The organism is Nocardioides sp. P86, assembly GCF_023712465.1.
Taxonomy (GTDB): Bacteria; Actinomycetota; Actinomycetes; order Propionibacteriales; family Nocardioidaceae; genus Nocardioides; species Nocardioides kribbensis.
On record NZ_JAMAYE010000001.1, the window covers coordinates 57,672 to 171,835 of the forward strand.

Below are 114,164 nucleotides of genomic sequence, written 5' to 3' on the forward strand. Positions count from 1 at the left end.
CAGCAGTCGCCGGATCGGGTCGCTCACCGGCACAGTGTCTCGCGCCGCGCGACCGGGACGGGCCTCCCGTCGGTGAGGCCCTCCCCGCGGAGCCGTGCTCGGGTCGACCGCACGCTCGGCCGATCCGCCACGTCAGCGGCGCCGGCTCCGCCGCACGAGGGGCCGCAGCCGTCGCGGAGGCGGCGGCCCACAGCCCGCGGCCGCACGCTCGGCCGTTCCGCCACGGCAGCGACGCCGGATCCGCCGCGCGAGGGGCCGCAGCGGTCGCGGAGCCGGCGGCCAGCAGCCCGCAGCCGAGAACCACGATCTGGTTGAACGAACGTTCGATCAACCCGCGCGCCGACTGGCGCACCCTCGGCCGCACGCTCGGCCGTTCCGCCACGGCAGCGACACCGGCTCCGCCGCACGAGGGGCCGCAGCGGTCGCCGAGACGGCCGCCAGCAGCCCGCAGCAGCAGACCACGATCTGGTTGAACGAACGTTCGATCAACCCGCGCGCCGGCCGGCGCCGTATCCGCCACACGGCCGGGGGCCCAGAGGCGCCGAGGCACCACGCTCCGGGTGCACGGACGTTCGACCCACCGCCCACCATCGCCACCGCCCTGACACGGACCCCGACGACGCGCACTCCACCGGCCGGCGAACCGCCCAGCCGGCGGCGGGCGACCGCGGGCCGGACGGACGCACCCTGATCGACCGGGGTCGGGACGCACCGCCGCCGGCCCGGGCTCATCGGGGTCCCGAGACGCTCGACCGGTCGGGGCGCCCGGTGTGGGGTCCGGCCGGCTCAGACCAGGGCGCCGTCGAGCACGGTCGGGGTGCCTCGCAGGAACGTCGCCACGACCCGGCCGGGCAGCTCCATGCCGCGGTAGGGGGTGTTGCGCGACAGCGACGCCGACGTCGCGGGGTCGACGACGCGGCGTACGGCGGGGTCGTAGAGCACGACGTTGGCCGGGGCGCCGACCGTGAGGGGCTGACCGTGCTCGGCGAGGCGGCCGATCCGCGCGGGCGCGGCCGACATGCGCTCGGCGACGCCGGCCCAGTCGAGCAGCCCGGTGTCGACCATCGTCTCCTGCACGATCGACAGCGCGGTCTCGAGGCCCAGCATGCCGAAGGCCGCCGCGGCCCACTCGCAGTCCTTGTCCTCGTGGGGGTGCGGGGCGTGGTCGGTGGCCACGACGTCGATCGTGCCGTCGGCCAGTCCGGCGCGCAGCGCCTCGACGTCGGCCGCGGTGCGCAGCGGCGGGTTGACCTTGTAGATCGGGTCGTAGGTCGCGGCGAGCTCGTCGGTGAGGAGCAGGTGGTGGGGGCACACCTCGGCGGTGACTTCCCAGCCGCCCTCGCGCGCGGCGCGAGCCTTGGCCTCGCGCACGATCTGCACCGACCCGGCGGTCGACACGTGGCACACGTGCAGCCGCGAGCCGACGTGGGCGGCCAGCAGGCAGTCGCGGGCGATGATCGCCTCCTCGGCCACCGCCGGCCAACCGGTGAGGCCGAGGCGGCCCGAGAGCTCGCCCTCGTTCATCTGCGCACCCTCGGTCAGGCGCGGCTCCTGGGCGTGCTGGGCGACGACGCCGTCGAAGGCCTTGACGTACTCCAGCGCGCGCCGCATCAGCACCGCGTCGCTCACGCACCGGCCGTCGTCGGAGAAGACCCGCACCCGGGCGGCGGAGTCGGCCATCGCGCCGAGCTCGGCCAGCCGCTCGCCGGCCAGCCCGACGGTGACCGCGCCGACCGGGAAGACGTCGCAGTGACCGGCCTCGCGGCCCAGGCGCCACACCTGCTCGACGACGCCGGCGGTGTCGGCGACCGGCTCGGTGTTGGCCATGGCGTGCACGGCGGTGAAGCCGCCCATCGCCGCGGCACGGGTGCCGGTGTCGACGGTCTCGGCGTCCTCCCGGCCCGGCTCGCGCAGGTGGGTGTGCAGGTCGACCAGTCCGGGCAGCGCGAGGAGGCCGGTGGCGTCGACCACCGTCGCGCCGTCGGCCCCGGGGCCGGCGGCCAGGTCGGGACCGACCGCGGCCACCACGCCGTCGGCGAGCAGCAGGTCGGTGGTCTCGCCGCCGAGGATGGAGGCGTTGCGGAGCAGGTACGTCGTCACGCGGGTGCGCTTTCTGTCGGGAGGAGCGGAGCGTCGGCGGAGAGGTCGGCGCCACTGAGGAGGAGGTAGAGCACCGCCATCCGCACGGCCACGCCGTTGGTGACCTGCTCGACGATGACCGAGCGCGGGGAGTCGGCGACGTCGGCGGTGATCTCCATGCCGCGCACCATGGGGCCGGGGTGCATCACGATGGCGTGGTCCTGCAGCGTGGCCATCCGGCGACCGTCGAGGCCGTAGCGCCGCGAGTACTCGCGCGGGGTCGGGAAGAAGCCCCCGCTCATCCGCTCGCGCTGCACGCGCAGCATCATCACGGCGTCGGCCTTCGGCAGCACCGCGTCGAGGTCGTAGGACGTCTCGACCGGCCACGAGCCAACGCCCACCGGCATCAGCGTCGGGGGCGCCACGAGCGTGACCTCGGCGCCGAGGGTCTGCAGCAGCAGCGCGTTGGAGCGTGCGACCCGGCTGTGCAGGACGTCGCCCACGATCGCCACCCGCCGCCCGTCGAGACCGCCGCCGTCGGCCGCGCCGAGGTGGCGGGTGAGGGTGAAGGCGTCGAGGAGCGCCTGGGTGGGGTGCTCGTGGGTGCCGTCGCCGGCGTTGACCACGCTGGAGCGGACCCAGCCGGAGTGGGCGAGGCGGTGGGGTGCGCCGCTGGCGCCGTGGCGCACCACCACGGCGTCGGCCCCCATCGCCTCCAGGGTCAGCGCGGTGTCCTTGAGGCTCTCGCCCTTGGACACGCTGGAGCCCTTGGCGGCGAAGTTGATGACGTCGGCGCTGAGGCGCTTGGCCGCGGCCTCGAAGGAGATGCGGGTGCGGGTGGAGTCCTCGAAGAAGAGGTTGACCACGGTGCGCCCGCGAAGAGCGGGGAGCTTCTTGATCGGCCGGTCGGCCAGCGAGCGGAGCTCGGCCGCCGTGCGGAGCACCAGCTCCGCGTCGTCGCGGGTCAGGTCGGCCGCGCTGAGCAGGTGCCGCTTCACGCCCGCACCTCCGTGCCGCCGGTCTGGTCGCTCCGGCCGGGGGGCGGCCCGGTGATCGTGACCGCGTCGAGGTCGTCGACGCCCTCGAGTCTCACGCTGACGCGCTCGACCAGCGAGGTGGGCAGGTTCTTGCCCACGAAGTCGGCCCGGATGGGCAGCTCGCGGTGACCGCGGTCGACCAGCACGGCCAGCCGCACCGCGCGCGGGCGGCCGATGTCGCCGAGGGCGTCGAGCGCCGCGCGGATGGTGCGCCCGGAGAAGAGCACGTCGTCGACCAGCACCACGGTGCGCCCGTCGATGCCGCCGGGCGGGATCTGGGTGGGGAGCAGCGCACGGGCCGGCTTGAGGCGCAGGTCGTCGCGGTACATCGTGACGTCGAGCGAGCCCACCGGCACCTCGATGCCCTCGACCGCGGCGAGACGCTCCGCGATGCGCTGCGCCAGCGGCACGCCACGGCTCGGGATGCCCAGCAGGACGAGGTCGGCGCCGCCCTTGTTGCGCTCGAGGATCTCGTGGGAGATCCGGGTCAGGGCCCGGGCGATGTCACGGGCGTCGAGGACGACGCGGCCTCCGGCCGTCGGGTCGTCGGGTGCTGCAGGCTGGGCGCACACGGTGCCGCCGGACCTCCTTCTCCGCCTCACGGGACGGCTCGTTAAAGGATGTCGATCGGCGCCGACCCTAGCAGCCGCGGGGTCCGACGCCACGACGTCGGACCCCGCGGCCCGCAGGTGCTCCAGGGCTCCGGGCCCCGGGCCCCGGGGCGGCTCAGGCCTCGGCGATGTCGAGCAGGACCTTGCCGACGGCGCCGCCCTCGACCGCGTCGTGCGCGGCGCCCGTCTCCTCCAGCGGGTAGTGGTGCAGCGGCACGCCGGCCTCCGCACCCACGCGCAGGGCACCGGCGGACACGGCCGCGGTGACGTCCTCGGCGGCGGCCTGCACGAGGTCGGCGCCCAGGGTGTAGAGGAGCAGGCCCTGCAGGCGCAGGTTCTTGGCGAAGGTGGCCCGCACCGGCACGGTCGCCTCGGCCCCGCCGTTGTCGGCGTAGTAGGCCAGGGTGCCGCGGTTGCGGAGCACCTCGACGTCGAGGCCGACGTTCTGCGCCAGGGCCACCTCCACGACCAGGTCGACGCCCTCGGGCGCGACCGCGCGGATCTCGGCGGCGGCGTCCGAGGTGCGGTAGTTGACGATGTGGTGGGCGCCGGCCGCGCGGGCCAGGTCGGCCTTCTCCTCACCGCTGACCGTGGTGACCACGGTGGCGCCGGCCCAGACGGCCAGCTGGATCGCGGCGTTGCCCACCGCACCGGCCCCGCCGGCGACCAGCACGGTCTGTCCGGCCATCGAGCCCGGTGCCAGACGCGCGGTGGTCTCCCCCGCGGTGAGCGCCCGGTGGGCGGTGACCGCCGGGACGCCGAGGGAGGCACCGAGGTCGAAGGACGCGCCCTCGGGCAGCGGCACGACGCGCTCGGCGAGCTGCACGGTGTGCTGGGTCGACGTACCGAGGCCGCGACCCGACTGGGCCAGGACCAGCCAGACCCGGTCACCCACTGCGTGGGTGGTGACACCCTGGCCGACGGCGTCGACGACGCCGGCGCCGTCCTGGCCAGGGGCGACCTCGGTGAAGTCGCCGTTCATGCCGTTGGCGCGGAACTTCCAGTCCGTGGGGTTGACCCCCGCCCGCACCAGGCGGACCCGGACCTCGCCGGGCCCGGGCTCGGGCAGGTCGCGCTCGACGACCTCGAGGACGGAGGAGGGACCGGGCTTGCTGTAGACGACTGCTCGCATGGAGGGCGTAGCGCCCCGGGCCCGGGACTTGTTCCCGTGGAGGGCCTCAGGCCCCTGCGCCCCCGCGGCCGGTGGCGGTGTCCGCCGGGCTCACAGGGTCGCGGCCATGCCGGCGCAGGCGGTGAGCCAGGCGCGGCGCGTCTCCTGGGACAACCGGGCGTAGGGCACGACGGAGCCGGAGACGAGCGCCGGGTCGTAGGGCACGCGGTAGACCGCGCGGGTGCGCTGCTCGTAGACGTCGACGAGGTCGCGCGCCAGGGCCGCGTCGACCTTCGGGGAGGGGTCGGAGAGCACGGTCACCGTCTTGTGCTTGAGGTCGGGGTGACCGGCGTCCTGGAGGGCGTCGAGCATCCACAGCCCGCTGTAGCCGGTGTCCTCCCGCACGGTGCTGGTGACCACCAGCAGGTCGGCGGCCGCGGCTGCGGCCAGCCAGTTCTCGGCGCGCATGTTGTTGCCGGTGTCGACGAGCAGGATCCGGTAGAAGCGCTCGAGCAGCCCGTGGACGGCGGCGAAGTCGTCGGCGCGGATCGTGCCGGTGACGTCGGCCCGCTCGTCGGAGGCCAGCACGTCGAAGTGGGCGTCGCCCTGGGTGCGGACGTAGGACCCCAGGTCGCCGATGCGCGACTGCGCGACGTCGTCGAAGCGGCCGAGGTCGCCGAGCAGCTCCCGGGTGGTGTTGCGGTGGTGGCCGCGGGTGCCCCGGATGCCCAGCGTGCCCCGGGTCTCGTTGTTGTCCCAGGCCACGACTCCGCCGCCCCGCACGGTGCCGAAGGTGTAGCCCGCCGCCAGAACGCCGGTGGTCTTGGCGGCCCCGCCCTTGGGGTTGACGAAGGCGATGGTGCGCGGGCCCGAGAGCTCGCGCTGCACCGCGGCGCGGTCGCGCTCGTGGGCGGCCTCCGCGCGGCCCATCGCCGGGCTGAGGAGTCCACCGCTCCACCGCCGCACCCGTCCGCGCCAGCCCCACGTGGCCGGCCCGTGGTCGGCGACGTCGGCGCGGCGGTCGAGGAAGTCGGTGGCCGACATGAAGCGTCGCGGCTGCGCCGGTGCGCCGCCGGCGCCCGCCTCACCCGCGGTGGCCGGCGGGGCGGTCGGTGCCGGGCCAGCAGGCGGGCCAACGGGCGGGGAGGACGGTGGCGGGGCCGGCGAGGTGGCCGGGGAGGCCGGTGGTGGCGAGGTCGGCGTCCACTGCGGCGGACCCACGGCCGGCGGGGGGCCGGCAGGGGCTCGGTCGGCGTCCCTCACGGGGTCGGCCGACGGGTCGGACGGAGACACGTCGGGCGGAGTGGCCAGGTGATCGGTCAAGGGGTCGGTCAAGGGGTCACCCAGGGGGTCGGCCAGGTGGTCGGTGACCGGGGAGCCGTCGCCCGGGGGCGGGCCGCTGCGGTCGGGGGTCGGCGCACGGTCGGCGGCGTGGGCCGCGAGGTCCTCCGGCCGGTGGAGCCGGTCGCTGGTGTCGGCGGACTCGTGGCGCGACCCGGGCGGGGTCCCGGGCTGGGGCCCGAGCTGCGGTCCGGGCTGGGTCGCGGGCCGGGGGTCGTGCGGCTGCTGCTGCGTCATGGGTCCTCCGAGAGACGGGGCGTGCCGGTCTCCTTCCCTCGACCCGCCCGTGCCACACCCGCTCGTGCCGCGGCTGCCGGCGCCCTGGCCGTGGTGCCTAGCCGAGGGTGACCTCGACGACCACGTCGTCCTCGTCGAGGAGCAGGTTGACCCGGTCGGGGCGGAAGTCGAGGGTGCGCATCGTGCCCGGTCGCAGCAGGCGGTGGGGGCGGCCGGCGGCGTCGAGCTCGCCGACGGCGTCGGTGGCGGTGAGGCCGACGAGCCCGGTCGGCGGGGTCGGGTCGACCGGCGGGGGCGTGGAGGTCATCGCCCCAGCATGCTCGGTGCGGCGACCGGGTCGGCCCGACCCCGTGGTCCCGGCGACGTCAGCGTGAGAGGTGACGCGCGCGGGCGAAGCAGAAGAGCCCGTAGCAGCCGATGCCGACGGCGATGACGCCGAGCATCACGGGGCCGTAGGGCTGCTGCAGCACCTTGTGGAGGGCCTGGTCGAGCCCGCCGGACTTCTTGGCCTGGTGGGTGTAGGCGGCGTAGAGGAAGAGCCCGCCGACGATGCCGATGGCGACGCCCTTGGCGGCGTAGCCCGCCTTGCCGAACCAGATGTAGGCCGTCCCGGCCTCACCGCTCTTGCCCTCCGCGGTGAGGTGCTCGCGGAACTTCTCGGTCCAGGCACGCACGATCTGACCCACGCCGTAGGCGATGACGAGCACGCCGGCGAGGCCGACCATGAACTGCCCACCCGACATGTTCATCACCGTGGCGGTGGTGTCGTCGGAGCCGCCCTTGGAGCCCGATCCGGTGGCGACCTGGACGGCGCTCCACCCGATCACCGCGTAGATGACGCCCTTGAGCACCGACGAGGCCCGCTTGAGCCAGAGGTCCTTGCCCTCCTCGCCGCGGTGCCCCCCGACGGCCTCGAGGACGCGCCACACGACGAGCAGCAGCATGCCGATCGCGATCAGCCAGATCGCCAGCTCGCCGAAGGGCTCGTCGGTCAGCTGCTGCAGCGCGCCCGTGCTCGACGCCGAGCCGCTCTGGTCGCCCAGCGCGAGCTGGAGCGCGATCCAGGCGATCATCAGGTGCACCACGCCGTAGGCGACGAGACCCGCGCGCACGGCGTGGTCGAGCCAGTCGCTCGACTCGGCCCGGTCGGTGGCGTCGCCAGCCTTGCGCGTCATCTCTCCCATGGAGGCTGAACCTAGACCCTCCGGGACCCTCCGCGCCCGGGTCCTGGGCCACCTGTGAGGGTGAGGCCCTCGCGCCGTCCGACCCGGGGGCGCCCGCGCCGGCTCAGGACAGGTCGCCCAGGGCGGTCTCGACGGCGCGGTGGAAGGTGGGGTAGGCGTAGATCATCGTGCGCATCACCTCGACCGGCACCTCGGCGTGCACCGCCAGCGCGAGCAGGCCGAGGATCTCCCCACCGGCGGGACCCATGGCGGTGGCCCCCACCAGTACACCGCGGTCGGCGTCCTCGACCACCTTGACCAGTCCGCGGCCGCCGGGGCCGTGGGTGAAGCCGCGCGAGGACTGCTCGAGCGGGGCGCTGCCCGTGCGCACGCGCAGGCCGGCGTCGCGGGCCTGCTGCTCGGTGAGGCCCACGCCGCCGACCTCGGGATCGGTGAAGGTGGTGTGGGGCACGGCGTGGTAGCGGGCCGCCGGGCCCTCCTCGCCGGTGATGTCGCGGGTCGCGATCGCCGACTGGTACATCGACACGTGGGTGAAGGCCCCGTGGCCGGTGATGTCGCCGATGGCCCACAGCCGGTCGCCCGCCCGCAGGCGCTCGTCGACCTCGATCGTGCGGGCGGTGGGGTCGAGGCCGACCGTCTCCAGCCCCAGGTCGTCGAGGTTGGGGGTGCGCCCGGCCGCCACGAGCAGCTTGTCGGCCACGAGACGCTCGCCCTCCTCCCCGTCGAGGACGAGGGTGAAGGCGCCCTCGGCGTAGGAGACCGAGGTGGTCTCGACGCCGGTCATCACCCGGATCCCCTCGGCGGCGAAGACCTCCTCCAGCAGCCGCCCGGCCTCGGGCTCGTCGCCGGGCACCAGACGCTCGCCGTGCTGCACGATCGTCACGCGCACCCCGAAGCGGGCGAGCACCTGGGCCATCTCGCAGCCGATCGGCCCGCCGCCGAGCACGACGGCCGAGCCCGGGAGCTCGGTGAGGCGCACGACGTCGCGGTTGGTCCAGTACGGCGTGCCCGCGAGCCCGTCGATGGGCAGCTCCGCGGGGCGGGTGCCGGTGTTGAGCACGACGCCGCGCTGGGCGACGTAGGTGGTGCGGCCGCCGTCGGGAGCCTCGACGACCACCCGACCGGTGCCGTCGAGGCGGCCGACGCCGTGGACCACCGTGGCGCCGGCGTCGACGAGCCGGTCCACCGCGACCTGGTCGTCCCAGCCGGTGGTGGCCTCGGTGTCGATGCGGCGGGCCACCGGCGACCACGACGGCACGACGGTCGCATCGCCGGCCAGCTCGCCGACGCGGTGGGCCTCGGCGAGCGCGTCGGAGGCGCGCACCATCATCTTGGTGGGGATGCAGCCGTAGTAGGGGCACTCGCCGCCGACGAGGTGCTTGTCGACGGCCACGACCCGCAGCCCCGCCTGCGCCGCACCCGTGGCGAGGGCCTCGCCCCCGGGGCCGAGGCCGATGACGACGAGGTCGACGCTCACTTCTTCGCTCATGGCGCCAGCCTGCCCGCCTTGGCGGGCCCACGGATCACCCGATCGTGGGACCCGGGCGGGGGCGGCCGCCGAGGGCGGTCGTGGCGCTCAGACCAGGGAGGCCTTGTCGCGCATGACCGCGCCCAGGACGCCGTTGACGAAGGACGGCGACTCGTCGGTCGACAGGTCGCGCACCAGGGCCATGGCCTCGGAGACGGCCACCGGGTCGGGCACGTCGTCGGCCCACAGCAGCTCGAAGACGCCGAGGCGCAGCACGTTGCGGTCGACGGCCGGCATCCGGTCGAGGGTCCAGCCCTCGGAGTAGGTCGCGAGCAACTCGTCGATGCGGGCCTGGTGCTCGACCACGCCCCGCACGAGCTCACCGGTGTAGGCGTGCTGCGGGCCCTCGCCGTCGGCGACGGCGCGCTCGAGGTGCTCCAGGGGAGCCTCGCTGCGCATCTCGGCGGCGAAGAGCACGTCCAGCGCCCGCTTGCGGGCCTTGGAGCGGGCCGCCATCAGGACTTGACGCGACCGAGGTAGGAAGAGTCGCGGGTGTCGACCTTGACCTTCTCGCCCTGGTTGATGAAGAGCGGCACCTGGATCTCGTGGCCGGTCTCGAGCGTGGCCGGCTTGGTGCGGCCGGTGGCGCTGTCACCGGCCAGGCCGGGCTCGGTGAAGGTGATGACGAGCTCGACCGAGGCGGGGAGCTCGACGAAGAGCACGCGGCCCTCGTTGGTGGCCACGATGGCCTCCTGGTTCTCCAGGAGGAAGTTCGCGCCGTCGCCGAGGATCTCCGGGGCGACCTCGAGCTGGTCGTAGGTGGCGACGTCCATGAAGACGAACGAGGTGCCGTCGTTGTAGAGGTACTGCATGGTGCGGCGGTCGACGGTCGCGGTCTCGACCTTGGTGCCGGCGTTGAAGGTCTTGTCGACGTTCTTGCCCGACTCGACGTTGCGCAGCTTGGTGCGCACGAAGGCGGGGCCCTTGCCGGGCTTCACGTGCTGGAACTCGACGACAGCCCAGAGCTGACCGTCGATGTTGAGAACCATGCCGTTCTTGAGGTCGTTGGTCGATGCCATCTGCGCGGTTCAGCCTCACTGCGTCGGGGAGTCGGAGTGTCGCCCGAGGCGTCTCGGACGAACGCCTGAGTCTACCGGGCGCGGACCGCAGCCCCGCACTCGGCGGTGGGGCCGGTCAGCCGGCGCTGCTGCGCGCGACGACCTCGAGCGCCACGCGGTAGCCGTCGACACCGAGGCCCTTGACCACCTCGACGGCGTGCGGGGTGACCACCGAGTGGTGGCGGAACTCCTCGGGCCGGGCGTGGGGGTCGGAGATGTGCACCTCCACCAGGGGTGCGGTCAGCTGGGCGCAGGCGTCGTAGACGGCGTAGGAGTAGTGCGTCCACGCCGCGGCGTTGAGCACCACCGGGTGGCCGTCGTCGGCCGCGGCGTTGAGCCAGTCGACCATCACGCCCTCGTGGTTGGTCTGGCGCACCTCGACCTCGAGCCCGAGGTCGCGGCCCCACTCGACGCACAGCGTGGCGAGCTCGGCGTGGGTGGTGGAGCCGTAGATCTCCGGCTGACGCCTGCCGAGCCGGCCGAGGTTGGGCCCGTTGAGCACGAGGACGCTCATGCGCCCTCTCCCGTGGTGGCCGTGCTCCCCGCGTCGGTCGTGACGGCGGCGAAGGCCGCGCGCAGGTCGTCGTCGGAGGGCCCGGCGAGCACGCGCGGTCGCGCGACGTCGTCGAGCACCACGAAGCGCAGCTGGTCGCCGCGCGTCTTCTTGTCGACCCGCATCGTGGCCAGCAGGTCGTCGTACGCCGCCCCGGCGTAGCCGGTGGGCAGGCCGACCCGGGCGAGCACGCTGCGGTGCCGCTCGACGACGGCTGCAGGCAGGCTGCCCGCCCGGTGCGCCAGCTCGGCGACGAACACGCAGCCGATCGCGACGGCCTCGCCGTGACGGATGGCGTAGCCCTCGGCGCGCTCGATGGCGTGGCCCAGGGTGTGGCCGTAGTTGAGCACCTCGCGACCGGGGTGGCCGTCGGCCCCGCCGGTCTCGCGCAGGTCGGCCACGACGACGTCGACCTTGACGCGGATGGCGCGCTCGACGAGCTCGCGCAGCACCGGCGAGCCCGCGACCAGGTCGGCGGGGTCGGTGGCCTCCACCAGGTCCAGGATGACCGGGTCGGCCACGAAGCCGCACTTGACGACCTCGCCGAGCCCTGCGACGAGCTCCTCGCGGGGCAGCCCCTCGAGTAGGGCCAGGTCGCACAGCACGCCGGCGGGCTCGTGGAAGGCGCCGACGAGGTTCTTGCCCGCCGCGGTGTTGATGCCGGTCTTGCCGCCCACGGCGGCGTCGACCATCGCCAGCAGCGTGGTCGGCACGTGCACGACCCGCACGCCGCGCAGCCAGCTGGCCGCGACGAAGCCGCCCAGGTCGGTGGTGGCGCCGCCGCCGAAGGTGACGACGGCGTCGGAGCGGGTGAAGCCCGCCGCGCCGAGCGCCTCCCAGACGTCGACCAGCACGCCGGCGGTCTTGGCGGCCTCGCCCTCGGGCAGGCCCAGCGCCAGGACGTCGTGGTGGGGCCGCAGCGCGTCGACGACGGGCTGGGCGAGCTCGCCGAGGGCCCCGGCGTAGAGGAACGCCACGCGCTGCACGCCGGGGCCGAGCAGGTCGTGGAGGCGGTCGGTGACCCGGTGGCCCACCACCACGTCGTAGGGCGACGCGCCGCCGACGTGCAGCACCGTCGCGTCGGACGGTCGGGTCGGGTCGTCGATCGGGCCGTCGGTCGGGCCGTCGGTCGGGTCGGTCACGGCAGGAGCTCCTCGATCGCGTCGGCGACCTGGTCGGGGGTGCGGGCGTCGGTGTCGACGACGTGGGTGGCGACGGCCTCGTAGACGGGCGTGCGCTCCTCCAGCAGCTGCTTCATCCGTCCGCGCACGTTGCCCATGAGCATCGGTCGGGCGACCCCGAGACCGACCCGGGAGGCCGCGTCGGCGAGCCCCACGCGCAGGAACACGACCACGTGGCCGGCGAGCAGGGCGCGGGTGTCCTCGCGCAGCACCGCTCCCCCGCCGAGGGCCAGCACACCGGGGTGCTCGGCGAGCGCGGCGGCGACGGCCGCGGCCTCGAGGTCGCGGAAGTGCTGCTCCCCGTCGTCGACGAAGATGTCGGAGATCGCGCGCTGCTCGGCGGCCTCGACGTCACGGTCGGTGTCGCGGACCCCGACGCCCCAGCGGGCGCCCAGCAGGTCGGCGACGGTGGTCTTGCCCGCGCCCATGGGCCCCACGAGCACGACGCGGGGACGGACGGCGGGGCTGCCTGCGCTCACCGGTAGGTCAGTGCGTCGAGGTAGGTCTCGACGTTGCGCCGGGTCTCCGACAGCGCGTCGCCGCCGAACTTCTCCAGCAGCGCCTCGGCCACGACGAGGGCGACCATGGCCTCCGCGACGATACCGGCGGCCGGCACGGCGCAGACGTCGGAGCGCTGGTGGTGGGCCACCGCCTCCTCGCCGGTGGCGACGTCGACGGTGCGCAGCGCGCGGGGCACGGTGGCGATCGGCTTCATGGCCGCGCGCACGCGCAGCACCTCGCCGGTGGTCATGCCGCCCTCGGTGCCCCCGGAGCGGCCGCTCGTGCGGCGGATGCCCTCGGGGGTGGGCACGATCTCGTCGTGGGCCAGCGACCCGGGGGTGGCGGCCAGGGCGAAGCCGTCGCCGACCTCGACGCCCTTGATGGCCTGGATGCCCATGAGCGCTCCGGCCAGGCGCGAGTCGAGGCGCCGGTCCCAGTGGACGTGGGAGCCCAGACCCGGCGGGAGTCCGTGCACGACCACCTCGACGACGCCGCCGAGGGTGTCGCCGTCCTTGTGGGCCTGGTCGATGCGCGCCACCATCGCCTCGCTCGTCGCGGGGTCGAGGCAGCGCACGGGGTCGGCGTCGAGGCGCTCGAGGTCGCCCTCACCCGGCCACAGCCCCTCGGGGGCGCGCACGCCGCCGAGCTCGATGACGTGGGAGAGGATGGTGGCACCGCAGGCCTGGGCCAGGAAGTTGCTGGCCACGCGGCCGAGCGCGACCCGGGCGGCGGTCTCGCGGGCCGAGGCCCGCTCCAGGATCGGGCGGGCGTCGGGGAAGTCGTACTTCTGCATGCCCGCCAGGTCGGCGTGACCGGGACGGGGCCGGGTGAGCGGCGCGTTGCGGGCCAGCGAGGCCAGCGCCTCGGCGTCGACCGGGTCGGCCGACATGACCTTCTCCCACTTGGGCCACTCGGTGTTGCCGACGATGATCGCGACCGGTCCGCCCTGGGTCTCCCCGTGGCGCACGCCACCGGTGATCGTCACCTGGTCCTGCTCGAACTTCATCCGCGCACCGCGGCCGTAGCCGAGACGGCGGCGGGCCAGGGAGTCGGCGATGTCGTCGCTCGTGACCTGGACGTGGGCGGGGAGCCCTTCCAGGACGGCGACCAGGGAGGGGCCGTGGGACTCGCCCGCGGTGAGCCAACGCAGCATGACGGCAGTCTCCCACGGCGCCGCGCGGGGCCGACGACCCCCGTCGCGTCCCGAGACCGGCCCCGCAGCGCTCCCGCGTCAGCGCAGCAGGGAGTCGATCACGGCGGGTCCGGTCAGCACGCCGATCAGCGCGCCCACCACCATGAACGGCCCGAAGGGGTAGGCGGCCCTGAGGAGGGCCCGGTCGCGGCGCACGAGGGCGAGCAGGAGACCCGGCAGGCCGAAGACGAGGAAGCCGGCGTAGACGCCGACGACGAGCTCGGCGACGCCGAGGCGGCCGAGCACGAGCCCGAGCAGCGCGGCCAGGCGCACGTCGCCGAAGCCCATGCCGGCGGAGTGCACGGCCCACAGCAGCCAGTAGAGCGAGCGCGCGACGAGCAGGCCGACGCCCGCGCGCAGGACCGCGTCGTGCTCGCCGGTGACCACCCACTCCCCCAGCGCGAGCAGCACCAGCGCGCCGGTCGCCGGGAGCACGAGGCGCGAGGGCAGCAGGCGGGTGTGGCCGTCGACGTAGGCCAGGGCGACGCACAGCGGCACCACCGGCAGCGCGTAGGCCAGGGCCCACGCGGTCTCCTCGGTCAGCCCGTCACCGAGCGCGGCACGGGCGACCAGCCCGCCGGCCATGGCGGAGACGAGGGCCACCCACGGGCCCAGGTGGGGACGTGCCGCGAGGTCGACGTAGAGCGGCTTGGGCGGCTCGGCGGGCCGGGCGGCGCTCGCCGGTCCGGACCCGGTGGTCGGCCCGTGAGGGGCCTCCGCGCCCGCGAGGGTCCCGGTCGCAGCACCGGCGGCGGGATCGGCAGGGGGATCCGCAGGGGTATCCGCGGCTGACGCGGGTGCGGGGGGCTCGGGCAGCGCCCGGATCAGCGCGGGCACGCCCAGCCCGGCGAGACCGCAGCCGAGGACGGCGAGGGCCACGACGAGGAGCTCGGCCGCGGCGTCGCTCACGCCGGTGCCCGCGCCGCGAGCGCGGCCGCGCCCGCGGCGCGTATGACGTCGACGGGGCCGGGACGTCCGGTCATGAACTCCACCTGGAGGGCGGCCTGGTGCACCAGCAGGTCGAGGCCGGTCACCAGCACGGTGCCGTCGGCCGCGGCCGCAGCGAGCGGCGTCGGCCACGGGTCGTAGACGACCTCGAAGACGACCGGCGTGCGGGCCCAGCGCAGCACCAGGTCGGGGGTCTGGGCGGACGCCGGCACCGTGGAGACCACCAGCTCGGCGGGGCCGACCTCCTCGGCCGGCGTGGTGAGGGGCAGCACCCTCACGTGGACCCCGCCGGGGTGGCGGCGGATCGCGTCGACCGTCTCGGCGGCGCGCTCCGGGGTGCGCGCGAGCACCACGACCTCGCGGGCGCCCAGCTCGCAGGCGGCGAGCCCGGTGGACGCAGCCGTGGCGCCCCCGCCGAGCACGACGGCCCGCGTCACCTCGCCGTCCCACCGCTCACGCACCGCCGCGACGGCGCCGGGGAGGTCGGTGTTGTCGGCGCGCAGACGGGGCTCGTCGACCAGCAGGGTGTTGGCGGCGCCGACGAGCCGGGCCCGCTCGGTGACCTCGCCGCGGGCGCCGACGGCCAGGGCCATCACCTCGCGCTTGAGCGGCATCGTGAGCGACAGCCCGCGCCACGAGTCGTCGAGGCCCGCGAGCACCTCCGGCAGCGTGCCGGAGGCGACGCGCAGGGCCTCGTAGGTCCAGTCCAGGCCGAGCGCAGCGTAGGCCGCCCGGTGCAGCACGGGTGAGAGCGAGTGACCGACGGGGTCGCCGACGACGGCGCAGCGCATCAGGGCCGCCTCAGCAGCGGTCGGACTGGGTGGCGCAGTACTCGTCGAACTCCGCCTCGTAGACCAGGAACTCGTCGTAGGTGTCGGCGAACTTGGTCTCCCCGGTGCGCAGGTCGACCGTGACGTAGTAGAGCCAGTCGCCCTCCGCCGGCGCGGCGGCCGCCGCGATAGCGGCGTCGCCGGGCGCCTCGATCGGGGTCGGCGGCAGGCCGGGCTGCTCGTAGGTGTTGTAGGGCGAGTCGGCCACCGACGCGATCTCGTCGGTGGTGAGGCGGGCGATGCCCGACTCCCCGAGGGCGTAGTTGACCGTGGCGTCGATCTGCAGCAGACCGGCGGTCTCGTCGTTGTCGGGGCTGAGCCGGTTGTAGATGACCCGTGCCACCTTGGGCATGTCGTCGCCGCGGCCCTCGGCCTCGACGAGGCTGGCGATGGTCATCAGCTCCTGGGGGCTGATGCCGAGCCGCTCGGCCGAGGCCTCGAGGTCGGCGTCGTCGGCGGCCTGGCGCCACCGGGTGAGCATCGCCTGCACCATGCCCTCGGCGTCCTCGCGCGGCGCGAAGGCGTAGGTCGAGGGGAAGAGGTAGCCCTCAGGGTTGCCCTCGGCGTAGTCGGGCAGCCCGAGGTCGGCGAGCAGGCGCCGGTCGTCGAGCACGGCCTCGAGCTCGGCGGTGGTGACCTTGGTCTGCTCGGCCAGGATCGCCACGATGTCGACGACGCGCAGGCCCTCGGGGATGGTGACGGAGTCGGTGATGACGTTGGCCGGGTCGACGAGCACGTCGATGGCGTCGGCCGAGGACATCTCCTCCTTGAGCCGGTAGAAGCCGGCCTGGATGGCCGCGGAGTCGGGGTTGTCGGTGGCCGCACCGACGCAGGCGTCGACCGAGGCCACGACGCCCTCGTCCTTGAGGTTGCGGCAGATCTGGGTGGAGCTGTCGCCGGAGGCGACCTCGAACTGCACGCGCCCCGAGCCGGGGCCCTCGAAGTCCTCCGGGTCGCTGAACTGGTCGGCGATGAAGCTGCTCGCCCGGTCGTAGACCAGGTAGCCGCCGCCCACGAGCACGGCCAGCGCCACCAGCACCGCGAGGCAGCCGGGCAGGCGGCTGCGCTCCTTGCGACGGCGCCCGCCGAGGTCGGGGGCGCTGCTCAGCGGCAGCGGGGAGTCGTCGTGCTCGGGGTGCTCGGGCTGATCGGGGTACGCCGCTGCGTGGGCCGCACCGTCGTCCGGGGCCGCGTCCCTGGGGGCGCCGTCCGCGGGGTCGCGGTCGTGCTCACTCATGCTGCTCCTCGACGTCGTCACCGAGGAGCTCGCCGGGAGGGTTCCCGGTGGCGCGCTCGGTGTCCAGTGCGTGCTGCAAGATCAGCACCGCCGCGGCCTGGTCGACCACGGACCGCTGCTTGGGGCCCTTGCGGACGCCCCCTGGGCTGCCGCGCAGCATAGCCTCCGCCGACACGGTGGTGAGCCGCTCGTCGACCAGCCTCACCCGCACCGGGGCCACACGGCGGGCCAGCGTCGCCGCCCACGCCCGGGTCTTGGCCGCGGCCGGACCCTCCCCGCCCGACAGCGACCGCGGCAGGCCAGCGACCACCTCGAGCACCTCGGAGTCCTCGCCGATCTCGGCGATGATGGCAGCCAGGCGGGCCAGGTCGCCCCGGCCCCGCTTGACCGTCTCCACCGGTGTGGCCAGGAAGCCGGTCGGGTCGCTGCGGGCGACGCCGATCCGGGCGTCGCCCGGATCGATGCCGAGCCTGACTCCGTGGCGCACCGCTCAGGCCCCTGCCGTGCGGCCGACCTCGGCGACGACCAGGTCGAGGGCCTCGTCGACGCGGGAGGCGTCGGTGCCGCCGCCCTGCGCGACGTCGGCCTTGCCCCCGCCCTTGCCCCCGACCAGCGGGCCGACGGCGCGGACCAGGTCGTTGGCGGAGAGGCCGCGCTCGCGCGCGGCGTCGTTGGTGGCGGCGACGACGGCGACCTTGTCGTCGACGACACCGATCACGACCACCACGCCGGGCTCGCCCTGGGGCAGCCGACCGCGCACGTCCATGGCCAGGGTGCGCGCGTCACCGCCCCCGGCACCGTCGACCCGGTGGGCCACGACGTGCACCGGCCCGACCTGCCTGGCCTGTGCGGCGATGGTCTCGCCGCCGGCGAGGAGCTGGGCGAGCCGAGCCCTCTCGACCTCCTTCTCGGCGGCGCGCAGCCGCTCGACGAGGTCGCCGACGCGTCCGACCAGGTCGTCGGGCCGGGTCTTGAGCAGGGTGGTCAGCTGGCCGACGACGTCGCGCTCGCGTGCGAGGTAGTCGAAGCCCTCGATGCCGGTGTGGGCCTCGATGCGGCGGTTGCCCGAGCCCACCGACGCCTCACCGGTCACCACGATCGTGCCGATCTGGGAGGAGTGGTCGACGTGGGTGCCGCCGCACAGCTCGCGCGACCAGGGGCCGCCGATCTCGACGACACGGACCTTGGTGTTGTCGTAGGTCTCGCCGAAGAGCGCGATGGCGCCCCAGTCCTTGGCCTCGGGCAGGGTCATGTACTGCCAGCCCACAGGCAGGTCGGCGCGCAGCGCGGCGTTGGAGACCTGCTCGATCTGTCGGACCTGGTCGGGGTCGAGCGCGGTGGTCCAGCCGAAGTCGAGGCGCAGGTAGCCCGGGCGGTTGTAGGAGCCCGACTGCAGCGCCGAGGGGCCGAGCACCTCGCGCAGCGCGGCGTGGACCACGTGCGTGCCGGAGTGCGCCTGCCGCGCGCCGGTGCGCCAGGCGGGGTCGACGCGGGCGTGGAGGGTGGCGTCCTGCACGAGTTCGCCCTCGAGCACCCGCACCTGGTGGACGACGAGGCCGCGCACCGGACGCTGGACGTCGAGCACCTCGAGCAGCGCACCGTCGGCGACGAGCCGGCCGGCGTCGGCGACCTGCCCTCCCGACTCGGCGTAGAAGGGCGTGCGGTCGAGCACGGCCTCGCCGACCTCGCCCTCGCGCAGCACCGGCACGCCGACGCCGCCGGCGAGCACCGCCAGCACGCGCGACTCGGTCTCGAGGGTCTCGTAGGCCAGCCACTCCGTGGGGCCGTGGCCGTCGAGGATGCCGCGGTAGACCCCGGTGTCGGCGTGCTGGCCCTTCTTGGAGCGCGCGTCGTCCTTGGCGCGCTGGCGCTGCTCGCCCATGAGGGCGCGGAAGCCCTCCTCGTCGACGCTCAGCCCGGCCTCGGAGGCCATCTCCAGCGTCAGGTCGATCGGGAAGCCGTAGGTGTCGTGCAGCGCGAAGGCCTGGTCGCCGGCCAGGCGGGTGCCGCCGGCCTGCTTCACCTGGCCCGCGGCCAGGTCGAAGATGTGGGTGCCGGCCTGGAGGGTCTTGCGGAAGGCCTCCTCCTCGGCGAAGGCCACGCGCGAGATGCGGTCCCAGTCGGTGTGGAGGTCGGTGTAGGTCTCGCCCATCTTGTCGCGGCTGACCGGCATCAGCTCGGGCAGCGCCGGGTCCTCGTAGCCCAGCAGCCGCATCGAGCGCACGGCCCGCCGCAGCAGCCGGCGCAGCACGTAGCCGCGGGCCTCGTTGCCCGGGGTCACGCCGTCGCCGATGAGCATCATGCCGCTGCGCACGTGGTCGGCCACGACCCGGAAGCGCACGTCGTCGACCGGGTCGGCGCCGTAGCGGCGCCCGGTGAGCTGCTCGGCCATCCGGATCACGGGGAACATGACGTCGATCTCGTACATGTTCTCGACGCCCTGGGTCATGAACGCGACGCGCTCGAGACCCATGCCGGTGTCGATGTTCTTCTTCGGCAGGGAGCCGGCGATGTCGAAGTCCTCCTTCGAGCGCACCGCGGAGAGCTCGTCCTGCATGAAGACGAGGTTCCAGAACTCCAGGTAGCGGTCCTCGGCGGAGAAGTCGCCGTCGGCGCCGTAGGCGGGGCCGCGGTCGATGAGGATCTCCGAGCACGGGCCACCGGGGCCGGGCACGCCCATCGACCAGTAGTTCTCCGACTTGCCCAGCCGCGCGATCCGGTCGTCGGGCAGTCCGGTGATCTTGCGCCACAGCGCGACGGCCTCGGGGTCGTCGACGTAGACGCTGGGGTAGAGCCTGGCCTCGTCGAAGCCCCAGCCACCGTCGGACTGCGGCTTGGTGACCAGGTCCCAGGCCAGCTCGATGGCCCGCTCCTTGAAGTAGTCGCCGAAGGAGAAGTTGCCGCACATCTCGAAGAACGTGCCGTGGCGGGTGGTCTTGCCGACGTCCTCGATGTCGGGGGTGCGCACGCACTTCTGCACGCTGGTCGCCTTGTCGTAGGGCGGGGTCTCCTGGCCGAGGAAGTACGGCTTGAAGGGCACCATGCCGGCGTTGACGAAGAGCAGGTTGGGGTCGTCGAGCAGCAGCGACGCCGACGGGACGGGGGTGTGGCCCGCGCGCTCGAAGTGCGCGAGGAACCTCCGGCGAATCTCCGCGGTCTCCATCAGCTGCCTTCCTGTCCTGGGTGGTGCCGGTCCGCGCTGGTCGCGCGGGCGGCGGTGTCGGTGCTCGGGTCTGTGGCGGTGCTCGTGCCGGTGCCTGTGCCGGTGCCGGTGGGGGTGTCGGCCGCCGGGTCCGCGACGGGCGGCGGGGCGCTGAGCTCCGGGCGGGCGGCCCCCTGGAGCGCCCCGCCCACCCGGGCCCGCACGGCGGGCTCGGCGTCGGCGCGGCCCTGGGCGACCTCCTCGCGCAGGATCCGGGCCCCGACCACGGCGGCGCCGACCCGGTCGCGCATCCCGTCGACCGTGAGGGCCTCGGCCACGCGGCGCCCCCGCACCATGGCCCACACCCCGGCGCCCGCCCCTGCGGCGAACCACAGCCCCCGGCTCATGCGGCCCGCCTCACGCCGCGGGCTCCCGCGAGAGGTCGAGGCCGGCGCGCTGCCGGGCCTGCGCGGCGCGGCGCGCCTCCCGCTGGTCGGTGCGGCGCTGCTTGCGGGCGCGCTTGACCTCGCGGCGCATCTCCAGCCGCACGCGGTGGCGCACCTCGGGGCCGAGGGCGCGACGCACACCGGCGGCCAGCGAGGCGGCCTGCACGACCGACTCGCGCAGCACGAGGTCGGCGAAGAGGGGCGCGTCGGGGCGGGCGGCCGGCGACGTGCCGTCCGCCCGTGCCGTGGTCTCGTCGACCGCGTCGTCGGCGCCGAGGTGGGTGATGACGAACTCCTCCTCCGCCGCCCGCGCCCGCGCCGGGGCGTCGAGGGCGACGAGACGGCGCTCCAGCAGCTCGAGGCGCTCGCGCAGCTGCGCGGTCGCCGTCCTCGCCTCCGCCTCGGCCCGCGCCGCGGAGCGTCGTACGCCGCGCAGCGCCAGGCCGGTCGCGACCAGGGCGGCGAGCAGCAGCACGCCCAGAGCGAGGACCACCGCCAGCGCCCACCCCGCCGTGCTCCACTGCTGCGTCATGGTGACCGACCCTATCGCGGGGTCAGCGGCCACGAGCGCGGCCCCGCACCAGCCGCTTGATGCGCTCCCAGCGCTCCTTCACGGCGGCCTCGGCGCCGTGGTCGGTGGGCTGGTAGTAGCTGGCGTCGGCCACGACGTCGGGGGCGTACTGCTGCTCGGCGATGCCGAACGGGGCGTCGTGGGCGTAGACGTAGGACGTGCCGTGGCCCAGCTTCTTGGCGCCGCCGTAGTGCGCGTCGCGCAGGTGCGACGGCACGGGCCCGATCCTGCCCGCCTTCACGTCGGCGCTCGCGGCGGCGATCGCGGTGGTGACGGCGTTGGACTTCGGGGCCACCGCCAGCGCGATCGTGGCGTGGGCGAGGTTGAGACCCGCCTCGGGCATGCCGATGAGCTGCACGGCCTGGGCGGCGGCCACCGCGGTGGTCAGCGCGGTCGGGTCGGCCAGGCCGATGTCCTCGCTGGCCAGGATGACCAGGCGCCGGGCGATGAAGCGCGGGTCCTCCCCCGCCTCCATCATCCGCGCCAGGTAGTGCAGCGCGGCGTCGGCGTCCGACCCGCGCACCGACTTGATGAAGGCGCTGGTGACGTCGTAGTGCTGGTCGCCCTGGCGGTCGTAGCGCACCGCGGCCCGGTCGACGGCGGTCTCGGCCGTCGCGAGGTCGACGACGCTCGTGCCCCGGGCGGCGGCGGCGCCGGTGGCCGCCTCGAGGTAGGTCAGCGAGCGCCGGGCGTCGCCGCCGGCGAGCCGCACGAGGTGGTCGAGGGCGTCGTCGTCGACGGTGAAGCGCCCGCCCAGACCCCGCTCGTCGGCGAGCGCGCTGCCCATGACCCCGCGCACGTCGTCGTCGCTCAGCGACTCCAGGCGCAGCAGCAGGCTGCGCGAGAGCAGCGGCGAGATGACGCTGAAGAAGGGGTTCTCCGTGGTCGCGGCGACCAGCGAGACCCAGCGGTTCTCCACCCCGGGCAGCAGGGCGTCCTGCTGGGCCTTGCTGAAGCGGTGCACCTCGTCGACGAAGAGCACCGTCTCCGCGCCGCCTCGGGCCAGCTCGGCGCGCGCGGCGTCGATGGCCGCGCGCACCTCCTTGACCCCGGCCGAGACCGCCGAGACCTCGACGAAGCGGCGGTCGGTGGACTGGCTGACGATGGAGGCGATCGTCGTCTTGCCCGTGCCGGGCGGCCCCCACAGCAGCAGCGACAGGGAGCGCTGGTCGTCGATCAGCTGGCGCAGCGGCGACCCGGGCTCGCGCAGCTGCTGCTGGCCGACCAGCTCGTCGAGCGTGCGCGGGCGCATCCGCACCGCCAGCGGCGCGGCCATGCCCTGCTGGGCCGACAGCGAGCCGCCGCCCCCTCGGGGAGGGGACGGCGGACCGGTGTCGAAGAGGCCCTCAGGCTCGGCCAAAAGTCCTGGTGTCCACGTCGAACCAGGTGTCGTCGTAGCCCGGCTTGTCGGTCAGGTCGGGGCTGGGGCTGGCCCCGGGGTCGGGGTTGCCCTGGTGGTCGACGCCCAGCATGCCCGCGGTGAGCGGCTCGTTGGGGTGCTGGCCCAGCGCGCCCGGGAAGTGGCAGGCGACCTTGTGCTTCTTGCCGATCTGCAGCAGCGGCGGCTCGAGGCGCGCGCAGATGTCCTGCGCGATGGGGCACCGCGTCCGGAAGCGGCAGCCCGAGGGCGGGTTGATCGGGCTCGGCACGTCGCCCTCGAGCTGGATCCGCTCGCGACGGCCGCCGACCGCGGCCTGCTTGACGTCGGGCACCGCGGAGAGCAGCGCCTGGGTGTAGGGGTGGCGCGGCTGGTTGTAGATGCTGTCGCGGTCGCCGATCTCCACGATCTTGCCCAGGTACATCACCGCGACCTCGGGGCAGAAGTGGCGCACGATGGCCAGGTCGTGGGCGATGAAGAGGAACGCCACCCCGAACTCGCGCTGGATGTCCTGGAGCAGGTTGATGACCTGGGCCTGGATCGACACGTCGAGGGCCGAGACCGGCTCGTCGGCCACCAGCAGCTTGGGGTTCAGGGTCAGCGCGCGGGCGATGCCGATGCGCTGGCGCTGGCCGCCGGAGAACTCGTTGGGGAAGCGGTTGTAGTGCTCGGGGTTGAGCCCCACGATCTCGAGCAGCTCCTTGACCCGTGGCAGGACCTGCTTCTCGGGCACCACGTTGTGGATGCGCAGCGGGGTGCCGATGATCGACCCGACGGTGTGGCGGGGGTTCAGCGAGGTGTAGGGGTCCTGGAAGATCATCTGGATCTCGCGGCGCAGCGGCTTGAGCTTGCGCTCGGGCACCGAGGCGATGTCCTCGCCCTCGAAGCGGATGTGTCCGGCCGTGGGCTCGTAGAGCCGGGTGATGAGCCGGCCGGTGGTCGACTTGCCGCAGCCCGACTCCCCCACCAGACCCAGCGAGCCGCCGGCCTTGACCTCGAAGGAGACCCCGTCGACGGCTTGGACGTCGCCGACCTTGCGGTGGATGAGCCCGGAGGACTTCACCGGGAAGTACATCTTGAGGTTCTCCACCGACAGCAGCGTGCGGGCGTCCTCGGGGTTCTCCGACGCCGCGTGCGCCGCGACGGGCTCGGGACGGGTGGCGACCTGGTCGCCGTTCTCCGTGGTGGACATCAACGCTCCTCGTCGACGAGATCAGGCGCGATCTCAGGCAGGATCTCGGTCTGGTAGATGGCCTCGGGGTCGGCGAGGTGGCACCGCTTGAGGTGGCCCATCGACCGGTTGCCGGGCACCAGCTCCGGCAGGGTCGTCGTGCACAGGTCGCCGGGCACCTTGTCGCGGTGGGTGCACCGCGGGTGGAAGGCGCAGCCGCTGGGCGCGTTGAGCAGGCTCGGCGGGTTGCCCGGGATCGGGATCAGCTTGGCGGAGGTGTCGCCCACGACGTCGGGCACGCTGGAGAGCAGGCCCCAGGTGTAGGGCATCTCGGGGTGGGTGAGGATCTCCTTGGTCGGGCCGTACTCCACGCCGCGACCGGCGTACATCACCAGGGTGTCGTCGGTCATCTCGGCCACCACGCCGAGGTCGTGGGTGATGATGATGACCGCGGAGTTGAACTCGCGCTGGAGGTCCTGGAGCAGGTCGAGGATCTGCGCCTGCACGGTCACGTCGAGGGCCGTGGTCGGCTCGTCGGCGATCAGCAGCGACGGGTCGTTGACCAGGCCCATGGCGATCATCGCGCGCTGGCGCATGCCGCCGGAGAACTGGTGGGGGTAGGAGTCGACGCGCTGGTCGGGCTGCGGGATGCCGACGCGGTCGAGCATCTCGATGGCGCGCTTGCGCGCGACCTTCTTGCTGACGTCGTGGTGCACGCGGTAGGCCTCGACGATCTGGGCGCCGACCGTGTAGTACGGGTGCAGGGCGGACAGCGGGTCCTGGAAGATCATGGAGACCTCCCGGCCGCGCAGGCCGCGCATCTCCTTCTCGCTGAGCTGCAGCACGTCGGTGCCGTCGACGCGGATCTGACCGCCGAGCTGGGCGTTGGAGCCGTGGAAGAGGCCCATGATGGCCGAGCTCGACACCGACTTGCCGGAGCCCGACTCCCCCACGATGCCGAGGGTCTTGCCTCGCTCGACGGAGTAGCTGAGGCCGTCGACGGCCTTGACGACGCCGTCGCTGGTCGGGAAGTGGACCTTGAGGTCCTCGACCACCAGCAGCGGCTCGCTCGTCCCCGCCGGGCGGGGTGCCGGACCGGTCTGGGTCGTGGCAGACATCGAGGTGCTCCTTATCCGAGCCGGACGCGGGGGTCGATGACCGCGTACAGCATGTCGACGATGATGTTGGCGGTGATCACGATGGCGGCGACCAGCAGCACGATCCCCACGATGAGCGGGAGGTCGAAGCGGGCGATCGCGGTCACCGACAGCTTGCCGACACCGTTGAAGTTGAAGATGGACTCCGTGATGATCGCACCACCGAGCAGGCCGGCGAGGTCGAGCCCCGACAGGGTCACCAGCGGCGTCAGCACGGCGCGCAGCGTGTGCTTGCCGATCACGGTGCGCTGCGGCAGGCCCTTGGCCCGCGCGGTGCGGATGTAGTCCTCGGTCTGGGTCTCGAGCACGAAGGCCCGGGTGATGCGGATGTAGCCGGCCATGTAGACCAGAGCCAGCGTGATCGCCGGCAGCATCAGCCCCGTGAGCCAGGCCCACGGGCCGGCTTCCGCGATCGGGCTATAGCGCGGGGTGTCGACCAGGCCCCAGCGGATGGAGACGTAGGTCAGGAAGATCTGGCCGACGAAGAAGGTCGGGAAGGCGAAGGCGATCAGGGACAGGGCGACGATGCCGCGGTCGAGAGCGCGTCCCTTGAACAACGCGGCGATCACGCCCAGGAGGACGCCGATGATGATCCAGAGTGCGAAGGCGACCAGGGCGAGCGACACCGAGACCGGGAGCCGGTCGGAGATCAGGTCGCGCACGGTCTCGCCGTAGCCGGTGGAGTAGCCCAGGCAGGGGGCCTCGCACTGGGTGACCAGCTCGGGGGCGGCCTCGCGCAGCGCCTCGTCGTCGGGGAACTCGCGGCCCGCGACGACGCCCTTGGCGAACTTGGCCCACTGGGTGGTGATCGGCTCGTCGTAGCCGAGAGCGGCCTTGGTCTGCTCGAGCTGCTGGGCGGTGCACTTCTGACCGCAGGCGTAGCGCTCGGGGGTGCTGGAGCTGGCGTAGAACAGCAGGAAGGTGACCATGCTCATCACGACGAGCAGCAGCGCACCGCTGAACAGGCGTCGAAGGGCGTATGCGAACACGTTCACCTCAGGAGTTCTCGTCGGTACGCGACGCGGCGGAGGCCGCGTCGTGCGAGGGGCCGGGCGGTGGCCCGGCACGCGGCAGGAGTGCCGCCTCGCGGGACCGTGCGGCCCCGCCCCCTGATGGGGGGTGGGACCGCACGGTCGGTGCGTGTCGTCGACACGCGGTGCTGCGGGTGGTGCCGTCACCCGGGAGCGACGGCGGTGCTGCGGTGGTGCTGCGGTGGTGCCTGCTCAGGGAGCAGGGGTCACTGCGCGTCCTCGGCCACGGCGATGACGCCGAGGTCGGGGTAGCCGCTCGTGGACACCGAGTTCACGTAGTTCTCGATGCCCGAACCACGCAGGTAGTAGAAGTTGGTGGTGTCGAGCGGGATGTAGGCGACGTCGTCGGCGAGGAGCTGGTCCAGCTGGCCCCACAGCTCGTTGGCGGCGTCGAGGTCGGTCTCGGCGAGCGCCTCGTCGATGAGGGCGTTGGCCTCGTCGCTGTCGTAGTTGCCGTAGTCCTGGCCGTTGGAGTTGGCGGTCAGGTTGAGGCGGCTGTCGAACAGCGGCGGGAGCACGGTCGAGATCGAGGGCCAGTCAGCACCCCAGCCGCCCCAGATCAGGTCGGACTCGGAGTCGGGCTTCTGGATGGTCTCGTAGTACGGGCCCGAGGGGTCCAGACCGTCGAGGGTGACCTCGAAGCCGGCCTGGTCGTAGGTCTGCTTCAGCGCGGCGAACGCGTTCTCCGAGGAGGCCGAGCCGATCGGGTAGGTAAGCGTGATCGGGTACGGCATCTCGACGCCGGCCTCCTCGAGCAGCGCCTTGGCGCCGTCGACGTCGCCGCCCTCGGCGGAGCCGAAGGTGTCGAGGGGCTGGTGGCCCGGGACGTCGGGGCTGACGATGGTCTGCGCCGGGGTCGAGGCCAGCTCGCCGCCGAGGGCGCCGATGTAGGCCGCGCGGTTGGTCGCCAGCGCGAGGGCCTGGCGGACCTTGACGTCCTCGATCTGGTTGAAGTTCGGCACCAGGTAGTTGGTGAACGGCGACTGGATGTTGACCGCACGCTCGGCGACGTCGCCGGTGATCTGGTTGTACTGCGCCGAGGTGATGTTCTGCGCGGCGATGGCGGTGGTGTCCTCGCCTTGGTCGGCGATCAGGCGCTCGATGATGGTCTCGGGCTCGACGCCGACCTCGAAGGTGATGTCGTCGAAGTTCGCCTGGCGGTTGGTGTCCTCCTCGCCGTCCCACTCGGGGTTGCGCACGAAGGTGCCGCCGGAGTCCTCGTCCCACTCGCCGTCGAGCATGTAGGGGCCGCTGGAGAAGGGCACCAGGTCGGAGCGGTCGCCCTTGTCCTGGTCCTCGCGGACCGGGTCGAAGGCGCGCAGCGAGGCGATGGCCAGCGGGAAGTCCGGCCACGGCTTCTTGAACTTGTAGGTGATCGTGTTGCCGTCGCAGGAGACCGCCTGGTCGAAGAGCTCCTGGCCCTCGCCGGTGTAGGGGCCCTTGTACTGCGAGGAGCCGTCGTCGGCGGTGGGGACGTCGAGGTAGCCGATGATGTAGTTCGGGCCGCCGGTGATGACGTCGGTGGCGAAGGTGCGCGAGACGCCGTAGGCGAAGTCCTCACACGTGATGGGCTCGCCGTCCTGCCAGACCGGGCCGTCCTTCAGCGTGAACTGCCACTCGGTGGCGTCCTCGTTGGCGGTGCCGGTGTCGGTGGCGAGGTCGGCGATCGGGGTCGTGCCCTCGGTGGCGTCGGTCGTGCCGCTGGGGAACTGCACCCAGCTGCGGTAGACCAGGCGGCCCAGGTTCGAGATGTCGCGACCGACGTAGACGCGCTGGGGGTCGAGGTGCTCGGTGACCGAGGACTGCAGGTAGGTGATGGAGCCGCCCTTGGTGGCCTCGGTCACCTCCTGGCCCTCCTGGTTGCCGACGCCGTCGTTGCTGCTGCTGCCGCCGTCGCCGCCACAAGCGGCGAGGCTGGCGGCGACAACCGCGGACGTCGCGAGGGCGACGAAGCGCTTCCGTGTCCTACCCATGTGATTTCTCCTTGTGTTCTCGCCGGGGTCGGCGCATCTTTCCTGCGGAAAGTCCTGGGGGCGGGCCGAGGCCCACGGGGGTCGTCTCAGCGACCGGCCTTCGGGTCGAGCGCGTCGCGCGCGCCGTCGCCGAGGAGGTTGAACGAGATGACGATCACCGCGATGAAGATCGCGGGGGTGAAGAAGAACAGCGGGTAGGAGTCTGCGTAGAGCAGCGCCCCGCTGAGCACGTTGCCGAGGGTCGGCGTGGGGTTCTTGATCCCGACGCCGAGGTAGCTGAGCGCGGCCTCGGCCGAGACGTAGGCCGGCATCAGCAGCGTGAAGTAGACGAGGATCGGGGCCCAGAGGTTGGGCAGGATCTCCTTGAAGTAGATCCGGGGCCGGGAGGCGCCCATGAGGCGGGCGGCGTCGACGAACTCACGCTCGCGGATCGAGAGCACCTGGCCGCGGATCAGCCGGGCCACCGGCGGCCAGCCGAAGGCGGCCAGCACGATGACGATGTAGAAGCCGTTGACGAAGGCGCCGTTGGGGCCTGAGGGGATGCCGATGTCGAGCATCCGGTCGACCACGACCTGGGAGAGCGCCAGCAGCATCAGGGTGCTGGGGAAGGACAGCGTCAGGTCGATGATGCGACCGATCACGCCGTCGACCACGCCGCCGGTGAAGCCGGCGATGATGCCGAGCACGGTGCCGATGATGACGGTGATGATCGCGCCCGACAGGGCGATGGTCATCGACAGCGTCGTGCCGAGCAGGATCCGCGAGAGCAGGTCGCGCCCGGTGCCGGGCTCGATGCCGAACGGGTGGGCCAGGCTCATGCCCTCGTTGGGGAGCCCGCCGGTGATGAGGTCGAGCTGGTCCTGGTTGAAGTCCTGCGGCTTGAGCACGCCGGCGGCCACCAGGATCGGGGTCAGGACCGCGATCGCGAAGAAGAGCACGACGACGGAGAAGGACACCATCGACAGCCGGTCCTTGCGGAAGCGGGCCCAGGCCAGCTTGGCCGGCGAACGTCCCTCGACGCCGACCTTGCCGGCCGCCTTGTCGTCCCCCTCGGGCTCGTGGAACTCCGAGTCGCCGGGCTGCTCCACGCTCGATGCCGTCAGGCTCACCGAGTCACCTCTCCACTACGAACACTGGACACGGAGCAGGGCCGGGGCCCTGCGCCGCGAGCGACTCTATGTGCTCGGTGCCCCACCGGCGGTCAACCGCGAGTAACGATCTGGTCTCGGCAGTCGAGACGACTCGCCGGTGGGGCGCGTCCGGTGGATCAGGCCTGGGCCGGGACGTCCTTCGCGGGCGGGCCGTCGACACCGGCCTCCTTGCGCTGCTCGGCGGTGATGGGCGCAGGCGCCGCGGTGAGCGGGTCGAAGCCGCCGCCGGACTTCGGGAAGGCGATCACGTCGCGGATGGAGTCCGACCCCGCGAGCATCGCGCAGATGCGGTCCATGCCCACGGCGATGCCGCCGTGCGGCGGGGCGCCGTACTTGAACGCGTCGAGCAGGAAGCCGAACTTCTCCTGGGCCTCCTCCTCGCTGAGGCCCATGACGGCGAAGACCCGCTTCTGGACGTCCTCGCGGTGGATACGGATCGACCCGCCGCCGAGCTCGTTGCCATTGCAGACGATGTCGTAGGCGTAGGCCAGCGCGCTGCCGGGGTCGGTGTCGAAGGTGTCGGCGAACTCCGGCTTCGGGCCGGTGAACGCGTGGTGCACCGCGGTCCAGGCACCCGCGCCCACGGCGACGTCGCCGCTGGCCACCGCGTCGGAGGCCGGCTCGAACATCGGGGCGTCGACGACCCAGGTGAAGGCGAAGGCGCTCTCGTCGATGAGGCCCCCGCGGCGGCCGATCTCGAGGCGGGCGGCGCCGAGGAGCGCCCGGCTGGGCTTGGGTGCGCCGGCGGCGAAGAAGATGCAGTCGCCGGGGGCGGCACCGACGTGGGCGGCCAGCCCGGCCTTCTCCTCGTCGGTGATGTTCTTCGAGACCGGGCCGGTCAGCGAGCCGTCGTCCTGCACCAGCACGTAGGCCAGGCCCTTGGCGCCGCGCTGCTTGGCCCAGTCCTGCCAGGCGTCGAGCTTCTTGCGGGGCTGGCTCGCCCCGCCCGGCATGACCACGGCACCGACGTAGGGCGCCTGGAACACGCGGAACGGCGTGTCGGCGAAGTAGTCGGTGCACTCCACCAGCTCCAGGCCCATGCGCAGGTCGGGCTTGTCGGAGCCGTAGCGTCGCATCGCGTCGGCGTAGGTCATGCGCGGGATCGGTCGCGGGATGTCGACGTCGATGAGCTTCCACATGGCGGCCAGCACGTCCTCCATGAGGGCGATGACGTCCTCCTGGTCGACGAAGCTCATCTCGATGTCGAGCTGGGTGAACTCCGGCTGGCGGTCGGCGCGGAAGTCCTCGTCGCGGTAGCAGCGCGCGATCTGGAAGTAGCGCTCCATGCCGGCGACCATGAGCAGCTGCTTGAACAGCTGCGGGCTCTGCGGCAGGGCGTACCAGCTGCCGGGCTGCAGGCGGGCGGGCACCAGGAAGTCGCGGGCGCCCTCGGGGGTGCTGCGGGTCAGGGTCGGGGTCTCGACCTCGACGAAGCCCTGCGCGTCGAGCACGTCGCGGGCGGCCTTGTTGACCTTGCTGCGCAGGCGGAGGGCGGCGGCGGGGCCGGCGCGGCGCAGGTCGAGGTAGCGGTGGCGCAGTCGCGCCTCCTCCCCCACGTCACCCGAGCCGTGGCCGGTGTCGTCGATGGGGAAGGGCAGCGGGGCCGCGGCGTTGAGCACCTCGAGGTCGGAGACGATGACCTCGATCTCGCCGGTCGGCAGACCGGGGTTGGCGTTGCCCTCGGGGCGGGTGGCGACCTCGCCGGTCACCTTGAGGCAGAACTCGCTGCGCAGGCTGTGGGCGACGTCCTCGTCGCGCACGACGACCTGGACCACGCCGCTGGCCTCGCGCAGGTCGAGGAAGGCCACGCCGCCGTGATCGCGTCGGCGGGCCACCCACCCGGCGAGGGTGACGGTCTGGCCGACGTGCTCGGCGCGCAGGGCGCCGGCGTCATGGGTGCGGATCACTTCGTCATCTCCTGTGGGTCGTGCGAGGTCACCTGCGGTCGCAGGTCCTCGTGGGGCGGGGTCCAGGCGGCGGGGTCGGCCGTCACCTGCTCCCCGGATCGGATGTCCTTGACCTCGTGGCCGCCCTCGGCGGTGGTGAACCACACGAAGGGGATGCCACGGCGCTCGGCGTAGCGGATCTGCTTGCCGAACTTCTGCGGGCTGGGCGAGACCTCGCAGGCGACGTCGCGTGCACGCAGGGCGTCGGCGACGGCCTCGCTCGCGGCACGCGCCTCCGGCGCGTCGTCGACCAGCGCCACCAGCACGGCGCTGGGCACCGAGCGGTCGGCCACGAGCCCGGTGCGCGAGATCAACGGCACCAGCACCCGGCTGACGCCCAGCGAGATGCCCACGCCGGGGTAGGTGGTGCGGCCGTCGGTGGCCAGGGCGTCGTAGCGACCGCCGGAGCAGATCGAGCCGAGCGCCTCGTGGCCGCGCATGCGGGTCTCGAAGACCGTGCCGGTGTAGTAGTCGAGGCCGCGCGCGATCCTCAGGTCGGCGACCACCTCGACGCGGGGGCCGACCAGGCCCGCGCAGCCCTCGACGACGGCCGCCAGCTCGGTGAGACCCTCCTCCAGCAGCGGGTGCTCGACGCCGAGGTCGCGCACCTGCTGCACGAAGGAGGTGTCGGTGCTGGAGATCTCGGCGATGGCCAGGCAGCGACGGGCGAGGTCTGCGTCGAGCCCGCCCTCGACGAGCAGGGCGGCCACGGCCTCGGGCGACTGCTTGTCGAGCTTGTCGACCGCCGTCATGGCCGGGGCCGGGTCGTCGAGGCCCAGGCCGAGGAAGTAGCCCTCGAGGAGCTTGCGGTTGTTGACCTGGAGCCGGAAGCCGGGCAGGAAGTCGATGCGGCGCAGCGCGTCGAGCATCACCCGAGCCACCTCGACGTCGTGGTGGAACGACAGCGTGTCGCGCCCGACCACGTCGATGTCGGCCTGCGTGAACTCGCGGTAGCGGCCGTCCTGGGGGCGCTCGCCGCGCCACACCTTCTGCACCTGGTAGCGCCGGAAGGGGAACTCCAGCCTCCCGGCGTTCTCGACGACGTAGCGCGCGAACGGCACGGTGAGGTCGAAGTGGAGGCCCAGGCCGGCGTCCTTGCCGCCCTCCTGCTCCTGCAGGCGGCGCAGCACGTAGACCTCCTTGGAGGTCTCGCCCTTGGTCAGCAGCTGGTCGAGGGGCTCCACCGCGCGGGTCTCGATGCCGGCGAAGCCGTGCAGCTCGAAGACGTGGCGCAGGGTGTCGACCACCTGCTGCTCGACGACGCGCTGGGCAGGCAGCAGCTCGGGGAACCCGCTGAGCGGGCGGATCTTGGCGTTCATCGGCTCTAGAGACCTCGGGTGACGCGGGCCGGGCCGTCGGTGTCGCCGTCGGCCAGGTCCAGCAGGTAGGGGTTGGTGGCGCGCTCGCGACCGATGGAGGTCTGCTCGCCGTGGCCCGGGAGCACGACCACGTCGTCGGCCAGGGGCAGCACCTTGGTGGCGAGGCTGCGCAGCATGGTCGGGTGGTCACCGCCGGGCAGGTCGGTGCGACCGATCGAGCCCGCGAAGAGCAGGTCGCCGGAGAACATCACCTCGGAGACCTCGGGCTGCCCCGCCGCGGCGGCGTACGGCGTGCGGAAGGTGACCGACCCGGCGGTGTGGCCCGGGGTGTGGTCGACGACGAAGCGCAGGCCCGCCAGCTCGAGGTGCTGGTCGTCGGCGAGCTCGCGCACGTCGTCGGGCTCGGCCCACTCGTAGGACTGCCCGAGCAGCATCCGGCTGGTCTCGGGCGACATGCCGGCCATCGGGTCGCTCAGCAGGTGGCGGTCGGCCGGGTGGATCCAGGCCGTGGCGTCGTAGCCCCCGGCCACCGGGGCCACGCACCACATGTGGTCGAGGTGGCCGTGGGTGACGAGGACCGAGACCGGCTTGAGGCGGTGCTCGCGCACGACCTCGGCGACGCCGTCGGCGGCGTCCTTGCCGGGGTCGACCACGACGCACTCCGCCCCGGGCCCGGTGGCCACGACGTAGCAGTTCGTGCCCCAGGGGCCTGCGGGGAATCCGGCGATCAGCACGCCCTCACCCTAGCGAGGCTCCCGGGCCCTCGTCGCACCGGTTTGGCGGGCGCCTCGGCCCCCGCGGCCACGGTCTGACTAGCATGGGGCCTCGCGTCCACCGAGTGACCACCGAGTGACACCGAGACCGAGGGAACCGCAGTGACGAGCGAGCAGTGGGGCCGCGTCGACGACGACGGCACCGTCTACGTGAAGACCGCCGACGGGGAGCGCTCCGTGGGGCAGTACCCCGAGGGCACGCCCGAGGAGGCGCTGACCTTCTTCACCGAGCGCTTCGCCGCGCTGGCCTTCGAGGTGGAGCTGCTCGAGCAGCGCATCAAGTCGGGGGTGATGTCGCCCGAGGAGGCGACGGAGTCCCTCGGCAAGGTGCGGGCGCAGGTCACCGACGCCAACGCCGTCGGCGACCTCGCCTCCCTCGAGGCCAGGCTCGACGCGCTCGCCCCGGTGCTCGAGCAGCAGCGCGAGGCCCGGCGCGCCGAGAAGGCGCAGCGCTCCGCGGAGTCGAAGGCGGCCAAGGAGAAGCTGGTCGCGGAGGCCGAGAAGCTCGCCGAGGGCACCGACTGGCGCAACGGCGCCAACCGCCTGCGCGACCTGCTCGAGCAGTGGAAGGCGCTCCCCCGCATCGACCGCGCCTCCGACGACGCCCTGTGGCGCCGCTTCTCCACCGCCCGCACGGCCTACACCCGCCGCCGCAAGAGCCACTTCGCCGAGCAGAACGAGAAGCGCGAGTCGGCGCGCGTGGTCAAGGAGCGGCTGGCCACCGAGGCCGAGGCGCTCGCCGGCTCCACCGACTGGGGCCCGACGTCGGGCCGCTACCGCGACCTGATGCGCGACTGGAAGGCCGCCGGCCCCGCGCCCAAGGATGCCGACGACGCGCTGTGGAAGCGCTTCCGCGGCGCCCAGGACACCTTCTTCGGCGCGCGTGACGCCGCCAACGCCGCGCTCGACCAGGAGTTCGCCGGCAACGCCGTCGTCAAGGAGCAGATCCTCGTCGAGGCCGAGGCGCTCGTGCCGGTCACCGACCTCGACGCCGCCAAGCGCACCTTCCGCGACCTCGCCGACCGGTGGGACGCCGCCGGCAAGGTGCCGCGCGACCGGATGAAGGAGCTCGAGGGCCGCATGCGCGCGGTCGAGCAGGCCATCCGCGGGGTCGAGGACGACCAGTGGAAGCGCTCCGACCCCGAGAAGTCGGCCCGCGCCTCCGACATGGTCGCCAAGCTCGAGTCGGCCATCGCCCAGGTCGAGGCCGACCTGGAGAAGGCCCGCGAGAAGGGCGACCAGAAGAAGGTCGCCGACCTCGAGGACAACCTGGCCTCGCGCCGGCAGTTCCTCGACATGGCCCGCCGGGCCAGCGCCGACTTCTCCGGCTGACCTCCGTCGGCCCCGGCTGAGCGCCGCGGCCCTCGCGTCCTACTGACCGTTGAGACCTCTACCTGACAGTCATGACTGTCGGGTAGAGGTCTCAACGGTCAGTAAGAGGTCGACCGGCGCCGCGGCGCGGTCTACTGGGTGACGCGGTAGGCGTCGAAGACGCCCGGGACGCCGCGCACGGCGCGCAGCACCGTGTCGAGGTGCTTGGTCTCGGCCATCTCGAAGGTGAACCGGCTCTTGGCCACGCGATCGCGCGTGGTGGAGAGGTTGGCCGAGAGGATGTTCACGTGGGCGTCGGAGAGCGCCATCGTGATGTCGGAGAGCAGCCGGGCCCGGTCGAGGGCCTCGACCTGGATGTTGACCAGGAAGGTCGACTTGGAGTCCGGCGCCCACTCGACCTCGAGCAGCCGCTCGGGCTGCGACTGCAGCGAGCTGGCGTTGGTGCAGTCCTGGCGGTGGACCGAGACTCCCCCGCCCTTGGTGACGAAGCCGAGGATCGCGTCGGGCGGCACCGGCGTGCAGCACTTGGCGAGCTTGACCCAGACGTCGGGCGCGCCCTTGACCACCACGCCGGCGTCCCCGGCCCCGGCGACCTTGCTGCGACCGCGCCGGCCCGTGATCGTCACGGCCTCGGCGAGGTCCTCCTGCGCGCCCTCGCTGCCGCCGTGCAGGTCGATGACGCGGCGTACGACGGCCTGGGCCGAGAGGTTGCCCTCGCCGACCGCGGCGTAGAGCGCGGAGACGTCGCTGATCTTGAAGTGCTCGGCGGCCAGGGTGAGCGACTCGTGGGACAGCAGCCGCTTGAGGGGCAGCCCCTCCTTGCGCATCAGCTTGGCGATCTGCTCCTTGCCCTGCTCGATCGCCTCCTCGCGCCGCTCCTTGGTGAACCACTGGCGGATCTTGGAGCGGGCGCGCGGCGACTTCACGAAGATCAGCCAGTCGCGCGAGGGACCGGCGTTGACCGACTTGGAGGTGAAGACCTCCACGACGTCGCCGTTCTCCAGCGTCGACTCCAGCGGCACCAGCCGGCCGTTGACCCGCGCGCCGATGGTGTGGTGGCCGACCTCGGTGTGCACGGCGTAGGCGAAGTCGACGGGGGTGGCTCCCGAGGGCAGGGCGATCACGTCGCCGCGCGGGGTGAAGACGTAGGTCTCGGCGCGGTTGATCTCGAAGCGCAGCGACTCCAGGAACTCGCCCGGGTCCTCGACCTCGCTCTGCCAGTCGAGCAGCTGGCGCACCCAGGTCATGTCGCCGCCGGTCTGGCCGGGCTCGGCGCGGCGGTCGGTGTCGAGGCCGGCGCGGCCGTCCTCCTTGTACTTCCAGTGCGCGGCCACGCCGTACTCGGCGCGGCGGTGCTGGGAGAAGGTGCGGATCTGCATCTCGACGGGCTTGCCCTGCGGACCGATCACCGTGGTGTGCAGCGACTGGTACATGTTGAACTTCGGCATCGCGACGTAGTCCTTGAAGCGCCCCAGCACGGGGTTCCACCGGGAGTGCAGCACGCCGAGGACGGCGTAGCAGTCGCGGTCCTCCTCGACCAGCACGCGGATGCCGACCAGGTCGTAGATGTCGGAGAACTCCCGGCCGCCCAGGATCATCTTCTGGTAGATCGAGTAGTAGTGCTTCGGGCGACCGGTGACCTTCGCCTTGACCTTCGCCTCGCGCAGGTCGGCCTCGACCTGGTTGATGACCTCGGCCATGAACTGGTCGCGCGAGGGCGCCCGCTCGGCGACCATCCGCACGATCTCGTCGTAGATCTTGGGGTGCAGGGTGGCGAACGCGAGGTCCTCCAGCTCCCACTTGATGGTGTTCATGCCCAGCCGGTGGGCCAGCGGGGCGTAGATGTCGAGGGTCTCGCGGGCCTTGCGCTCCTGGGTCTCCTGGCGCACGAAGCGCAGGGTGCGCATGTTGTGCAGCCGGTCGGCGAGCTTGATGACCAGCACCCGGATGTCGCGCGACATCGAGACGATCATCTTGCGGATGGTCTCGGCCTCGGCGGTCTCGCCATAGCGGACCTTGTCGAGCTTGGTCACCCCGTCGACGAGGAGCGCGACCTCCTCGCCGAAGTCCTTGGTCAGCTGCTCGAGGGTGTAGTCGGTGTCCTCGACGGTGTCGTGCAGCAGGGCCGCGGCCAGCGTCGGCTCGGTCATGCCGATGCCCGCCAGGATGGTCGTCACCGCGAGCGGGTGGGTGATGTAGGGGTCGCCGCTCTTGCGCATCTGCGAGCCGTGGTGGTGCTCGGCGGTGGCGTAGGCCCGCTCGAGCAGCGCGAGGTCGGCCTTCGGGTGGTTGGCGCGTACGGCGCGGAACAGCGGGTCGAGCACGGGGTTGGTGCCGCTCTGGCCGCTGCGCGTGCCCATCCGGGCCAGCCGGGAGCGCATGCTGCGTGACGACGGCGCCTCGACCTGGCGGTGGTCGGCGACGCGGTCGGGGCGCCGCGGGGGCGTGCGGGTCGGCTGGCGCGGCGCGCCCGGGCGGTCGACCGGAGTGCCGGGCTCCACGCGCGGCGCAGGGCCGGACGAGGACGGGGACGAGGCGGCGTCCGCCGCGGCGCCCGCGGAGGAGTCGGCGGGGCCGGGCGCACCGGACCCGGTCTGCGGGGCCGTGCGCTCCTCGGTCACCTGGTCAGTCTAGTCCGTGGCCGGGCCGGGTCAGACCGTCATCAGCGTGGTCACCGGCAGCTCGCCGAGCGCCTCGCGCCACGGCAGGAAGGACAGGTCCATCAGCACCGCCACGCCGACGACGCTGCCGCCGCACTGCTCGACCAGCTGCTGGGTCGCGCGCGCCGTGCCGCCGGTGGCGAGCACGTCGTCGACGAGCAGGACGCGGTCGCCGGGGGCGATGGCGTCGCGGTGGATCTCCAGCGTGGCCTCGCCGTACTCCAGGGAGTAGGAGACGCCGTGGGTCTCACGGGGCAGCTTGCCCTCCTTGCGCACCGGGACGAAGCCGGCACCGAGGGAGAGCGCCACCGGCGCGGCCAGGATGAAGCCCCGCGCCTCCATGCCGACGACCTTGTCCACCACGCTGTCGGCGCCCGAGCGCCCGGCCGAGGCAAGCGCGGCCACCACGGCGCTGAGGCCGTCGTGGTCGGCGAGCAGCGGGGTGATGTCCTTGAACACCACGCCCGGCTCGGGGTAGTCGGCCACGTCGAGGATCAACCGGGCCAGGGCGTCACGGGCGGGGGCGAGCGGGTCCTCGCCGGGCGAGGTCACTTCTTGCCGCGCTTGGAGCGGGTCTGGCGCGAGGGCTGCTGCCGACCGGCGGCGCGGGAGTCGGCGACCGGACCCCGCGACGGGGGCACCACCCGGCCGCGTCCCACCGCCTCCGAGGCCCGCGGGGGTGCGGTGCGCGGGGCGTTGCCGGCGATCTGCGGCCGGTCGCGGTCGACGACCGGACGGTCGGCCGGGTCGGTGCCCGGCTCGTCCTCGACCGGCATGTCCTCGGCGAAGCTCGGCACGGTGGCGTAGGGGTCGGCCATGGCCCGGGCCCGGGCCTTGGCGCGCTTCTCCTCCAGCTTGACCTCGGTCTCCGAGGACTTCATGTGCACCAGCAGGCGGGGCGCCAGGAAGATCGAGGAGTAGACACCGACCGCCATGCCGACGAACTGCGACAGCGCCAGGTCCTGCAGGGAGCTCGCTCCCAGCTGCACGGTGCTGACGTAGAGGATCGCGCCGATCGGGATGAGCGCGACGATCGCGGTGTTGATCGACCGGACCAGCGTCTGGTTGACCGCCAGGTTGGCGGCCTCGGCGTAGGTGTAGCGGGTGCGGCGCAGCTCGGCCGACGTCGTGTTCTCGCGGACCTTGTCGAAGACGACGACGGTGTCGTAGAGCGAGAACCCGAGGATCGCCAGCAGACCGGTGACCGCCGACGGCGTCACGGGGAAGCCGGAGAGGGCGTAGATGCCGATCGTGATGGCGATGTCGTGGAAGAGCGCGACGAGCGCGGCCACCGACATCTTCCACTCGCGGAAGTAGGCCCAGATGAAGAGCACCACGAGGATGAGGAAGATGACCACGCCGAGCACGGCGCGCTGGGCGACCTGCTGGCCCCAGCTCGGGCCGATCTCGGTCTGGGAGATCGCGTCGCCCGACGCGCCGGTGACGTCGTCGATGATCTGCAGGATCGCGTCGTTGTCGGCGTTGGAGAGGTTCTCGGTCTGCACGATGAGCGCGTCGCGGCTCGAGGTCGTGACCGTGGGCGTGCCCGCGGCCTCGATCCCGGAGTCGGCGATCTCCTGGCGCAGCTCGTCGGCGGTGTCCTGGGTCGCGGAACTCGCAGCGACGTCGACGTCGAACTGCGTGCCGCCGGTGAACTCCACGCCGAAGTTGAGGCCCCTGAGCAGCACGATGGCGATCGCCGCGGCCACGAGCAGCACCGAGACGAGGTACCAGGGACCGCGCTTGTTGACGAAGTCGATCGACTTCCGACCGCCGTAGAGGTCGTTGCCGAGCCGTGAGAACGTGCCCATCAGGCCTTGCCTCCTGCCGTGGCCGGGACCCGGTCCATGCCCAGGGTCTCGGGGCTGAGGCCGGAGAGCCGACCGCCGCCGTTGAAGAACGAGTAGCGCGCGAGGTAGGACACCATCGGCTTGGTGAACCAGAACAGCACCGCGAGGTCGATCAGCGTCGAGAGGCCCAGCGCGAAGCCGAAGCCCTTCACGACGCCGGTCGCGAAGATGTAGAGGACCGCCGCGGAGAGCAGCGAGACGACGTTGGCGGCCAGCCGGGTGACCCGGGCGCGCTGCCAGCCCGACTCGACCGCGACCCGCATCGACTTGCCCTCCCGCATCTCGTCGCGGATGCGCTCGAAGAAGATGATGAAGGAGTCGGCGGTGACACCGACCGCGATGATGAGACCGGCGATGCCGGGCAGGGTCAGCGTGAAGCCCGCGCCGGCGCCCAGGAGCAGGACCATGGCGTAGGTGATGGCCGCCGCGACGGCGAGCGAGCCGACGACCACCAGGCCCAGGCCGCGGTAGTAGACCAGGCAGTAGAGCATCACCAGGAGCAGGCCGGCCGCGCCGGCGTAGATGCCGGCGCTGAGCTGGCTGCCCGCGAGCGAGGGGCCGATCGTCTCGACCGAGGTGTCGCCGAAGGCGATCGGCAGCGAGCCGTACTTCAGGCTCGTGGCCAGGCTGTCGGCCTCCTCCTCGCCGAAGTCGCCGGTGATCTGGGCCTCGCCGTTGAGGATGGGGGTGTCGATGGTGGGCGCGGAGATCACGCCGCCGTCGAGCACGATGGCGAAGGGGCGCTCCTGGCCGGCCAGGGCCTGGGAGACCTCGCCGAAGGTGTCGGTGCCCTCGCCGTTGAACGACAGGGTGACCGCCCAGCCGACCTGGCCCTGCGGGATGCCCGCGGCGGCGTCGGTGAGGTCGGTGCCCTCGATGATCGAGCTCGACAGCAGGTAGGGGATGCCCTCGTCGTCGCAGGTGATGAGCGGCGTGGCCGGGTCGTCGGGCATGGCCTGGCCGGTGCCCTCGGCGGGGCACTGGTACGCCGTGAACGCCTCGGCGCACGCCGGGGTGGGGCTGTTGATCCAGGCCAGCGGGTCGGCCAGGGTCTCGTCGTCGGCGGCGGCCGCCAGGCAGCTGTCGATCGCGGCCTGTCCGCCGGCGGCGGCACCCGGGCTGGCGCTGCCCGAGGGCGAGGCGCTGCCGGAGGGCTGGGCCGAGGGGCTGGTGCTCGCACCGTCGCCGGCCTGGCCGCTGGGCTGGTCGCTGGGCTGGTCGCTGGGGCTGGGCGAGGCCGTGCCGGAGGTGAGCAGGTCACGCTGGGCGAAGCCGGGAGCGGGCCGGTTGTTGCCGCTCTGACCGGCGCCGTCCTGCTGGCCGCCCTGCTGGGTGCCGTCCTGCTGGCCACCCTGCTGGGTGCCGTCCTGCTGGCCACCCTGCTGCCCACCCTGCTGGCCACCGGGGCTGGTGGCGCCGGGCACCTGGGTGCCGGGGTCGGTGCTCACCTGGCCGGCCGCGCCGCAGGCGGTGCCGAGGAGCGGGGAGCACGCGACGAGACGGAAGCGGAGCTGGGCCGTGCGCTGCACGGTCTCCTCGAGGTCGCTCTGGTCCTCGCCGGGGATCTCGACGGTGATGTTGCCGCTCGAGGTCGTGACCTCGCCCTCGGAGACGCCGGAGCCGTTGACGCGGTCGTCGATGATCTGGCGGGCCTCCTCGAGGTTCTCCTGCGAGGGGTCGCCGTCGGGGATCAGGACGATGCGGGTGCCGCCCTGGAGGTCCAGGCCCAGGGCCGGCTTCCAGGTGCCCGCCAGCGCGGTGAGCCCGTAGAGGATCGCCACGCCGAGGAAGAACACCACCAGGGTGCGGCCCGGACGGGTCGAGGGGCGCGCCACGTCAGCGCTCCTCGGTCTCGGTGCGGCCCTCGCCGAGAGCCGGCCCGTCGGTCGGGTCCTCGAGCGGGTCGTGGGCGGGGATGATCGAGCCGATCGCCCCGCGCACCACGCGGACCACGACGCCGTCGGCGATCTCGACCCCGACGTGCTCGTCGGTGATCTCGCGGACCTCGCCGAAGACGCCCGAGGTCAGCATCACCCGGTCGCCGACGGTGAGGGAGCCCTGCATCCGCACGAGCTCCTTCTGGCGCCGGGTCTGCGGCCGGATGATCAGCAGCCAGAACACCAGCGCGATCAGGATGATCGGCAGCAGGTTGACGAGCGTCGACACGACAAGACCTCTCGAGCAGGGAGTGGGTGCAGGGCCGCGGGACCCCGGAGGAGTCCCGGGGGCGACCGACGGCAAAGTGTAGCCGTGGCCCAGGCCACGTCGTGCACCACCGTGCCCGGCGGGGCGCGCACCGCCACACCCTCTCGGACCAGGTCGCGCGGGCCCGGCGGGTGGCGGCGTCGCGGCCACGCCGCGCGCGACCGCTCAGTCGTCGAAGAGCGCCGTGTCGGCGACCGCGGCGGGTGCGGCCAGGCCGAGGTGGTGCCAGGCCGCGCGGGTGGCGATGCGCCCGCGGGGGGTCCGGGCCAGGAAGCCGTTGCGCACCAGGAAGGGCTCGGCGACCTCCTCGACGGTCTCGCGCTCCTCCCCCACGGCCACGGCGAGGGTGGAGACCCCCACGGGGCCGCCGCCGAAGCGGCGGCACAGCGCGTCGAGCACGGCCCGGTCGAGCCGGTCGAGGCCGAGCTCGTCGACCTCGTAGAGGTCCAGCGCCGCGCGCGCCACGTCGAGGGTGACCACGCCGTCGGCGCGGACCTGCGCGAAGTCGCGCACCCGGCGCAGCAGGCGGTTGGCGATGCGCGGGGTGCCGCGCGAGCGCGAGGCGATCTCGCTGGAGCCGTCGGGGCGCAGCTCGACCCCGAGCAGGCCCGCCGAGCGGCGCACGATGCGGTCGAGCTCGTGGGGCTCGTAGTACTCGAGGTGGGCGGTGAAGCCGAAGCGGTCACGCAGCGGGCCGGGCAGCAGCCCGGCACGGGTGGTCGCGCCGACGAGGGTGAAGGGCGGGATCTCGAGCGGGATGGCGGTGGCGCCGGGCCCCTTGCCGATGACGACGTCGACGCGGAAGTCCTCCATCGCCATGTAGAGCATCTCCTCCGCCGGCCGCGACATCCGGTGGATCTCGTCGACGAAGAGGACCTCGCCCTCGTTCATCCCCGACAGGATCGCGGCCAGGTCGCCGGCGTGGGTGATGGCCGGGCCGCTGGTCAGGCGCAGCGGTGCCGTCATCTCGTGGGCGATGATCATGGCCAGCGTGGTCTTGCCGAGACCGGGCGGCCCCGACAGCAGCACGTGGTCGGGCGAGCGCCCGCGCATCCGCGCCGCCTCCAGCACCAGGCCCAGCTGGTCGCGCACCCGGGCCTGACCGACGACCTCGTCGAGGCTGCGCGGTCGCAGCGCGGCCTCGACCGCACGCTCGTCGCCCTCGGCCTCGGCGGCGGTCAGGGACCCGAAGTAGGCGTCCTCGGCGGCCGCGAGGTCCTCCTCGCGCACGTCAGGCCCTGCTCAGCGAGCGCAGCGCGGCGCGTAGCAGCGCAGCGACGTCGGGCACCGGCCCCGCCTCGGGGGCCACGGCGTCGACGGCCTTCTCGGCGTCCTTCGCCGACCAGCCCAGACCGACCAGACCGGTCGCCACCTGCTCACGCCACGGCTCGGCCGAGGCGGCGGCCGGCGCCGAGCGACCGCCGACGGGCGCGCCGAGGCGGTCCTTGAGCTCCAGGATGATCCGCTGCGCGCCCTTCTGGCCGATGCCGGGCACCCGCGTGAGGGTCTTGACGTCCTCGGCCGAGACGGCGCGGCGCAGGTCGTCGGGCGCGAGCACGGCCAGCACCGCCTGGGCCAGCTTGGGGCCGACGCCGGAGGCGGTCTGCACGAGCTCGAAGCAGGCCTTCTCGTCGTCGTCGAGGAAGCCGAAGAGCGTCAGGGAGTCCTCGCGCACCACCATGCTGGTGGGCAGGGTCGCCGGCTGCCCCACGCGCAGCGACGCCAGGGTGCCGGGGGTGCAGAGCAGCTCCAGCCCCACGCCGCCCACCTCGAGGACGGCGCTGGACAGGCCCACCGTGGCCACCTGGCCGTGCACGAACGCGATCACCTGCTGCTCCTCCCGGCCGCGACCTCGGCGGCCTGCTCCAACGCGCGCCTGCGCGCCTGCTGCTGGACGGCCCGCTGGGCCCTGACCTGGGCGTCGACCTGCGCCTGCCGGTGGGCGCGCGCGCCGCTGGCCCCGACGGCGGCGTCGAGGCGCTGCTGGGCCCCGCCGCGCCAGATGTGGGTGATGGCCAGGGCCAGGGCGTCGGCCGCGTCGGCCGGCTTCGGCGGCGCGTCGAGGCGCAGGATCCGGGTCACCATCGCCCCGACCTGCTGCTTGTCGGCGCGACCGTTGCCCGAGACCGCGGCCTTGACCTCGCTGGGGGTGTGCAGCGCGATCGGCAGCCCGCGTCGCGCCGCGCACACCATGGCGATCCCGCTGGCCTGCGCCGTGCCCATCACCGTGCTCACGTCGGAGCGGGCGAAGACCCGCTCCACCGCGACGGCGTCGGGTGAGAACTCGTCGAGCCAGGCGTCTACGCCCTTCTCGATGGTGACCAGGCGCTCCGCGACCGGCAGGTGCGAGGAGGTCCGCACGACGTTGACGTCGACGAGGGTCAGCGGGCGGCCCACCGACCCCTCCACCACCCCGAGGCCGCAGCGGGTCAGGCCGGGGTCGATCCCGAGCACCCGCATCGCGCCTCCTGGTCCCCGCGCCGGACCTCGGTGGGCCGGCGTCGTGTCGAACATGTGTTCGCAGGCAACGCTACCCACCGCGACCGACCTGCGCCGCGGCGACACGCGGGCCGGGGTGCAGCCTCGGGAGCGGCCTCGGGTCAGGCGTCCTCGAGCTGGGCCATGACGTCGTCGGCCACGTCGAAGTTGGCGTAGAGGTTCTGCACGTCGTCGAGGTCCTCCAGGACGTCGACGAGGCGGAACATCTTGGCCGCGGCGTCCTTGTCGAGCGCGACCTGCATGTCGGGCACGAAGGAGGCGTCGGCGGAGTCGTAGTCGATGCCGGCGCTCTGCAACGCGGTGCGCACCGCCACCAGGTCGGTGGGCTCGGAGACGACCTCGAAGGCCTCCCCCAGGTCGTTGACGGCGTCGGCGCCGGCCTCGAGGGTCGCCTCGAGCACGTCGTCCTCGGAGACGGTCTTGCCCTCCTGCTGCGCGGGCACCACGACGACGCCCTTGCGGTGGAAGAGGAAGGACACCGAGCCCGGGTCGGCCAGCGAGCCGCCGTTGCGGGTCATGGCGGTGCGGACCTCCATGGCCGCGCGGTTCTTGTTGTCGGTGAGGCACTCGATGAGCATCGCGACGCCAGAGGGGCCGTAGCCCTCGTACATGATCGTCTGGTAGTCGGCACCGCCGGTCTCCGCACCGGAGCCGCGCTTGACCGCGCGGTCGATGTTGTCGTTGGGCACCGAGGACTTCTTGGCCTTCTGGATGGCGTCGTAGAGCGTCGGGTTGCCGGTGGGGTCACCGCCGCCCATGCGGGCCGCGACCTCGATGTTCTTGATCAGCTTGGCGAACATCTTGCCGCGCTTGGCGTCGATCGCGGCCTTCTTGTGCTTGGTGGTCGCCCACTTGGAGTGCCCCGACATGCGTTCCCTCTTCCCGTCCGTCCACGCCCTGCTCCCGGCGCACCGGGGCGGTCGTGCTTGTCGAAGTGCTGCGCCGGCCGGTCAGCGCTCCCGGACCAGGTCGAGGAACAACCCGTGGATGCGGGTGTCCTCGCCGACCTCGGGGTGGAACGAGGTGGCCATGAGCGGGCCCTGCCGGACCGCGACGATCCTACCCACGGCCGGACCGTGCGCCACACGCGCGAGCACCTCGACGTCGTCGTCGACGGCCTCCACCCAGGGCGCCCGGATGAAGACGGCGTGCACCGGGGAGTCGAGGCCGGCCACGTCGAGCGGGCCCTCGAAGGAGTCGACCTGGCGCCCGAAGGCGTTGCGGCGCACCGTGACGTGCAGCCCGCCGAGGGTCTCCTGCCCGGGCGCGGCGTCCTCGACGCGGTCGGCCAGCATGATCATCCCCGCGCAGGTGCCGAGCACCGGCAGGCCCTCGGCGATCCGCTCGCGCAGCGGTCCGAGCAGGTCGAAGACCCTCGCCAGGCGGATCATCGTGGTCGACTCGCCGCCCGGCACGACCAGCGCGTCGACGGCGGCCAGCTCCGCCACGCGGCGTACGCCGGTCGCCTCGGCCCCCAGCGCCCGCAGCGCGCGGACGTGGTCGACGACGTCGCCCTGGAGGGCGAGGACTCCGATGCGGGGTGACGGCACCGGGCGATCGTAGGGCCGGGCCCGGATCCCCGCGCGGGCAGGTGGGAGCGCGCGGGGCGGGTCAGGTGGTGGAGAAGGTGCTGGTCGCGGTGGTCGCGTTGCCGGCGGCGTCGACGGCACGGACGGTGAGGGTGAAGGCCGCCGCGCCGAACGTGTTGGGGTAGGCGGTCTCCAGCAGCCCCGGCACCCGCCAGGCCGTGCCGCCGACCAGCGTGGCGGACTGCTGGCCGAGCAGGCAGGTGGCCGAGGCCCACGCCGACCCGTTCCAGCACACCGTGCTCGCACCCGGGCCCGTGCCGCTGCGCCGCTCCAGGCGGTAGGTGACCGCGGTGGTGGCGACGTTGTCCGACGTGGAGCCGCAGGCCACCCCGCCCGCCGGGCAGCCGGCGGCGACCTTGGTCGAGAACGAGCTAGACGACGAGGACGTGCCGGTGGTCGGGAAGCCCACGGCGAGCGCGGGGGCGACGGTGTCGGAGGAGCCGGCCACCGGCACCGCGACCCGGTCCGACTCCTTGCTCCAGGCGGCGCCGACGGTGGCGACGAGAGAGTAGTAGGCGGTGGCGAGCAGCGGCGCGCCCGCGTCGGAGCAGGTCGTGGTGGGCGCCGTGGTGGCGCAGGCCTGCACGCTGGTGCCGCCCGTGGGCGCGCTCCAGCGCAGCACCCGGTAGGTGCCGGCCGTGCCGGTGCCCGCCGGTGTGGCCGCCCAGCTCAAGGTCACCGCGCCCGCCAGCGAACGGCTGCCCACCGGCGAGGTCGGCTTGGCGATCGCCCCACTGGTGAGCTCCCCGCTGGTCGCGGCGGCGGAGTCGGAGAAGGCGGCCAGCGTCGCGCGGGGCGACGCCCCGAGGGCCGCGCCGACGCCCAGCCCCAGCAGGAGCGCGAGCACGACAGCGGCGAGGCGGCTCACGGGGCGACCTGGCTGGCGGCGAGCGCGAGGGAGACCGTGCTCGGCGCGGTCTTCGACTGGAAGGTGTCGGCGGTCTCGAAGGGCAGGGTCACCTTGACGCAGAGCGTGGTGGAGGCGGCGACGTCGAGCCGGGTCGCCGTGGTGGGCGACAGCGGCGTGCCGCCGGAGCACCCCTCGGTGCGGGGGTAGGTCGCGTCGTCGCCGGTCTGCGTCGACCCGGCGAGCACCTCGACCACCAGCGGCGTGGCCAGGTCGCCCGCCTTGGTGGCGCTGGCGCGGAAGGTGAAGGGCGCGTCGCCGGCGTTGCGCACGGTGAGGGTCGCGGCGACGCTCTCCCCCGGCACCATCGTGGCGAGCGCGAGGTTGGTGGCGGCGTAGGCGGTGGGGTTGCCCTGGGCCCCGTCGACGGTGAGGTCGAGGCGCCCGGTGGTGAAGGAGCCGCTGGCCACGGTGTCGGTGTCGCTCCAGAAGGCGAAGGTGCCCTGGCTGCCGGCGCCCAGGACCAGTCCGCCTGCCAGCGCCAGCGCCGCCCAGCCCTTGGTGGCCCGACCGCGTCGCGCCACCACCGCCCGACGGCGGCCCGTGGAGCGGGTGCGCGCGGGCCGGGACGGCCGCCGGCTCCTGCGGTGCTCAGCCACGGAGCACCACCGTGTCGTCGCGGAAGCCGTTGACGTCCTGGGTCAGGCGGAGCTCGAGGGACACGCGCGATCCCCGGCCCTGGGTGCGGTTGCCTGCGGTGTAGGCCAGGGCGGCGACGACCCGCACGTGCACCAGCCGGCCCGGGCGCAGGTGGTAGGCGAGCACGACCGGGGCGGTGCGCCGCAGCGCCCCCTCCACCCGGGCGAGGCTCCGCGTGAGGTCGCCGCTGGGAGCACCGCGACGCGCACGACCCGCCACCCGCACGCTGAACCTGTCTGCGCTCAGCAGCGGCCTCGCGCCGCGCGAGGCCACGGTGAGGGTCAGGTCGGCCGGCGCCGGGCCGTCGTTGCGCACCCAGAAGTCCCCCGCACGCCGGTCCCCCGGCACCCAGCGGACCCCGCGGCCCCACACAGGTCCGTCCCAGGCGGTGTCGAAGGCGCGGTCGCGCGACACCGCGAGGTACGACGACACGTCGGTGTCGCGCAGCGCCGACGCCTCGGCCCGGCCCGGCCCGGCCTCGGGCGGCCCGGCCACCGGGCGCATCGCGACGGTGCTCACCGGCAGCGCGACCAGGACGGCGGCGACGAGCACCGCGCGGAGGCGACGGGCGTGCGACACGGTGGCTCCTCTCCTGGATCGGGCGGGCGGGCGGTCGGTCGAGCGGTCGGCGGCGCACCCGCGGACGGTCGCGGTGGGCGGTGCAGGTCAGGCGGTGCAGGTCAGGCGGTGCGCAGGTGGGTCGGGCGCGGGCGGCGACCCCGCTCGCGGGCGGCTCCGACGAACATGGCGCCGGCGTAGGCGAGCAGCCCACCGCCGACGACCCACACCGCGACCTGGCGCTGGTGGCCGGTGAGCAGCGCGTTGACGCGGCCGAGGTGCGGCACGGCGTACCAGACCTCGCCGCGCAGCTGCGCGGCCTCGACGGGCTCGGCGTCGGGCACCGGGTTGGCGTCGCCCTGGGTGGTGAGCAGCCGCCGGCCGGTCAGGTCGTAGGCCACGTCGACGACGCGGTGGGTCACGACCTCGGGCCGTCCGGACTCCAGCTGGAAGGTCACCGGCGTGCCCGGGCCGACGTCGTCGGCGTCGACGGGCCTCACCACGACGAGGGTCCCCGGCGGGTAGGTCGGGGCCATCGACCCGGTGAGCACCGTGTAGGGCGTCGCCCCGACCACCCGGGGCACGGCGACCCCGGCCGCGACGACCGCCGCGACCGCGAGCAGCACGGTCCAGGCGGCGACCTGCCCCGCCCAGCCCCGCGCTGTGCCGCGGCTACGGCTGCGGCTGCGGCTGCTCATCAGGCCGGGTTGGGGTTGTCCTGCACCAGGGACACCGTGAGCGCGTCGACCGCGGCGATGAGGTTCTGGGTGTCGTTGGCGTTCTTGGTGGTCGCGTCGCCGTACGGGAAGGAGACCGTGATGGCCGCGCTCAGCGTGTCGTTGTTGTTCGAGGGGGTCAGCTTGCCCGCGGTGAACCCGCTGGTGGTGGTGTAGGTCGCGGCGGCGGTGGCGTCGAGGGTGGACGTGCCCGGGTCGGACGACGTCTTGCGGACGGGGATCACCGCGGGGAGGGTCGGCGTCGCCGACAGGTTGTCGCCCTTGGCGAGCACCGTGAAGGTGCAGGTCTTCGTGATCTTGTCCCCCGGGACGATGGCGGTCACCACGGATCCCGCCTTGGCGTTGCCGGGGGCGTAGGTCCAGCTCGTCGCGCACGTGCCGTTGGTCAGCTTGATCTCGCCGCTGGCGAAGGACCCGGGCTGCACGACGTCGTTGTCGGTCCAGTAGGCCAGCGAGCCGGCGCCCCCGAGCAGCAGCACGGCGGCGGTGGACGCCGCGAGGGCACCCTTGGTGGTCTTGTTCATGAGGGGCTCCGGTCGGTGGGTGGCGGGCAAGACACCTCCTCAACGGACCCTCGCAGCCGGGGTCATGGCCGCCGGACGGAGATGGTCACGACGGGTCAGGGGTTCTGCCCGACCGGCGCCGCACCGGCCCGGACGGACTACTCACCGGCTTCCGTGCGGGCCAGGACGGGACCCGGGTGCGGTGGCGCGGGTCAGCCGCAGAGACTCACGACGACGAAGGTGTAGGTGCGGGTGGTCGAGGGCACCGAGGACCAGGTCACCGACGGGTAGGCGACGTGGGCCCGCACCCAGGCCGTGCCCCCGTTGAGCAGGCCCGCCAGGTCCACCGAGGTGCCGGTCGTGGTCACCGACCCGGCTCCGCCGTCGTAGGCGACCGTGTAGCTCGTCGCACCCGCCACCGCGGACCAAGTGAACCGCACGCTGCCGAGGCCCAGACCGGCGCAGGTGAACGTGGCCGGCGCCGGCACGGTGGCTGCGCCCAGGGTGGTGCCGATGACGCCGACGGTGTCGGTCCAGGGGGCGGCCTGCGCCGGCGCCGGGTGCAGGCAGGCGGCGAGCGCCAGCGCCGCCAGCGTGGCGTGCGCCGCGGCGCGGGCCCGGCCGTGCGGACGTGGACAGCCCCGGTGCCGCGGGGTCACGACAGGTCCGAGGAGGCCGTGAAGGTGAGGGTCACCGCCGTCGTGGCGCCCTGCAGGCCGCTGGCCGCCGTGCCGGGCAGGGTCAGCTGCACGCAGACCTTCTCCGTGGTGGCGGGGGCCAGGGTGCGACCGGTCCCGACCAGCGCCCCGCCGAGCGTGGAGCCCGCGCCGGCCAGGGCGGAGCCGGCGCAGGTGGTGGCCGGGGCGCTGCCCGAGACCGCGGTGTCGCCGGTCACCTTGACCGCCAGCGCCGCGGCCAGGCCCCTGCCGTCGGCGTTGGTCGCGGTCGACGTGGCGGTCCAGCGCAGCGGGGCGGTGCCCGCGTTGCGCACGGTGAGCACCGCCGCGACGCTGCCCCCGGGCACCATCGCCCCCACCGACAGCGAGGCGTAGCCGGTCACCGCGTTGCCGCCGTCGACGGTCAGGTCGATGCTCCCCGCGGTGACGGTGGCGCCGCTGACCGGCACCTCGTCGGTCCACGCCGCCCAGGTGCCGGTGGTCGCGACGCAGGCCACGACCGCGAGACCGAGCGCCGCCTGCACCCGCAGCGACCGCAGCGGCCGGGGCACCCCGCCGCGGGCGGGGGTCGCGCGGTGGCTAGGCATCGGCGCGCTCGCGGGGGTGCTCGACCGGGGCCCGGTGCCGCCCCGCTGCGACGGGGGTGCGCCGCGACGACGCGGCGCGGTGCTCCCGCACCGCCCGGGCGTACGCCGAGGCGGCGTAGGACAGCAGCAGGCCGGCCAGGACGAGGCCGGCCAGCCGCCGCTGCTCCCCGCTGAGCAGCCGCCCGACGTGGCCGAGGTGCGGCACGGCGTACCAGAGCCGTCCGCGCACCTGCTCGGGCCGCACGGCGACGGGGTCGGCGACGTCGTTGGCGTCGCCCCGGGTGGTGAGGCGCAGCTCGCCCGCCCCGTCGACCCCCACGGCCACGACGCGGTGGGTGACGACGGCGGGCTCGTCGCTGCGCAGCTGGTAGGTGACGACGTCGCCGGTGCGCAGCTCGCCGGTCTCGACCGGCCGCACCACGACCAGGGTGCCCGGTGGCAGCCCGGGCCGCATCGAGCCGGTGAGCACGGTGTAGGCCGACCCGCCCGCGAGACGCGGCACGACCAGCCCCACGGTCAGCGCTGCGAGCGCGAGCAGTGTCGCCGCCCAGGCCGCGACCCGGGCGACGCGACGGACCCACGTCACGACGCGCACGGCCTCAGCCGGAGTGGCCCTGGGTCGCGGTGACCGTGATGTCCTCGAGGGTCGCCTGCAGCCCGGCGGTCGGCACGTTGCTGGCGTTGTCGGACCCCAGCGGGAAGGACACGGTCACCACCGCGGTGACGACGTCGCCGTCCTGCACCGCCACCCCGCCGGCCTCCGGGTCGACGGGGACGCCGGCGACGGTGTAGGCGGTGGAGACCACGAGGTCGTCGACCAGCGCGTTGGTCTCGGTCACGACGGGGTCGGAGGTCTCGAAGGTCGCCGACAGGTGCTCACCCGCGGCGTCGAGGGTGAAGGTGCAGCGGTGGCTGAGCTCGTCGCCCGGCACGATCAGCTGGGTCGTGAACGCAGCGCCCCCGTCGAGCTCCCACGGGTCGCAGACCGGGTCGGTGAGGTCGAGGTAGCCGCTGGTGGAGCCGGTGCCGGGGAGGTCCTCGGCGTCGGTCCACACCGCGAGCGTGCCGGCTCCGCCGAGCAGCAGCACGACGCCTGCGCCCGCGGCGAGTGATCCCTTGACGATGGTGCGCACGTCGACGCCCTCCTGGCTCCGGCAGCTCCCTGGCGGCAGCCGGCTCCCCGTGCCCATCGGTCGGCGCCGCGCCCGTCGGAGGCTTCCGCGCGTCGATGACCCGTCCGTCCACCCGGTCCACCCGGTCGGGTCCTGGCATGGCCCGGGCGGGCCCGCCCGTCGGTGCGCGGCGCGGGTCGTGGCATGACCCGGACGGGCCCGCCCGTCCGTGCGCCGCCGGGGGTGTGCGCCGCGTGGCAGGCTGACGCCATGACCCGGGCCAGCGTCGCCGTCGCGGCGCTGCTCCTCGCCCCCGCCCTCTGGCTCGGCGCCTGCACCGACCCCGGCACTCCGCGCGGGACCGCCACGCTCCCGGCGGAACCGTCGGTCGCCACCGCCCCCGCCGACACCGGTGCACCCTCCGCCGGGTCCGACGCCGGGTCCGACGCGGGATCCGACGCGGGCGCGACGGCGGGCCCCGGTGCGCCCGGCGGCGGCACGGCGGCGGAGTCGGCGTACCTGGCGTGGCTGGGGGCGCTCGCGGCGCGCGACGCCGCCGGGGCCTGTGCGCGGCAGGCGCCCGAGCTGACGATCGAGCTGCGCGGCAGGGCGATCCTGCTGGGTCGTGCCGGCCTCGGCGACCCCTGCACCGGCTTCGTCGGGGTGCTGTGGGACGAGCCGACCGAGACCCTCGAGACCGACGTCGCCGGCCTCGAGGTCACCTCGGCCACCGCGGAGCGGACCGTGCTGGCGGCCGACCTGCCCGGCCGCGACCAGACGGTGACGATGACCTACGACGACGCGCGGTGGCGGGTGCTGGCCACGGTGGCCCGCGGCGGCGGGACCGTCGACGACGCCGTCACCGCGCGGTGGGTCGCGGCGTGGTGCGACCTCGAGCTCGGGTCGCCGTCGGGCGTCGTGGTCGACCTCATGGGCGAGCCGTCGGGCCGCTACACCGTCGCCGACGGCGGGGAGCCCCAGCTCTACTGGGCGGCCGCGCCCTACGACTTCCGCGCCTACCTCGACACCACGGGCCGGGTGCTCGACCTGGTCGGCGACTACGACGCCCTCACGGCTCGTGACCGGGCGCGCCTGCCCTGCCCCGAACTGCGCTGAGCCCTGCGCCGAGCCCTGCGGCGACGGGCGGCGACGGCCGAGCCGACGCCGGGGCGGGCGACCCGCCGGCCCGTCAGGGCGCGGCGGGCCCGGGAGTCACCAGCCGCGCTCGGCCAGGCGGTGCGGCTGCGGGATCTCGTCGACGTTGAGGCCGACCATCGCCTCGCCCAGGCCGCGCGAGACCTTGGCGACCACGTCGGGGTCGTCGTAGAAGGTCGTGGCCTTGACGATGGCCTCGGCGCGCTGCTGGGGGTTGCCGGACTTGAAGATGCCCGAGCCCACGAAGACGCCCTCGGCGCCGAGCTGCATCATCATCGCGGCGTCGGCCGGGGTGGCGATGCCGCCGGCGGTGAAGAGCACCACGGGCAGCGAGCCGCGCTCGGCGACCTCCTTGACCAGGTCGTAGGGCGCCTGGAGCTCCTTGGCGGCGACGTAGAGCTCGTCGGGCAGCAGCGAGGAGAGCCGGCGGATCTCGCCGCCGATGGTGCGCATGTGCATGACGGCGTTGGAGACGTCGCCCGTGCCGGCCTCGCCCTTGGAGCGGATCATGGCCGCGCCCTCGGCGATGCGGCGCAGCGCCTCGCCCAGGTTCGTGGCGCCGCAGACGAAGGGGGCGGTGAACTGCCACTTGTCGATGTGGTTGGCGTAGTCGGCCGGGGTCAGCACCTCGGACTCGTCGATGTAGTCGACCCCGAGGCTCTGCAGCACCTGCGCCTCGGCGAAGTGGCCGATGCGGGCCTTGGCCATGACGGGGATCGAGACGGTCTCGATGATCGAGTCGATCATGTCGGGGTCGCTCATCCGGCTCACGCCGCCCTGGGCGCGGATGTCGGCGGGCACCCGCTCGAGGGCCATGACGGCCACGGCGCCGGCGTCCTCGGCGATCTTGGCCTGCTCGGCGGTGACGACGTCCATGATCACGCCGCCCTTGAGCATGTCGGCCATGCCGCGCTTGACGCGGGTGGTGCCGGTGCCGGTGGTCTCGGACGGGGTGCCAGCGGTGTCAGCCATGGGACGAATTCTACGGCCGTTTACCTGCCCGACCCATTCGACGAGAGGGTCCTCACACCTCGGCGAGTGCCTGCTGGCGCACGACCCAGATCCGCTGCACCACGGTGACCGTGCTGGCCACGGCGAGGGCCCACAGCACGACGTGCAGCAGGATCGGGGCGTCGAAGATCGCGCTCAGCCCGGTCATCACCAGGATGGCCACGAGACGATCGGCGCGCTCGGCGATGCCGACCTTCGCGGTGAAGCCGAGGCCCTCGGCCTTGGCGCGGGCGTAGGAGGTCACCGCCCCCATGAGGAGGCAGACCAGGCACAGCACGAGGTAGAGCGTGCTGTCGCCCGGGCCCGCGAAGTAGAGCGAGAGCCCGATGAAGATCGCGCCGTCGCCGATGCGGTCGAGGGTGGAGTCGAGGAAGGCGCCGAACTTGCTGCTCTTGCCCTGCGACCGGGCCATGTAGCCGTCGATGAGGTCGCTGAAGACGAAGGCGGTCGCGACCAGCACACCGGTGAGCAGCATGCCCTGGGGGAAGAAGACGAGGGCGCCGGCGCTGAGCCCGAGGGTGCCGACGAGGGTCACCACGTCGGCGCTCACCCCGAGGCGGATCAGGAGGTGGGCGACGGGGGCGATGACCTTCGTCCAGAAGGCGCGGAAACGTTCCATCATGGCGGGAGCAGGCTAGCGGCCCGGCGCCGCGGCGCCGGCACCCGCCTCGGCCAGGCGGTCGCAGACCTCGGCCACCGCGCTCGGAGCGCCGGCGACGTACCAGCGCCGGCCCGCGGCCTCGACGTGGCGCGCGACGCCCCCGACCCCGCGCAGGAGCGCCTCGCCGGGCAGCCGGTCCCAGTCGGGCACGGAGTGCTGCACGACCACGTCGACGACGCCGCCGGCGGCCAGCGCGGCATCCATCGACCCCGACCCGAGCATCCGCACCGTCGCCGCGGGCGCCAGGGCGTGGCTCCAGGCCAGGCCGGCCGGGGTGGCGTGGGTCGGGGGGTGGCGGTAGGTCGCCACGCAGGCCTGGTCGAGGGTGCGGTCGACCACCGGGTCGAGCGCCACGCCGTCGCGCGTGCTCGGCAGGGCCGGGCCGCCGACCCAGGTCGTGTCGTCGTGGGGGTGGTGCACCGCCCCCAGCAGGGCGGCGTCGAGGCGCGAGGGGTCGCCCTCGACCAGGGCCAGGGCCGAGCACCACCCGGTGAGACCGCGCACGAAGTTGTAGGTGCCGTCGACGGGGTCGACCACCCAGGTGCGGCCGCTGCGCGAGACCCGCTCGGCGCCCTCCTCCCCCAGCACGCCGTCGTCGGGGCGCAGCGCGGCGAGCCGCTCGAGCACCAGCCGCTCCGCGGCGTGGTCGGCCGCGGTGACGACGTCGGAGACCGACGTCTTGCGGGTCGTGTCGAGGGCTCCGGCGCCGCGCATGCGCAGCGCCAGGCGCCCCGCGTCGCGCACCAGCGCGACGGCCAGCTCCACGTCGGCGGGGTCGGGACGCCGGTCGCGCGGCGCGGGAGGGGCCACGGCTCAGGAGGGCCAGGCGTCGGTGAGCAGCGCGCGGGTCTGGCCGAGCAGCTCGGGCAGGGTCTTGGTGCGCCCGATGATCGGCATGAAGTTCTGGTCGCCGGGCCAGCGCGGCACGACGTGCTGGTGCAGGTGGGCCGCGATGCCTGCCCCGGCGATCTCGCCCTGGTTCATGCCGATGTTGAAGCCGCCCGCCCCGGAGACCGAGCGCACCACGCGCATGGCGGTGCGGGTCAGGTCGGCGATATCCGCGGCCTCCTCGTCGGTGGTCTCGGTGTAGTCGGCGATGTGGCGGTAGGGACACACCATGAGGTGGCCCGGCGCGTAGGGGTAGAGGTTGAGCAGCACGAAGCTCAGCCGGCCGCGGTGCACCACGAGGCTGTCCTCGTCGGGCAGCGAGGGGATCCGGCAGAAGGGGCACTCCCCCGACGTCGCGTCGGCCGGCTTGTTCTCCCCGCGGATGTAGGCCATCCGGTGGGGCGTCCACAGCCGGTCGAGGCCGTCGGGCTCGCCGATGCCGTCCTGCACCAGGACCGCCTCGTCCTCGGCTCCTCGCTCGCTCACCGGGGGCCCTCGACCCGGGCGGGCGGGAGGTCGACGAGGTCGCTGGTCTCGACCCGCGCGGCCGCGTCGACGGCGGCGGAGGCCTGCTCGAGCAGCTGCTCGATGGGCTGGTCGGAGCGCAGCTCCAGCCCCAGGCTCCGGGCGTGGCCCTGGAGGATGAACCACACCGAGTCGGTCGTCAGCGCGACCAGCAGCGGGGCGGGCGGGGTCTGCTCGGGCTTGGCCATCCAGCGGCGCACGGCGCCGAAGACCGCCCCCACCAGGCCGAAGACCAGCGGGTCGAGGGCGGCGCGCTCGTCCTCGCTGACCTCGAGGTCGAGCAGGTCGACCGCGGTGGTGATCACCTCGACCACCTGGGCGGCGATCCGCTCGATGCCCTGCTGGAGCGGGCCGGAGCCGTCGAGGGAGGTGTCCTGCTCGGCCACGTGGTGCAGCGCGGGGTGGGTGGTGGCCCAGTCGACGTAGGTGCGCACGACGCGGCCGACGATCTCGGGGATGGTGCCGTCGAGGGTGACGGCGGGCAGCAGTTCGGCGGCCAGCCCCTCGACGATCGCGGTCTGCACGGCCCGGTCGAGGTCGGCGCGGTCGGCGAAGTGGCGGTAGATGACGGTGCGGCTGAGGCCGGCCTGCTCGGCGTACTGCTGCACTTGGACCTCGGCGCCGGGCTCACCGGCCTCGATCACCGCGAGGGCGGCGTCGATGATCTGCTGGCGCCGCTCCTGGTTGTGGCGGTCCCAGCGCGCCTGGCGCCCGTCGGGGCGGCCGCGCTCGGTCGACGCCATCCCCACCCCGTCCCGTGCGCCCGTCGGCGCGTCGCTGTCGCTGTGCTGACAACCCTAACCCGTGGCACCGGCGTACTGTCGATCGCACGGGGCCATCCAGGCCCTCCACCAGAGGAACCGCCATGAGCGACAAGTCCCCGCGCCAAGCCCTGTCGAAGAAGTCCGGGAAGTCCCTCAAGGAGAAGCGCGGAGCCAAGCGCGACAAGGCGGCCGACGCCGCGACGAGCGGGGTGGAGAAGCTCACCGACCGCAAGCGCTGAGCCCAGCGCTGGTCGCAGCGCCGACCGCGCGCCCGGGCTCGGCCGGGGCTCGGGTGGGATCGCGCGCTCAGGCCCTGCCCGCGGTCCGTACGCCGAGCAGGGTCCGCCGGCGCGGCCGGGCGTCCGCCGTCTGCGCCGCGATCCGGTGCATCTCCGCGACGTCGACGACCTTGGTCCGGGGGCGCCCCGCAGCGGCACCGCGGCGGCGCTCCTCGGCGTCGATCGCGCGCCACCCGGCGAGGTCGACCACCGCGACGCCTCGCTCCCGCAGCACCCGGGCCAGGTCGCCCCGGTGCGACCGCGGCCCCCCGACGGACGCCTCGGGCCCCGCGACGAGGCCGGCGTCGAGGTCGTCGAGCAGGGTGGACACCGTCTCCTGGGCGTCGGCCTTGTTGGTGCCGATGAAGCCGCTGGGGCCGCGCTTGACCCAGCCGGCGACGTAGACGCCGGGGACCACCCGTCCGGCGGTGTGCGGCACGGTGCCGGTGGCGGCGTCGTGGGGTAGGCCGTCGACGGGCTCGCCGTGGTAGCCCACCGAGCGCAGCACCAGCCCGACGGACAGCACCTCGGTCTCGCCGGTCGACCGCGCGCGCGGCACCCCGGCGGCGTCGGCGACCAGCTCGTTGCGCACCAGCTCGATCCCGCCCACCCGCCCGTCGGGTCCGGCGAGCAGCCGCGTCGGCGAGGTGAGGAAGCGCAGCACGATCGTGCGCAGCGCCGGGTCGGGGGTGCGGGAGGCGAGCTCGGCGAGCACCTGACGCCGCAGGTCGCCCTCGACGCCTGGGGCCTCGCCCTCGCTCAGCGCCGCCCCCTGGGTGTCGACCACGACGTTGACGCCGCGCAGCGCGGCCAGGCCGACCAGCTCGGGCAGGGTGAAGGCCGCCTGGTCGGGGCCGCGGCGCCCGAGCACGACCACCTCGCGGACCCCGCTGCCGGCGAGCACCGCCCACGGCACCCGGGCCAGGTCGGTGCCGGCCAGCTCGTCGGGATCGGCGGTCAGCACCCGGGCGACGTCGAGGGCGACGTTGCCGTTGCCCACCACCACCGCGCGCTCGTGACCGAGGTCGACCGCGAGGTCCTGCTTGTCGGGGTGGCCGTTGTACCAGCCGACGAGGTCGGTGGCCGACAGCGATCCGGGCAGGTCCTCCCCCGGCACGCCGAGCGCCTTGTCGCTGGCCGCGCCGACGGCGTAGACGACGGCGTCGTAGTGCGCCACCAGCTCGGCGTGGGTGACCGCGGCCCCCGGGCCCTCACCGACGCCCACGCCCAGCAGGTACCGGAAACCGGGCTCGGCCTCGATGGCGGCGAAGAGGGTGGTGGCCCGCTTGGTGTGCGGGTGGTCGGGCGCGACGCCGGCGCGCACGAGGCCGTAGGGCGTGGGCAGCCGGTCGAGCACGTCGACGCGCGTCTCCGGGTGGCGCAGCAGCTCGTCGGCGACGTAGAGCCCCGCGGGCCCCGCGCCGACGACGGCCACGTGCACCGGCCGCGGCTGATTCATCCGGCGCTGCGCGGCCACCACCGCCAGGGGCGTGCGGTCGGCGTGGGGGAAGACGTCGAAGTAGGCGGCGTTGATGTCGAGGAACGGCAGCTCCGCCTCGCTCAGCCTGGTGTGCGGCTTGATCGCGTCGACCGGACAGGCCGTCGCGCACGCCCCGCAGTCGACGCAGGAGTCGGCGTCGACGTAGAGCATCTCGGCCGTCGCGAAGCCGGGCTCGCCCGGGGCGGGGTGGATGCAGTTGACCGGGCAGGCCACGACGCACGAGGCGTCGCTGCAGCACGACTGGGTGACGACGTAGGGCACGGGAGGGGTCCGCTCGCTCGGGTGCCGGCCGGGGTCGGCCGGACTGTGGCAGGGCTCGGGGGCGGCTCGGGAGCGGCTCAGGCCGCGGCCGAGGCGACCTCGCTGCGGAAGCGGCTGGGGCGGCCGTCGATCCCCATCCAGCGCCAGACCAGTCGCGAGACGCGGTTCATCATCCCGGTCTCCTCGGCGAGCATGCGCACGTCGCCGAAGAGGTCGCGCAGGAACTTCCGCGACTCCGGCTCGCGCCAGTAGAGGTCCTTGACCACCTGGCGCGGGATGCCGAGGTCGCGCTGCATCCGGCGACTGGGCACGAGGATCTCGTCGCACAGCACCCGCATCACGACCGGCACCAGCACCGAGAGGACCGCGCGCTGGCGGCGGGTGAGCTTGGGCGTCTGGTGCTCGAGGTACTGGTGGGCGAAGCCGATGTGGCGGGCCTCCTCGGCGACGTGGATCTGCATGATCCGCTGCAGCAGCGGGTGCATGTCGTCGCCCGCGCGCAGCACCGACTTCTGCACGTGGTCGATCGGCTCCTCGCCGGCGAGCACGCCGTAGAAGAAGCCGAACGGCACCCAGCGCGCGGCCAGCGGCAGGAAGGGGCCGGCCATCCGGAAGAGCAGGCGCCCGCCGGGGACGTCCTGGCCCGAGCGGTTGACGAACTCCTGGAACATCTGGGTGTGGTGGCACTCCTCGGTCGCCTCGTGGGTGGAGTAGCGGAACTCCGCCGAGCGGTTCGGGAGGTTGAAGGCGAAGTTCATCAGGCCGCTGATGAGGATCTGCTCGAACTGCAGGCCGACCTTGCAGATGTTGGCCTGGCGGTAGATGCCGACGCGGATCTGCTCCTCCAGCGGCAGCGAGCGGTACCAGTCGGTGCCACCGAGCACGTCGACGCTGGGCAGGACCCAGCGCGGGTCGTCGAGACGGATGGCGTGGTCGGGGTCGTCCCAGGCGATGTCGAGGAAGGCGTCGAAGTGCTGGTGCACCGAGGCCTCGGAGAGCGTGCGGAGCCGGTGCTCGTAGGCCTGCGTGCGCTCGGCGCGCGCCGCCGCGTCGTCGGCGGAGGCCGTCGCACGGGCGGGGGCGCCGGTGTCGTGGAGCGTGGGGGTCGCGGTCATCTCGCACCTCGTCGTGGCGTCGTCGTCGTGGCCGGAGCCACGCTGCTGCGGGGCTCGTGCTGCAGTCTCACGGACGTTAGTGCGACACCGTGTCGGTGTAAATGGTGAGCGCGACACCACGTCGCACTTACCCGTCGGTAACCACCGGAGGGGTGAGGGCGCCACGCCGTCCCGCCGGGCGCCGGGCGCCGGCGCGTCAGTAGCGGTGGAACCAGCGACCCAGGTCGAGGTGCACGTCGCCGCAGGTGACGTTCTGGTCGCGGGAGGCCTCCACCCACTGGCCCATCACCGCCTCACCGCCCTGGATCACCCAGTCGTCTCCGCAGCGGGAGGCGGCCTCGGCGCGCGAGGTCTGGCCGGCGGCGCGCCACTCGGGCAGGCCGAGCTCCAGGGGGCCGACGACCTGCTCCCACAGCAGCGGGGTGGAGTACACCCCGATCCGGTAGCCCGCGTCGGTGTAGCCCCGGGCGACGCCCTGCACCACCGCGGCGTTGGCGGTGGGGTCGCTGCTCCACTCGAAGTCGGGCACCGGCTCGACGTCGATCCAGACCACCGGGGTCTCCAGGCCGGCCGCGCGCATCGACGCGACGTTGTAGCGCGCCTGCTGGTAGCCGGTGTTGGCCAGCCGCCCCAGCCGCGAGCCGGCCGGGTAGGGGCCGTCGGCGCCGTGGGTCTCCTGCTCGGCGGCGCTGGGGAAGGACGACACGGCGTAGGCCGAGACCAGCAGGTCGCGCTCGCGCGACTCGGCCACCTGGTCGGCCAGGCAGGGGTTGGCCACGAAGCCGGGGCCGTTGGTCAGCCCGATCACGACGTAGCGCGCCTCCGGCAGCGGCGGGGGCAGCCCCAGCGTGCGCTTCTCGGGGATGCCGAGGCCCCGGGGGCACTGCGGCCAGCTGATGTCGCCGCCGAGCACCGGCCCGTCGAAGGCCGGGACGCGGCGCTCCTGCGCACGGGCCTCACCCTCGGCGAGCGCCGCGAGGTCCTCGAGGTCCTGCGGGTCGGGCGCGTCGGGGTCGCCACGGCCGCCGCTGGCGCCGGGGTCCACCGGCGAGGCCGAGTGCGGTGGCTCCACCAGCGGTGGCTCGCCCGCGGCCACGCGCTGCTCGGCCTGCTCGCGCGGCGCGACGTCGCCCCCCGAGCCGCCGGACCCGCCCGCGCAGGCACTCAGCGCCAGGAGCGCGGCCAGCGCCGCGGCCGACCGGGCGCCCGTGCGGCCCGACGTACGCCGGCCCCGGGCGGCCCGCTCCCCCACGACCCGGCCCACGACCCGGCCCACGACCCGGCCCACGACCCGGCCTCAGACCTGCTCGCGCGACTCCACGGCGGCCGCGACGCGCGCGATCGCCTCCTCGAGCGGCACGCCGTTGTCCTGGCGGCCGTCGCGGTAGCGGAAGGAGACCGCGCCCGCGGCGAGGTCGTCGTCGCCGGCGATCATCATGAACGGCACCTTCTGCAGCTGGGCGTTGCGGATCTTCTTCTGCATCCGGTCGTCGGAGTCGTCGACCTCGACGCGCAGGCCCTGGGTGCGCATGCGGCGGGCCACGTCGTGCAGGTAGTCGGCGTGGCGCTCCGCGATCGGGATGGCCTGCACCTGCACGGGGGCCAGCCACGGGGGGAAGGCGCCGGCGTAGTGCTCGACGAGCACGCCGAGGAAGCGCTCGATCGAGCCGAACTTCGCGGAGTGGATCATCACCGGCTGCTGGCGCGAGCCGTCGGGGGCGACGTAGGTGAGGTTGAAGCGGTCGGGCGAGGGCTGGTTGAAGTCGTACTGCACCGTGCCCATCTGCCAGGTGCGGCCGATGGCGTCCTTGGCCTGCACCGAGACCTTGGGGCCGTAGAACGCGGCGCCGCCCGGGTCGGGCACGAGCTCGAGGCCCGACTCGGTGGCGACCTGCTCGAGCACGGCGGTGGCCGCGGCCCAGTCCTCGTCGGAGCCGACGAACTTGTCGGGCTTGGAGTCGTCGCGCGTCGACAGTTCGAGGTAGAAGTCGTCGAGGCCGAAGTCGCGCAGCACGCTGAGCATGAAGTCGAGCAGGTGCTTGACCTCGCCCGGCGCCTGCTCGGGGGTGCAGTAGGAGTGGGAGTCGTCCTGGGCGAAGCCGCGCACGCGGGTCAGGCCGTGCACGACGCCGGACTTCTCGTGGCGGTAGACCGAGCCGAACTCGAAGAGCCGCAGCGGCAGCTCGCGGTAGGAGCGCTGGCGGGCGTCGAAGATCAGGTTGTGCATCGGGCAGTTCATCGCCTTGAGGCGGTAGTCCATGCCGTCGACGTCGAGCGCGGGGAACATGCCCTCGCCGTAGTAGGGCAGGTGGCCCGAGGTGTGGAAGAGCCCCTCCTTGGCGATGTGGGGGGTGCCGACGTACTCGAAGCCCTCCTCGATGTGGCGCAGGCGGACGTAGTCCTCCATCTCGCGCTTGATCACGCCGCCGCGCGGGTGGAAGACGGGCAGGCCCGAGCCGATCTCGTCGGGGAAGGAGAAGAGGTCGAGCTCGCGGCCGAGCTTGCGGTGGTCGCGGCGCTCGGCCTCCTCGAGGCGGTGCAGGTGCTCCTCGAGGGCCTCCTTGGTCTCCCAGGCGGTGCCGTAGATGCGCTGGAGCTGCTTGTTCTTCTCGTCGCCGCGCCAGTAGGCGGCCGCCGAGCGCATCAGCTTGAAGGCCGGGATGCGCTTGGTGGTCGGCAGGTGCGGACCGCGGCACAGGTCAGACCACGCCACGTCGCCGTTGCGGCGCACGTTGTCGTAGATCGTCAGCTCGCCGGCGCCGACCTCGACGCTGGCGCCCTCGGCGGCGTCGTCGCTGCGACCGGAGCCCTTGAGGCCGATCAGCTCGATCTTGTAGGGCTCCTCGGCCAGCTCGCTGATCGCGTCGGCGTCGGTGGTGACGCGGCGGTCGAAGCGCTGACCCTCCTTGACGATCTTGCGCATCGCGGTCTCGATCTTGGCGAGGTCCTCGGGCACGAAGGGGGTCTCGACGTCGAAGTCGTAGTAGAAGCCGTCGGTGACCGGCGGGCCGATGCCGAGCTTGGCCTCGGGGAACAGCTGCTGCACGGCCTGGGCCATCACGTGCGCGGTGGAGTGGCGCAGGATGTCGCGGCCGTCGGCGGAGTCGATGGCCACGCCCTCGACCTCGTCGCCCTCGCTCAGCGGGTGGGAGAGGTCCTTGAGCTCGCCCCCGACCCGGGCGGCGATGATCGAGGTGTCGTCGGTGAACAGCTCCCAGGCCTTGGTGCCCGCAGTGACCTCCCGCACCTCACGCTCACCGGCGTGGACGAGGGCGATCTTGAGGTCGGGCACGGGGGTCTCCTGACGGTGGGGCGGCGCCACCGGCCACGGGCCGGCGGGCGGCTCGGACGAGCCGGGTCAAGGGTAACGACAGCGCGGCCCGCGCGGCTCCCGGGTTTGTCCGGGGCCGCGCGGGCCGCGCTCGTCGTACGCCGCCTCCGCCCGCGCACCGGCCGGCGTCGGGGCGTGGCGGGTGGCGCCCGTGGTGCGGGAGGGTCAGGCCATGTCGCGGTAGCGCTTCGCCGCGTCGAGCTGCTGGACGAGGAACGCCTCGTCGACGCGGCGACCGCCCTCGGGGTCGAAGCCGCGCTCGCCGGCGTAGAGGTCGGCGTAGGCCGCGGTGTCGCGCTGGAAGCGCCACCCCTCGCTGAGCGGGCCGGCGTCGTGGGCGTCGTAGCCGAGGCTGTCGAGCACCTCGGTCACCGTCCGCTTGGCCGCGGCGTCGTCGCCGGCGATGGCCAGCACGCTGCGCTCGGGGTCGCCGGAGGGGCGCGCGAGGCGCAGCAGGTGCTCGAAGTAGATGTTGTTGAAGGTCTTCACGACCTGCGACTCCGGCAGATGGGCCTGGAGCATCTCGGCGGTCGTGGTCGACTCGTCGTCGAGCTCGGCGATGTGGCCGTCGCGCTCGGGGTAGTAGTTGTTGGTGTCGATGACGACCTTGCCGCGCAGCGGCTCGACCGGCACCTCGCGGTAGTTCTTCAGCGGGATGGTCACGACGACGACGTCGCCGGCCTCCGCCGCCTCGGTCGCGGTCGCCGCGCGGGCGTGCTCGCCCAGCTCGGCGACGAGGTCGGAGAGCGTCTCCGGCCCGCGGCTGTTGCTGACGACGACGTCGTGTCCGGCACGCACCGCGAGTCGCGCGACGGTGCTGCCGATGTTGCCTGCTCCGATGAGTCCGATGGTGGTCATGCTGGCTCCAACCCCGCCCGGCCGGCGCTGATTCCGTGGCCGTCGCCACGCCGGTGCCGTGCCGTCGCCGTGCCGGCGCGTGGGCGGACGCGTGGGCGGACGCGTGGGCGGACGCGTGGGCGGACGCGTGGGCGGACGCGTGGGCGGACGCGTGGGCGGACGCGTGGGCAGGGGCGTGGCGGGCGCGGGGCGGACCGCCTTGGGCCAGCGACGCGGGCGTGCCACGATGGCCGCGCCAGACCGGCACCCGGACGAGGCGCGTCGTACCCGGCCAGCGACAAGACGATGCCCGAGGAGCTCACCATGTCCTGGATCGTCCTCGTCGTCTCCGGTGTCCTGGAGGCCGTGTGGGCCACCGCCCTCGACCGCAGCGAGGGGTTCACCCGCCTCGGGCCCGCGGCCGTCTTCCTCGTGGCCGCCGCCGCCAGCATGGCCGGCCTCTCCTGGGCCCTGCGCGAGCTGCCCGTCGGCACCGCCTACGCCGTGTGGGTCGGCATCGGCGCCGCCACCACCGCCGGCTGGGCCATGGCCACCGGCGCCGAGCCGGTCTCCGTCGTGCGGGTGCTGCTCCTGCTCGGCATCGTCGCCTGCGTCGCCGGTCTCAAGCTCACCCACTGAGGGAGGTGGCCGGCCCCGCGGGTTTCGCCAGCCGGCTGGCGAAACCCGCACCTGTCGACCCACGCGCGGGGCGACACGTGCGGGTCCGGGCCGACCGGTGTGACGCGTGGGGCTGATGGGACCGCCGCCGGACGACCCGGACGCCGCCCGTCGCTCGGCGGGCCGGCACGCCGTCGGGGCCACGACGCAGGGCGGGGGCCTCGTCGGAGGGCGGGTCGTCGGCGCCCGGACGCCCGCCGGCACGGACGTCCTCCCCCTCTCGGACCACATCGCGGCGTCGGCAGGACGCACGCACCGATGAGGCGACCGGGGCGTAACCGCTTGCGCGGCGCTTCGTTGGACCCGTGCCGGTGACCGGGGGGACTCACCAGCGGCCGGAGCGGCGGGACACACCTCGCCGCTCCGGCCCACGCGGCGCCGGACGGCCCTGACCGAGCGGCCCAGGAACGCCGCGAGGCCGGCCCCGTGGGGACCGGCCTCGTGCGTGATCTGGTGGGCGATACTGGGTTCGAACCAGTGACCTCTTCGGTGTGAACGAAGCGCGCTACCACTGCGCCAATCGCCCGCGGTGATGCGGCGGAAACGATAACCCATCCCGCGCCGACCCACACATCGGGGCCCGTCCGGGTCCGCCCCGCGGGCGTCGCGCCGGCTCAGTCGCCCGGCTTGCGGGCCTCCTCGAGCATGCTCGTCTCGCGCTCGCGCCAGGCCGCCTGCGCCGCGCGGGTCACCGGCCCCGGCGCGGGCAGGTCGACGTCGTCCCAGCGCGCGACCGGCTGCACGTCGCGGGTGGTCGACACCAGGAACACCTCGCTGGCCCAGCGCACGACGTCGATCGGCTCGTCCACCTCCTGCCCGCCGAACCACTCCAGCACCAGCGCCCGCGTGACCCCGGCGAGGCAGCCGCTGGCCAGCGTGGGGGTGCGCAGCTCACCGTCGACGACGTAGAAGACGTTGGAGCCCGTGCCCTCGCACAGGTGGCCGGCCAGGTTGGCCACCACGGCCTCGTCGGCGCCGCGCCGGTGCGCCTCGGCGAGGGCCACCACGTTCTCGGCGTACGACGTGGTCTTCAGCCCGGCCAGCGCGCCCCGCTCGTTGCGCGGCCACGGCACGGTCGCCACGGCCACCTGCGCGGCCGCCGGCGGCATCGGCGCCGCCACGACGACGACGGTCGGCGCCGCGTCGCCGCGACCCGAGCCCAGCGGGGCCGGTCCCCCGGTGACGGTGATGCGCAGGCGACCCAGCGCGAGGTGCTCCTCGGCCAGGACCGCCGCGACGCCCCGGCGCACCAGGTCGAGGTCGACCGGCGGCAGCCCGAGGCCGGAGGCGCTCGTGCGCAGGCGCTCGAGGTGGCGCGTCAGCGCGAAGGGACGCCCCTCCACGACCTTGACCGCCTCGAAGACCCCGTCACCCACGGTGAGGCCGTGGTCGGTGACCCCGACGGCGGGGGCGGTGGGGTCGGGCAGGAGGTGACCGTCGATCCAGGCGCGCATGGCCGCCACTCTAGGAGGGCGCAGGCACCCCGCGACACGGGCCGACAGGGGGGCCGGCGGAGGCTCCCAGGGCCCCGTGACGACCGCCGGACATGCCCCCGCAACACGCCCGACACCCGGATTTGGCACGCCTCAGGCGTTGGGTTACTGTTTCACCGCACGCCGACGGGAACGTCGGAAGCAAGCGGACATAGCTCAGTTGGTAGAGCGCAACCTTGCCAAGGTTGAGGTCGCGAGTTCGAGTCTCGTTGTCCGCTCGGAGAGGTCTCTCTCTTGGTTTGACCTCCAGCGGTGGAGTGGCCGAGAGGCGAGGCAACGGACTGCAAATCCGTCTACACGGGTTCAAATCCCGTCTCCACCTCGGGCGATTGGCGCAGCGGTAGCGCGCTTCCTTGACACGGAAGAGGTCACTGGTTCAAACCCAGTATCGCCCACCACAGCTACACCGCAGGTCTGGGCCCCGCTCCCTCCCAGGGAGGCGGGGCCTTCTGCTTTCCCGCACGAGCGCGACGCGGTCCACCCGGAGTCGGCTTCGAACAGCCACGGACCGGTGCGCGACGTGCGAGCGCCGGTCTCATGGGGTGACACCGTCGAGCCAGAACGGCAGAAACGCACCGACGAGGCCAGCAGCAGGCCCAGGGCCCGCAGCCCCTGTCGCTGGCGCACCCAGCCGAGCAGGAGCAGCCCGCCGGCCACGGGCAGCACGAGGCCGAGCAGCGCCCACCGGTTGTCGGCCAGGACGACTCGGGAGGCGCGGGCGCACTGACAGACGGCGACGGGCCACGCGGGAGGCCCGACACGACACGGGAGGGCAAGGCGGCCTCAGCGGGGGCTGAGCAGGCGCGCCGGCACCCACTGCTGCACCAGCACCCACACCCCGGGCGCCCGGCGCTCGGGGCGTACGACGAGCCCCTCCCAGCCGCCCGCGCCGCGCCGCCACTCCACGAGCATCCCGGGCCGGGTCACACCGTCGACGTCGACGGCACCGGAGACCCAGCAGTGGCGCACGGGGCAGTCCTCCACTCCCCCGGCCGTGCCGTGCAGCGCCGAGACGCCCAGCGAGGGCTGGGTCGGGCCGCCGGAGGACCCGGGCGGGCGTCGTCCGGGGCGCCCCGGGGGCGCGTCGCCCCGCCGTTGCCGCGCTCCGCTGCTCACCTCCCCATCGTCCCACACGACCGAACACCTGTTCGACGTGCGGGAGGGGTCGGGCGGCCGGGGACGGGTCAGTCCTCGGTGGCGAACTCCTCGTTGTGGGTGCCGGGGCGCGGCGCCCACGGCAGCTCCTTGGCCGGTCGCACGACGACGAGGCGGTCGCCACGAGCCAGCCGGGTCACCACCGGGTCGAAGTAGCGGTAGACCTTCTCGTCGCGCACGACGGCGATGACCTGGTCGGGCAGCGACTGCGGCTGCTTGCCGACCTCGTTGACCAGCAGGTCGCGCTCGGCGACCTCGAGGCCGTCGCCGTAGGTGAGCAGGTCCTCCATCACCGAGCCCAGCGTCGGCGACATCGACGACAGGCCCAGCAGGCGGCCCACGGCGTCGGAGGAGGTGATGACGGAGTCGGCGCCCGACTGCTTCATCAGCGGCGCGTTCTCCTGCTCGCGCACAGCCGCGACGATCCACGCGTCGGGGTTGAGCTGGCGCACGGTGAGGGTGGCCAGCACGTTGGAGTCGTCGCGGTCGGTGGTGATGATGACCTGCTCGGCGGTGGCGCAGCCGGCGCGGCGCAGCACCTCACGACGCGTGGCGTCCCCGGTGACGACCGCGAGCCCGTCGGCGTGGGCGTCCTGGAGCGCCGCGGGGCTGGGGTCGACCACCACCACGCTCTCGCGGTCGAGGCCGTTGTTGATCAGCGTGTCGACCGCGCTGCGGCCCTTGGTGCCGTAACCGATGACGACGACGTGCTTGAGCATGCGCTTCCTCCACCGGGAGACCCGGAACAGCTCGCGGCCCTGCGAGGCGAGGACCTCGAGGGTGGTGCCGATCAGCAGCACCAGGAAGGCGATGCGGGCCGGGGTGATGACGAACGCGTTGACCATGCGCGCGGTCTCCGAGACCGGCGCGATGTCGCCGTAGCCGGTCGTGCTGAGGGTGACGGTCGTGTAGTAGATCGCGTCCTTGAAGTCGACGGCGTAGTTCGACCCGGGGTCGTTGCCGTCGCGGTAGCCCTCGCGGTCGAAGTAGACCAGCAGCACCGTGCCGACCAGGATCGCGGTGGCCAGCAGCAGGCGCCGCCCCAGCTCCCACAGCGGGCTGCGCTGGCGGTCGGGCAGCGAGATCATCCCGCGCTTGCCGCCCGCGGTGGGCTCGGGTACGTCGGGCACGCGCCGAATCTAGTCGACCCGGCCCGCGCCGCCGCCGACCCGCCCCGGCTCGGGGACCGCCGACCCGCGCCGCAGCGCACGCAGCGGCTGGGTGGGAGGCGGCTCGTGGCCCCCCGGCGGAGCCGGGGACGCTGCCGGGGGTCGTGCCGCGGGTCGTGCCGCGGGTGGCGCTGCGGGTGACGCCGGACCGACGGCAGGACTGCTGGCCGGCTCGGTGGCGGGGCGTGCGTCCGGCTCGCCGTCGTCGGCGCGCTCGCGGGTCAGCCGCTGGCGCAGGCGGGCGACCAGCTCGGTGCGGGCCCGGGAGGTGGTCGACTGGGGAAAGACGGTGTCGAAGGCGGCGTTGACCGCGGCCCCGATGAGCACCGCGATGGCGACGAGGTAGAGCCACAGCAGCACCGCGATCGGTGCGGCGAGCGGGCCGTAGATCGAGCGGGAGTCCGACGCGGTGACGGTGAGCACCCAGCGCAGGGCGTAGGACCCCGCGATCCACGCCACGAGGGAGAAGACCGCACCGGGCAGGTTGAAGCTCCAGTTGGTCCGCACGGGCACCGACACGTGGTAGAGCGTGGCCAGGAAGCAGATGCACAGCACCAGCACCAGCGGCCAGTAGAAGTGCATGAGCACCTCGGCACGATCGGGCAGCCAGCGGCCCACGAGACTCGGGCCTGCGACGACCAGCGGGAGCGAGACGACGCCGGTGATCATGGCCAGGACGTAGAGCACGAAGGACAGCGCGCGGGTCTTGACGATCCCGCGGTGGCCGCCCAGGCCGTGCATGATCGTGATGGTGTCGACGAAGACGTTGAGCGCGCGCGAGCCCGACCAGAGCGCGAGCACGAAGCCCAGCGAGACCACGTCGAAGCGGCCGCCGCCCAGGACGTCGTCGATGGTGGGCTCGATGACGTCGCGCACCGCGCCCTCGGTCAGCGCGCGCGAGGAGATCTCGAGGATCGCCGCGCGCACGTCGGCCACCTGGGCGGCGGAGAACTGCTCGGAGACGTAGCCGATCGCCCCCGCCAGGGCGAAGACCAGGGGCGGCACGGAGACGACGGCGAAGAACGCCGCCTCGGCGGCCAGGCCGGTCACCCGGAAGCGCAGGCAGGCGCCCACGGTGGCGACCAGCAGCCGCCACAGCGTCTCGGCCGCGCGCCGCCCCCACGCGAGGAGCGGCGACCCCTCGGCGGACTGGGGGGTGGGGGTGGCCATGGTCGGTACGGTATCGCCCGCCGGACCCCGATCCGGGCACCCCGAGCGCGTGCTGCGGGAGCGGTCGCGGTGGGTGGCCCACGACGCAGCGGACCCCCGTCGCGGGTGCGACGGGGGTCCGGTGGTCGAGCGGAGGTGCGGGTCAGACCGACTGCGTGGGGCGCACCGGGCCGGCGGGCCCGGCGGGGGCCACCTCGGCCTGGTCGAGGTGGGCGTCGTCGCCGTGGTCGTCGATCATCGTGGTCTCGTCGAAGGGGTCCTGCCCGCTCAGCACGCGGTCGAGCTGGGGCCGGTCGAGGCCGCCGGTCCAGTGGCCGATGAGGATCGTGGCGATCGCGTTGCCCGAGAAGTTGGTGACCGCGCGGGCCTCCGACATGAAGCGGTCGATGCCGACGATGAGGCCGACGCCGTCGACGAGCTCGGGGCGGTGCGAGGACAGGCCACCGGCCAGGGTGGCCATGCCGGCGCCGGTGACGCCGGCGGCGCCCTTGGAGGCGATCATCATGAAGAACAGCAGCGAGATCTGCTCGCCGATCGACAGCGGGTCGCCGAGGGCCTCGGCGATGAAGAGCGAGGCCATCGTGAGGTAGATGGCGGTGCCGTCGAGGTTGAAGGAGTAGCCGGTGGGCACGACCACGCCCACGGTGGGCTTGTCGACGCCGGCGTGCTCCATCTTGGCGATCAGGCGCGGCAGGGCCGACTCGGAGGAGGAGGTCGACACGATGAGCAGGAACTCGCGGCCGAGGTACTTGAAGAGGCTGAACACGCTGACGCCGGTGGCGACCTTCAGCAGCGTGCCGAGCACCAGGAAGACGAAGAGCGCGCAGGTGATGTAGAAGCCGATCATCAGCACCGCCAGCGACTTCAGCGCACCGACGCCGGTCTCGCCGACGACGGCGGCGATGGCCCCGAAGGCGCCCACGGGGGCGGCCCACATGATCATGGCCAGCACCCGGAAGACCAGGCGCTGCACGTGCTCGATGCCGCGCAGGATCGGGGCGCCGCTGCGGCCCATGCGCTGCAGGGCGAAGCCGATGAGCAGCGCGACGAGCAGGGTCTGGAGCACCTCGCCGGAGGTCAGCGAGGACAGCATCGAGTCGGGGATGATCCCGACGAGGAAGTCGGCGGTGCTGCTGTGGGCGCCGGCGGCCTGCTCCTGGCCGGCCGAGGCGGCCGACTCGTCGAGCTGGAGGCCGTCGCCGGGCTTGAGGATGTTGCCGACGACCATGCCGATGGCCAGGGCGAAGGTCGACATCGTGATGAAGTAGCCGAGCGCGAGGCCGCCGACCTTGCCGACGCGGGCGGCGCTGGCCACCGAGCCGACGCCGAGCACGATCGTGCAGAAGATGACCGGCTGGATCATCATCTTGATCAGGGCCACGAAGCCGGTGCCGAGCGGCTTGAGCTCCTTGGCGAAGTCGGGCGCGACGATGCCGACCAGGATGCCGAGGGCGACCGCCACGATGACGGCGATGTAGAGGTAGTGCGTGCGGTTGCGCGGTGCCGTGCGGCCCGGCTTCGCGGTGGTGCTGCTGCTCATGGGTTCCTCCGTGTCTCGTCCGGGCCCGTGCCCGACCCGAGCACGCTCGCACCGCTTGTGACCGTGGTCACCGTTGTGGTCGTTGAGTTCGCGGACGCCGACGTCCGCTCCGCGGGCACCGACGGCCGACGGGCGCTGGACGGGCGGCGGCGCGCCGGTGGGGCACAATGCGCAGGTGCGGAGGTCGGAGCGGCGGGACGGGTCGGTCGCCCGCCAGGTGCTGCTGCTCCAGGTGCTGGTGGTCGTGGTCCTGGTGGTGGCGTCGCTGGCGCTCGCGACGTACGACGCCCGGCGCGACGCCCGGGTGGCCGCCACCGACCGCGCGGTCGGCGTGGCCCGCGCCGTGGCCGACTCCCCCGCGCTGGTCGCGGCGCTGCGCACCGAGGACCCCGCGGTGCGCATCCAGCCCTACGCCGAGGAGGTCCGCCGCGACACCGACGTCGACTTCGTCACCGTGATGGCCCTCGACCGCACCCGCTACAGCCACCCCGACCCCGCGCTCATCGGCCGGCCCTTCGTGGGCGACCTGGGCGACGCGCCGCAGGGCGGGATCCTCACCCAGCAGTACACCGGGACCCTCGGGCCCTCGATGCGCGCCGTGGTGCCGGTGCTCGACGACGCCGGCACGGTGGTCGCCCTGGTCTCGGTCGGCATCACCGTGCAGGCCATCGACCAGGCCCTGGGCGACGACCTCGTGCTGATCGCGGTCTCCGCCGCGGCCGTGCTCGCGGTGGGCCTGCTGGGCGCGTGGCTGGTGAGCCGCCGGCTACGCCGCCAGACCCACGGCCTGGGCGAGCGCGAGATCACCCGGATGTACGAGTACTACTCCGCGGTGCTGCACGCCGTGCGGGAGGGGCTGCTGCTCATCGACGCCGACGGGCGGGTGCAGCTGGTCAACGACGAGGCGCGACGGCTGCTCGGCCTGCCCGAGCCGGTCGCCGAGGGCCGCCGCGAGCGCGACGAGGTCGTGGGGCGCTCGGTGCACGACCTCGGGCTGGCCCCCGGCCTCGTCGCGGCCGCCCTGGGGCGCACCGCGGAGTCCGACGACCTCTACCTCGCCGGCGACCGGATGCTGGTGGTCTCCTCGGCCCCTGCGTCGTGGGACGGCCACGAGGTCGGCTCGGTGGTCTCCCTGCGCGACCACACCGAGCTGCGCTCGGTCACCGGCGAGCTCGACGCCGTGCGGGGGCTCACCGAGTCGCTGCGCTCGCAGAACCACGAGGCCGCCAACCGGCTGCACACCGTGGTGTCGCTCATCGAGATGGGTCGCCCCGAGGAGGCCGTCGACTTCGCCACCGAGGAGCTCCAGGTCGCCCAGCTGCTGGCCGACCGGGTCGTGGGCGCCACCGGCGACCCGGTGGTGGCCGCCCTGCTGCTGGGCAAGACCTCCGAGGCCGTCGAGCGCGGCATCGAGCTGGTCATCACCGGCGAGGTCCGCGACGGCTCCGAGGTGCCGGCCCGCGACCTCGTCACGGTGCTCGGCAACCTCGTCGACAACGCCTTCGACGCCGTGACCTCGCGCCCCGAGCGTCGGGTGCACGTCGACCTGCGCACCGACCCCAGCACCGACCTGGGCGGGCGTCAGGGGGAGCCCGACGGCGGGCGGCTGCGGGTCACCGTCGGCGACTCCGGCCCCGGCCTCGACCCCGACTCCGCGGCCCGGGTGCTCGAGCGCGGCTGGTCGACCAAGGCGAGCGCCGGGCAGGGCCGCGGTCTCGGTCTCGCCCTGGTCTCCCAGGTCGCCCGCCGCCACCACGGCGAGGTCACCGTGGGCGTCTCCGCCCTCGGCGGGGCGGAGTTCGAGGTCGTGCTGCGCCTGGGCTCCACGGCCGCGCCGCCGGCCGGCTCCGCCCGTGACACCGCGGAGGCGACCCCGTGACCGGCCCCGTGACCGGCCCCGCGGCCGAGGTGCGCGTGCTGGTGGTCGAGGACGAGGCGCGGGCGGCCGAGGCGCACACGGCGTACGTCGGGCGCGTGCCGGGCTTCGCGGTGGCCGGCACCGCGCGCTCGGCCGGCGACGCCGCCCGGCTGCTGGAGCAGGCGCGCACCGAGGGCCGTCCGGTCGACCTGGTGCTGCTCGACCTGCACCTGCCCGACGGCCACGGGCTGGGCCTGCTGCAGCGCATGCGCGCCTCGGGCCACCTGTGCGACGTCATCGCGGTCACCTCGGCGCGTGACACCGAGGTCGTGCGGCACGCCGTGGCCCAGGGCGTCGTGCTCTACCTGCTCAAGCCCTTCACCTTCCCCACCTTCCGCGCCAAGCTCGAGCAGTACGCCGCCTACCGCGACCGGCTCGCGGCCTCCTCGGCGGAGATGGCCCAGGACGAGGTCGACCGGATGCTGGGCAGCCTGCGCTCCCCCGCCGCCGCGACCGTGCTGCCCAAGGGGATGAGCGCGGAGACCCTGCGCGAGGTGACCGCGGCGCTGCGCGACGCCGGGAGCCCCCGGTCGGCCTCGGAGGTGGCCGAGGCCGTCGGGGCCTCCCGCGTGACCGTGCGGCGCTACCTCGAGCACCTCGCCGACTCCGAGCTCGCCGAGCGGCAGCCGCGCTACGGGCGCGGGGGCCGCCCCGAGCTGGAGTACCGCTGGCGGCGCTGAGCACGCCGCCCCGGCCTCAGAGCAGGCTCGGGGACGCCGACCCGAGCAGCACGGTGAGCAGGAAGGCCCACCCTCCGGTGAGCCGCCCGTCGCGCCCGGCCCGCGCGGGCTCGCCACCGGTCGCCGACCGGCCCGGGCCGCCCAGCAGCAGGTGGGCCGCCAGCCCCAGCGGCGGCAGGGTGAGCAGGATCCACCACCACGCCCACCGGGTCGCCCGACGCGGCTCGGGGCCGCGGGCCAGGAGCAGCACCGTCAGCACCAGCAAGACGAGAGCGGCGCCGGCCAGGGTGCCCCCGGTGCGGAAGCCGGCCAGGCGCACCTCCGCGTGCCACGACGCCTGCGACGCCCCAACCCGCTCCACGACCAGCCCGGGGGCGGAGCCGGCGTCGAGGGCGGTCAGTGCCGCGCCGACGTCCGGGACCACCGGGGGCGACCCGTCGGCGGCGCGCAGGCCGCGCCCGACCGAGCCCCGAGGACCCAGCGGCGTGCCGTCGGGCGAGGCGCGCAGGGGTCGGCGCTCCACGACCTCGGTCGAGCGGCGCAGGAGCCCGTCGCGCCAGAGGACCTCCACGGTCGCGGTGCCGCGTGCACCCTCGGGCAGACCGCCGACGACCTCCACCCGGTCGACCTCGCCCGCACGCACCGCCTGGGTCAGCTCGGCCCACCCGGTGTCGCGCACGCCGGTGAGGACGACGGTGGCCAGCACCCCGACCCAGGCCGCACCGAGGAGCACGCGCCAGGCCTGCCACCGCTCAGGCACGAGGCCACGGCCCGGGAGCGTGCTGCGCGGGCGCTCCGGGTCGTCGTCGACGGCGTCCGTCGCGGCGCGGGAGGTGGGGTCCACGGCAGGACACTAGACGCCGCGGCGCCCCCGCCGTGGCACGCGCCCGGCCCGGCTCGCCGCGGAGGGGTCGGGTCAGAGCTCCCCGGCGGGCACGCGGGCCAGGCTGACGCCGCCGGCGGCGACGTCGGCGGCGAGGCGCTCCGGGGTCAGGGCCCCGCTGGGGTCGATCGCCGCCTCGGTGACCAGCACGGTGACCTCGCCGGCCGCCAGCACGCGCGCCGACCAGGCCGAGTCGTGGTGCGGCACCGGCACCCGCGTGACGCCGACGCCCTCGCTGATCGTCACGACCAGCTCGGCGCTCCGGTCGTCGACCAGGCGCAGCACGCACCCGTTGGCGGCGCGGGCCCTCAGGTCCTCGGGGTCGCTGAGCGCGACGAAGCCGCGGCGGGCGAAGAGGGCCCGCAGCGCGTCGCGCACCCGGTCGCCGTCGACCACCGCGACCGGCGGCAGCTGCACGTGCAGCACGTCGGGGTCGCTGGTCACCGCCCACTGGTATGTGGGCGCCGGCTGGTCGGGGTGGGGCTGGTCGGGGTGGGTCGGCTCCGTCACCGCTCCAGGCTGCCACGGTCCCGACGTACGACGACGGCCGGCACCCCTCGCGGGGTGCCGGCCGTGGTCGGGCGCGGGGGGAGGGCTCAGGAGAGCTCGAGGCCGGGGTAGAGCGGGTGCTTGTCGAGCAGCTCGGCCGAGGCGTCCTTGACCTTGGCGGCGACGCCGTCGGCCAGGACGTAGGAGGCCTTGGAGGGGCCGCCGGCCTTGGTCGTGCCGGGCTGGGTGTTCTCCAGGACCATCGTGATGAGCTCCGCGACGGTGTCGAACTCGTCGTGACCGAAGCCGCGGGTGGTCAGCGCCGGGGTGCCCAGGCGGATGCCGGAGGTGTACCAGGCTCCGTTGGGGTCGCCGGGCACCGAGTTGCGGTTGGTGACGACGCCGGCGTCGAGCAGCGCCGACTCGGCCTGGCGGCCGGTGAGGCCGTAGGAGGAGACGTCGAGCAGCACGAGGTGGTTGTCGGTGCCGCCGGTGACCAGGGTGGCGCCGCGGCCCAGGAAGCCCTCGGCGAGCGACTGGGCGTTGTCGGCGACCTGCTGGGCGTAGGTGCGGAACGCCGGCTGGCGGGCCTCGGCGAACGCGACGGCCTTGGCCGCCATCACGTGCGAGAGCGGGCCGCCGAGCACCATCGGGCAGCCGCGGTCCACCGAGGGGGCGTACTCCTCGGTGGCCAGCACGATGCCGCCGCGCGGGCCGCGCAGCGACTTGTGGGTGGTGCTGGTGACGACGTGGGCGTGCGGCACCGGGTCCTCGTCGCCGGTGAAGACCTTGCCGGCCACGAGCCCGGCGAAGTGGGCCATGTCGACCATGAGGGTGGCGCCGACCTCGTCGGCGATCTCGCGGACCTTGGCGAAGTCCACCCGGCGCGGGTAGGCGGAGTAGCCGGCGACCAGCACGAGCGGCTTGAACTCGCGCGCCTTGGCGGCCAGCGCGTCGTAGTCGAGCAGGCCGGTCTCGGGGTCGGTGCCGTACTGCTGCTGATGGAACATCTTGCCGCTGATGTTGGGCCGGAAGCCGTGGGTCAGGTGGCCGCCGGCGTCGAGCGACATGCCCAGCAGGCGCTGGTCGCCCAGCCGGCGGCGCAGGGTCTCCCACTGCTCGTCGGTCAGGTCGTTCACGTTGCGCGCACCCAGCTCGGCCAGGGCCGGGGACTCCACGCGGTGGGCCAGGATCGACCAGAAGGCCACGAGGTTGGCGTCGATGCCGGAGTGCGGCTGCACGTAGGCGTACTCGGCGCCGAACAGCTCGCGGGCGTGCTCGGCGGCCAGCGTCTCGACGGTGTCGACGTTCTGGCAGCCGGCGTAGAAGCGGTGACCGACCGTGCCCTCGGCGTACTTGTCGCTGAACCAGGTGCCCATCGTCATCAGCACGGCGGGCGAGGCGTAGTTCTCGCTCGCGATGAGCTTGAGCGAGGCGCGCTGGTCGGCGAGCTCCTGCCGCGTCGCCTCCGCGATGCGGGGCTCCACCGAGGCGATCAGCTCGAGGGCTTGGGAGTAGACGCTGCTGGTGAGGTCGGGCGTGGACGACATGGCCCTCAGCCTACGCGGCCGGGCCGGCCCCGCGGATGGTCGCGAACAGGTCACGGTGGTGTGACATGGGACGCACGATCCCGTGGCGGGCCGCGGTCCCGCGGTGGGCCGTCTCATCATGCGGATCTGGATCTCACATCATGGGATTTCGCCTTGTGGGCGGACGGTCCGAGGACTGAGACTCCTTGACATGATCTCCGCTGCCACGTCCGCCTTCCTCGTGGTCCGACGCCACGTGGACCTCGGGCGCACCCGCAGCTCCATGTGTCGACCTCACTGACCCGCGTCGCGCCCACCCGGCGACACCCGACGCACCGCCCGCACGAACCGACCGCGGGCGCCCGGTCTTCCGAGGTCGCAGCGAACCCCGACGACGTGGTTCCGACCCGTGAAGAGTCGCGCGCTCACCGCCGAGACACGCACCCGAGGAACCCCACCCCATGACTGAGCAGCTCTCCACCGAGCAGGCCGCCGCCCCCCGCCCCGCCCGTCCGCGCCCCAAGCGCGGTGAGGGTCAGTGGGCCCTCGGCTACATGGAGCCGCTGAACAAGAACGAGCAGTCCAAGAAGGACGACAACCCGCTCAACGTGCGGGCGCGCATCCTCAACGTCTACTCCAAGCGCGGCTTCGCCTCGATCGACCCCGCCGACCTGCGCGGCCGCTTCCGCTGGATGGGCCTCTACACCCAGCGCGCGCCGGGCTTCGACGGCGGCAAGACCGCCACCCTGGCCGAGGAGGAGCTCGACGACGAGTTCTTCATGATGCGCGTGCGCTCCGACGGCGCCCTGCTGCCCCCCGCCACGGTGCGGGCGCTCGGCACGATCGGGCAGGACTTCGCCCGCGACACCGCCGACGTGACCGACCGCGAGAACATCCAGTACCACTGGATCCGCGTCGAGGACGTCCCCACCATCTGGGAGCGCCTCGAGGAGGCCGGGCTCAGCACCCTCGAGGCCTGCGGCGACTCCCCGCGCCCCTTCCTCGGCTCGCCCGTCGCCGGCGTGGCCGCCGACGAGATCATCGACGGCACCTCGGCGCTGGAGGAGATCAAGCGCCGCTACATCGGCGACCCGGCCTTCTCGAACTTCCCCCGCAAGTTCAAGACCGCCCTGACCGGCCACCCCTCCCACGACGTCTCCCCCGAGACCAACGACATCGCCTTCGTCGGCACGGTGCACCCCGAGCACGGCCCCGGCTTCGACGTCTGGGTCGGCGGCGGGCTCTCGACCAACCCGATGCTCGCCCAGAAGCTCGGCGTGTGGGTGCCCCTCGACGAGGTGCCCGACGTCTGGGAGGGCGTCGCCTCGATCTTCCGCGACTACGGCTACCGCCGGCTGCGCTCGCGGGCGCGGCTGAAGTTCCTCGTCGCCGACTGGGGCGTCGAGCGCTTCCGCGAGGTCCTCGAGACCGAGTACCTCAAGCGCCAGCTCGTCTCCTGCGAGTCCCCGGCCTCGCCGGTGGGCCACCGCGACCACATCGGCGTGCACGACCAGACCGACGGGCGCAAGTACGTCGGCGTCGCGCCGACCGCCGGCCGGGTGTCGGGCACGCTGCTGGTCGGCCTGGCCGACGCGATGGAGCGCCACGGCGTGGAGGGTGCGCGGCTCACGCCGTACCAGAAGATCGTGCTGATCGGCGTGCCCGCCGACGCCGTCGACGCCCTGCTCGACGACCTCGACGAGCTCGGACTCTCGGGCCGGCCCTCGGGCTGGCGCCGCAACACGATGGCCTGCACCGGCATCGAGTTCTGCAAGCTGGCCATCGTCGACACCAAGGACCGCGCACGCGACCTGATCGCCGAGCTGGAGCAGCGCTTCCCCGACCTCGACGCGCTGGTGCCCGACGGCATCACCGTCAACGTCAACGGCTGCCCCAACGCCTGCGCCCGCACCCAGGTCGCCGACATCGGGCTCAAGGGCCAGCTGGTCATGCACGAGGGCCAGCAGGTCGAGGGCTTCCAGGTCCACCTCGGCGGCGCCACCGGGCTGCAGGCCAACTTCGGTCGCAAGCTGCGCGCCCACAAGGTCACCAGCGCCGGGCTCGGCGACTACGTCGCCACCCTGGTCGTCAACTACCTCGCCGACCGCACCGGCACCGAGGAGTCCTTCACGACGTGGGTCGCCCGCGCCGACGAGGAGCTCCTCAAGGGCGACAAGACCCTCGAGCCGGCCTCATGAGCGGGCGCGGCATCCCCTTCCACTGCCCCTACTGCGGTGACGAGGACCTGCGTCCGCACGAGGTCGTCTCGCAGGACGGTCAGATCAGCTCCCCCCACGGCAGCTGGGAATGCCGCTCCTGCCTGCGCGCCTTCTCTCTGAAGATGCTCGGCCTGATCCGGCCGGGCACCACGACCCAGGGAGCCGCCACATGACCGCCGCCACCACCCTCACGGCGCGCGCGAACCGAGCCATCGAGACCGCGGGCCGCTCGCCCGAGGAGCTGCGCGACCTCGTGTCCCACTGGGGCGCCGAGCTCGAGCTAGCCCCGGCCGAGGACATCATCGAGTGGGCCGCCGCCACCTTCGGGGAGCGCTTCTGCGTGACCTCCTCGATGGGCGACGCCGTGCTGTCGCACCTGGCCTCCAAGGTCGTGCCCGGCATCGACGTGGTCTTCCTCGACACCGGCTACCACTTCGCCGAGACCATCGGCACCCGCGACGCCGTCGAGGCGACGATGCCGGTCAACCTGCTGACGATCACCCCCGTGCAGAGCGTGGCCGAGCAGGACGCGGAGTACGGCAAGGACCTCTTCAAGACCGACCCCGACCTGTGCTGCAAGCTGCGCAAGGTCGAGCCGCTGGCCCGCTCGCTCGCGGGCTACGACGCCTGGGCCACCGGCCTGCGCCGCGCCGAGACCCGCAACCGGGTCATCGCGCCGGTCATCGGCTGGGACGCCAAGAAGGGCAAGGTCAAGGTCTCCCCCATCGCCCGCTGGAGCGACGAGCAGGTCGAGACCTACATCGCCGACAACGGGATCCTCGTGAACCCGCTCGTCTACGACGGCTACCCCTCGATCGGCTGCGCCCCCTGCACCCGTCGCGTCGCCCCCGGCGAGGACGCCCGCAGCGGCCGCTGGGCCGGCACCAACAAGACCGAGTGCGGCATCCACATGTGACCGCTGCCCCCGGCACCACCCGCACCACCCGAGGACCGCTCCACACCCACCGCACGACACCAGCACCACACCCACCAGCAGCGCCGCTGGGCCCGGGACCCCCGCCCCACCGAGATCACCACGACAAGGGAGGCCACCTCCGATGGCAGCTCCGGCACTGATCGCCCTGGCCCACGGCACCCGCGACGCGCGCTCCTCCGCGACCATCACCGCGCTGGTCGACGAGGTGCGCGCGATGCGCCCCGACCTCAAGGTCGAGCGCGCGTTCGTCGAGTCGGCCCGGCCCGCGTTCCAGACCGTCGTCGACCGGCTCGTCAAGGCCGGGCACGAGGAGATCGTGGTCGTGCCGCTGCTGCTGACCGAGGGCCAGCTCCTCGCCGCCGACGTGCCCTCCGCCGTGGCCGCGGCCGCGGAGCGGCACCCGGGGCTGCAGATCCGCTCGACGGCCATCCTCGGCCTGGAGCCGTGCTTCCTCGAGGTGCTCGACGTGCGGCTGCGCGAGGCGCTGCGCCAGTCGCGGGTGCGCGAGCTCGACGCCCTCGTGCTGGCCGCGTCGGGCTCCACCGACCCGCTGGCCAACCAGGCCGTCGCCCGCCTCGCCCGGCTGTGGGGGGCCCACCACCGCCTGCCCGTCACCGCGGCCTTCGCCTCGGTCTCCCCGCCGGCCACCGGCGAGGCCGTGCGCGCCTTCCGCGGCGAGGGCCGTCGCCACATCGCCGTGGCCTCGCTCTTCCTCTCCCCCGGTTGCGCCACCGACCGCTCCGCCGAGCTGGCCCTCGAGGCCGGTGCGGTGGCGGTCTCCGAGCCGCTGGGCGCCCACCCCGAGGTCGCCCGCACCGTGCTGGCCCGCTACGCCGTCGGCGCCGTCGAGCTCGTCCCGGTCTGATCCCGGGCCCGCCCCGTGGTGGGGCCCGGGCCTCGGCGCCCCGGGGCGCTCGGCACACCGGGGCTCAGCACACCGGGGCTCAGGTCACCAGGCAGGCGAGCAGGCGCCGCAGCTCGACGGCGGGGTCGGCGGTCAGTCCGCCGTGCACCGGACCGGGCTGCACCACGGTGCTCTTGGGTGCCTTGAGGAACCCGAAGCGCTGTCCCACCGGGTGGCGCGAGGCCGCACCCCCGCGCTCGTCCCCGGCGCTGACGGCCTCGGCGAAGCGCAGCGAGGCGCAGACCTGGTCGACGTCGAGCCCGGCGCTGAAAGCGGTCAGGCGCTCGCGGTCGCAGTGCCACGCCGTGCCCAGGAAGTCGCCGGCCTGGCAGTAGAGCACCACGCCCACGTTGAGGAACTCCTCGCGGTCGGCGCGCGGCACGCAGCGCAGCACGACGTACTGGTAGGCCATCAGCGGACGCGTCGGGGCGCCGGCGGACCCGGCCGGCACGCCGCTCACGCGTCGGCCCCCGGCAGCCACTGGCGGGTGCCGAGCCGGGCGGTGAGGAAGGCGACGTACGCCGCGCGCAGCGCCGCGGGCGTCTCGGCGCCGGGCACGGGCTGGAGCCAGGCGTCGGGCACGCGCTCGAGCACGCCGGGCAGCACCTCGGGCGTCAGCACGTCGCTGATCGCCGCGTCGACGGCGCCGAGGCCGCCGACGTGGGCGCCGAGCACGTGGTCGGAGACGTCCCAGCGCTGGGCGGCGAAGCGGGCCGGGTCGGTGACGCCGCCGCTCCAGGCGTGGTGGAAGTACAGCGAGGCGCCGTGGTCGATGACCCAGAGGTCGTCGTGCCACACCAGGAGGTTGGGGTTGCGCCAGCTGCGGTCGACGTTGGCGCAGAACGCGTCGAGCCACAGCACCCGGGCGGCCTCCTCGGCCACCGTCGCGGTGCCGCCGCCCGGCGTCGTGGCCGCCCGCTCGCCGTCGTAGCCGAAGGAGCCGGGCAGGAAGTCGACGCCCAGGTTGAGCCCCACCGACGCGACCAGCAGGTCCTGGACCTCCTCGTCGGCCTCGTAGCGCGCGATCTCCGCGTCGAGCTCGAGGGCGACCAGCCGCGGGGTGCGCAGCCCGACCAGACGGGCGAGCTCGGCGACCACGACCTCGGCGACCAGGACCCGCACGCCCTGGCCCGCGCCGCGGAACTTGCACACGTAGGTGCCCAGGTCGTCGGCCTCGACGATGCCCGGCAGGCTGCCGCCCTCGCGCAGCGGGGTGACGTAGCGCGTGACGGCCACGGTGGGCAGCGGGCCGTCGTCGACGGCGCGGTCGGCGGCACCGGACGGGTGGTCCGTGCTCACGCCGCGCTCCCCTCCGGGTCGGGATCGGGATCGGGGTCGGGATCCGGGTCGGCCTCGTGCAGCAGGCGCCGTCGCTGCTCCGCGACGTCGTAGCGCGCCGGGGGCCAGGTGGGCGCGAGGCCCTCCAGGGCGTCGAGCAGCAGGCGCCCGACCGCGAGGTTGCGGTACCACTTGCGGTCACTGGGCACGACGTGCCACGGGGCGACCTCGGTGTTGGTGCGCTCCAGGGCCGTCTCGTAGGCGGCGCGGTAGGCCGGCCAGAGCTGGCGGTCGTCGATGTCCCCGGGGGTGAACTTCCAGTGCTTGTCGGGTCGGTCGAGGCGCTCCAGCAGCCGCTCGCGCTGGGTGTCGGCGCTGATGTGGAGCATGCACTTGACCACGGTCGTGCCGGCGGCCAGCAGCTCGGCCTCGAAGTCGTTGATGGCGGCGTAGCGGCGCTCGATCTCCTCGAGCGGGGCCAGGCCCCTGACCCGTGCGGCGAGGACGTCCTCGTAGTGGGAGCGGTCGAAGACGCCGATCAGCCCCGGGCCGGGCAGCGCGCGACGGATGCGCCACAGGAAGTCGTGCTCCCGCTCCTGCGCCGTGGGGGCCTTGAAGGACGTGATCCGCAGACCCTGGGGGTCGACGAGCCCCAGGGTGTGCCGCAGGACCCCGCCCTTGCCCGAGGTGTCCATGCCCTGCAGCACCAGCAGCACGCTGCGGGGGTGCTCCGTGGTGTGCTCGGAGAAGAGCCGCTCCTGCAGCTCGCCCAGCCGCGGGCCGAGCTCGGCGAGCGCGACCTTGCCGGCGGTCTTGCCGTGCGCGAAGTCGGGCGTGGCGTCGGTGGGCAGGCCGCGCAGGTCCACCGGGCCCGTCGGCAGCCGCAGCAGCGAGGCGCTCACGCGTCGACCACGGTGGAGCGGGTCACCAGCGGCGGCTGCGTGGACCACGGGAAGTTGATCCAGCGCGTCGTGCGACGCCAGGCGTAGTCGGGCTTCACCACGCTCTGCGGCTTCTCGTAGACCACCGCCGAGCGGGCCTCGGCCACGTGGTCGGCGCAGAAGGCCAGCACCGACTCCAGGGTGCGTCCGCTGTCGGCGACGTCGTCGGCGATGAGCACCTTGAGGCCCGACAGGTCGACGGCCGCAGGCGTGGGGGGCAGCATGATCGGCACGTCGAGGCGCTGGTCGACGCCGGTGTAGAACTCGACGTTGACCGCCGAGAGGTTCTTGACGTCGAGGGCGTAGCCCAACCCCATGGCCAGGCCCAGACCGCCCCGGGCGATGGCCAGCACGAGGTCGGGCTCGTAGCCGTCGTCGACCACCTGCTGGGCCAGGTCGCGCACCGCGGTGCCGAAGAGGTCGTAGGTCAGGATCTCGCGCTCGTCGGCCACCCGGTCATTGTGGCGGGAGGCCGGCCGCAGCGTCGAGCGGGGGGCGTGGCGAGGGCGGGCGGGGCGCGTTCCTCGACCACGGTGCGGCGAGTAGGTGGTGTCGAGACGCTCGCTGGCGCTCGCTCCTCCACCACGATCGCGTCAGTCGAGGGGGTCGGGCTCGTCGCGACCGGAGGCGGCGAGCTCCTGCTTGACCACGGAGAAGGCCAGGCCCGAGCCGTAGCCCTTGCGCGCCAGCATGCCGACGAGACGGCGGGTCGCGGTGACGTCGTCGACGCGCGAGAGCGAGCGCAGCTTCTTGCGCACCAGCTCGCGCGCGGCCTGCTCCTCGTCGTCGGGGTCGATCTCGTCGAGGACCGTGCGGGCGACCTCGTCGTCGACGCCCTTGCGTCGCAGCTCCTGGCTCAGCGCGCGGCGCGCCAGGGACTTGCTGCCACCCCCGCCGGCGCCGCGGGAGGAGACCCAGAGCCGCGCGAAGGCCTCGTCGTCGATGAGGCCGACCTCCTCGAAGCGGTCGAGGAGCGCCGTGGCGATCTCGTCGGGCACCTCGCGCTGCGCGAGCTTGTCGCCGAGCTCCTTGCGACTGCGGGCACGGCCCGTGAGCTGGTCGAGCAGGATCGTGCGGGCCACCGACTCCGGGTCGGCCTCGGGCCCCAGCGCAGCACGGTCGGGGGGCGGCTGGCCCGCCGACGAGCGGCTACGACCCTGCCGCCGACCCTCGGACCCGCCGGGGGCCCGAGAGCCACGGCGACCCGAGGACCTCGCCTCCCCGAAGGAGCGCGAGGCCCCGTCGGCCCCGGCCGCGCCCTCGGCACCGCCGGACCGCGCGGACGGCGCAGACCGCTCGGAGCGCTGGGTCCAGGCGTCGACGCCCACCGAGACGTCGCCACGCCAGGACGGGGAGACCGCCGGCTCGCCCAGGTCGGACTCGGTCGCGTCGACCCCGGCCCACGACGGGGCGGGCCGGGGGTCGACGTCGCGGTCGACCGGTCGCTGCGACCGTGTCACGATCAGAAGTCGTCGACGCCGACCGGGTCACCGGGCAGCGAGACCTCGGCGTCGACGGTGGGGCCGACCCCGAGCTTCTCGAGGATCTTCTTCTCCAGCTCGTTGGCCAGGTCGGGGTTGTCGCGCAGGAAGGTGCGGGCGTTCTCCTTGCCCTGACCCAGCTGGTCGCCGTCGTAGGTGTACCAGGCGCCGGCCTTGCGGACCAGGCCCGCCTCGACGCCGACGTCGATCAGGCCACCCTCGCGGCTGATGCCCTTGCCGTACATGATGTCGAACTCGGCCTGCTTGAAGGGCGGGGCGACCTTGTTCTTGACGACCTTGACGCGGGTGCGGTTGCCGACCATGTCGGTGCCGTCCTTCAGCGTCTCGATGCGGCGCACGTCGAGGCGCACCGAGGAGTAGAACTTCAGCGCGCGACCACCGGTCGTGGTCTCCGGCGAGCCGAACATGACGCCGATCTTCTCGCGCAGCTGGTTGATGAAGATCGCGGTGGTCTTGGAGTTGTTGAGCGCACCGGTCATCTTGCGCAGCGCTTGGCTCATCAGGCGGGCCTGGAGGCCGACGTGGCTGTCGCCCATCTCGCCCTCGATCTCGGCGCGGGGCACGAGCGCGGCCACGGAGTCGATGACGATCAGGTCGAGCGCGCCCGAGCGGATCAGCATGTCGGCGATCTCGAGGGCCTGCTCACCGGAGTCGGGCTGGGAGACCAGCAGGGCGTCGGTGTCGACGCCGAGGGCCTTGGCGTAGTCGGGGTCGAGGGCGTGCTCGGCGTCGATGAAGGCGACGATGCCGCCGTTGCGCTGGGCGCTGGCCACCGCGTGGAGGGCGACCGTCGTCTTTCCGGAGGACTCCGGACCGTAGATCTCCACCACGCGACCACGCGGCAGGCCGCCCAGGCCGAGGGCGACGTCGAGGGCGATCGACCCGGTGGGGATCACCTCGAGGGGCGCGCGGGTCTCGTCGCCGAGGCGCATCACCGAGCCCTTGCCGAACTGCTTCTCGATCGAGGCGAGCGCTACGTCGAGGGCCTTGTCGCGGTCTCCAGCCATGATGTCTCCGTCCTGGGGCGGAGGGCGCTCGGCCCTCCACGGTGTGGTCTGTGGTGTCGTGCAACGTCTGTGCCGGGAACGCTAGAGGAGCCCGCCGACAGTCGGGGAACGGTGACCCGGGACTGTGGAGAACGCCGATCTGCGCGCCGTCCCGTGCACGGTAGCCCGAACACGTGTTCGACCCCAGTCGACACGCCGCGCCGCGGCGGCGACCGGTCGACGCCGTGCTCCTCTGGCCGACGGTCAGGAGTGCGGGACGGGAGCCGGGACCACCGCGTCGGGCGGCCCGGGGCCGTCGACGGGGAGCACGACCCGGAAGCGGCAGCCGGTCGGCCGGCCCCCCTGGTCCACTCCCTGCTCGGTGACGTCCTCGGCGTGCACGCTGCCGCGGTGGGCCTCCACGATGCCCTTGACGATGGCCAGGCCCAGCCCGGCCCCACGACCGGTGACGTCGTCGGGGGTGCGCGAGGGCTCGGCCTGCCAGGCCACGTCGAAGACCCGGGCGAGGTCGACGGCCCCGATGCCGCCGCAGCCGTCGGTCACGACGAGCTCCACGCAGTCGCCCCCCGCACCGTCCCCCGCGGCGGCGCGCACCCCGGCGGCGAGGCCCGTGCCCTCGACGTGCACCGTGCCCCCGGGCGGTGTGTGGCGCACGGCGTTCATCACCAGGTTGGAGACGACGCGCGAGAGCCCCGAGGGGTCGGCGACGAGCTCGAGACCGCCGGACACCGCTCCCCCGAGCCTGACCCCACGGGCCCGCGCCACCGGGTCGGCGGCGGCGATCGCGTCGCTGACGACGTCGCCCAGCACGACGGCCTCGGGGGCCAGCCGCAGCACGCCGGCGTGGATGCGGGAGAGCTCGAAGAGGTCGTCGACCATGCGGACCATGCGGTCGACCTCGACCCGGATCTGGCGGTGGTAGCGCTCGGGGTCGGGGGTCATGCCGTCCTCGAGCGCCTCGGTCATCGCCCGCATGCCGGCCAACGGGGTGCGCAGGTCGTGGGAGACCCAGGAGACCAGCTCGCGGCGCGAGTCCTCCAGGCGCGCCGCGCGCCCGCGGGCCTCCTCGAGCCGGGCGTGCGCGGTGGCGAGCTCCTCGGACAGCGCGCGGAACTCCGAGGGCCCACGGGCCCCGCCGACGTACGGCGAGCCGGAGCCCACCCGCCGCACCTCCTCGCGCAGCGACAGCGACCAGCGGGTGACCGCCCGCGAGAGGGCGAGCGCGACCGCCAGCGCGACCACCGTGGCGGCGCCGGCCACGAGCGTGACGACCTCGACGTCGTCGTCGCTGATGAACATGCGCTGGGAGGCCGCGAGCACCCCGGCGAGCACCGCGGCCACCGGCACGACCGCGGCGAGGCCGAGCTGCCAGCGGATCGACAGCCGGCGCACGAGCCAGGCCAGCAGCAGCCCGACGACGCCCACGACGACGGCCGCGACCGCCGCCACGAGGACGACCTGCGCCTGCTCGCCGTTCACGACGCCTCCCACCGGTAGCCCACGCCCCACACCGTCAGCAGCCGCTGTGGGTGGGTGGGGTCCTGCTCGACCTTCTCGCGCAGGCGTCGCACGTGCACGGTGACCGTGGAGCGGTCGCCGACCGACCAGCCCCACACCTCCTGCAGCAGGTCGTCGCGGTTGACCGCGACGCCGGGGTGGGTGAGGAACCACCACAGCAGGTCGAACTCCCGGGCGGTCAGGGCCAGCTCGCGGCCCGCCCGGGTGACCGTGTGACGTGCGGCGTCGACCTCGAGGTCGCCGTCGACCACGACCCGCGGACCGACGACCTCGGCCGGCTCCGACGTACGCCGGAGCACCGAGTCGACCCGCAGGGCCAGCTCGCGCGGGCTGAAGGGCTTGCTCACGTAGTCGTCGGCGCCGTGCTCGAGGCCGGCGACCCGGTCGCCCTCCTCGCCGAGGGCGGTGAGCATCACCACCGGCACGTCGCCGCTGCTTCGCAGCCGACGGCACACCTCGAGCCCGTCGATGCCCGGCAGCATCAGGTCGAGCACCACGAGGTCGGCCGGACGGGAGCCCATCAGCTCCAGCGCCGCCTCGCCGTCGCCGGCCTCGACGACCTCGTGGCCGTGGGCGCGCAGGTAGGACACGACGACCTCGCGCACGGTGAGGTCGTCGTCGACGACGAGCACGAGGGCCACGCTCAGCGACCGGCGGGGCCGGGGCGGTCGGGCGGGCCGGACGGGCCGGGCGGGTTGGACGCGACCGGGCCGGCGGCGTGCTGGGCGCGCTGCGCGCGCCGCCGCAGCAGGCCGGCCACGACGACCCCGAGCAGCACGAGCCCGGCGACGGCGACCCAGCCGGCGGTGTAGTCGCGGTCGAGCAGCGTGGGGTTGTCAGCGCGCTCGCCGAAGCGGCCCAGCACGGGCACGGCGAGCAGGGTCAGGCTGCCCAGCAGGACGAGACCCACCGTGGCGGGGGCACGGAAGGGGCGGGGCACGACGCGCGCGCCCACCACGACGAGCACGAGGACGAGCGGGGCGAGCACGGCGTCGTGGAGCACCACGCCGGAGGCCGCCCACAGCAGCGCGTCGAGCACCTGGGCGGGCTCGGCGCGCGACCACAGCAGCCACGCGCCGTACAGCCCCAGGGCCACGCCGACGGCGCCGAGCGCCAGGCGCAGGCCCAGCGGGGTCGGCGCGACCCCGGTCGGGGCGCTCACGCGAGCACCTCGAGCGACGTGACCCACTTGGTCTGGAGCACCCCGGGACGGTTGGGGGCGATGATCCGGCAGGGGAAGCCGTGGTCGAGGCTCAGCGTCTCGCCGTTGACCTGCAGGGCCAGCAGCGTGCGGTCGTCCTCGACGAAGGAGGCCTGGAGCGCGGTGGTGCCGAAGGCACCGGCCCGCTGCAGCGAGGTCACCCGCAGGTCGCTGTCGGCGGGGGCCTCGACCAGGGCGAGCAGGTCGGCGACGCGCACCCCGGTCCAGGTGGCGTCGGCCGACCAGCCCTCGACGCAGGCGATCGGGAGGTCGACGGTGTGCTGGGTCATCGCCAGCAGGTCCTCGCGGCCGAGCTCGACGGTGCGCGAGCCGTGGGCCACCGTGAGGCGGTAGGAGTCGCCGACGTCGTCGGTGGTGACCTGGGCCGCCGCGGCGGAGCGGTTGACCGGCAGCCCCTGCGGGCCGTCACCGGTGCGGACGGCGAGCACGGAGACCTTGCGCAGCAGCGGCACCGTGCTGCCCGCGGTGGCGAGCACGGCCAGGCCGGCCGCCGCCCAGGTCGTGCGCAGCAGGCCGCGCCGGGAGAGCCCGCCGCCGCGCTCGGTCGGCCGGTCGGTCCCGGGCCCGTCGGTCCCGGGCCGGTCGGTGCGGGGCCGGTCGAGGGTGGTGTCGTCGACGTCGGCGCCGAGCGCGGCGCGGATGACCGGCAGCTTGACCGCGACGTGCACGACCAGCGAGCCGATCGCCACCCACGCCACGGCGTAGTGGGTGGAGCGGAAGGAGAAGGCCCAGGGGTACCACTGGGCGGAGTTCATGAGGCCGGTGACGAGCAGGAAGACCGCCGAGCCGACGAGCGCCAGGATCGAGGCCCGCTCGAGGGCGGTGACGGCCAGCGCGCGCACCCCGCGGCCCGGCCGGGCGAAGAGCCGCGGGAAGACCGTCCAGAGCTTGACCAGCAGCAGCGGCACGGCGGCGGTGCCGGTGATGACGTGGAGGCCCTGGGTGACGCGGTAGCCCCAGGAGGGCGAGGCCGGGAACGGCACCGGGTGGTCGACGTTCTGCGCGTAGTGGCTGACCAGCCCGGTGAGGAAGCAGACGGTGAAGCAGACGCCCAGCCACAGGCCGACGCGGGCGGCGACGGTGGGACTGCGCAGCTCGGAGCGGAAGCTGTCCTCTCTCGGCAGGCGCTCGGCCAGCCGGCTCATCACCGCCACGTCGTCACGTCCCCGTCCGGGTGCGGGCGAGGGGTCCTGCGCTGGGGCTCGTCATCAGGTCGTCGGCTCCTCGGGGTGGTGGGGTTCCCGAGAGACGTCCTGCAGGTGGCGTGCCGCGCCTGCGGGTGCGAGGGGGACCGCCGCGACGGGGGCGAGCTGCTCCTCCAGCACGGCGCACCAGCGCCCGGCGAAGGGCTCGCACGCGCTGACGCCCCAGCCCGCGGCCTCGGCCACGTGGGCGATGTCGTCGACCCCGAGCACCGACCAGCGGAAGGGCCGACTGCGCACGTCGTCGCCCTCGATGCTGGCCCACGTGGTCGTCATCGGGACCCCCGGCGGCGCCACCTCGACCACGACCCGACCGCGCGGGTCGAGCACCTCGCGCACGCGCCGCAGCAGCCGCACGGGGTCTCCCCCGATGCCGACGTTGCCGTCGGCGAGCAGCGCCGACTCCCAGCGCCCCTCGCCGGGGATCGACTCGAAGACGTCGCGCAGGATCGCCGAGGCGCCGCGCTGTCGGGTCTGCTCGACGGCCTCGTGGACCACGTCGATGCCGAGCACGACGTGGCCGCGCGCGGCCAGGCCCGCGGAGAGCCGGCCCGGTCCGCAGCCGATGTCGATGGTGGGGCCCACGCACCACGCGAGCAGCGCGTGGTCGGCCTCGTCGGCCTCGCGGGTCCAGTCCGCCACCGGGAGCGGCGACGGCTCGGGGCCCAGGCCCACCACGCGGCACGGCATGCCCCGCAGGGCGTGGGTGAAGACGGCGGAGAAGGACTCGTCACGCACGCTCACGAGGCCACCTCCGGGCTCCAGGCCGCGGCGAAGCGGCCACCGGGCACCAGGGCGACGACCGCCTCGGCGTCGGCCACCGTGTCGATGTCGCGCAGCACCGCGGTCGTGGCGACGGCCAGGCCGGCCGCCTCGAGCGCCGCGCGGGTGTCGTCGTGGGTGGTGGGCGTCGACATCGGCACGCCGCGCAGCGCGGCGGCGGCGAGGGGGTCGCGCAGGGCGAGCACCCACCAACCGCCGTCCTCGGCGGGGCCGAGCACGGCGTGGTGGTCGGCCAGCGGTGCCGCCGCACCGAGCAGCAGGTCGGGCGTGACCTGCGGGGTGTCCATGCCGACCTGCACCACCGGGCCGGGGCCGGCGGCGGCCACGTCGGCGTGGGCGCGCACGAGTCGCTCGTCGAACCCGTCGCCGACCTGCGGGGTGACCTGCCAGCCGTGCAGGTGGCGGCGGATGCGCTCGCCGTGCACGGCGTCGAGCAGCTCACCGTCGAGGGAGAGGTGGCAGCGGTCGGGGCCCACCGCGTCGGTGCAGGCCACGAGGGTGTCGAGCAGGGAGGCGGCGGCGATCTCCGCGGCCAGGTCCATGCCGATGTCGGCGCCGAGGCGGGTCTTGACCCGCCCCGCGACCGGTGCCTTGGCGACGACCAGCATCCGCGGCGCCGCGGCCGGGTCGGCGCCTGCGGCGTACGGGGTGGGGGTGGTGCTGCTCATGCGAGGGCCTTCCAGAAGTCGCGCGCCGTGCGGACGGTGCCCTTGACCGACCCCGACACCTTCGAGCGGGTGCCGGCGGCGCGGGGGTGGTAGCCGACGTCGCGCTCGGAGACCCGCCACCCGGCGACGGTGACCTTCTGCAGCAGCTCGACGGGGTAGCCGAAGCGGCGGTCCTCGACACCGAGGTCGAGCAGGTCCTGGCGCCGCGAGACCCGCATCGGGGCGATGTCGTGGGCCTGCATCGCGATCCGTCGGCGCAGCCAGGCCACGATCAGCGCGTTGCCGGCGCGGGCGTGCCACGGCCACACACCGCGCTGCACGGGGCGGCGCCGGCCCACGGCGAAGTCGGCGCGGCCCGAGGCGACGTCGTCGAGCAGCGGCAGCAGCTCGGCGGGGTCGAAGGAGCCGTCGCCGTCCATGAAGGCGACGTAGTCGTGGGTGGCGGCGAGGAGCCCGGCGTGCACGGCCGAGCCGTAGCCGGGCACGCTCTCGCGCACGACCCGGGCGCCGAGCCGCTCGGCGACCGCGGCCGTGCCGTCGACCGATCCGTTGTCGACGACGATCACCGAGAAGCGGGCGGGCACCCGCGGGATCAGGTCGCCCAGGGCAGGCGCCTCGTCCTTGCAGGGGAGGACGAGGTCGCAGACGGGCACGTCGTCAACGGTAGGTGGCATCGTGGCGGTGAACCCTTACGAAGAGGTGACGCCGGTCGGTCCGGCCGCCCCATCGAACCGCACGGGGCGCTCGGGGGTGTTCACCCGGGAGGCCAGACGTTCGCGTGTCGTTCCCCCGGCGTTCCCGCAGCGTGCGCCGCGTGTCGTGCGCGATCGCGCGCGTGGCTGCGGCACCGCGCGGGCCCGGGTCGTCGCTGACGGGCGCCACCGGTGGGCTGGCTAGGGTCTGGGCATGGCGACCAGCCCCCCTCTGACCGACCCGCCCCCGGCCCCGGCGGGAGCGGCGCCGGTCGAGGACCGCTCCGGCGCCCGCGCCGCCGCCTGGGGCCTCGGCGTCGCCGTCGTGCTGGTGGCGCTCGCGATCGTCGTGCCCCGCGTCCTCGACTGGGAGACCTGGACGCGCGCGCCGCGCTCCTACACCGACCTCGCGGTGCCACCGCTGCACGGGTTCTGGGACCCCAAGCTGTTCGGCCCCGGCACGGTGCCGGCGCTGCTGGTCGCGCTCGTGGGGTGGCGCTGGTTCGCCGGGTGGGCGGAGACCCTCCCGTGGCGGCGGCTGCTGCTCGTGTCGTACGTCGTGGCGCTGGCCTGGATGGTCTCGCTGGCCCTGGTCGACGGCAGCTCGGGTCTCTCCCGGGTGCTGGGCAGCGACGTGGAGTACCTCCCCACCGCCCGGGAGGTCGACGGGATCGGCACCCTGCTCCAGGAGTACGTCGGACGCATCTCCTACTCCTCCCCCGACAACTGGCCCACCCACGTCGCCGGCCACCCGCCGCTGGCGCTGCTGTTCTTCGTCGGGCTGGTGCGGGTCGGTCTGGGCGGCGACCTGGCGGCCGGGATCGTGGTGACCGTGCTCGCCGCGACCACGGCGCTGGCGGTGATGACCACGCTGCGCGCGCTGGGTCACGAGGCGCTCGCCCGGCGGGCCGCTCCCTTCCTCGTGCTCGCCCCGGCGGCGGTCTTCATGGCCGTCTCCGCCGACGCCCTCTTCGGCGCCCTGGGCGCCTGGGGCCTGGCCTGCCTGGCGCTCGGGGCCCGCCACGCCTCGCGCCGCGGACTGCTGGCGTGGTCGACCCTGGCGGGCCTGCTGCTCGGCGCCATGGTGATGACGTCCTACGGCCTGCCGCTGCTCGGCCTCACCGCGCTGGCGGTGCTGGCCCTGGCCCGCTCCTGGCTGCCGCTGCCGGTCGCCGCGGGCGCCGCGCTCGTGGTGGTGCTCGGCTTCGCCGCGGGCGGCTTCGCGTGGTGGGAGGCCTACCCCGTGCTCCACGACCGCTACTGGGAGGGCATCGCCGCCGACCGGCCGGCGTCGTACTGGCTGTGGGGCAACCTCGCGGCGCTCGTGCTCAGCGCGGGCCCCCTGCTCGGCTCGGCCCTGGCCGTGGCCGGCGTCCGGGCGCGCCAGCTGGGACGCGACGTGCTCGCCTCGCCGCTGCTGCTCGTGCTCAGCGCCGCCCTGGCCGTGGCCGTCGCCGACGCCTCCCGGATGAGCAAGGCCGAGGTCGAGCGGATCTGGGTGCCGTTCGTGCCGTGGATGATGATCGGCGCGGCCTTCCTGCCCGAGCGCTGGCGGCGCTGGGGGGTGGGTCTGCAGCTGGTCGCGGCGCTGCTGCTGCAGCACCTCATGTACACCAGCTGGTAGCCCAGCCCAGCCCGGTCGGGGCGGCCTCGGCACCCGGCCGCCCCGATCCGTGCCTCAGGCGCGCAGCGGCGCGATGGCGAAGGCGGGCAGGCCCTCCTCGGGGGCGATGGCCGCGGCGAAGCCGAGCTCGGCGCGGGCGCGCTCGGGAGAGGCGACGATGTGGCGCACGTCGCCGAGCCGGAAGCCGCCGGTGACCTCGGGGGCGATCTCCGCGCCGCCGTCGGCGCCCGTGCCGGTGGCGACGAGCTCGGCGACCTGCTTGATGCCCACCGGTCGCCCGGAGGCGACGTTGTAGGCGGCGTAGTGGCCCGTCGGGGCGGCCACGACGGCGCGCAGCGCGGCGACGTTGGCCTGCGCGACGTCGCTGACGTGCACGAAGTCGCGCATCTGCGCGCCGTCCTCGTAGACCTTGGGCGCCTCGCCGCGCTCGAGGGAGGACCGGAACATCGCCGCCACCCCCGAGTACGGCGTGTCGCGCGGCATGCCCGGGCCGTAGACGTTGTGGTAGCGCAGCGCCACCGCGGCGGCGTCGGCCTGGCGCACCCACGCCGAGGTGTAGTGCTCCTGGGCCAGCTTGCTGGCGGCGTAGCTGGAGCGCGGGTCGAGGCGTGCGTCCTCGTCGACCAGGGCCCAGCCCAGCGGTCCGCCGCACACGGGGCAGTGGTTGTCGAAGTCGCCGGACTCCAGCGCCGCGACGGTGCGCGGCCCCGGCGCCTGGTCGCCGTGCTCGGGGCAGGTGTAGCGGCCCTCGCCGTAGACGACCATGCTCGAGGCGAGCACCATGCGGTCGACGCGCGCCTCGTGCATGGCCGCGAGCAGGACGGCCGTGCCGTAGTCGTTGTGCGAGGCGTAGGCCGGCAGGTCGGCCACCTTCACCCCGGCCCCCACGACGGCCGCCTGGTGGCAGACCGCGTCGACGCCGTCGAGCAGCGCGCTCACCGCGTCGGCGTCGCGCACGTCGACGTGGTGGGTGCCCGCGGGCGGGCGGGCCTCGCCGTGGGCCATGTCGAGCATCCAGTCGACGCGCACGACCTCGTCGCCGTCGGCCTCCAGGGCCTCGGCCACCGCGGCGCCGATGAAGCCGGCCGAGCCGGTCAGCAGGACCTTCACGCGCCGGCCTCCTCGCCCTGCTCGCCCGCGCCGGCGGGGGTCGGGATGCCGTAGGACAGCTCCATGCCCTCGGCCCACGTGGAGCAGGTGCACCCGTCGGGGTCGGGGAGGCTCTCGATGGTGCGGGTGAGCACGCCCTTGAGCCGCTCGAGGTTGGCCTTGAAGAGGGCGAAGACCTCCTCCTGGCCCACGCCCTGGCCGGCCTCGACGCCGGCGTCCATGTCGGTGACCAGCGCGATGGCGGTGTAGCACTGCTGCATCTCACGGGCCAGCGGCGCCTCGGGGTGGCCGGTCATGTTGATGAGCGACCAGCCCTGGGCGGCGTAGTGCTGCGACTCCGCGCGGGTGGAGAAGCGCGGGCCCTCGATGACCACCATCGCGCCGCCGGCCTTGATCTCCGGGTCGGCGCCGGCCACGGCCGCGCCGAGGCGCTCGCAGTAGGGGTCGGCGTAGGGCAGGTGGACCGCACCGCTCTCGACGTAGGACGGGATGCGGCGGTAGGTGCGGTCGACCAGCTGGTCGGGCACCACGATGTCGCCGGGCGCGACCTCCTCGCGCAGCCCGCCGACGGCACACGGTGCGAGCACCTGCCGCACGCCCAGCGAGCGCAGCGCCCAGAGGTTGGCGCGGTAGGGGATGGCGTGGGGCGGGTAGTCGTGGTGGTCGCCGTGTCGCGGCAGGAAGGCCACCCGGCGCCCGGCCACGGTGCCGACCGAGATGGTCGCCGAGGGCAGGCCGTAGGGGGTCTCGACGCTGACCTGCTCGGGGTCGTCGAGGAAGGAGTAGAAGCCGGTGCCGCCGATCACGGCGACGTCTGCGGTCGCGTTCATGGCCGCAACTGTGCCAGCCCTCACTCCGGCCCTCGCCGGGGGTGCTGGTCGACGCGCCCGAGTCGGTGCTCGGGGTGGGTGCCCGAGGTCGGCGCTCCGGGTCAGCGCTCGGAGGCCGGCAGGGCCAGCGCGCTCCACACCGCGGCCCAGACCTGCTTGGGCGGCACCCCGGCGTCGAGGGCCTCCTGGGCCGTGCGGTCGCCGAGCTCGCTCATCACGAAGAAGCTCGCCCACGACCGCGACGACGCCGTGCCGAGGGCGTGGTCGAGACGCTCCCAGAACTCGGTGTGCCGCATGGCGCCCATGATGCCTCGCCCCTCCGACGGGGCCGACCCGGGTGGGTGCGGGTGGGCGCGGGTGACGCGAGTGGCAGGGCTCCTGCCGGGCCGCTCGACCTCAGCGACCTCGGCGACCTCAGCGACGTCGCGCGAGCACCTCGAGCCACGGGGTGTCCCGGGCGCCCGTGCGTCTGCCCACCCGCTCGACCTGCCACCCGGCCCCGGTCAGCAGCGCCACCAGCGCGGGCTCGCGCCACAGGACGAAGCGTCGCGCGGCCTCGATGGTGCCGTGCACCGACCACTGCTCGCCCTCGCCCTCCTTGAGGGTGGCCACGAGCAGTCCCCCGGGCCGGGTCACCTCGGCCAGCCGTGCCGCCACCCGCGGCAGGTCCGTGCGCGCCACGTGCAACAGGCAGGCGTTGGCCCACACCACGTCGTACGCCGCGGCCCGCGGGCCGGCTGCGTCGGCGCCCCCCGGCTCGCCCGGGTGGGGGCGCAGGTCGTCGAGGAGCGGGTCGAGCAGCTCCGCCGCGTGACCCGCGGCGCGCAGCATCGCCACGAAGGCCGGCGTGACGTCGGTGCGCCGCACCCTCAGTCCGCGGGCCTCCAGCGCCAGGGCGTCGCGTCCTCCGCCGCTGCCGATCTCGAGGACCTGGCCGCCCGGGGCGCGTGCCGCCACCTCGTCGAGCAGGGGCGCGAAGGCCTCGTCGAGCCGGTCGGTGGCGGCGCGGTAGTCGGGGGCCTGTGCGTCGTAGGCCGCGACGGTGACGGCGGCGGCGACGTCACGGACGTCCCACGTGTGGTGGACGACGTCGTGGAGGTGGTAGACGCCGAGGGTGGCCACGGTGAAGCGGCTGCCGTTGCTGCGCACGCCCGTGCGCTCCCACACCGTCGGGTCGGGCGAGGCGGCGACGGTGTCGTAGACCGCGGCGACCGCGTCGGCCGCCGCCACGAGCTCCTCGCCGACCGTGCGCGGGTCGAGGCGGGCGTAGTCGCCCTCGCGCGCGGCGGCGTCCTGGTCCCAGTCGGCGAACCGGGGTCCGGTCTCCTCGACCATGGCCACGAGGCGCTCGCGGAAGACGCGGTGGACGTCGCGCACGTGCGCGGCGTACTCGAGCACCGACCACCGCGAGGGGTCGGTGCGCACGCGGGGGTCGACGACGCCCTGCGGGATGGACGCCCCGGGGTGGCGGGTCGCGGGCGCCGGGTCGGTCGTCGCCCGGAGCAGGGCGGTCCAGCCGGCCGCGTCGGCGCGCAGCGCCGTCGCCAGGTCGGGCCCCGCCGCCGCGGGCCCGTGCTCGCGCGGGTCGAAGCCGCAGTCGGGGCAGGCGCGGTCGAGGACCCAGGTCCAGTCCTTGGTGTCGGGCTCGAGCGGGTCGGCCTCGGTGGGCCCGGCACCCGAGCGCCCGGCGTCCGACGGGTCGGCGTCCGACGGCCTGCGAGGAGCTGGCTGCGCACTCACGTGAGGAGCAGCCGGTCGAGGCGGCGGCGCACGACGAGGAGTCCGGCGACCCCCATGACCACGAGGTAGACCACCGAGACGGCGGAGGCCCAGGAGACCGTGCCCGTGGTGAGCTCGCGGCACAGGACGACCCCGCGGTAGAGCGGGGTGCACTCCACGACCCAGCGCAGCCAGGTGGGGAAGGCCGTGACCGGGAAGAAGGTCGCGGAGAAGAGGAACATCGGCAGCGTGGCCAGGGTGACCAGCTCGAAGTCCTGCCAGGAGCGCATGAAGGTGGTCAGCGCCATGCACACCCCGCCGAAGGCCAGCCCGATGAGCAGCGCGGCGGGCACGACGAGCACCGCCCACCACGACGACACCAGGCCCATCAGCAGCATGACGACCAGGAAGCCCGCGGAGTAGATGCCGCCGCGCAGCAGCGACCAGCTCAGCTCGCCGCGGGCGATGTCCATGGTGGTCAGCGGCGTGGCCAGCATCTGGTCGAAGAGCTTGTTGTACTTGAGCTTGAAGAAGAAGTTGAAGGTGGCGTCGAGGATCGTGCCGTTCATGGCCGAGGCCGCGAGCATGCCGGGGGCGACGAAGGCGGCGTACTCGATCGTCCGGCCGTCGACCTCGAAGCCCGTGACGAGCTGGCCGACGCCCACGCCGATCGAGAACAGGTAGAAGACCGGCTCCAGGAACCCGGTGAGGAAGATGTACCAGGCCCGGCGGTAGGCGAGGAAGTTGCGGTAGAGCAGCAGGGCGGTGGCCTCGCGGGCCCCGAGGGGCGAGGCGGCCTGGCGCGCGACGGCGGCGGTGACGGCGCTCATCAGGCGATCAGCCTCCGCTGCAGGCGCCGGGCGGCCCAGCGCCAGCCGAGCGCGGCCAGCACCACCAGGTAGGCGACGTGGACCAGCGCCGCGGACACGTCGACCCGGCCCAGCGTGAGCATCCGCGTCAGGTCGACGCCGTGCCACAGCGGGGTGATCGTGGCCAGCAGCTCGAGCGGTGCGTCGAGGTTGGCGACGGGGAAGAAGGCCCCGGAGAAGAGGAAGAGCGGGATCATGCCGAGGCGGAAGATGAGGTTGAAGGCGCTCTCGTCCTTGGCGCCCGCGGCGTAGGCGTAGACCGGGGTGGCGAAGGCCAGGCCCACCAGCAGCTGCACCAGGAAGGCCAGCAGCACTCCCCCGACGCTGCTGAAGACCCCGAAGGGCGCCATCACCGCGAGGAACACCGCAGAGGTGAGCGCGACCCGGAAGAGCACGAAGGCCAGGTGCGCCAGCATGATGTCGCCCACCCGCAGCGGCGCCGCGATCATGCCGAAGTAGACCTTGTGCCACTTCACCATGTCCATGACGGGGTAGGTCGTCTCCCCGATCACCGTGGTCATCGCCTGGGCCGCCACGAGGCCGGGCGCCACGAAGGCGAGGTAGCTGGTGGCGCCCTCGAGCTCGGCGGGGTCGCCCTCGATGAAGCCGCCGAGCAGCACGCCCATGGCGACGACGTAGAGCAGCGGGGTGACGAAGGAGGAGACGATCGTGCCCTTCCACGTGCGGCGGTAGACCGTCAGCCAGTAGTCGAGCAGCCGGAGCGCGCCGGCGAGCGTGCTGACGGGCGCGGTGGCCCGGGCAGGGTCGGGGCTGCCGGCGCCTCCGGGTGACGTGGCGGCCATCAGTCGACCAGGGTCCGGCCGGTGAGGCGGAGGAAGACGTCCTCCAGCGTGGAGCGGCGCACCAGCGTGGCGACCGGCTCCAGCCCGCGCTCGTGGACCTTGGCCACGGTCTCCTCGCCGTCGTGGGAGTAGAGCAGGAGCCGGTCGGGCAGCACCTCGACCCGGTCGGCGAGGTCCTCGACCTGCCGGGCGACGACCTCGTGGGTGTCGCCCTCCTGGGCCACGCCGAAGCGGAGCTCGGCCACCTCACGGGTCGAGTGCTCGGCGATCAGGTCGAGCGGGGAGCCCTCGGCGACGATGAGCCCCTTGTCCATCACCACGAGCCGGTCGGTCAGCTGCTCGGCCTCGTCCATGTAGTGGGTCGTGAGGACCAGGGTGACCCCCTGCTGCTTGAGGCGGAACAGCCGGTCCCACACGACGTGACGGGCCTGGGGGTCCAGTCCGGTGGTCGGCTCGTCGAGCAGCAGGACCTCGGGCCGGTTGATCAGCGAGCGGGCGATCGTCAGGCGGCGCTTCATGCCCCCGGAGAGGTCCTCGACCATCGAGCCGGCCTTCTCGGTCAGCTGCACGAACTCCAGCAGCTCGTCGACGCGGGCACGGACCTCCTTGCGCGGCAGGCCGAAGTAGCGGCCGTAGACGAAGAGGTTCTCCCGCACGGTCAGCTCGGTGTCGAGGGTGTCCTCCTGCGGGCAGACACCGATGCGGGCGCGGATCTCGGGACCGTCGACGGCCGGGTCGAGCCCGAGGATGCGCAGCTCACCGCCGCTGATGGGCGACACGGCGGCCACCATGCGCATGGTCGAGGACTTGCCGGCGCCGTTGGGCCCCAGGAAGCCGAAGGCCTCGCCCCGGCGCACGTCGACGTCGATGCCGCGCACGGCCTCGACGTCGCCGAACCCCTTGCGCAGGCCCTGGGCCCAGATCATCGAGTCGGTCGCCGTCACGTGAGGCACCCTAGGCCCGAGCGCCGACAGGACGCCTCCGCTCCCCCGCCCCACCCGCCGCCGCGCCGGAGGGGCCGAGCCGGACATCACCCCGGTCCTCGTCACGGGCCTCACCACGGCGCGGGGCGAGTGGCCGGGGCGGGCCCAGCCGTCGGGGGGAGCCCGGCTGTCGGTGGCGTCGGCGACACTGGCCCGGTGACCCCTCCCACCCCCGCGGCCGCGCCGCCCGCCGACCCGCTGGCGCGCTTCAGCGAGCCGACGCGCACGTGGTTCGCCGCGGCGTTCGCGGAGCCCACCCCGGCGCAGGCCGGCGCGTGGGAGGCGATCGGCGCGGGCCGGCACGCCCTGGTGGTGGCGCCGACCGGGTCGGGCAAGACTCTGTCGGCCTTCCTGTGGTCGCTCGACCGGCTGCTGTCGACCCCGCCGCCGGAGGACAAGCAGCGCCGCTGCCGGGTGCTCTACGTCTCGCCGCTGAAGGCGCTGGCCGTGGACGTCGAGCGCAACCTGCGCTCCCCGCTCACGGGCATCCGGCACACCGCCGACCGGCTCGGGGCCGAGGTGGCCGACGTGCGGGTCGGCGTGCGCTCCGGCGACACGAGCGCGGCCGACCGCCGCAAGCTCACCACCGCTCCGCCCGACATCATGATCACCACACCCGAGTCGCTCTTCCTGATGCTCACCTCCCAGGCCCGCGAGTCGCTGCGCGGTGTCGAGACGGTCATCGTCGACGAGGTCCACGCCGTGGCCGGCGGCAAGCGCGGCGCCCACCTCGCCCTCACCCTCGAGCGCCTCGACGCCCTCCTCGAGCGGCCGGCCCAGCGGGTCGGGCTGTCGGCCACCGTGCGGCCGCTGGAGGAGGTCGCGCGCTACCTCGGCGGCTCCGCCCCCGTCGAGATCGTGGCGCCGCCGTCCCGCAAGCAGTGGGAGCTGAGCGTCGTCGTGCCCGTGGAGGACATGACCGCCCCGGGGGGCTACGACGAGGAGGACGCCGACGGCGAGGGCTCGGCCACCCGGGCGGCCTCGATCTGGCCCCATGTCGAGGAGCGCGTCGTCGACCTCATCGAGTCGCACCGCTCGACCATCGTCTTCGCCAACTCCCGGCGGCTCTCCGAGCGCCTCACCTCGCGGCTCAACGAGATCGCCAACGAGCGCGCCGGCGTCGATCCCGAGGCCGGGGACCTCGTGCCCGTGCCCGCCGGCGCCCACGACCACGACCACGACCCCCTGGGTGACGGCGCCGGCCACGGGGACGACCAGCCCGACGACCTGGCCGACGACCTGGCCGACGACCTGGCCGACGACCACGACGGCAGCGGACGGGCCGTCCCGTCGCGCCCGCCGGCCCAGGTCATGGCCCAGTCAGGCTCCTCCGGCGGCAGCCCGGAGGGCGCGGTCGTCATCGCCAAGGCCCACCACGGGTCGGTCTCGAAGGAGCAGCGCGCGCTGATCGAGGACGACCTGAAGCGCGGCCGCCTGCCCGCCGTGGTCGCCACCAGCAGCCTCGAGCTCGGCATCGACATGGGGGCGGTCGACCTGGTCGTGCAGATCGAGTCGCCTCCCTCGGTCGCCAGCGCCCTGCAGCGCGTGGGCCGTGCGGGCCACCAGGTCGGCGAGGTGTCACGTGGGGTGCTCTTCCCCAAGCACCGTGGCGACCTCGCCCAGACCGCCGTCGCCGTGCAGCGCATGCGCGCCGGCGCCATCGAGTCGCTGCGGGTGCCGACCAACCCCCTCGACGTGCTGGCCCAGCAGGTCGTGGCCATCACCGCGCTCGAGGCCTGGGACGCCGACGAGCTCTTCGCCCTGGTGCGCCGCTCGGCGCCGTTCACCGCCCTGCCCCGCTCGGCCTACGACGCCACCCTCGACCTGCTCAGCGGCCGCTACCCCTCCGACGAGTTCGCCGAGCTGCGCCCGCGCATCGTCTGGGACCGCGTCACCGGCGAGCTCACCGGCCGGCCCGGCGCACAGCGTCTGGCGGTGACCAGCGGCGGCACCATCCCCGACCGCGGCCTCTTCGGGGTCTTCCTGGTCGGCGGCGAGGGCCCGGGGCGGCGCGTCGGCGAGCTCGACGAGGAGATGGTCTACGAGTCGCGCGTCGGCGACGTCTTCGCCCTCGGCGCCACCAGCTGGCGCATCGAGGACATCACCCACGACCGGGTCCTCGTCACCCCGGCTCCCGGCATCCCGGGCCGGCTGCCCTTCTGGAAGGGCGACAGCCTGGGCCGCCCCGCCGAGCTGGGCCAGGCCATCGGTGCCTTCACCCGGGAGCTCGCCGCGCTGCCCCGCCCCGCTGCCGAGGCCAAGGTGCGCGAGGAGGGGCTCGACGAGTGGGCCGCGGGCAACCTGGTGTCGTACCTCCACGAGCAGCTGGAGGCCACCAACACCCTGCCCAGCGACCGCACCCTGCTCGTCGAGCGCTTCCGCGACGAGCTCGGCGACTGGCGCCTGGTGCTCCACTCGCCCTACGGCACCCCCGTGCACGCGCCGTGGGCCCTCGCGCTCAACGCACGCCTGCGCGAGCGCTACGGCGTCGACGGCCAGGCCGTGGCCTCCGACGACGGCATCGTCATCCGCATCCCCGACACCGACGCCGAGCCGCCCGGCGCGGAGCTGGTGGTCTTCGAGCCCGACGAGGTCGACGACCTGGTCACCCAGGAGGTCGGCGGCTCGGCGCTCTTCGCCTCCCGCTTCCGCGAGTGCGCCGCCCGGGCCCTGCTGCTGCCCCGGCGCGACCCGGGTCGCCGCTCACCGCTGTGGCAGCAGCGTCAGCGCTCGGCGGCGCTGCTGGAGGTCGCCTCCAAGTACCCGTCGTTCCCGATCGTGCTCGAGGCCGTGCGCGAGTGCCTCCAGGACGTCTACGACCTCCCGTCCCTGATCGGCCTCATGCGACGGGTGGAGCAGCGCGAGGTGCAGGTGGTCGACGTGGCCACGCCGTCGCCCTCGCCCTTCGCCCGCAGCCTCCTCTTCGGCTACGTCGCGCAGTTCGTCTACGAGGGCGACTCCCCCATCGCCGAGCGCCGCGCCGCGGCGCTCTCGCTCGACCAGGGCCTGCTCGCCGAGCTGCTGGGCCGCGCCGAGCTGCGCGAACTGCTCGACCCCGAGGTGCTCGAGGAGGTCGCCGCCGAGCTCCAGCGGCTGACCGAGGAGCGACGGGCCCGCGACGCCGAGGGCGTGGCCGACCTGCTGCGCCTGCTCGGGCCGCTGAGCACCGACGAGATCGCCGCGCGCAGCGTGCCCGACGCCGACGTCACCGGGTGGCTGTCAGCGCTCGCGCAGAGCCGCCGCGTGGTCGAGCTGCGGATGGCCGGCGACGAGCGCTGGTCGGCGATCGAGGACGTCGGCCGCCTGCGTGACGGTCTGGGCACCCCCGTGCCCCCGGGCACGCCGGAGGCGTTCACCGACCCCGTCGACGACCCGCTGGGCGACCTGGTCGCACGCTTCGCGCGCACCCACGGACCCTTCACCACCGACGACGTCGCCGCGCGCCTGGGCCTCGGCACGGCGGTCGTGCGCCACACCCTGCAGCGCCTGGCCGCCTCGGGGCGGGTGCTGGAGGGCGAGTTCCGACCGCACGGCTCGGGCAGCGAGTGGTGCGAGGCCGAGGTGCTGCGCCGTCTGCGCCGCCGCTCGCTCGCCCGGCTGCGCAAGGAGGTCGAGCCCGTCGACCCCGAGGCGCTGGGCCGCTTCCTGCCGGCCTGGCAGCACGTGTGGGCCGCCTCCACCAGCGGTCGGGGCGGCCTGCGCGGCGTCGACGGCGTGCTCGCCGCCGTCGACCAGCTCGCCGGCTGTGCCGTGCCCGCCTCGGCGCTGGAGCCGCTGGTGCTCTCGGCGCGGGTGCGTGACTACGAGCCGTCGTACCTCGACGAGCTCACCGCCTCCGGGGAGGTCGTCTGGTCGGGTCATGGCGCGCTGCCGGGCTCCGACGGCTGGGTGTCGCTCCACCTCGCCGACCAGGCCCCGCTGACGCTGCCCGCCCACGAGCCCTTCGACCACAGCGAGCTGCACCAGGCCCTCCTCGACTCCCTCGAGGGCGGCGGCGCGTGGTTCTTCCGCCAGCTCGTGCAGCAGGTGCAGGCCACCGGCCAGAGCGCCAGCGACCAGGCCGTCTCGGCGGCGCTGTGGGACCTGGTCTGGTCGGGGCGGGTCAGCAACGACACCCTCACCCCGCTGCGCGCGCTGACCCGCGGTGGCTCCTCGGCCCACCGCAGCAAGCGCCCGCCGCCGCGGCTGCGGATGTCGTCGACCACCGGCGGGCGCGGCGGCGCCCGACCCGCGCCACGCACCGGCCCTCCCGAGACCGCCGGCCGCTGGGCGCTGCTGCCCGACGTCGACGCCGACCCGACCCGCCGCGCCCACGCCAGCGCCGAGCACCTGCTGGAGCGTCACGGCGTGGTGATCCGCGGTGCCGTGATGAGCGAGCGCGTCGCCGGCGGCTTCGCCGCGGTCTACAAGGTGCTCTCGGCCTTCGAGGACTCCGGTCGCTGCCGACGGGGCTACTTCGTCAGCGGCCTGGGCGCAGCGCAGTTCGGCACCGCGGGGTCCATCGACCGGCTGCGGACCTTCTCCGAGGCCGCCGAGGGATCCGGCGACGCCAAGCCCCTCGCTGTCGCCCTCGCCGCCACCGATCCCGCCAACCCCTACGGCGCGGCCCTGCCCTGGCCCGCGCGACCCTCGACCAGCGAGGCCGCCGAGGGCGAGAAGGGCCACCGCCCCGGCCGCAAGGCCGGCGGCCTGGTGGTGCTCGTCGACGGGGAGCTCACCCTCTACGTCGAGCGCGGCGGCCGCACCCTGCTCACCTGGACCGACGACGTCGACCGGCTCACCCTCGGCGCCCAGTCGCTCGCCGACGCCGCCCGGGCCGGGGCGCTGGGCCGGATGACGGTGGAGAAGGCCGACGGCGCCCCGCTGCTGGGCGGCGGCACGACCCCGCTGCGCGAGGCGCTGCAGTCGGCCGGCTTCCTGGCCACCCCGCGCGGGCTGCAGCTGAGGAGCCGGGGTGCCTGAGGGCGACACCGTCTTCCGCGCCGCCCGGCTGCTCGACCGCTCGCTCTCGGGCCGGGTGCTCGTGCGCACCGACTTCCGGGTGCCGCAGCACGCCACCACCGACCTGTCCGGGGGCAGCGTGCGGGCGACGGTGTCGCGCGGCAAGCACCTGCTCACACGCATCGAGCACCCGACCGGTCGCTGGACCCTCCACACCCACCTCAAGATGGAGGGCGCCTGGCGGGTGCTGGACTCCGGGGCGCGCTGGCCCCGCCCGGCCCACCAGGCACGCGTGGTGCTCGACGTGGGGCCGCGCCACGCGGTCGGGTTCTCCCTGGGGATCGTGGAGCTGCTGCCCACCGCTGACGAGGACTCGGTCGTGGGCCACCTCGGACCCGACCTGCTCGGCCCCGACTGGGACGAGGACGAGGCGCTGCGACGCCTGCACGAGGACGACGCCCGCGAGGTCGGCGACGCGCTGCGCGACCAGACCCGGCTGGCGGGCCTGGGCAACATGTACGTCGCCGAGCTGTGCTTCGTCTCCGGCGTGCACCCCCGCGTGCCCGTCGGCGAGGTGCGCGACCTGCCGCGCATGGTGCGCCGTGGGCGCCAGATGCTCGACCTCAACAAGGAGCGGGCGGTCCAGTCCACCACCGGCGACCTGCGCGAGCGCCGGCGCACGTGGGTCTACCGCCAGGACCACGCGCCGTGCCGGCGCTGCGGCACGAGGGTGGAGGTCGACCTGCAGGGCCCGGCCGGCCGCGAGCGCGCGATCTACTTCTGCCCGTCGTGCCAGCCCGTGCCCGCGGGGCCCGGCCGGCCCTGACCGACAGCCCGACGCGCTCCGAGGCCGCGGCGGGTCAGGCGGCGGAGGCGACGACGGGGCCGGCGGCGCGCGGCACCGGGAGCGGCGTGGCCGCGGTGGCGGCCTCCTCCAGGGCGACGGCGTCGGAGACCGAGCGGAGCACCAGCGAGAGCGGCACGTCGAGGGCCTGGCACAACGAGAACAGCAGCTCGGAGGAGGCTTCCTTCTGGCCGCGCTCGATCTCGGAGATGTAGCCCAGGCTGACCCTGGCCTGCTCGGAGACCTCGCGCAGGGTCATGCCCCGTTGCATCCGCTGCGCGCGGAGCACGTCGCCGAGCAGGCGGCGGAAGAGCACCATGCGAGCCTCCGTGGGTTGTCCGGTCGATCTCCGGGTCGATCAAGGATGCCAACGCTACCGGAGAGGGTTCTGTTCCACCCGGAGGTCCCCGGGGTCGGCGTCGTCGTGGGGCTCCCCGGGACCGGCGGCGGCCTCCTGGTCGAGGTGCACCAGCAGGCCGAGCAGCGCCTCGCGACACGTGCTCTCCTGGATCTGCGCGCGCGTGCCCGCGAGCTCCAGCGACAGCACCGAGGTGACCTCGGGGCCGGCCACGCCGACGAAGACCGTGCCCACCGGGCGCCCCTCCTGCGCGTCGGGCCCGGCCACCCCCGTCGTGGCCAGGGCGTACGTCGCGCCTGCGACCCGGCGGGCGCCCCCGGCCATCGCGGCGGCGCAGTCGGCCGAGACGACGCCGTGCTCGTCGACCAGCTCCTGGGGCACGCCCAGCAGCGAGACCTTGAGGTCGGTGGCGTAGGTGACCGCCCCGCCGCGGTAGACCGCCGACGCACCCGGCACGGCGGTGAGCGCCGCCGCGAGGCGGCCGCCGGTGAGCGACTCGGCGGTGGCGACGGTGGCGCCCTCGGCGCGCAGCCGGTCGACCAGGCGGGTGGCGACCTCGGTGAGGTCGTCGGGGGCGGGGCGTCGCAGCATGCCCCGACCCTGCCACAGCGGGTGCGGTGCCGTGCCGTGCGGGCGGGGGCCGGGCGAGGGCACCGCCCGTAGGCTCCCCGGCATGCCGCTGCCCATCGAGGACTACGCCCTGATCGGCGACCGGCGCACCGCGGCGCTGGTCGGGACCGACGGCTCGGTCGACTGGCTCTGCCTGCCCCGCTTCGACTCCCCCGCCTGCCTGGCCGCCCTGCTCGGCACGCCGGAGCACGGCCACTGGCAGCTGGTGCCGACGGTGCCCTACGCCACCGAGCGGCGCTACCTCGGCTCCTCGGCGATGCTGGAGACGACCTTCACCACGGCCGCGGGCGTGGTGACCCTGACCGACGTGATGCCCCGCGGCGACGAGCGGGCCGACCTGGTGCGCCGCCTGGTCTGCGTGAGCGGCACGGTGCCGATGCGTCACGAGTGGCGGCTGCGCCCCGACTACGGCCGGATCCGGCCGTGGGTGCGTCGCGAGTGCCTCGGCGGCGAGGACGTCATCACCGCGGTGGCCGGCCCCGACAAGCTCGTGCTGCGCGGGCCGCGGCTCCCGGTGGCGGTCGACCACACCCACGCCGACGAGTTCAGTCTCGCCGCCGGGGAGGAGCTGTCCTTCGCGATGGTGTGGCTGCCCTCGCACGTCGAGCCCGGTCACCTGGGCGACCTCGACGCGCGGGTGGCCGAGACGGTGGCCGAGGACGAGGCGTGGGCGCAGGTGTGCCGCCAGGACCTCCCCCACCCCGAGGCCGTGCGACGCTCGCTGCTCACGCTGCGGCTGATGACCCACGAGGTGACGGGGGGCATCGTCGCGGCGCCCACGACCTCGCTGCCCGAGGAGTTCGGCGGCGAGCGCAACTGGGACTACCGCTTCTGCTGGCTGCGCGACGCCGCGCTGACGCTCGCCTCGCTGCTGCAGGCCGGCTACACCGAGGAGGCCGCGGCGTGGCGCGACTGGCTGCTGCGCGCGGTGGCCGGCGACCCCGAGGACCTGCAGGTGATGTACGCCGTGGACGGCTCCCGCCGGCTGCCCGAGTCGGAGCTCGACCACCTGCCGGGCTACGCCGGCTCACGACCGGTGAGGATCGGCAACGGCGCCGTCGGGCAGCGCCAGCACGACGTGCTGGGCGAGGTGATGGACGCCCTCGCGCTGGTGCGCGAGCACCTCGGCGACGACGACCCCAACGCCTGGGCGCTGCAGCGGGCCCTGGTCGACGACCTGGTCACCCGCTGGCGCGATCCCGACCACGGCATCTGGGAGATCCGTGGGGAGCCGCGCCACTTCACCCACTCGCGCGCCATGGTGTGGGTCGCCTTCGACCGGGCCGTGCGGGCGGTCGAGGAGCGGGGTCTGCCCGGCGACGTCGACCGGTGGCGCCGCGAGCGCGACGCCGCCCGCGACCTGGTGCTCGGTGAGGGGTGGGACTCCGAGCGGGGCACGTTCGTGCAGCACCCCGGCACCCGCGAGGTCGACGCCTCGCTGTTGGTGCTGGCCACCATCGGGCTGCTGCCCGGCGACGACCCGCGCCTGGCCGGCACCATCCGTGCCGTCGAGGAGGACCTGCTGCGTGACGGGCTCGTGCTGCGCTACCGCACCGCCAGCGGAGTCGACGGGCTCTCCGGCGACGAGCACCCCTTCCTGGCGTGCTCGTTCTGGTTGGCCTCGGCCTACGCCGTCGTCGGTCGCCTCGACGACGCGCGGGCCCTGCTCGGGCGGCTGGTCGGGCTGTCCACCGACGTCGGCCTCCTCGCCGAGGAGTACGACCCGGGGGCCGAGCGCATGGTCGGCAACTTCCCCCAGGCCTTCAGCCACCTGGCCCTCGTGCAGGCGGCGTTCCACCTCGCCGCGGCCGAGCGCCGCTGACGGAGTCCCGCGGTCCGGCGGGCCGGACGCAGGACGGGGCCCTGCCGGTCGGCAGGGCCCCGTCGGTGCTGGTGCGGGTGGTGCGGGTCGGGCGGGTCAGTCGGTCACTTCACGACCCGGATCGTGGAGGTCCCGCCGACGGTCGTGTCGCCCTTGCTCCACTCGACCCGGAGGGTCTTGGTGCCGACCCGGTCGAAGGGTGCGAGGCGGATCTTCGCGACGCCCTGGCGGTTGGTCGTGGCGGTGCGGGTCTCGCCGCCGGGCAGCCGCACGGTGACGGTGCCGCCGCGGGCGGGCTCGCCATCGGCGGTGACCTTCACCCGCAGGGTCACCTTGGTCTTGCCGGCCTTGACCTTCTTGGGGGTGCTGCTGACCTTGAGCGCCAGCTCCGCGGCCGGCGGCGCCACGACGTCCTCGACCAGGTCGAGACCCATGACCACCGGGTCGTGGTCGGAGGAGCGGAACGGGCCGTCGGTGTGGAAGTCGGTCGGGCTGTAGTTGTAGCGGCTGTACTCCATGTAGATCGACTCACCGGAGTTGATGTTCCAGATGTCGTGCCCGGTCATCGCCTCGAGCGCGGCGTCGTTGGCGAGCACGTGGTCGAGGGAGCCGGAGAGGCCGCTGAAGGAGTAGGAGTACTCCGCGTCGGCGCCCTCGCCGTCCTCGATGTTGGTGTAGCCGGCCTGGTAGAGGACCTGGAGCGGGTCCTCCTGGGAGTAGGAGTTGAAGTCGCCGACGAGCAGGACGCCCTCGGCGCCGCTCTCCTGCTGCACACCGGGCACCCAGTCGCGCAGCGCGGTGGCCTGGGCCACGCGGTCGGGGTTGGCGTTGCCCTGCCCGGTGCCGTCGTCGGCGCCGGAGCCCTTGGACTTGAAGTGGTTGACCACGAAGAGGAACGGCTCGTCGCCGCCCGTCGGCGTGAAGGCCTGGGCGATGGGCTCACGGGCGTTGTCGAAGGCCTCGCCCGAGCCGCTCAGCGTGCCGAGGGCACGGGCCTCGCCGCTGCGCTCGACGGCGGCCGGCTTGTAGATGATCGCGTTGCTGATGACGTCCATCTCGGCCGCCGGGGGCAGCTCGGTCGACGACGGGTTGGCCGCCCACGTGCCGGCGCCGGCGTCGGCGTTGAGCGCCGCCACCAGCGTCTCGGTGGCCTCGTCGGCGTCGCCGTCGACGACCAGCGAGTTCTCGATCTCCATGAGGCCCACGACGTCGGCGTCGAGGGCGTTGATGGCCGACACGATCTTGGCCTGCTGCCGCGCGAGGTCCTGGGGGTCCCAGGCGCCGCGCTGCTCGCAGCCCCCGCCCACGGAGTTGCCGTCGCCGTCCTTGTCGGGGAACGTCGTGCAGCCGCCGTCGCCGACGTTGTCGTCGTCGGCGTCGCCGAGGGTGGTGAAGTAGTTGAGGACGTTGAAGGACGCGACCTTGAGGTCGCTCTCGCTGTCGGCCTCGATGCGTGCCTCGTCGGGCGCGTCGGTGCGGGTGTTCTCGAAGGTCGCCGGCGACGTCGCGGTGTAGTCCGGGCCGCTGACGGTCTGCAGCGGCTGGAAGCGGTACGTCGGGGCGCTCGGCGACCCGCCCTGGGTGAGGATGACGTCGTCGGTGAACGTCGCCGCCGCTCCGACCCGCACGGGGGCGGTGTTGGAGAGGTAGGGCGGGGTCAGCGTCTTGCCGTTGGTGCCCGGGGCGTACGTCGTGCCTGAGGCGTCGTCGAGCACGATGGCCCGAGCGGCGTTGTCGGCCTCGACCGCGCGGATCGCCGCGGTGTCCTGGGCGTCGGCGACCTCGGTGGGCTGGATGAGCGGCGTGTCGCCCAGGGCCAGGCCGACCTCGCCGAACTGGTGGGTGGAGAAGGTGTTGGTGACGGTGAAGTCGTCGGTGGGGTCGTAGAGCATCCCCTCCAGCGCCTCCTTCTCCGCCGCCGTGGCGGGCCACGCCGTGGTGGTGGTCGCCGTGACGGGCGCGGCCGGGGTGTCGAGCACCGTGGTCTCGGCCGCCGAGGAGACGACCTGGGTCTGACCGGCGTACTCGTCGACGTCGCCGCTGACCTCGACGTGGTCGCCGGGCTCCACGCTCACGCTGCCGGCACCGTTGGGGTAGTAGACGAAGACGCCGTCGGAGGCGGTGCGGGAGGCCGGGTCGACCGACCCGCCCGTGCCGGGGGTCTGCAGGTAGAACCCGTAGAGGAAGCGCGGGGCCGCGGTCACGACGCCGGAGGTGATGACCGGGTCGCCGTCGAGCGGCGAGGCCGCGCCGGTGCCCTGGATCTCGGGGATGGTGACCTCGACCGGGTCGGGCTCGGGCTCGGGCTCACCGGCGCCGCCGGAGCTCTGCGGCACCGGGGTGCCCTCGACGAAGTCGTCGGCGTTGTCGTCGGAGTCGGTGCCCGTGGCGGTGCGCGCGGCCGAGGTGCTGTTGGTCAGGGCGACGCCGGTGTTGCGCTCCTCGAAGGAGGTGGGCGTCGTGCCGTAGCCGACGGCGTCGAGGACACCGGCCGCGCCGGCGAGCTCGCCGGTGGCGCTCACGGGGGTCTCGGAGGAGGCCAGCACGACGACGCCGTTGCTTCCGGACATGGCGATGGTGCCGGTCGCGTCGGGCGTCGGCAGGGCGGCGGCCGGCGTGGTGCCGGCGGCCTGCTGCACCAGGTAGTGCCCGCCCGCGGGCACGGAGCCCGAGAGGGGCGTGACCTGGGCGCTGGTGCCGGTGGCGCTGCGGTACTGCACCGACATCCCGGTCACGCTGACGGCGCTCGCGGTGGGGTTGTAGAGCTCGATGAAGTCGTGGGTGAAGGCGGCGCCGGTGTTGCCGCCGCCGCCGTAGACCTCGCTGATGACGAGACCGGAGGCGTCGGGCGCGGCCAGGGCGGGGGCTCCGGCGAGGCCGGTGACGACCGCCGCGAGGCTGAACGCCCCGGCGACGGGCAGAGCCACCCGGCGGGTGGCTCGAGGGGACAGGGGCATGACAGACCTTCCGAGGGAGGGGTGCGTGCGGGACGTGCTCGTGGGTGCGCCCGACGGGCGCCCCGGTGGCCGCCGTGAGCGGGGCCGCCGACGTGCGTCGGCGGCCCCGGTCAGGACGGTGCGGTGCTGGGGGTCAGCGGCTCAGCGGGTGCCCGAGACCGGCACGGTGACGGTGGTGCCGCTGGGTGCGGCCACCAGCTCGACCACGCCGCCGGAGGACCCGGCGGGCACGGTGAGGGTGACGGTGGCGCTCCCGCCGTTGTCGGTGGTGATCGGGAAGGTGCCGAGCGGGCTCGTGGTCGAGCCGTCGACGTAGGTCGCGGTCAGCTCGGTGTTGGCCGGGCTGCCCAGCGAGGTGAGGTTGAGCTTCGAGAGGGTGAAGCTCGCCTCCTCGCCGGCGACGAGCGCGTCGGGAAGGCCCGACTCGGTGACCTGCTGGCGGGCGAAGTCGGGCGAGACCGGGTCGTTGCCGGCCAGGTAGTCGCGCCAGAGCTCGGCGTCGAGCAGGCCGGTGTCGGTGAAGGTGCCGTTGGTGAAGGCGCGGAAGTTGTCGCCGCCCGTGGCCAGGAACGACAGCGTCGAGATCGTGTAGGTGCGCGCCGGGTCGAGCGGCTCGCCGTCGATGAGCACCGAGGTGATCCGCGAGCCGGCGGCGGCCGTCGGGTCGGTGGTGACCTGGACGTTGTCGGACATGCCGAGCTGCAGGTAGGGACGCGAGGGCACGGTGCCGTCGGCGTTGGTCTGGTACTGCTGCTCGAGCACCTGCTTGAGGTCGGCGCCGGTGAGCCGGACGATCGCGACGGTGTTGTTGAAGGGCAGCACGGCGTTGGCCTCGGCGAAGGTGACCACGCCGTCGGTGTTGGCCGGGTTGCTGGTCGTGTCGCCGGCGAAGAGCAGCTCGGCGCGCAGGCCGCCGGGGTTGGTCAGCCCGAGGTCGGGCTCGGCGAAGTCCTGCACGCCGTCGCGCAGGGCGTTGGCGACGAGGTCGCCCAGGGCCGACTCCTCCGCACGGGCGTCGCGCGTGCCACCGGTGTAGCCGTCGGGGCCGTAGCTGCCGCCGGAGAACGCGGTGGTGATGTCGTCGGTGATCTCCGCGACCGGCTGGTTGCCGACCTCGGCGGCCAGCCGCAGCGCGCGGTTGGTGATCTGCTGCACCTTGACCACCGCGGGGTAGGACAGGTCGGCCTCGGCGACGCGGGCGACGTTCTCCTGCGTGTAGGCCTTCACCCGGCCCGTGCGCTGGTTGACGCTCAGGGTGATCCGGCCGATGTTCTCGCCGTAGGAGCCGGTCTGCAGGACCGGTCGGGTGCGCTCGGTGCCGGGCACGGGGGCGTCCCAGGCGTACTGCTTGTGGGTGTGGCCGGTGAAGATCGCGTCGACCTTCGGCGTGGTCCTCGTGACGATGCGGGCGAAGGCGCCGCCCTCGGCGACCTCCTCCTCCAGCGTGGCGCCCGCGGGGGCACCCTCGCCGGCGCCCTCGTGGAACTCCGCCACGAGCACGTCGGCCTCGCCGTTGCCCGGCCTGCCGTCGGAGAGCTGGCGCGCGACGCGGTTGACCGCGGCGACCGGGTCGCCGAACTCGATGCCCTCGATGCCGGCGGGGCTGACCAGGCTCGCGGTCTCCTCCGTCACGGCGCCGATGACGCCGACGGTGACCCCGGCGCGCTTGAAGGTGTCGTAGGCCGGCAGGACCGGCGTGCGGGTGCCCTCGGCGTAGACGTTGGCCCCGAGGTAGGAGAAGTCGGCGACGTTGTCCACGCGGCCGTCGAGGTCGTCGAAGCCGCGGTCGAACTCGTGGTTGCCCACCGACGACGTCTTGAGGCCCAGGGCGTCGAGCACCTTCAGCGTCGGCCGGTCCTTGAACTGGCTGGAGGCGAAGAGCGAGGCGCCGATGTTGTCGCCGGCGCTGAGGAAGAGCGTGCGCTTGGGACCGTTGGCGGCCTTGAGCCCCTCGACCGTGGTGGCGAACTTCGTGGTGTTGGCGTCGATGCGACCGTGGAAGTCGTTGATGTTGAGCAGGGTGAGGTCGACGACCTTGTCCGCTCGCGGAGCCGGGGCCGACGGAACGGCCTGGGCGGGAGCGACGGTGGTGACCGAGAGGGCGGCGGCCGCGAGGCCGAGGCCCAGCGACGCGGCGAGCGGACGGGTGGCCCGTCCGGACCAGGAGCGAGATAGCACGAGTGGGAGATCCTTCACACCAAATGGGCGATTGACCTCCGGACCCTAACCCCGGATCAGCGCTGCGCGACCGGGTCGTCAGGTGACAACTGGGTTACGACTTGCCGCTCCCGCGCAGCTCGTGGCGCTGGCGCCACACGCCGCGGTAGAACTCGGCGCCCGACCACAGCGTGAGGGCCACGGCCACGGCCAGCAGCGCCTGGGCGACGTAGAACAGCACCTCGCCGGGCGTCTCGAGCCACGAGGGCAGGTCGGGGTCGAGCAGGGGCAGGACCAGCAGGCCGAGGGCCAGGCCCTGCACGGTCGTCTTGAGCTTGCCGAGGTCGGCGGCCGCGATGACCACGCGCTTGAGCACCGAGAGGCGCAGCAGCGTGACGCTCCACTCGCGCAGCAGCACCAGGATCGTCACCCACCACCACACCTCCCCCACGATCGAGAGCCCGATGAAGGCCATGCCGGTGATCGCCTTGTCGGCGATGGGGTCGGCGATCTTGCCGAAGTCGGTCACCAGGTTGCGCGCACGGGCGATGTCGCCGTCGATCTTGTCGGTGGCCATGGCCACGAAGAAGATCACCCAGGCCACGGTGCGCCAGGTGCCGGAGTCACCGCCGTCGACGAGCAGCGCGGCGCCGAAGAACGGCACCAGCACGATGCGCAGCGTGGTGAGCACGTTGGGCAGGTTGAGGTTGCTCGGCCTCGGCGAGACGGGCTCGACCTCGGGCTGGGTCATCGGACTCCTCCGGTGGGCTCGGCGAGCAGGTCGACGCCGTCGGTCGAGACGACGGTGGCCGCGACCAGGCGGCCCACGGCGTGGGCGCCCTCGCGCGGGGCCTCGAGCGTCGTGGTGCCGTCGACCTCGGGGCCCTGGTGGGCGGCGCGGCCCTCGGCGGTGCCGTCCTCGCCGAGCGACTCCACGAGCACCTCGACGTGCTCGCCGATGCGCTCCTCGGCCCGCTGGGCGTTGAGCTCCTCGACCAGGGCGGTGACGTGCTCGGCGCGGGCGCGGACCTCGTCGTCGTCGAGCTTGCCGTCGTAGGAGGCGGCCTCGGTGCCGTCCTCGTCGGAGTAGCCGAAGACGCCGGTGACGTCCATGCGGGCGGCGACGAGGAAGTCGCACAGGGTCTGCAGGTCCTCCTCGGTCTCGCCGGGGAAGCCGACGATCACGTTGGAGCGCACCCCGGCCAGCGGGGCGGCGGCGCGCACCTGCTCGAGCAGGCCGAGGAACGACTCGGGGTCGCCGAAGCGGCGCATCCGGCGCAGCACCGTGGCGCTGGCGTGCTGGAAGGACAGGTCGAAGTACGGCACCACGCCGGGGGTGTCGCCGATCGCCTGCACCAGGCCCGGGCGGGTCTCGGCCGGCTGGAGGTAGGACACCCGGACCCGCTCGACGCCGTCGACCGCGGCCAGCTCGGGCAGCAGCGTCTCGAGCAGGCGCAGGTCGCCCAGGTCCTTGCCGTAGGACGTGGAGTTCTCACTCACCAGGAAGAGCTCGCGCGCGCCCTGCTCGGCCAGCCAGCGGGCCTCGGCGAGCACGTCGGAGGGCCGGCGGCTCACGAACGAGCCGCGGAAGGCCGGGATCGCGCAGAAGGAGCAGCGCCGGTCGCAGCCGCTGGCCAGCTTGAGCGCCGCCATCGGGCCCGAGTCGAGACGGCGGCGTACGGCGCGGGGGCCGGTCGCCGGGCCGCCGGCACCGACCGTCGCCGGGTCGGCCGCCGAGCCCGCGACGGGGGCCGCCGGCGGCACCTGGTCACCGTGGCCGGGCACCGGGGTGGTGGAGGCGGCGCGGTCGACCGGCGAGATCGGCAGCAGCAGGCGCCGGTCCTGGGGGGTGTGCGGGTGGTGCACCCCGCCGGCGACGATGGAGCGCAGCCGGGCGGCGATGTCGGGGTAGTCGTCGAAGCCCAGCACCGCGTCGGCCTCGGGCAGCGACTCGGCCAGGTCCTTGCCGTAGCGCTCGGCCAGGCAGCCGACGGCGACGACGGCCTGGGCCCTGCCGCCCGTGCCGGCCGAGGCCTTGAGGTCGGCGGCCTGGAGCAGGGTGTCGACGGAGT

At 74.1% G+C, this 114,164-nt stretch carries 108 protein-coding genes, 4 tRNA genes and 1 riboswitch (2 of these 113 cut by a window edge); of the genes, 17 read left to right on the plus strand and 95 right to left on the minus strand.

The window, feature by feature from the left end:
- From hrpB to M3673_RS00425, 31 genes are all read right to left on the minus strand, one after another.
- Positions 1-27, minus strand: partial view of an ATP-dependent helicase HrpB gene (gene hrpB / locus M3673_RS00275; RefSeq protein ID WP_308196066.1) — the start only. The gene continues 2,733 nt to the left of window position 1, outside the view; the window shows 27 of its 2,760 coding nt (coding positions 1-27); it begins with the start codon at positions 25-27; its stop codon lies off the left edge, out of view.
- A gap of 759 nt (positions 28-786) precedes the next feature.
- Complete coding sequence (locus tag M3673_RS00280) at positions 787-2,100, minus strand: dihydroorotase (RefSeq protein WP_193664166.1); 1,314 nt, start codon at positions 2,098-2,100, stop codon at positions 787-789.
- A complete protein-coding gene (locus tag M3673_RS00285) occupies positions 2,097-3,077 on the minus strand; it encodes an aspartate carbamoyltransferase catalytic subunit (protein WP_193664168.1) in 981 nt (326 codons plus the stop codon). Before M3673_RS00285 ends, M3673_RS00280 begins: the two co-directional genes overlap by 4 nt.
- On the minus strand, positions 3,074-3,688 hold the full coding sequence (pyrR, locus tag M3673_RS00290; RefSeq protein ID WP_193664170.1) for a bifunctional pyr operon transcriptional regulator/uracil phosphoribosyltransferase PyrR: 615 nt from the start codon (positions 3,686-3,688) through the stop codon (positions 3,074-3,076). Before pyrR ends, M3673_RS00285 begins: the two co-directional genes overlap by 4 nt.
- Positions 3,689-3,842: 154 nt before the next feature.
- Positions 3,843-4,859, minus strand: a complete 1,017-nt coding sequence (locus M3673_RS00295) for an NADPH:quinone reductase (protein ID WP_251530730.1) — start codon at positions 4,857-4,859, stop codon at positions 3,843-3,845.
- A gap of 90 nt (positions 4,860-4,949) precedes the next feature.
- Positions 4,950-5,882: a hypothetical protein gene (locus M3673_RS00300; RefSeq protein ID WP_193664174.1), complete on the minus strand. Its 933-nt coding sequence runs from the start codon at positions 5,880-5,882 to the stop codon at positions 4,950-4,952.
- Between the two features lie 631 nt (positions 5,883-6,513).
- Positions 6,514-6,723, minus strand: a complete 210-nt coding sequence (locus tag M3673_RS00305) for an I78 family peptidase inhibitor (RefSeq protein ID WP_193664176.1) — start codon at positions 6,721-6,723, stop codon at positions 6,514-6,516.
- A gap of 58 nt (positions 6,724-6,781) precedes the next feature.
- The gene (locus tag M3673_RS00310) at positions 6,782-7,600 is read right to left on the minus strand and encodes a DUF1206 domain-containing protein (protein WP_082499979.1); all 819 of its coding nucleotides are present in this window, start codon (positions 7,598-7,600) and stop codon (positions 6,782-6,784) included.
- Positions 7,601-7,703: 103 nt separating this feature from the next.
- On the minus strand, positions 7,704-9,089 hold the full coding sequence (locus M3673_RS00315; protein ID WP_193664181.1) for an NAD(P)/FAD-dependent oxidoreductase: 1,386 nt from the start codon (positions 9,087-9,089) through the stop codon (positions 7,704-7,706).
- 87 nt (positions 9,090-9,176) lie between these two features.
- A complete protein-coding gene (gene nusB, locus M3673_RS00320; RefSeq protein ID WP_056862781.1) occupies positions 9,177-9,584 on the minus strand; it encodes a transcription antitermination factor NusB in 408 nt (135 codons plus the stop codon).
- Positions 9,584-10,147 (minus strand): elongation factor P, encoded by a 564-nt coding sequence (gene efp, locus M3673_RS00325; protein ID WP_056862780.1) that lies wholly within the window; start codon positions 10,145-10,147, stop codon positions 9,584-9,586. Before efp ends, nusB begins: the two co-directional genes overlap by 1 nt.
- A 115-nt stretch (positions 10,148-10,262) precedes the next feature.
- On the minus strand, positions 10,263-10,700 hold the full coding sequence (locus tag M3673_RS00330; protein ID WP_251530731.1) for a type II 3-dehydroquinate dehydratase: 438 nt from the start codon (positions 10,698-10,700) through the stop codon (positions 10,263-10,265).
- Positions 10,697-11,845: a 3-dehydroquinate synthase gene (gene aroB, locus M3673_RS00335; protein WP_251532754.1), complete on the minus strand. Its 1,149-nt coding sequence runs from the start codon at positions 11,843-11,845 to the stop codon at positions 10,697-10,699. The genes M3673_RS00330 and aroB overlap by 4 nt, the downstream gene beginning before the upstream one ends.
- Before the next feature lie 32 nt (positions 11,846-11,877).
- Positions 11,878-12,399 carry a shikimate kinase gene (locus tag M3673_RS00340; protein WP_308196067.1) on the minus strand — a complete coding sequence of 174 codons (522 nt, stop codon included), beginning with the start codon at positions 12,397-12,399 and terminating at the stop codon, positions 11,878-11,880.
- Positions 12,396-13,574 (minus strand): chorismate synthase, encoded by a 1,179-nt coding sequence (gene aroC / locus M3673_RS00345; protein ID WP_251530733.1) that lies wholly within the window; start codon positions 13,572-13,574, stop codon positions 12,396-12,398. The genes M3673_RS00340 and aroC overlap by 4 nt, the downstream gene beginning before the upstream one ends.
- Positions 13,575-13,652: 78 nt before the next feature.
- Positions 13,653-14,522: an A24 family peptidase gene (locus M3673_RS19470; RefSeq protein ID WP_251530735.1), complete on the minus strand. Its 870-nt coding sequence runs from the start codon at positions 14,520-14,522 to the stop codon at positions 13,653-13,655.
- Positions 14,519-15,352, minus strand: a complete 834-nt coding sequence (locus tag M3673_RS00355; protein WP_251530736.1) for a shikimate dehydrogenase — start codon at positions 15,350-15,352, stop codon at positions 14,519-14,521. The genes M3673_RS19470 and M3673_RS00355 overlap by 4 nt, the downstream gene beginning before the upstream one ends.
- A gap of 10 nt (positions 15,353-15,362) precedes the next feature.
- Complete coding sequence (gene mltG, locus M3673_RS00360) at positions 15,363-16,628, minus strand: endolytic transglycosylase MltG (protein WP_251530738.1); 1,266 nt, start codon at positions 16,626-16,628, stop codon at positions 15,363-15,365.
- On the minus strand, positions 16,621-17,115 hold the full coding sequence (gene ruvX / locus M3673_RS00365; RefSeq protein WP_056904365.1) for a Holliday junction resolvase RuvX: 495 nt from the start codon (positions 17,113-17,115) through the stop codon (positions 16,621-16,623). The genes mltG and ruvX overlap by 8 nt, the downstream gene beginning before the upstream one ends.
- A gap of 3 nt (positions 17,116-17,118) precedes the next feature.
- Positions 17,119-19,791, minus strand: a complete 2,673-nt coding sequence (alaS, locus tag M3673_RS00370; RefSeq protein ID WP_251530740.1) for an alanine--tRNA ligase — start codon at positions 19,789-19,791, stop codon at positions 17,119-17,121.
- Positions 19,791-20,177 (minus strand): DUF6167 family protein, encoded by a 387-nt coding sequence (locus M3673_RS00375; RefSeq protein WP_251530742.1) that lies wholly within the window; start codon positions 20,175-20,177, stop codon positions 19,791-19,793. The genes alaS and M3673_RS00375 overlap by 1 nt, the downstream gene beginning before the upstream one ends.
- A gap of 10 nt (positions 20,178-20,187) precedes the next feature.
- Positions 20,188-20,748 (minus strand): hypothetical protein, encoded by a 561-nt coding sequence (locus M3673_RS00380; protein ID WP_251530744.1) that lies wholly within the window; start codon positions 20,746-20,748, stop codon positions 20,188-20,190.
- Positions 20,749-20,770: 22 nt separating this feature from the next.
- Positions 20,771-22,147, minus strand: coding sequence for a replication-associated recombination protein A (locus M3673_RS00385; RefSeq protein ID WP_374108168.1), 1,377 nt, complete (start codon positions 22,145-22,147; stop codon positions 20,771-20,773).
- On the minus strand, positions 22,134-23,357 hold the full coding sequence (locus M3673_RS00390) for an ABC transporter ATP-binding protein (RefSeq protein ID WP_285838957.1): 1,224 nt from the start codon (positions 23,355-23,357) through the stop codon (positions 22,134-22,136). Before M3673_RS00390 ends, M3673_RS00385 begins: the two co-directional genes overlap by 14 nt.
- Positions 23,357-24,454, minus strand: a complete 1,098-nt coding sequence (locus M3673_RS00395; RefSeq protein WP_251530746.1) for an ABC transporter ATP-binding protein — start codon at positions 24,452-24,454, stop codon at positions 23,357-23,359. The genes M3673_RS00390 and M3673_RS00395 overlap by 1 nt, the downstream gene beginning before the upstream one ends.
- 11 nt (positions 24,455-24,465) lie before the next feature.
- Positions 24,466-25,488: an ABC transporter permease gene (locus tag M3673_RS00400; RefSeq protein ID WP_251530748.1), complete on the minus strand. Its 1,023-nt coding sequence runs from the start codon at positions 25,486-25,488 to the stop codon at positions 24,466-24,468.
- Positions 25,489-25,730: 242 nt separating this feature from the next.
- Entirely contained in the window at positions 25,731-27,497 is a 1,767-nt protein-coding gene (locus tag M3673_RS00405) for an ABC transporter substrate-binding protein (protein WP_251530750.1), read from the minus strand.
- 86 nt (positions 27,498-27,583) lie between these two features.
- Positions 27,584-28,606 (minus strand): ABC transporter permease, encoded by a 1,023-nt coding sequence (locus tag M3673_RS00410; protein WP_251530752.1) that lies wholly within the window; start codon positions 28,604-28,606, stop codon positions 27,584-27,586.
- A 158-nt stretch (positions 28,607-28,764) separates the two neighbouring features.
- Positions 28,765-30,555, minus strand: a complete 1,791-nt coding sequence (gene aspS, locus M3673_RS00415) for an aspartate--tRNA ligase (RefSeq protein ID WP_193664208.1) — start codon at positions 30,553-30,555, stop codon at positions 28,765-28,767.
- A complete protein-coding gene (gene hisS, locus M3673_RS00420; RefSeq protein WP_251530754.1) occupies positions 30,552-31,913 on the minus strand; it encodes a histidine--tRNA ligase in 1,362 nt (453 codons plus the stop codon). Before hisS ends, aspS begins: the two co-directional genes overlap by 4 nt.
- Before the next feature lie 5 nt (positions 31,914-31,918).
- Positions 31,919-32,647 carry an MBL fold metallo-hydrolase gene (locus M3673_RS00425; RefSeq protein ID WP_228943331.1) on the minus strand — a complete coding sequence of 243 codons (729 nt, stop codon included), beginning with the start codon at positions 32,645-32,647 and terminating at the stop codon, positions 31,919-31,921.
- 141 nt (positions 32,648-32,788) lie between these two features.
- On the opposite strand from M3673_RS00425, the gene M3673_RS00430 reads away from it, so the two are divergent.
- On the plus strand, positions 32,789-34,018 hold the full coding sequence (locus M3673_RS00430) for a DUF349 domain-containing protein (protein ID WP_193664212.1): 1,230 nt from the start codon (positions 32,789-32,791) through the stop codon (positions 34,016-34,018).
- A 131-nt stretch (positions 34,019-34,149) separates the two neighbouring features.
- Here M3673_RS00430 and M3673_RS00435 read toward each other — a convergent pair whose 3' ends face one another.
- The 19 genes from M3673_RS00435 to M3673_RS00525 form a co-directional block, all read right to left on the minus strand.
- Positions 34,150-36,399 (minus strand): bifunctional (p)ppGpp synthetase/guanosine-3',5'-bis(diphosphate) 3'-pyrophosphohydrolase, encoded by a 2,250-nt coding sequence (locus M3673_RS00435; protein WP_251532757.1) that lies wholly within the window; start codon positions 36,397-36,399, stop codon positions 34,150-34,152.
- 270 nt (positions 36,400-36,669) lie between these two features.
- Positions 36,670-37,230: an adenine phosphoribosyltransferase gene (locus M3673_RS00440; protein ID WP_056862764.1), complete on the minus strand. Its 561-nt coding sequence runs from the start codon at positions 37,228-37,230 to the stop codon at positions 36,670-36,672.
- On the minus strand, positions 37,227-38,489 hold the full coding sequence (gene secF, locus M3673_RS00445) for a protein translocase subunit SecF (protein WP_251530756.1): 1,263 nt from the start codon (positions 38,487-38,489) through the stop codon (positions 37,227-37,229). Before secF ends, M3673_RS00440 begins: the two co-directional genes overlap by 4 nt.
- The gene (gene secD, locus M3673_RS00450; protein WP_251530757.1) at positions 38,489-40,363 is read right to left on the minus strand and encodes a protein translocase subunit SecD; all 1,875 of its coding nucleotides are present in this window, start codon (positions 40,361-40,363) and stop codon (positions 38,489-38,491) included. The genes secF and secD overlap by 1 nt, the downstream gene beginning before the upstream one ends.
- A gap of 1 nt (position 40,364) precedes the next feature.
- Positions 40,365-40,694 carry a preprotein translocase subunit YajC gene (gene yajC / locus M3673_RS00455; RefSeq protein ID WP_251530759.1) on the minus strand — a complete coding sequence of 110 codons (330 nt, stop codon included), beginning with the start codon at positions 40,692-40,694 and terminating at the stop codon, positions 40,365-40,367.
- 204 nt (positions 40,695-40,898) lie between these two features.
- Positions 40,899-41,915, minus strand: a complete 1,017-nt coding sequence (gene ruvB, locus M3673_RS00460; protein ID WP_251532758.1) for a Holliday junction branch migration DNA helicase RuvB — start codon at positions 41,913-41,915, stop codon at positions 40,899-40,901.
- Between the two features lie 49 nt (positions 41,916-41,964).
- Positions 41,965-42,561 carry a Holliday junction branch migration protein RuvA gene (gene ruvA / locus M3673_RS00465; protein ID WP_056904373.1) on the minus strand — a complete coding sequence of 199 codons (597 nt, stop codon included), beginning with the start codon at positions 42,559-42,561 and terminating at the stop codon, positions 41,965-41,967.
- Positions 42,558-43,193 carry a crossover junction endodeoxyribonuclease RuvC gene (ruvC, locus tag M3673_RS00470; RefSeq protein ID WP_193664222.1) on the minus strand — a complete coding sequence of 212 codons (636 nt, stop codon included), beginning with the start codon at positions 43,191-43,193 and terminating at the stop codon, positions 42,558-42,560. Before ruvC ends, ruvA begins: the two co-directional genes overlap by 4 nt.
- A 140-nt stretch (positions 43,194-43,333) precedes the next feature.
- Positions 43,334-44,101 (minus strand): YebC/PmpR family DNA-binding transcriptional regulator, encoded by a 768-nt coding sequence (locus M3673_RS00475; RefSeq protein WP_056862757.1) that lies wholly within the window; start codon positions 44,099-44,101, stop codon positions 43,334-43,336.
- A gap of 81 nt (positions 44,102-44,182) precedes the next feature.
- Positions 44,183-44,782, minus strand: coding sequence for a pyridoxal 5'-phosphate synthase glutaminase subunit PdxT (gene pdxT, locus M3673_RS00480; RefSeq protein ID WP_251530761.1), 600 nt, complete (start codon positions 44,780-44,782; stop codon positions 44,183-44,185).
- Positions 44,783-44,843: 61 nt separating this feature from the next.
- On the minus strand, positions 44,844-45,689 hold the full coding sequence (locus M3673_RS00485; RefSeq protein ID WP_251530763.1) for a hypothetical protein: 846 nt from the start codon (positions 45,687-45,689) through the stop codon (positions 44,844-44,846).
- Entirely contained in the window at positions 45,686-46,255 is a 570-nt protein-coding gene (locus M3673_RS00490) for a TasA family protein (RefSeq protein WP_251530765.1), read from the minus strand. Before M3673_RS00490 ends, M3673_RS00485 begins: the two co-directional genes overlap by 4 nt.
- Before the next feature lie 64 nt (positions 46,256-46,319).
- Positions 46,320-46,946, minus strand: coding sequence for a hypothetical protein (locus M3673_RS00495; protein ID WP_251530767.1), 627 nt, complete (start codon positions 46,944-46,946; stop codon positions 46,320-46,322).
- Between the two features lie 101 nt (positions 46,947-47,047).
- Positions 47,048-47,623 carry a signal peptidase I gene (locus M3673_RS00500; protein ID WP_251530769.1) on the minus strand — a complete coding sequence of 192 codons (576 nt, stop codon included), beginning with the start codon at positions 47,621-47,623 and terminating at the stop codon, positions 47,048-47,050.
- Positions 47,623-48,216: an alternate-type signal peptide domain-containing protein gene (locus tag M3673_RS00505; protein ID WP_156697726.1), complete on the minus strand. Its 594-nt coding sequence runs from the start codon at positions 48,214-48,216 to the stop codon at positions 47,623-47,625. Before M3673_RS00505 ends, M3673_RS00500 begins: the two co-directional genes overlap by 1 nt.
- A gap of 161 nt (positions 48,217-48,377) precedes the next feature.
- Positions 48,378-48,824, minus strand: a complete 447-nt coding sequence (locus M3673_RS00510) for a hypothetical protein (RefSeq protein WP_251530771.1) — start codon at positions 48,822-48,824, stop codon at positions 48,378-48,380.
- A complete protein-coding gene (locus tag M3673_RS00515; RefSeq protein ID WP_251530773.1) occupies positions 48,821-49,429 on the minus strand; it encodes a SipW-dependent-type signal peptide-containing protein in 609 nt (202 codons plus the stop codon). The genes M3673_RS00510 and M3673_RS00515 overlap by 4 nt, the downstream gene beginning before the upstream one ends.
- Positions 49,422-50,024, minus strand: a complete 603-nt coding sequence (locus M3673_RS00520; protein WP_251530775.1) for a signal peptidase I — start codon at positions 50,022-50,024, stop codon at positions 49,422-49,424. Before M3673_RS00520 ends, M3673_RS00515 begins: the two co-directional genes overlap by 8 nt.
- A 4-nt stretch (positions 50,025-50,028) precedes the next feature.
- Entirely contained in the window at positions 50,029-50,562 is a 534-nt protein-coding gene (locus M3673_RS00525) for an alternate-type signal peptide domain-containing protein (RefSeq protein WP_193664238.1), read from the minus strand.
- Between the two features lie 249 nt (positions 50,563-50,811).
- Between M3673_RS00525 and M3673_RS00530 the strand changes: the two genes are divergently transcribed.
- On the plus strand, positions 50,812-51,657 hold the full coding sequence (locus tag M3673_RS00530; RefSeq protein ID WP_251530777.1) for a hypothetical protein: 846 nt from the start codon (positions 50,812-50,814) through the stop codon (positions 51,655-51,657).
- A 96-nt stretch (positions 51,658-51,753) separates the two neighbouring features.
- Here M3673_RS00530 and pdxS read toward each other — a convergent pair whose 3' ends face one another.
- Genes pdxS through M3673_RS00555 form a run of 5 tightly spaced genes read right to left on the minus strand, consistent with a single transcriptional unit; the run spans position 51,754 to position 55,524 of the window.
- On the minus strand, positions 51,754-52,668 hold the full coding sequence (pdxS, locus tag M3673_RS00535; protein ID WP_056862745.1) for a pyridoxal 5'-phosphate synthase lyase subunit PdxS: 915 nt from the start codon (positions 52,666-52,668) through the stop codon (positions 51,754-51,756).
- 52 nt (positions 52,669-52,720) lie between these two features.
- Complete coding sequence (gene pgsA, locus M3673_RS00540; protein ID WP_228942069.1) at positions 52,721-53,329, minus strand: phosphatidylinositol phosphate synthase; 609 nt, start codon at positions 53,327-53,329, stop codon at positions 52,721-52,723.
- A 12-nt stretch (positions 53,330-53,341) separates the two neighbouring features.
- Complete coding sequence (locus M3673_RS00545; protein ID WP_251530779.1) at positions 53,342-54,178, minus strand: inositol monophosphatase family protein; 837 nt, start codon at positions 54,176-54,178, stop codon at positions 53,342-53,344.
- 3 nt (positions 54,179-54,181) lie between these two features.
- Positions 54,182-54,742 (minus strand): HIT domain-containing protein, encoded by a 561-nt coding sequence (locus M3673_RS00550; protein ID WP_251530780.1) that lies wholly within the window; start codon positions 54,740-54,742, stop codon positions 54,182-54,184.
- Entirely contained in the window at positions 54,739-55,524 is a 786-nt protein-coding gene (locus M3673_RS00555; RefSeq protein WP_251530782.1) for a TetR/AcrR family transcriptional regulator, read from the minus strand. The genes M3673_RS00550 and M3673_RS00555 overlap by 4 nt, the downstream gene beginning before the upstream one ends.
- A 122-nt stretch (positions 55,525-55,646) precedes the next feature.
- Between M3673_RS00555 and M3673_RS00560 the strand changes: the two genes are divergently transcribed.
- Positions 55,647-55,784, plus strand: coding sequence for a hypothetical protein (locus M3673_RS00560; RefSeq protein WP_165699018.1), 138 nt, complete (start codon positions 55,647-55,649; stop codon positions 55,782-55,784).
- Positions 55,785-55,851: 67 nt separating this feature from the next.
- On the opposite strand, the gene M3673_RS00565 is transcribed toward M3673_RS00560, so the two are convergent.
- From M3673_RS00565 to M3673_RS00585, 5 genes are all read right to left on the minus strand, one after another.
- Positions 55,852-57,585 (minus strand): FAD-dependent oxidoreductase, encoded by a 1,734-nt coding sequence (locus tag M3673_RS00565; RefSeq protein ID WP_251530784.1) that lies wholly within the window; start codon positions 57,583-57,585, stop codon positions 55,852-55,854.
- Positions 57,586-57,662: 77 nt separating this feature from the next.
- Complete coding sequence (locus tag M3673_RS00570) at positions 57,663-58,700, minus strand: diiron oxygenase (RefSeq protein ID WP_251530786.1); 1,038 nt, start codon at positions 58,698-58,700, stop codon at positions 57,663-57,665.
- Between the two features lie 196 nt (positions 58,701-58,896).
- Positions 58,897-59,988 carry a hypothetical protein gene (locus M3673_RS00575; protein WP_251530788.1) on the minus strand — a complete coding sequence of 364 codons (1,092 nt, stop codon included), beginning with the start codon at positions 59,986-59,988 and terminating at the stop codon, positions 58,897-58,899.
- 9 nt (positions 59,989-59,997) lie between these two features.
- Positions 59,998-61,992 (minus strand): threonine--tRNA ligase, encoded by a 1,995-nt coding sequence (gene thrS / locus M3673_RS00580; RefSeq protein ID WP_374108169.1) that lies wholly within the window; start codon positions 61,990-61,992, stop codon positions 59,998-60,000.
- Positions 61,993-62,196: 204 nt separating this feature from the next.
- Positions 62,197-63,114 carry an NADPH-dependent F420 reductase gene (locus M3673_RS00585; protein ID WP_308196068.1) on the minus strand — a complete coding sequence of 306 codons (918 nt, stop codon included), beginning with the start codon at positions 63,112-63,114 and terminating at the stop codon, positions 62,197-62,199.
- Positions 63,114-63,181, plus strand: a riboswitch (guanidine-III (ykkC-III) riboswitch). Its footprint overlaps the gene before it by 1 nt.
- Before the next feature lie 11 nt (positions 63,182-63,192).
- On the opposite strand from M3673_RS00585, the gene M3673_RS00590 reads away from it, so the two are divergent.
- Positions 63,193-63,507 carry a multidrug efflux SMR transporter gene (locus M3673_RS00590; RefSeq protein WP_193664255.1) on the plus strand — a complete coding sequence of 105 codons (315 nt, stop codon included), beginning with the start codon at positions 63,193-63,195 and terminating at the stop codon, positions 63,505-63,507.
- 490 nt (positions 63,508-63,997) lie between these two features.
- Here M3673_RS00590 and M3673_RS00595 read toward each other — a convergent pair.
- A tRNA-Val gene (locus tag M3673_RS00595) sits at positions 63,998-64,072 on the minus strand.
- A gap of 88 nt (positions 64,073-64,160) precedes the next feature.
- A complete protein-coding gene (locus M3673_RS00600) occupies positions 64,161-65,000 on the minus strand; it encodes an aminotransferase class IV (RefSeq protein WP_251530791.1) in 840 nt (279 codons plus the stop codon).
- A gap of 184 nt (positions 65,001-65,184) precedes the next feature.
- Between M3673_RS00600 and M3673_RS00605 the strand changes: the two genes are divergently transcribed.
- The 3 genes from M3673_RS00605 to M3673_RS00615 all read left to right on the plus strand — a co-directional run bounded on the left by M3673_RS00605 (position 65,185) and on the right by M3673_RS00615 (position 65,437).
- A tRNA-Gly gene (locus M3673_RS00605) sits at positions 65,185-65,257 on the plus strand.
- 33 nt (positions 65,258-65,290) lie between these two features.
- Positions 65,291-65,361 (plus strand) — tRNA-Cys (locus M3673_RS00610).
- Between the two features lies 1 nt (position 65,362).
- Positions 65,363-65,437, plus strand: a tRNA-Val gene (locus tag M3673_RS00615).
- Positions 65,438-65,822: 385 nt separating this feature from the next.
- On the opposite strand, the gene M3673_RS00620 is transcribed toward M3673_RS00615, so the two are convergent.
- The 4 genes from M3673_RS00620 to M3673_RS00635 all read right to left on the minus strand — a co-directional run bounded on the left by M3673_RS00620 (position 65,823) and on the right by M3673_RS00635 (position 70,073).
- The gene (locus M3673_RS00620; RefSeq protein ID WP_251530793.1) at positions 65,823-66,155 is read right to left on the minus strand and encodes a hypothetical protein; all 333 of its coding nucleotides are present in this window, start codon (positions 66,153-66,155) and stop codon (positions 65,823-65,825) included.
- 68 nt (positions 66,156-66,223) lie between these two features.
- On the minus strand, positions 66,224-67,282 hold the full coding sequence (locus M3673_RS00625; protein ID WP_056862988.1) for a TrkA family potassium uptake protein: 1,059 nt from the start codon (positions 67,280-67,282) through the stop codon (positions 66,224-66,226).
- Between the two features lie 51 nt (positions 67,283-67,333).
- Positions 67,334-68,533 (minus strand): YihY/virulence factor BrkB family protein, encoded by a 1,200-nt coding sequence (locus tag M3673_RS00630; RefSeq protein WP_251530795.1) that lies wholly within the window; start codon positions 68,531-68,533, stop codon positions 67,334-67,336.
- A 142-nt stretch (positions 68,534-68,675) separates the two neighbouring features.
- Positions 68,676-70,073 (minus strand): cation:dicarboxylate symporter family transporter, encoded by a 1,398-nt coding sequence (locus M3673_RS00635; RefSeq protein ID WP_056862732.1) that lies wholly within the window; start codon positions 70,071-70,073, stop codon positions 68,676-68,678.
- Positions 70,074-70,248: 175 nt separating this feature from the next.
- Here M3673_RS00635 and M3673_RS00640 point away from each other — a divergent pair, with 175 nt between their 5' ends.
- Both M3673_RS00640 and M3673_RS00645 read left to right on the plus strand, forming a co-directional pair.
- The gene (locus tag M3673_RS00640) at positions 70,249-71,952 is read left to right on the plus strand and encodes a sensor histidine kinase (protein WP_251530796.1); all 1,704 of its coding nucleotides are present in this window, start codon (positions 70,249-70,251) and stop codon (positions 71,950-71,952) included.
- Positions 71,949-72,671, plus strand: a complete 723-nt coding sequence (locus tag M3673_RS00645; protein WP_251530798.1) for a response regulator — start codon at positions 71,949-71,951, stop codon at positions 72,669-72,671. The genes M3673_RS00640 and M3673_RS00645 overlap by 4 nt, the downstream gene beginning before the upstream one ends.
- Before the next feature lie 16 nt (positions 72,672-72,687).
- Here the strand turns inward: M3673_RS00645 and M3673_RS00650 are convergent, their stop codons facing one another.
- From M3673_RS00650 to M3673_RS00660, 3 genes are all read right to left on the minus strand, one after another.
- Positions 72,688-73,515 (minus strand): hypothetical protein, encoded by an 828-nt coding sequence (locus M3673_RS00650; protein ID WP_251530800.1) that lies wholly within the window; start codon positions 73,513-73,515, stop codon positions 72,688-72,690.
- 72 nt (positions 73,516-73,587) lie between these two features.
- On the minus strand, positions 73,588-74,064 hold the full coding sequence (locus M3673_RS00655) for a hypothetical protein (protein ID WP_251530802.1): 477 nt from the start codon (positions 74,062-74,064) through the stop codon (positions 73,588-73,590).
- A gap of 86 nt (positions 74,065-74,150) precedes the next feature.
- Positions 74,151-75,593 carry a glycine hydroxymethyltransferase gene (locus tag M3673_RS00660; RefSeq protein ID WP_228942059.1) on the minus strand — a complete coding sequence of 481 codons (1,443 nt, stop codon included), beginning with the start codon at positions 75,591-75,593 and terminating at the stop codon, positions 74,151-74,153.
- 440 nt (positions 75,594-76,033) lie between these two features.
- Between M3673_RS00660 and M3673_RS00665 the strand changes: the two genes are divergently transcribed.
- From M3673_RS00665 to M3673_RS00680, 4 genes are all read left to right on the plus strand, one after another.
- A complete protein-coding gene (locus M3673_RS00665) occupies positions 76,034-77,770 on the plus strand; it encodes a nitrite/sulfite reductase (RefSeq protein ID WP_193664271.1) in 1,737 nt (578 codons plus the stop codon).
- On the plus strand, positions 77,767-77,964 hold the full coding sequence (locus M3673_RS00670) for a hypothetical protein (protein WP_251530804.1): 198 nt from the start codon (positions 77,767-77,769) through the stop codon (positions 77,962-77,964). The genes M3673_RS00665 and M3673_RS00670 overlap by 4 nt, the downstream gene beginning before the upstream one ends.
- Positions 77,961-78,707, plus strand: coding sequence for a phosphoadenylyl-sulfate reductase (locus tag M3673_RS00675; RefSeq protein ID WP_251530806.1), 747 nt, complete (start codon positions 77,961-77,963; stop codon positions 78,705-78,707). The genes M3673_RS00670 and M3673_RS00675 overlap by 4 nt, the downstream gene beginning before the upstream one ends.
- A 142-nt stretch (positions 78,708-78,849) precedes the next feature.
- Positions 78,850-79,593, plus strand: coding sequence for a sirohydrochlorin chelatase (locus M3673_RS00680; RefSeq protein ID WP_251530808.1), 744 nt, complete (start codon positions 78,850-78,852; stop codon positions 79,591-79,593).
- A 79-nt stretch (positions 79,594-79,672) separates the two neighbouring features.
- Here the strand turns inward: M3673_RS00680 and M3673_RS00685 are convergent, their stop codons facing one another.
- The 13 genes from M3673_RS00685 to M3673_RS00745 form a co-directional block, all read right to left on the minus strand.
- Complete coding sequence (locus M3673_RS00685) at positions 79,673-80,092, minus strand: DUF3037 domain-containing protein (RefSeq protein ID WP_251530809.1); 420 nt, start codon at positions 80,090-80,092, stop codon at positions 79,673-79,675.
- Positions 80,089-80,931 carry a HipA family kinase gene (locus tag M3673_RS00690; RefSeq protein ID WP_251530811.1) on the minus strand — a complete coding sequence of 281 codons (843 nt, stop codon included), beginning with the start codon at positions 80,929-80,931 and terminating at the stop codon, positions 80,089-80,091. Before M3673_RS00690 ends, M3673_RS00685 begins: the two co-directional genes overlap by 4 nt.
- Complete coding sequence (locus M3673_RS00695; RefSeq protein WP_251530813.1) at positions 80,928-81,812, minus strand: PPK2 family polyphosphate kinase; 885 nt, start codon at positions 81,810-81,812, stop codon at positions 80,928-80,930. The genes M3673_RS00690 and M3673_RS00695 overlap by 4 nt, the downstream gene beginning before the upstream one ends.
- Complete coding sequence (locus M3673_RS00700) at positions 81,809-82,303, minus strand: phosphoribosyltransferase (RefSeq protein ID WP_056862722.1); 495 nt, start codon at positions 82,301-82,303, stop codon at positions 81,809-81,811. The genes M3673_RS00695 and M3673_RS00700 overlap by 4 nt, the downstream gene beginning before the upstream one ends.
- A 141-nt stretch (positions 82,304-82,444) precedes the next feature.
- Entirely contained in the window at positions 82,445-83,311 is an 867-nt protein-coding gene (locus tag M3673_RS00705) for a regulatory protein RecX (RefSeq protein WP_251530815.1), read from the minus strand.
- Between the two features lie 2 nt (positions 83,312-83,313).
- On the minus strand, positions 83,314-84,360 hold the full coding sequence (recA, locus tag M3673_RS00710) for a recombinase RecA (protein ID WP_056862721.1): 1,047 nt from the start codon (positions 84,358-84,360) through the stop codon (positions 83,314-83,316).
- A gap of 243 nt (positions 84,361-84,603) precedes the next feature.
- On the minus strand, positions 84,604-85,839 hold the full coding sequence (locus tag M3673_RS00715) for a HAMP domain-containing sensor histidine kinase (RefSeq protein ID WP_251530818.1): 1,236 nt from the start codon (positions 85,837-85,839) through the stop codon (positions 84,604-84,606).
- On the minus strand, positions 85,836-86,519 hold the full coding sequence (locus tag M3673_RS00720; RefSeq protein WP_251530820.1) for a response regulator transcription factor: 684 nt from the start codon (positions 86,517-86,519) through the stop codon (positions 85,836-85,838). Before M3673_RS00720 ends, M3673_RS00715 begins: the two co-directional genes overlap by 4 nt.
- 2 nt (positions 86,520-86,521) lie before the next feature.
- Entirely contained in the window at positions 86,522-87,040 is a 519-nt protein-coding gene (locus tag M3673_RS00725; RefSeq protein ID WP_251530822.1) for a hypothetical protein, read from the minus strand.
- Positions 87,037-88,245 carry a molybdopterin-dependent oxidoreductase gene (locus M3673_RS00730; protein ID WP_251530824.1) on the minus strand — a complete coding sequence of 403 codons (1,209 nt, stop codon included), beginning with the start codon at positions 88,243-88,245 and terminating at the stop codon, positions 87,037-87,039. The genes M3673_RS00725 and M3673_RS00730 overlap by 4 nt, the downstream gene beginning before the upstream one ends.
- 63 nt (positions 88,246-88,308) lie before the next feature.
- Positions 88,309-89,046, minus strand: coding sequence for a methyltransferase domain-containing protein (locus tag M3673_RS00735; RefSeq protein WP_251530826.1), 738 nt, complete (start codon positions 89,044-89,046; stop codon positions 88,309-88,311).
- Positions 89,043-89,753 carry a DUF2064 domain-containing protein gene (locus M3673_RS00740; RefSeq protein ID WP_251530828.1) on the minus strand — a complete coding sequence of 237 codons (711 nt, stop codon included), beginning with the start codon at positions 89,751-89,753 and terminating at the stop codon, positions 89,043-89,045. The genes M3673_RS00735 and M3673_RS00740 overlap by 4 nt, the downstream gene beginning before the upstream one ends.
- Positions 89,750-90,406, minus strand: a complete 657-nt coding sequence (locus M3673_RS00745; protein ID WP_228942047.1) for a glycosyltransferase family 2 protein — start codon at positions 90,404-90,406, stop codon at positions 89,750-89,752. Before M3673_RS00745 ends, M3673_RS00740 begins: the two co-directional genes overlap by 4 nt.
- 253 nt (positions 90,407-90,659) lie before the next feature.
- Here M3673_RS00745 and M3673_RS00750 point away from each other — a divergent pair, with 253 nt between their 5' ends.
- A complete protein-coding gene (locus M3673_RS00750; RefSeq protein ID WP_251530830.1) occupies positions 90,660-92,069 on the plus strand; it encodes a hypothetical protein in 1,410 nt (469 codons plus the stop codon).
- A 54-nt stretch (positions 92,070-92,123) separates the two neighbouring features.
- Here the strand turns inward: M3673_RS00750 and M3673_RS00755 are convergent, their stop codons facing one another.
- The 7 genes from M3673_RS00755 to M3673_RS00785 form a co-directional block, all read right to left on the minus strand.
- Positions 92,124-93,179, minus strand: coding sequence for an NAD-dependent epimerase/dehydratase family protein (locus M3673_RS00755; protein WP_251530832.1), 1,056 nt, complete (start codon positions 93,177-93,179; stop codon positions 92,124-92,126).
- Positions 93,176-94,009, minus strand: a complete 834-nt coding sequence (locus tag M3673_RS00760; protein WP_251530834.1) for an S-methyl-5'-thioadenosine phosphorylase — start codon at positions 94,007-94,009, stop codon at positions 93,176-93,178. Before M3673_RS00760 ends, M3673_RS00755 begins: the two co-directional genes overlap by 4 nt.
- Before the next feature lie 101 nt (positions 94,010-94,110).
- Entirely contained in the window at positions 94,111-94,305 is a 195-nt protein-coding gene (locus tag M3673_RS00765) for a DUF3046 domain-containing protein (RefSeq protein WP_056862982.1), read from the minus strand.
- 118 nt (positions 94,306-94,423) lie between these two features.
- Positions 94,424-95,749, minus strand: coding sequence for a methyltransferase domain-containing protein (locus tag M3673_RS00770; RefSeq protein ID WP_251530836.1), 1,326 nt, complete (start codon positions 95,747-95,749; stop codon positions 94,424-94,426).
- On the minus strand, positions 95,746-96,558 hold the full coding sequence (locus M3673_RS00775; RefSeq protein ID WP_056862713.1) for an ABC transporter permease: 813 nt from the start codon (positions 96,556-96,558) through the stop codon (positions 95,746-95,748). The genes M3673_RS00770 and M3673_RS00775 overlap by 4 nt, the downstream gene beginning before the upstream one ends.
- Positions 96,558-97,400 (minus strand): ABC transporter permease, encoded by an 843-nt coding sequence (locus M3673_RS00780; RefSeq protein ID WP_251530838.1) that lies wholly within the window; start codon positions 97,398-97,400, stop codon positions 96,558-96,560. The genes M3673_RS00775 and M3673_RS00780 overlap by 1 nt, the downstream gene beginning before the upstream one ends.
- Positions 97,400-98,326 carry an ABC transporter ATP-binding protein gene (locus tag M3673_RS00785; protein WP_193664708.1) on the minus strand — a complete coding sequence of 309 codons (927 nt, stop codon included), beginning with the start codon at positions 98,324-98,326 and terminating at the stop codon, positions 97,400-97,402. Before M3673_RS00785 ends, M3673_RS00780 begins: the two co-directional genes overlap by 1 nt.
- Positions 98,327-98,539: 213 nt before the next feature.
- Between M3673_RS00785 and M3673_RS00790 the strand changes: the two genes are divergently transcribed.
- The gene (locus M3673_RS00790) at positions 98,540-103,345 is read left to right on the plus strand and encodes a DEAD/DEAH box helicase (protein WP_251530840.1); all 4,806 of its coding nucleotides are present in this window, start codon (positions 98,540-98,542) and stop codon (positions 103,343-103,345) included.
- On the plus strand, positions 103,338-104,150 hold the full coding sequence (locus M3673_RS00795; RefSeq protein ID WP_251530842.1) for a DNA-formamidopyrimidine glycosylase family protein: 813 nt from the start codon (positions 103,338-103,340) through the stop codon (positions 104,148-104,150). Before M3673_RS00790 ends, M3673_RS00795 begins: the two co-directional genes overlap by 8 nt.
- A 34-nt stretch (positions 104,151-104,184) precedes the next feature.
- Here M3673_RS00795 and M3673_RS00800 read toward each other — a convergent pair whose 3' ends face one another.
- Both M3673_RS00800 and M3673_RS00805 read right to left on the minus strand, forming a co-directional pair.
- Entirely contained in the window at positions 104,185-104,487 is a 303-nt protein-coding gene (locus M3673_RS00800) for a helix-turn-helix domain-containing protein (RefSeq protein WP_056862710.1), read from the minus strand.
- Positions 104,488-104,541: 54 nt separating this feature from the next.
- Positions 104,542-105,117 carry a CinA family protein gene (locus M3673_RS00805; RefSeq protein ID WP_251530844.1) on the minus strand — a complete coding sequence of 192 codons (576 nt, stop codon included), beginning with the start codon at positions 105,115-105,117 and terminating at the stop codon, positions 104,542-104,544.
- An 82-nt stretch (positions 105,118-105,199) separates the two neighbouring features.
- Between M3673_RS00805 and M3673_RS00810 the strand changes: the two genes are divergently transcribed.
- On the plus strand, positions 105,200-106,978 hold the full coding sequence (locus M3673_RS00810) for a glycoside hydrolase family 15 protein (protein ID WP_251530847.1): 1,779 nt from the start codon (positions 105,200-105,202) through the stop codon (positions 106,976-106,978).
- Between the two features lie 104 nt (positions 106,979-107,082).
- On the opposite strand, the gene M3673_RS00815 is transcribed toward M3673_RS00810, so the two are convergent.
- The 4 genes from M3673_RS00815 to rimO all read right to left on the minus strand — a co-directional run.
- Positions 107,083-109,905, minus strand: coding sequence for an ExeM/NucH family extracellular endonuclease (locus M3673_RS00815; RefSeq protein WP_251530849.1), 2,823 nt, complete (start codon positions 109,903-109,905; stop codon positions 107,083-107,085).
- 171 nt (positions 109,906-110,076) lie between these two features.
- Positions 110,077-112,113: a bifunctional UDP-sugar hydrolase/5'-nucleotidase gene (locus M3673_RS00820; protein WP_251530851.1), complete on the minus strand. Its 2,037-nt coding sequence runs from the start codon at positions 112,111-112,113 to the stop codon at positions 110,077-110,079.
- Positions 112,114-112,207: 94 nt separating this feature from the next.
- Positions 112,208-112,843, minus strand: coding sequence for a CDP-diacylglycerol--glycerol-3-phosphate 3-phosphatidyltransferase (gene pgsA, locus M3673_RS00825; RefSeq protein WP_056862706.1), 636 nt, complete (start codon positions 112,841-112,843; stop codon positions 112,208-112,210).
- Positions 112,840-114,164, minus strand: the 3' portion of a protein-coding gene (gene rimO, locus M3673_RS00830; RefSeq protein ID WP_374108170.1) for a 30S ribosomal protein S12 methylthiotransferase RimO. 235 nt of this gene lie beyond the right edge of the window; only the last 1,325 of its 1,560 coding nucleotides appear in the window; its start codon lies off the right edge, out of view; the stop codon is at positions 112,840-112,842. The genes pgsA (M3673_RS00825) and rimO overlap by 4 nt, the downstream gene beginning before the upstream one ends.

Bases quoted from the DNA above. Each gene is read 5' to 3' on its own strand.
- M3673_RS00740 (WP_251530828.1), bottom strand. From the start codon at position 89,753: ATGAGCAGCACCACCCCCACCCCGTACGCCGCAGGCGCCGACCCGGCC.
- M3673_RS00670 (WP_251530804.1), top strand. From the start codon at position 77,767: ATGAGCGGGCGCGGCATCCCCTTCCACTGCCCCTACTGCGGTGACGAG.
- M3673_RS00775 (WP_056862713.1), bottom strand. From the start codon at position 96,558: ATGAGCGCCGTCACCGCCGCCGTCGCGCGCCAGGCCGCCTCGCCCCTC.
- M3673_RS00530 (WP_251530777.1), top strand. From the start codon at position 50,812: ATGACCCGGGCCAGCGTCGCCGTCGCGGCGCTGCTCCTCGCCCCCGCC.
- M3673_RS00395 (WP_251530746.1), bottom strand. From the start codon at position 24,454: ATGTCTGCCACGACCCAGACCGGTCCGGCACCCCGCCCGGCGGGGACG.
- ruvC (WP_193664222.1), bottom strand. From the start codon at position 43,193: ATGCGGGTGCTCGGGATCGACCCCGGCCTGACCCGCTGCGGCCTCGGG.
- M3673_RS00810 (WP_251530847.1), top strand. From the start codon at position 105,200: ATGCCGCTGCCCATCGAGGACTACGCCCTGATCGGCGACCGGCGCACC.
- M3673_RS00560 (WP_165699018.1), top strand. From the start codon at position 55,647: ATGAGCGACAAGTCCCCGCGCCAAGCCCTGTCGAAGAAGTCCGGGAAG.
- pgsA (WP_056862706.1), bottom strand. From the start codon at position 112,843: ATGACCCAGCCCGAGGTCGAGCCCGTCTCGCCGAGGCCGAGCAACCTC.
- M3673_RS00380 (WP_251530744.1), bottom strand. From the start codon at position 20,748: ATGACGCAGCAGTGGAGCACGGCGGGGTGGGCGCTGGCGGTGGTCCTC.
- M3673_RS00300 (WP_193664174.1), bottom strand. From the start codon at position 5,882: ATGTCGGCCACCGACTTCCTCGACCGCCGCGCCGACGTCGCCGACCAC.
- M3673_RS00675 (WP_251530806.1), top strand. From the start codon at position 77,961: ATGACCGCCGCCACCACCCTCACGGCGCGCGCGAACCGAGCCATCGAG.
- M3673_RS00630 (WP_251530795.1), bottom strand. From the start codon at position 68,533: ATGGCCACCCCCACCCCCCAGTCCGCCGAGGGGTCGCCGCTCCTCGCG.
- M3673_RS00500 (WP_251530769.1), bottom strand. From the start codon at position 47,623: ATGAGCAGCCGCAGCCGCAGCCGTAGCCGCGGCACAGCGCGGGGCTGG.
- M3673_RS00765 (WP_056862982.1), bottom strand. From the start codon at position 94,305: ATGCGGCACACCGAGTTCTGGGAGCGTCTCGACCACGCCCTCGGCACG.
- M3673_RS00635 (WP_056862732.1), bottom strand. From the start codon at position 70,073: ATGAGCAGCAGCACCACCGCGAAGCCGGGCCGCACGGCACCGCGCAAC.
- M3673_RS00780 (WP_251530838.1), bottom strand. From the start codon at position 97,400: ATGGCCGCCACGTCACCCGGAGGCGCCGGCAGCCCCGACCCTGCCCGG.
- secF (WP_251530756.1), bottom strand. From the start codon at position 38,489: ATGGGCACGTTCTCACGGCTCGGCAACGACCTCTACGGCGGTCGGAAG.
- aroC (WP_251530733.1), bottom strand. From the start codon at position 13,574: ATGCTGCGTTGGCTCACCGCGGGCGAGTCCCACGGCCCCTCCCTGGTC.
- M3673_RS00730 (WP_251530824.1), bottom strand. From the start codon at position 88,245: ATGAGCCGGCTGGCCGAGCGCCTGCCGAGAGAGGACAGCTTCCGCTCC.
- nusB (WP_056862781.1), bottom strand. From the start codon at position 9,584: ATGGCGGCCCGCTCCAAGGCCCGCAAGCGGGCGCTGGACGTGCTCTTC.
- M3673_RS00625 (WP_056862988.1), bottom strand. From the start codon at position 67,282: ATGATCTCGCTGCCCGACCGCCAGCGCAGCCCGCTGTGGGAGCTGGGG.
- M3673_RS00785 (WP_193664708.1), bottom strand. From the start codon at position 98,326: ATGATCTGGGCCCAGGGCCTGCGCAAGGGGTTCGGCGACGTCGAGGCC.
- M3673_RS00390 (WP_285838957.1), bottom strand. From the start codon at position 23,357: ATGTCCACCACGGAGAACGGCGACCAGGTCGCCACCCGTCCCGAGCCC.
- M3673_RS00805 (WP_251530844.1), bottom strand. From the start codon at position 105,117: ATGCTGCGACGCCCCGCCCCCGACGACCTCACCGAGGTCGCCACCCGC.
- M3673_RS00305 (WP_193664176.1), bottom strand. From the start codon at position 6,723: ATGACCTCCACGCCCCCGCCGGTCGACCCGACCCCGCCGACCGGGCTC.
- M3673_RS00475 (WP_056862757.1), bottom strand. From the start codon at position 44,101: ATGTCGGGGCACTCCAAGTGGGCGACCACCAAGCACAAGAAGGCCGCG.
- M3673_RS00660 (WP_228942059.1), bottom strand. From the start codon at position 75,593: ATGTCGTCCACGCCCGACCTCACCAGCAGCGTCTACTCCCAAGCCCTC.
- M3673_RS00435 (WP_251532757.1), bottom strand. From the start codon at position 36,399: ATGCGCTCCCGGCTGGCCCGGATGGGCACGCGCAGCGGCCAGAGCGGC.
- M3673_RS00665 (WP_193664271.1), top strand. From the start codon at position 76,034: ATGACTGAGCAGCTCTCCACCGAGCAGGCCGCCGCCCCCCGCCCCGCC.
- M3673_RS00295 (WP_251530730.1), bottom strand. From the start codon at position 4,859: ATGCGAGCAGTCGTCTACAGCAAGCCCGGTCCCTCCTCCGTCCTCGAG.
- pgsA (WP_228942069.1), bottom strand. From the start codon at position 53,329: ATGATGGAACGTTTCCGCGCCTTCTGGACGAAGGTCATCGCCCCCGTC.
- M3673_RS00375 (WP_251530742.1), bottom strand. From the start codon at position 20,177: ATGAGCCGGGGGCTGTGGTTCGCCGCAGGGGCGGGCGCCGGGGTGTGG.
- M3673_RS00590 (WP_193664255.1), top strand. From the start codon at position 63,193: ATGTCCTGGATCGTCCTCGTCGTCTCCGGTGTCCTGGAGGCCGTGTGG.
- M3673_RS00800 (WP_056862710.1), bottom strand. From the start codon at position 104,487: ATGGTGCTCTTCCGCCGCCTGCTCGGCGACGTGCTCCGCGCGCAGCGG.
- M3673_RS00515 (WP_251530773.1), bottom strand. From the start codon at position 49,429: ATGCCTAGCCACCGCGCGACCCCCGCCCGCGGCGGGGTGCCCCGGCCG.
- M3673_RS00405 (WP_251530750.1), bottom strand. From the start codon at position 27,497: ATGGGTAGGACACGGAAGCGCTTCGTCGCCCTCGCGACGTCCGCGGTT.
- efp (WP_056862780.1), bottom strand. From the start codon at position 10,147: ATGGCATCGACCAACGACCTCAAGAACGGCATGGTTCTCAACATCGAC.
- M3673_RS00570 (WP_251530786.1), bottom strand. From the start codon at position 58,700: ATGACCGCGACCCCCACGCTCCACGACACCGGCGCCCCCGCCCGTGCG.
- alaS (WP_251530740.1), bottom strand. From the start codon at position 19,791: ATGGAGACCGCGGAGATTCGCCGGAGGTTCCTCGCGCACTTCGAGCGC.
- M3673_RS00750 (WP_251530830.1), top strand. From the start codon at position 90,660: ATGGCGACCAGCCCCCCTCTGACCGACCCGCCCCCGGCCCCGGCGGGA.
- M3673_RS00310 (WP_082499979.1), bottom strand. From the start codon at position 7,600: ATGGGAGAGATGACGCGCAAGGCTGGCGACGCCACCGACCGGGCCGAG.
- pdxS (WP_056862745.1), bottom strand. From the start codon at position 52,668: ATGGCTGACACCGCTGGCACCCCGTCCGAGACCACCGGCACCGGCACC.
- M3673_RS00315 (WP_193664181.1), bottom strand. From the start codon at position 9,089: ATGAGCGAAGAAGTGAGCGTCGACCTCGTCGTCATCGGCCTCGGCCCC.
- M3673_RS00330 (WP_251530731.1), bottom strand. From the start codon at position 10,700: ATGAGCGTCCTCGTGCTCAACGGGCCCAACCTCGGCCGGCTCGGCAGG.
- M3673_RS00355 (WP_251530736.1), bottom strand. From the start codon at position 15,352: ATGCGCTGCGCCGTCGTCGGCGACCCCGTCGGTCACTCGCTCTCACCC.
- recA (WP_056862721.1), bottom strand. From the start codon at position 84,360: ATGGCTGGAGACCGCGACAAGGCCCTCGACGTAGCGCTCGCCTCGATC.
- hisS (WP_251530754.1), bottom strand. From the start codon at position 31,913: ATGAACGCCAAGATCCGCCCGCTCAGCGGGTTCCCCGAGCTGCTGCCT.
- M3673_RS00760 (WP_251530834.1), bottom strand. From the start codon at position 94,009: ATGAACGCGACCGCAGACGTCGCCGTGATCGGCGGCACCGGCTTCTAC.
- M3673_RS00600 (WP_251530791.1), bottom strand. From the start codon at position 65,000: ATGCGCGCCTGGATCGACGGTCACCTCCTGCCCGACCCCACCGCCCCC.
- M3673_RS00680 (WP_251530808.1), top strand. From the start codon at position 78,850: ATGGCAGCTCCGGCACTGATCGCCCTGGCCCACGGCACCCGCGACGCG.
- M3673_RS00555 (WP_251530782.1), bottom strand. From the start codon at position 55,524: ATGGCGTCGACCGAGCGCGGCCGCCCCGACGGGCGCCAGGCGCGCTGG.
- mltG (WP_251530738.1), bottom strand. From the start codon at position 16,628: ATGAGTGAGCACGACCGCGACCCCGCGGACGGCGCCCCCAGGGACGCG.